Origin of the sequence: Campylobacter showae (genome assembly GCF_900699785.1) — a bacterium.
GTDB lineage: Bacteria > Campylobacterota > Campylobacteria > Campylobacterales > Campylobacteraceae > Campylobacter_A > Campylobacter_A showae_D.
The window spans coordinates 2,060,685-2,160,580 of record NZ_LR535679.1 but is presented as its reverse complement, the minus strand read 5'-3'; the positions used below and the strand labels follow the sequence as shown (position 1 = coordinate 2,160,580).

The 99,896-nt window shown below is 46.4% G+C and carries 92 protein-coding genes, 2 tRNA genes, 1 other RNA gene and 4 pseudogenes; 23 read left to right on the top strand and 76 right to left on the bottom strand.

Annotated features, from left to right (window positions below; genetic code table 11):
• The 3 genes and pseudogenes from E4V70_RS10600 to E4V70_RS11030 form a co-directional block, all read left to right on the top strand.
• Nucleotides 1–574: pseudogene (locus E4V70_RS10600) on the top strand (tRNA-guanine transglycosylase); the annotation flags it as partial.
• A 70-nt stretch (nucleotides 575–644) separates the two neighbouring features.
• Entirely contained in the window at nucleotides 645–806 is a 162-nt protein-coding gene (locus tag E4V70_RS11035; protein WP_232037868.1) for a hypothetical protein, read from the top strand.
• Between the two features lie 187 nt (nucleotides 807–993).
• A complete protein-coding gene (locus E4V70_RS11030) occupies nucleotides 994–1,278 on the top strand; it encodes a hypothetical protein (protein WP_232037867.1) in 285 nt (94 codons plus the stop codon).
• 132 nt (nucleotides 1,279–1,410) lie between these two features.
• Here the strand turns inward: E4V70_RS11030 and E4V70_RS10590 are convergent, their stop codons facing one another.
• The 3 genes from E4V70_RS10590 to E4V70_RS10580 are packed head-to-tail and all read right to left on the bottom strand — an operon-like array spanning nucleotide 1,411 to nucleotide 5,887.
• Nucleotides 1,411–2,730: a TolC family protein gene (locus E4V70_RS10590; RefSeq protein ID WP_232037866.1), complete on the bottom strand. Its 1,320-nt coding sequence runs from the start codon at nucleotides 2,728–2,730 to the stop codon at nucleotides 1,411–1,413.
• Between the two features lies 1 nt (nucleotide 2,731).
• Nucleotides 2,732–4,660, bottom strand: coding sequence for a MacB family efflux pump subunit (locus E4V70_RS10585; protein ID WP_122863156.1), 1,929 nt, complete (start codon nucleotides 4,658–4,660; stop codon nucleotides 2,732–2,734).
• Nucleotides 4,661–4,678: 18 nt separating this feature from the next.
• Entirely contained in the window at nucleotides 4,679–5,887 is a 1,209-nt protein-coding gene (locus tag E4V70_RS10580; protein ID WP_122863155.1) for an efflux RND transporter periplasmic adaptor subunit, read from the bottom strand.
• Nucleotides 5,888–6,033: 146 nt separating this feature from the next.
• Here E4V70_RS10580 and E4V70_RS10575 point away from each other — a divergent pair, with 146 nt between their 5' ends.
• From E4V70_RS10575 to E4V70_RS10560, 4 genes are all read left to right on the top strand, one after another.
• The gene (locus E4V70_RS10575) at nucleotides 6,034–6,945 is read left to right on the top strand and encodes an AEC family transporter (RefSeq protein WP_122862883.1); all 912 of its coding nucleotides are present in this window, start codon (nucleotides 6,034–6,036) and stop codon (nucleotides 6,943–6,945) included.
• Between the two features lie 63 nt (nucleotides 6,946–7,008).
• Nucleotides 7,009–7,254 (top strand): hypothetical protein, encoded by a 246-nt coding sequence (locus E4V70_RS10570; RefSeq protein WP_122862882.1) that lies wholly within the window; start codon nucleotides 7,009–7,011, stop codon nucleotides 7,252–7,254.
• The gene (locus tag E4V70_RS10565) at nucleotides 7,254–7,916 is read left to right on the top strand and encodes a response regulator transcription factor (RefSeq protein WP_122862881.1); all 663 of its coding nucleotides are present in this window, start codon (nucleotides 7,254–7,256) and stop codon (nucleotides 7,914–7,916) included. The genes E4V70_RS10570 and E4V70_RS10565 overlap by 1 nt, the downstream gene beginning before the upstream one ends.
• Nucleotides 7,909–9,081, top strand: coding sequence for a sensor histidine kinase (locus tag E4V70_RS10560; RefSeq protein ID WP_122862880.1), 1,173 nt, complete (start codon nucleotides 7,909–7,911; stop codon nucleotides 9,079–9,081). The genes E4V70_RS10565 and E4V70_RS10560 overlap by 8 nt, the downstream gene beginning before the upstream one ends.
• 108 nt (nucleotides 9,082–9,189) lie before the next feature.
• Here E4V70_RS10560 and E4V70_RS10555 read toward each other — a convergent pair whose 3' ends face one another.
• Nucleotides 9,190–11,970 (bottom strand): bifunctional aconitate hydratase 2/2-methylisocitrate dehydratase, encoded by a 2,781-nt coding sequence (locus E4V70_RS10555; RefSeq protein ID WP_122862879.1) that lies wholly within the window; start codon nucleotides 11,968–11,970, stop codon nucleotides 9,190–9,192.
• An 86-nt stretch (nucleotides 11,971–12,056) separates the two neighbouring features.
• Here E4V70_RS10555 and E4V70_RS10550 point away from each other — a divergent pair, with 86 nt between their 5' ends.
• Nucleotides 12,057–12,524: a methylated-DNA--[protein]-cysteine S-methyltransferase gene (locus E4V70_RS10550; protein ID WP_122862878.1), complete on the top strand. Its 468-nt coding sequence runs from the start codon at nucleotides 12,057–12,059 to the stop codon at nucleotides 12,522–12,524.
• 414 nt (nucleotides 12,525–12,938) lie between these two features.
• Here the strand turns inward: E4V70_RS10550 and E4V70_RS10545 are convergent, their stop codons facing one another.
• The 31 genes and pseudogenes from E4V70_RS10545 to E4V70_RS10400 all read right to left on the bottom strand — a co-directional run bounded on the left by E4V70_RS10545 (nucleotide 12,939) and on the right by E4V70_RS10400 (nucleotide 44,720).
• Nucleotides 12,939–13,520: a hypothetical protein gene (locus E4V70_RS10545; RefSeq protein ID WP_122862877.1), complete on the bottom strand. Its 582-nt coding sequence runs from the start codon at nucleotides 13,518–13,520 to the stop codon at nucleotides 12,939–12,941.
• A 22-nt stretch (nucleotides 13,521–13,542) separates the two neighbouring features.
• Nucleotides 13,543–13,971, bottom strand: coding sequence for an EamA family transporter (locus E4V70_RS10540; protein WP_122862876.1), 429 nt, complete (start codon nucleotides 13,969–13,971; stop codon nucleotides 13,543–13,545).
• A 186-nt stretch (nucleotides 13,972–14,157) separates the two neighbouring features.
• Nucleotides 14,158–14,682 carry a methyl-accepting chemotaxis protein gene (locus E4V70_RS11265; RefSeq protein WP_390886754.1) on the bottom strand — a complete coding sequence of 175 codons (525 nt, stop codon included), beginning with the start codon at nucleotides 14,680–14,682 and terminating at the stop codon, nucleotides 14,158–14,160.
• A gap of 654 nt (nucleotides 14,683–15,336) precedes the next feature.
• Nucleotides 15,337–16,080 (bottom strand): annotated as a pseudogene (locus E4V70_RS11260) (cache domain-containing protein); the annotation flags it as partial.
• A 219-nt stretch (nucleotides 16,081–16,299) separates the two neighbouring features.
• Nucleotides 16,300–17,466, bottom strand: coding sequence for a methyl-accepting chemotaxis protein (locus E4V70_RS11255; protein WP_414973870.1), 1,167 nt, complete (start codon nucleotides 17,464–17,466; stop codon nucleotides 16,300–16,302).
• 63 nt (nucleotides 17,467–17,529) lie between these two features.
• Nucleotides 17,530–18,111: pseudogene (locus E4V70_RS11250) on the bottom strand (cache domain-containing protein); the annotation flags it as partial.
• A 493-nt stretch (nucleotides 18,112–18,604) separates the two neighbouring features.
• Complete coding sequence (locus E4V70_RS10525; RefSeq protein ID WP_122862873.1) at nucleotides 18,605–21,163, bottom strand: molybdopterin-dependent oxidoreductase; 2,559 nt, start codon at nucleotides 21,161–21,163, stop codon at nucleotides 18,605–18,607.
• 421 nt (nucleotides 21,164–21,584) lie between these two features.
• Nucleotides 21,585–22,163 carry a cytochrome C gene (locus E4V70_RS10520; protein WP_122862872.1) on the bottom strand — a complete coding sequence of 193 codons (579 nt, stop codon included), beginning with the start codon at nucleotides 22,161–22,163 and terminating at the stop codon, nucleotides 21,585–21,587.
• A gap of 268 nt (nucleotides 22,164–22,431) precedes the next feature.
• Complete coding sequence (locus E4V70_RS10515) at nucleotides 22,432–23,358, bottom strand: Dyp-type peroxidase (protein ID WP_122862871.1); 927 nt, start codon at nucleotides 23,356–23,358, stop codon at nucleotides 22,432–22,434.
• A gap of 219 nt (nucleotides 23,359–23,577) precedes the next feature.
• On the bottom strand, nucleotides 23,578–24,306 hold the full coding sequence (locus tag E4V70_RS10510) for a response regulator transcription factor (protein WP_122862870.1): 729 nt from the start codon (nucleotides 24,304–24,306) through the stop codon (nucleotides 23,578–23,580).
• Nucleotides 24,307–24,371: 65 nt separating this feature from the next.
• A complete protein-coding gene (locus tag E4V70_RS10505) occupies nucleotides 24,372–25,466 on the bottom strand; it encodes a PAS domain-containing sensor histidine kinase (RefSeq protein ID WP_122862869.1) in 1,095 nt (364 codons plus the stop codon).
• Nucleotides 25,441–26,451 carry a bifunctional 3,4-dihydroxy-2-butanone 4-phosphate synthase/GTP cyclohydrolase II gene (locus tag E4V70_RS10500; RefSeq protein WP_122862868.1) on the bottom strand — a complete coding sequence of 337 codons (1,011 nt, stop codon included), beginning with the start codon at nucleotides 26,449–26,451 and terminating at the stop codon, nucleotides 25,441–25,443. Before E4V70_RS10500 ends, E4V70_RS10505 begins: the two co-directional genes overlap by 26 nt.
• Before the next feature lie 707 nt (nucleotides 26,452–27,158).
• A complete protein-coding gene (locus E4V70_RS10495; protein ID WP_122862866.1) occupies nucleotides 27,159–27,602 on the bottom strand; it encodes a helicase IV in 444 nt (147 codons plus the stop codon).
• Nucleotides 27,603–27,663: 61 nt separating this feature from the next.
• Nucleotides 27,664–27,738: transfer RNA gene (locus E4V70_RS10490), tRNA-Met, on the bottom strand.
• 12 nt (nucleotides 27,739–27,750) lie between these two features.
• Nucleotides 27,751–27,825, bottom strand: a tRNA-Gln gene (locus E4V70_RS10485).
• A 76-nt stretch (nucleotides 27,826–27,901) separates the two neighbouring features.
• Nucleotides 27,902–28,591, bottom strand: a complete 690-nt coding sequence (locus E4V70_RS10480) for an MOSC domain-containing protein (protein ID WP_122862865.1) — start codon at nucleotides 28,589–28,591, stop codon at nucleotides 27,902–27,904.
• Nucleotides 28,592–28,598: 7 nt separating this feature from the next.
• On the bottom strand, nucleotides 28,599–29,285 hold the full coding sequence (locus E4V70_RS10475; RefSeq protein WP_122862864.1) for a DUF4230 domain-containing protein: 687 nt from the start codon (nucleotides 29,283–29,285) through the stop codon (nucleotides 28,599–28,601).
• A 225-nt stretch (nucleotides 29,286–29,510) separates the two neighbouring features.
• A complete protein-coding gene (gene ilvA / locus E4V70_RS10470) occupies nucleotides 29,511–30,722 on the bottom strand; it encodes a threonine ammonia-lyase (RefSeq protein ID WP_122862863.1) in 1,212 nt (403 codons plus the stop codon).
• A gap of 175 nt (nucleotides 30,723–30,897) precedes the next feature.
• Nucleotides 30,898–31,290 carry a CoA-binding protein gene (locus tag E4V70_RS10460; RefSeq protein ID WP_122862861.1) on the bottom strand — a complete coding sequence of 131 codons (393 nt, stop codon included), beginning with the start codon at nucleotides 31,288–31,290 and terminating at the stop codon, nucleotides 30,898–30,900.
• Nucleotides 31,283–32,416: a tRNA (uridine(54)-C5)-methyltransferase TrmA gene (gene trmA, locus E4V70_RS10455; RefSeq protein WP_122862860.1), complete on the bottom strand. Its 1,134-nt coding sequence runs from the start codon at nucleotides 32,414–32,416 to the stop codon at nucleotides 31,283–31,285. The genes E4V70_RS10460 and trmA overlap by 8 nt, the downstream gene beginning before the upstream one ends.
• Before the next feature lie 2 nt (nucleotides 32,417–32,418).
• Nucleotides 32,419–34,113: a Na+/H+ antiporter NhaC family protein gene (locus E4V70_RS10450; RefSeq protein ID WP_172603259.1), complete on the bottom strand. Its 1,695-nt coding sequence runs from the start codon at nucleotides 34,111–34,113 to the stop codon at nucleotides 32,419–32,421.
• A 453-nt stretch (nucleotides 34,114–34,566) separates the two neighbouring features.
• A complete protein-coding gene (locus tag E4V70_RS10445; protein WP_122862859.1) occupies nucleotides 34,567–35,313 on the bottom strand; it encodes an SDR family NAD(P)-dependent oxidoreductase in 747 nt (248 codons plus the stop codon).
• Between the two features lie 9 nt (nucleotides 35,314–35,322).
• Nucleotides 35,323–36,534 carry an ankyrin repeat domain-containing protein gene (locus E4V70_RS10440; protein ID WP_122862858.1) on the bottom strand — a complete coding sequence of 404 codons (1,212 nt, stop codon included), beginning with the start codon at nucleotides 36,532–36,534 and terminating at the stop codon, nucleotides 35,323–35,325.
• A gap of 63 nt (nucleotides 36,535–36,597) precedes the next feature.
• Nucleotides 36,598–37,095: an HIT family protein gene (locus E4V70_RS10435; protein ID WP_122862857.1), complete on the bottom strand. Its 498-nt coding sequence runs from the start codon at nucleotides 37,093–37,095 to the stop codon at nucleotides 36,598–36,600.
• Between the two features lies 1 nt (nucleotide 37,096).
• Nucleotides 37,097–37,882, bottom strand: a complete 786-nt coding sequence (gene trpC / locus E4V70_RS10430; protein WP_122862856.1) for an indole-3-glycerol phosphate synthase TrpC — start codon at nucleotides 37,880–37,882, stop codon at nucleotides 37,097–37,099.
• The gene (locus E4V70_RS10425) at nucleotides 37,879–39,144 is read right to left on the bottom strand and encodes a tetratricopeptide repeat protein (protein ID WP_122862855.1); all 1,266 of its coding nucleotides are present in this window, start codon (nucleotides 39,142–39,144) and stop codon (nucleotides 37,879–37,881) included. The genes trpC and E4V70_RS10425 overlap by 4 nt, the downstream gene beginning before the upstream one ends.
• Nucleotides 39,120–39,497, bottom strand: coding sequence for a YkgJ family cysteine cluster protein (locus tag E4V70_RS10420; protein ID WP_122863153.1), 378 nt, complete (start codon nucleotides 39,495–39,497; stop codon nucleotides 39,120–39,122). The genes E4V70_RS10425 and E4V70_RS10420 overlap by 25 nt, the downstream gene beginning before the upstream one ends.
• Nucleotides 39,494–40,189 carry a tRNA1(Val) (adenine(37)-N6)-methyltransferase gene (locus E4V70_RS10415; RefSeq protein WP_122862854.1) on the bottom strand — a complete coding sequence of 232 codons (696 nt, stop codon included), beginning with the start codon at nucleotides 40,187–40,189 and terminating at the stop codon, nucleotides 39,494–39,496. Before E4V70_RS10415 ends, E4V70_RS10420 begins: the two co-directional genes overlap by 4 nt.
• On the bottom strand, nucleotides 40,186–42,168 hold the full coding sequence (locus E4V70_RS10410) for a coiled-coil domain-containing protein (RefSeq protein ID WP_122862853.1): 1,983 nt from the start codon (nucleotides 42,166–42,168) through the stop codon (nucleotides 40,186–40,188). Before E4V70_RS10410 ends, E4V70_RS10415 begins: the two co-directional genes overlap by 4 nt.
• A gap of 2 nt (nucleotides 42,169–42,170) precedes the next feature.
• Complete coding sequence (locus tag E4V70_RS10405) at nucleotides 42,171–43,121, bottom strand: NAD(P)-binding domain-containing protein (RefSeq protein WP_122862852.1); 951 nt, start codon at nucleotides 43,119–43,121, stop codon at nucleotides 42,171–42,173.
• A gap of 261 nt (nucleotides 43,122–43,382) precedes the next feature.
• Nucleotides 43,383–44,720: a class II 3-deoxy-7-phosphoheptulonate synthase gene (locus tag E4V70_RS10400; protein WP_163026456.1), complete on the bottom strand. Its 1,338-nt coding sequence runs from the start codon at nucleotides 44,718–44,720 to the stop codon at nucleotides 43,383–43,385.
• 164 nt (nucleotides 44,721–44,884) lie between these two features.
• Here E4V70_RS10400 and rarD point away from each other — a divergent pair, with 164 nt between their 5' ends.
• Nucleotides 44,885–45,772 (top strand): EamA family transporter RarD, encoded by an 888-nt coding sequence (gene rarD, locus E4V70_RS10395; protein WP_122862850.1) that lies wholly within the window; start codon nucleotides 44,885–44,887, stop codon nucleotides 45,770–45,772.
• Nucleotides 45,773–45,897: 125 nt separating this feature from the next.
• On the opposite strand, the gene E4V70_RS10390 is transcribed toward rarD, so the two are convergent.
• Nucleotides 45,898–48,909, bottom strand: a complete 3,012-nt coding sequence (locus E4V70_RS10390) for a TonB-dependent hemoglobin/transferrin/lactoferrin family receptor (protein ID WP_122862849.1) — start codon at nucleotides 48,907–48,909, stop codon at nucleotides 45,898–45,900.
• 267 nt (nucleotides 48,910–49,176) lie between these two features.
• On the opposite strand from E4V70_RS10390, the gene E4V70_RS10385 reads away from it, so the two are divergent.
• The 4 genes from E4V70_RS10385 to E4V70_RS10370 all read left to right on the top strand — a co-directional run bounded on the left by E4V70_RS10385 (nucleotide 49,177) and on the right by E4V70_RS10370 (nucleotide 52,249).
• On the top strand, nucleotides 49,177–49,635 hold the full coding sequence (locus E4V70_RS10385) for a thioester dehydrase (RefSeq protein ID WP_122862848.1): 459 nt from the start codon (nucleotides 49,177–49,179) through the stop codon (nucleotides 49,633–49,635).
• Between the two features lie 66 nt (nucleotides 49,636–49,701).
• A complete protein-coding gene (locus tag E4V70_RS10380; protein WP_122862847.1) occupies nucleotides 49,702–50,634 on the top strand; it encodes an aspartate carbamoyltransferase catalytic subunit in 933 nt (310 codons plus the stop codon).
• Nucleotides 50,631–51,911 carry a dihydroorotase gene (locus E4V70_RS10375; protein WP_122862846.1) on the top strand — a complete coding sequence of 427 codons (1,281 nt, stop codon included), beginning with the start codon at nucleotides 50,631–50,633 and terminating at the stop codon, nucleotides 51,909–51,911. The genes E4V70_RS10380 and E4V70_RS10375 overlap by 4 nt, the downstream gene beginning before the upstream one ends.
• A gap of 110 nt (nucleotides 51,912–52,021) precedes the next feature.
• Entirely contained in the window at nucleotides 52,022–52,249 is a 228-nt protein-coding gene (locus E4V70_RS10370) for a hypothetical protein (protein ID WP_122862845.1), read from the top strand.
• Between the two features lie 602 nt (nucleotides 52,250–52,851).
• On the opposite strand, the gene E4V70_RS10365 is transcribed toward E4V70_RS10370, so the two are convergent.
• The 15 genes from E4V70_RS10365 to E4V70_RS10295 all read right to left on the bottom strand — a co-directional run bounded on the left by E4V70_RS10365 (nucleotide 52,852) and on the right by E4V70_RS10295 (nucleotide 67,285).
• Entirely contained in the window at nucleotides 52,852–54,171 is a 1,320-nt protein-coding gene (locus E4V70_RS10365; RefSeq protein ID WP_122862843.1) for an amidohydrolase, read from the bottom strand.
• 391 nt (nucleotides 54,172–54,562) lie between these two features.
• Complete coding sequence (locus E4V70_RS10360; protein WP_122862842.1) at nucleotides 54,563–55,648, bottom strand: glycoside hydrolase family 3 N-terminal domain-containing protein; 1,086 nt, start codon at nucleotides 55,646–55,648, stop codon at nucleotides 54,563–54,565.
• A gap of 447 nt (nucleotides 55,649–56,095) precedes the next feature.
• Nucleotides 56,096–56,986 (bottom strand): NAD(P)H-dependent glycerol-3-phosphate dehydrogenase, encoded by an 891-nt coding sequence (locus E4V70_RS10355; protein WP_122862841.1) that lies wholly within the window; start codon nucleotides 56,984–56,986, stop codon nucleotides 56,096–56,098.
• Between the two features lie 218 nt (nucleotides 56,987–57,204).
• Nucleotides 57,205–58,626: an Asp-tRNA(Asn)/Glu-tRNA(Gln) amidotransferase subunit GatB gene (gene gatB / locus E4V70_RS10350; protein WP_122862840.1), complete on the bottom strand. Its 1,422-nt coding sequence runs from the start codon at nucleotides 58,624–58,626 to the stop codon at nucleotides 57,205–57,207.
• Nucleotides 58,627–58,752: 126 nt separating this feature from the next.
• Nucleotides 58,753–59,460, bottom strand: coding sequence for a F0F1 ATP synthase subunit A (locus E4V70_RS10345; RefSeq protein WP_122862839.1), 708 nt, complete (start codon nucleotides 59,458–59,460; stop codon nucleotides 58,753–58,755).
• A gap of 147 nt (nucleotides 59,461–59,607) precedes the next feature.
• Nucleotides 59,608–60,375, bottom strand: a complete 768-nt coding sequence (locus E4V70_RS10340) for a TSUP family transporter (RefSeq protein ID WP_122862838.1) — start codon at nucleotides 60,373–60,375, stop codon at nucleotides 59,608–59,610.
• Between the two features lie 437 nt (nucleotides 60,376–60,812).
• Nucleotides 60,813–61,361, bottom strand: coding sequence for a superoxide dismutase family protein (locus E4V70_RS10335; protein ID WP_004321292.1), 549 nt, complete (start codon nucleotides 61,359–61,361; stop codon nucleotides 60,813–60,815).
• A gap of 135 nt (nucleotides 61,362–61,496) precedes the next feature.
• Entirely contained in the window at nucleotides 61,497–62,258 is a 762-nt protein-coding gene (locus E4V70_RS10330) for a TIGR02757 family protein (RefSeq protein ID WP_122862837.1), read from the bottom strand.
• Nucleotides 62,259–62,312: 54 nt separating this feature from the next.
• Nucleotides 62,313–64,166, bottom strand: a complete 1,854-nt coding sequence (flgK, locus tag E4V70_RS10325; RefSeq protein ID WP_122862836.1) for a flagellar hook-associated protein FlgK — start codon at nucleotides 64,164–64,166, stop codon at nucleotides 62,313–62,315.
• 3 nt (nucleotides 64,167–64,169) lie between these two features.
• Nucleotides 64,170–64,601 carry a flagellar export chaperone FlgN gene (gene flgN, locus E4V70_RS10320; RefSeq protein WP_122862835.1) on the bottom strand — a complete coding sequence of 144 codons (432 nt, stop codon included), beginning with the start codon at nucleotides 64,599–64,601 and terminating at the stop codon, nucleotides 64,170–64,172.
• Nucleotides 64,602–64,636: 35 nt separating this feature from the next.
• Nucleotides 64,637–64,840 (bottom strand): flagellar biosynthesis anti-sigma factor FlgM, encoded by a 204-nt coding sequence (locus E4V70_RS10315; RefSeq protein WP_122862834.1) that lies wholly within the window; start codon nucleotides 64,838–64,840, stop codon nucleotides 64,637–64,639.
• A 53-nt stretch (nucleotides 64,841–64,893) separates the two neighbouring features.
• The gene (locus E4V70_RS10310; protein ID WP_122862833.1) at nucleotides 64,894–65,205 is read right to left on the bottom strand and encodes a rod-binding protein; all 312 of its coding nucleotides are present in this window, start codon (nucleotides 65,203–65,205) and stop codon (nucleotides 64,894–64,896) included.
• Nucleotides 65,205–66,266 (bottom strand): flagellar basal body P-ring protein FlgI, encoded by a 1,062-nt coding sequence (locus E4V70_RS10305; RefSeq protein ID WP_122862832.1) that lies wholly within the window; start codon nucleotides 66,264–66,266, stop codon nucleotides 65,205–65,207. Before E4V70_RS10305 ends, E4V70_RS10310 begins: the two co-directional genes overlap by 1 nt.
• A 69-nt stretch (nucleotides 66,267–66,335) precedes the next feature.
• A complete protein-coding gene (rsmD, locus tag E4V70_RS10300; protein WP_122862831.1) occupies nucleotides 66,336–66,902 on the bottom strand; it encodes a 16S rRNA (guanine(966)-N(2))-methyltransferase RsmD in 567 nt (188 codons plus the stop codon).
• Complete coding sequence (locus E4V70_RS10295; protein WP_122862830.1) at nucleotides 66,899–67,285, bottom strand: ornithine carbamoyltransferase; 387 nt, start codon at nucleotides 67,283–67,285, stop codon at nucleotides 66,899–66,901. Before E4V70_RS10295 ends, rsmD begins: the two co-directional genes overlap by 4 nt.
• A 147-nt stretch (nucleotides 67,286–67,432) precedes the next feature.
• On the opposite strand from E4V70_RS10295, the gene E4V70_RS10290 reads away from it, so the two are divergent.
• The 5 genes from E4V70_RS10290 (at nucleotide 67,433) to E4V70_RS10270 (ending at nucleotide 70,637) form a co-directional block, all read left to right on the top strand.
• A complete protein-coding gene (locus E4V70_RS10290) occupies nucleotides 67,433–67,804 on the top strand; it encodes a FlaG family protein (protein WP_122862829.1) in 372 nt (123 codons plus the stop codon).
• A gap of 2 nt (nucleotides 67,805–67,806) precedes the next feature.
• Nucleotides 67,807–69,540, top strand: coding sequence for a flagellar filament capping protein FliD (gene fliD / locus E4V70_RS10285; protein ID WP_122862828.1), 1,734 nt, complete (start codon nucleotides 67,807–67,809; stop codon nucleotides 69,538–69,540).
• Between the two features lie 11 nt (nucleotides 69,541–69,551).
• Nucleotides 69,552–69,944, top strand: coding sequence for a flagellar export chaperone FliS (fliS, locus tag E4V70_RS10280; protein WP_122862827.1), 393 nt, complete (start codon nucleotides 69,552–69,554; stop codon nucleotides 69,942–69,944).
• Nucleotides 69,931–70,149, top strand: a complete 219-nt coding sequence (locus E4V70_RS10275; protein ID WP_122862826.1) for a hypothetical protein — start codon at nucleotides 69,931–69,933, stop codon at nucleotides 70,147–70,149. Before fliS ends, E4V70_RS10275 begins: the two co-directional genes overlap by 14 nt.
• Before the next feature lie 71 nt (nucleotides 70,150–70,220).
• Nucleotides 70,221–70,637, top strand: a complete 417-nt coding sequence (locus tag E4V70_RS10270; protein ID WP_122862825.1) for a hypothetical protein — start codon at nucleotides 70,221–70,223, stop codon at nucleotides 70,635–70,637.
• 243 nt (nucleotides 70,638–70,880) lie between these two features.
• On the opposite strand, the gene rnpB is transcribed toward E4V70_RS10270, so the two are convergent.
• Nucleotides 70,881–71,206: RNase P RNA component class A (rnpB, locus tag E4V70_RS10265), an RNA gene on the bottom strand.
• 335 nt (nucleotides 71,207–71,541) lie between these two features.
• Between rnpB and E4V70_RS10260 the strand changes: the two genes are divergently transcribed.
• Nucleotides 71,542–74,982, top strand: a complete 3,441-nt coding sequence (locus E4V70_RS10260) for an autotransporter outer membrane beta-barrel domain-containing protein (protein ID WP_122862824.1) — start codon at nucleotides 71,542–71,544, stop codon at nucleotides 74,980–74,982.
• Between the two features lie 209 nt (nucleotides 74,983–75,191).
• Here E4V70_RS10260 and E4V70_RS10255 read toward each other — a convergent pair whose 3' ends face one another.
• The 17 genes from E4V70_RS10255 to E4V70_RS10175 form a co-directional block, all read right to left on the bottom strand.
• A complete protein-coding gene (locus E4V70_RS10255; RefSeq protein WP_122862823.1) occupies nucleotides 75,192–75,401 on the bottom strand; it encodes an alkylphosphonate utilization protein in 210 nt (69 codons plus the stop codon).
• A gap of 234 nt (nucleotides 75,402–75,635) precedes the next feature.
• Nucleotides 75,636–76,754, bottom strand: a complete 1,119-nt coding sequence (locus tag E4V70_RS10250; RefSeq protein ID WP_122862822.1) for a M20/M25/M40 family metallo-hydrolase — start codon at nucleotides 76,752–76,754, stop codon at nucleotides 75,636–75,638.
• Between the two features lie 10 nt (nucleotides 76,755–76,764).
• Entirely contained in the window at nucleotides 76,765–77,229 is a 465-nt protein-coding gene (locus E4V70_RS10245; RefSeq protein ID WP_122862821.1) for a YjiG family protein, read from the bottom strand.
• Complete coding sequence (locus E4V70_RS10240) at nucleotides 77,226–77,864, bottom strand: nucleoside recognition domain-containing protein (protein WP_122862820.1); 639 nt, start codon at nucleotides 77,862–77,864, stop codon at nucleotides 77,226–77,228. Before E4V70_RS10240 ends, E4V70_RS10245 begins: the two co-directional genes overlap by 4 nt.
• Before the next feature lie 475 nt (nucleotides 77,865–78,339).
• Nucleotides 78,340–79,464 (bottom strand): tRNA pseudouridine(13) synthase TruD, encoded by a 1,125-nt coding sequence (gene truD, locus E4V70_RS10235; RefSeq protein WP_122862819.1) that lies wholly within the window; start codon nucleotides 79,462–79,464, stop codon nucleotides 78,340–78,342.
• Nucleotides 79,442–80,275, bottom strand: coding sequence for a thiamine-phosphate kinase (locus tag E4V70_RS10230; RefSeq protein ID WP_122862818.1), 834 nt, complete (start codon nucleotides 80,273–80,275; stop codon nucleotides 79,442–79,444). The genes truD and E4V70_RS10230 overlap by 23 nt, the downstream gene beginning before the upstream one ends.
• Nucleotides 80,276–80,378: 103 nt before the next feature.
• Nucleotides 80,379–82,187 (bottom strand): menaquinone biosynthesis decarboxylase, encoded by a 1,809-nt coding sequence (locus tag E4V70_RS10225; protein WP_122862817.1) that lies wholly within the window; start codon nucleotides 82,185–82,187, stop codon nucleotides 80,379–80,381.
• A gap of 348 nt (nucleotides 82,188–82,535) precedes the next feature.
• A complete protein-coding gene (locus E4V70_RS10220) occupies nucleotides 82,536–82,901 on the bottom strand; it encodes an Imm10 family immunity protein (RefSeq protein ID WP_122862815.1) in 366 nt (121 codons plus the stop codon).
• 4 nt (nucleotides 82,902–82,905) lie between these two features.
• Nucleotides 82,906–83,835 (bottom strand): hydroxymethylbilane synthase, encoded by a 930-nt coding sequence (hemC, locus tag E4V70_RS10215; RefSeq protein WP_122862814.1) that lies wholly within the window; start codon nucleotides 83,833–83,835, stop codon nucleotides 82,906–82,908.
• Entirely contained in the window at nucleotides 83,823–84,260 is a 438-nt protein-coding gene (locus tag E4V70_RS10210) for an FxsA family protein (RefSeq protein WP_122862813.1), read from the bottom strand. The genes hemC and E4V70_RS10210 overlap by 13 nt, the downstream gene beginning before the upstream one ends.
• Nucleotides 84,257–85,969, bottom strand: coding sequence for a proline--tRNA ligase (locus E4V70_RS10205; RefSeq protein WP_122862812.1), 1,713 nt, complete (start codon nucleotides 85,967–85,969; stop codon nucleotides 84,257–84,259). The genes E4V70_RS10210 and E4V70_RS10205 overlap by 4 nt, the downstream gene beginning before the upstream one ends.
• On the bottom strand, nucleotides 85,966–87,258 hold the full coding sequence (hemA, locus tag E4V70_RS10200; RefSeq protein ID WP_122862811.1) for a glutamyl-tRNA reductase: 1,293 nt from the start codon (nucleotides 87,256–87,258) through the stop codon (nucleotides 85,966–85,968). The genes E4V70_RS10205 and hemA overlap by 4 nt, the downstream gene beginning before the upstream one ends.
• Complete coding sequence (locus E4V70_RS10195) at nucleotides 87,258–88,151, bottom strand: polyprenyl synthetase family protein (protein WP_122862810.1); 894 nt, start codon at nucleotides 88,149–88,151, stop codon at nucleotides 87,258–87,260. Before E4V70_RS10195 ends, hemA begins: the two co-directional genes overlap by 1 nt.
• Before the next feature lie 23 nt (nucleotides 88,152–88,174).
• Entirely contained in the window at nucleotides 88,175–88,630 is a 456-nt protein-coding gene (locus tag E4V70_RS10190; RefSeq protein ID WP_122862809.1) for a hypothetical protein, read from the bottom strand.
• Nucleotides 88,623–88,880 (bottom strand): DUF2018 family protein, encoded by a 258-nt coding sequence (locus tag E4V70_RS10185; RefSeq protein ID WP_002950971.1) that lies wholly within the window; start codon nucleotides 88,878–88,880, stop codon nucleotides 88,623–88,625. The genes E4V70_RS10190 and E4V70_RS10185 overlap by 8 nt, the downstream gene beginning before the upstream one ends.
• Before the next feature lie 90 nt (nucleotides 88,881–88,970).
• The gene (locus tag E4V70_RS10180) at nucleotides 88,971–89,594 is read right to left on the bottom strand and encodes an HAD family hydrolase (RefSeq protein ID WP_122862808.1); all 624 of its coding nucleotides are present in this window, start codon (nucleotides 89,592–89,594) and stop codon (nucleotides 88,971–88,973) included.
• On the bottom strand, nucleotides 89,591–89,923 hold the full coding sequence (locus E4V70_RS10175; RefSeq protein WP_122862807.1) for a hypothetical protein: 333 nt from the start codon (nucleotides 89,921–89,923) through the stop codon (nucleotides 89,591–89,593). Before E4V70_RS10175 ends, E4V70_RS10180 begins: the two co-directional genes overlap by 4 nt.
• A gap of 79 nt (nucleotides 89,924–90,002) precedes the next feature.
• On the opposite strand from E4V70_RS10175, the pseudogene E4V70_RS10170 reads away from it, so the two are divergent.
• A pseudogene (locus E4V70_RS10170) lies at nucleotides 90,003–91,275 on the top strand (O-acetylhomoserine aminocarboxypropyltransferase/cysteine synthase family protein).
• A gap of 191 nt (nucleotides 91,276–91,466) precedes the next feature.
• Here the strand turns inward: E4V70_RS10170 and E4V70_RS10845 are convergent.
• The 5 genes from E4V70_RS10845 to E4V70_RS10150 all read right to left on the bottom strand — a co-directional run bounded on the left by E4V70_RS10845 (nucleotide 91,467) and on the right by E4V70_RS10150 (nucleotide 95,171).
• Nucleotides 91,467–91,835: a hypothetical protein gene (locus tag E4V70_RS10845; RefSeq protein ID WP_197730468.1), complete on the bottom strand. Its 369-nt coding sequence runs from the start codon at nucleotides 91,833–91,835 to the stop codon at nucleotides 91,467–91,469.
• Entirely contained in the window at nucleotides 91,823–92,272 is a 450-nt protein-coding gene (locus E4V70_RS10840) for a class I SAM-dependent methyltransferase (RefSeq protein ID WP_197730467.1), read from the bottom strand. The genes E4V70_RS10845 and E4V70_RS10840 overlap by 13 nt, the downstream gene beginning before the upstream one ends.
• Nucleotides 92,273–92,348: 76 nt before the next feature.
• Entirely contained in the window at nucleotides 92,349–93,794 is a 1,446-nt protein-coding gene (locus E4V70_RS10160; protein WP_122862806.1) for a potassium/proton antiporter, read from the bottom strand.
• A gap of 125 nt (nucleotides 93,795–93,919) precedes the next feature.
• The gene (locus E4V70_RS10155) at nucleotides 93,920–94,297 is read right to left on the bottom strand and encodes a heat shock protein transcriptional repressor HspR (RefSeq protein WP_122862805.1); all 378 of its coding nucleotides are present in this window, start codon (nucleotides 94,295–94,297) and stop codon (nucleotides 93,920–93,922) included.
• Nucleotide 94,298: 1 nt separating this feature from the next.
• Nucleotides 94,299–95,171: a DnaJ C-terminal domain-containing protein gene (locus E4V70_RS10150; protein WP_122862804.1), complete on the bottom strand. Its 873-nt coding sequence runs from the start codon at nucleotides 95,169–95,171 to the stop codon at nucleotides 94,299–94,301.
• 174 nt (nucleotides 95,172–95,345) lie between these two features.
• Here E4V70_RS10150 and E4V70_RS10145 point away from each other — a divergent pair, with 174 nt between their 5' ends.
• The 3 genes from E4V70_RS10145 to E4V70_RS10135 all read left to right on the top strand — a co-directional run bounded on the left by E4V70_RS10145 (nucleotide 95,346) and on the right by E4V70_RS10135 (nucleotide 98,925).
• Complete coding sequence (locus E4V70_RS10145; RefSeq protein WP_122862803.1) at nucleotides 95,346–96,761, top strand: Do family serine endopeptidase; 1,416 nt, start codon at nucleotides 95,346–95,348, stop codon at nucleotides 96,759–96,761.
• A gap of 216 nt (nucleotides 96,762–96,977) precedes the next feature.
• A complete protein-coding gene (locus E4V70_RS10140; protein ID WP_122862802.1) occupies nucleotides 96,978–97,670 on the top strand; it encodes a response regulator transcription factor in 693 nt (230 codons plus the stop codon).
• A gap of 16 nt (nucleotides 97,671–97,686) precedes the next feature.
• Nucleotides 97,687–98,925, top strand: coding sequence for an ArsS family sensor histidine kinase (locus E4V70_RS10135; protein WP_122862801.1), 1,239 nt, complete (start codon nucleotides 97,687–97,689; stop codon nucleotides 98,923–98,925).
• A 354-nt stretch (nucleotides 98,926–99,279) separates the two neighbouring features.
• On the opposite strand, the gene E4V70_RS11025 is transcribed toward E4V70_RS10135, so the two are convergent.
• Both E4V70_RS11025 and E4V70_RS11020 read right to left on the bottom strand, forming a co-directional pair.
• Nucleotides 99,280–99,474, bottom strand: coding sequence for a hypothetical protein (locus E4V70_RS11025; RefSeq protein ID WP_232037865.1), 195 nt, complete (start codon nucleotides 99,472–99,474; stop codon nucleotides 99,280–99,282).
• Between the two features lie 17 nt (nucleotides 99,475–99,491).
• Entirely contained in the window at nucleotides 99,492–99,812 is a 321-nt protein-coding gene (locus E4V70_RS11020; RefSeq protein WP_232037864.1) for a hypothetical protein, read from the bottom strand.
• Nucleotides 99,813–99,896: the final 84 nt, after the last annotated feature.

The following is a 99,896-nucleotide window of genomic DNA, read 5'->3' as shown; positions in this document are numbered from 1 at the left end:
ATATTTGGCATAATCCAAGGCGGCACGGACGAGGCGGCGCGTAAATTTTGCGCCGAAGCTCTGTGTGAGATGCCTTTGACGGGCTTGCTATCGGGGGGCTTAGCGTAGGCGAAAGCAACCAGGAGATGTACGACACCGTGCAGGCGTGATGCATACATCGACGCGGCGCGTCCGCGATATCTCATGGGCGTAGGCACCCCAGAGACCTCGTAGAAAACGTAGCTCGCGGCGTGGATATGTTTGACTGCGTGATGCCGACGCGAAACGCTCGCAACGGCACGCTATTTACGAGCTTTGGTAAGATAAATATCAAGTCTGCAAAATTTGCCACAGACCGCGCTCCGATAGATCCAGAGTGCGACTGCTACGCGTGCCAAAACTACTCCGCGCCTATCTTAGCCACCTATACCGCGCGGGCGAGCTGACGTTTTTCCGCTTGGCAAGCCTACACAACTTGCATTATTATCTAAATTTTGATGCGGCAGATGAGAGAAGCGATAATGGCCGGCGAATTTGAAAAAAATTTAGGCGAAATTTCTACGCCAAAACCGGTAAAGATGCGCCGAGCATATAAGGCAAAACCATGAGCGAGCGCGATATCTCGGGGTAACTTTTACGACGAGGAGTGCGAGTACGTCTACCTCGTGACGGACGGCAGCGAACAAAACTATAAATTTATCTTTAAAGATGACAAAATTTACGCCCAGGACGGCAGCGAAAGCGGCACTGAGGAGTTTATCCGCGTAGTAAAAAAGATAACGAGCGAGTTTCGCGCCAAGATCGCCGAGCCACTCCGCCCAGCTTGAAAGCTACGAGAAAATCTACGCGGGCAAGAGGGATTTTACTAAATTTATCAAAAAGCACGCGGTATTAAAATACGAAATACGCAAATTTCAAAATAAAATTTCGCACTTTTACGAGGCTCTAGCGATCTGTCAAAACGAAAGACCGGGGCTTAAAAAACAGCTCAAAAACTACGTCTACGAAGCCGGCGTGCTAAAAAACGCAGCCTGTGAAAACGCCGCCAGGATAGACGATATCTACCGCGCATATACAGAGCCTAAAAAACGACAAAATCAACCGAAACATCTACATCCTCACGCTGCTTTCGGCGCTATTTTTACCGCTAATTTTATCACGGGATTTTTCGGGATGAATACGAACGGGATGTTTTTAGGCGGCTTTCAAAACGGCACGACAATCGTCGCTGGATCTATGCTTGCGCTTTTTGCGATACTAGCGGGGCTGTTTTGTTTTCTAGGCAAACGGCGGGAGTAAATTTGCAAGGTCATTTGCGGCTAGCCAAATTTTAACTAGCCGTCAAATTCGCTGCAAATTTAACGCGCCTCAAAAAAACCGCAAATCATGCGCGCGACATAGTCAAATTACTCCGCTTTTCCAGCTGCCGCTTTATAGATACCGATTTCGTCTTGCAAAAATTTTATATTTTTGAGCTAGCAGGCTGATCCTACCTTCAAGCAGCGAATTTTGGGCCTCCAGATAGTTTTTTAACTCGGTTTTGCCGTAGTCGTATTTGAGCTTATATATGTCGCTGATAGAGCTTAGATTTCGCAAATTTTCGTTTAAATTTCGCAAAACCGCCTCGTCTTTTTGCAGATTTTTATAGCCGGCGTCGATCTCGTTTAGCGCGGTCGTTAGCGTCTGCGCGTAGTTTAGCTTCATCGTCTCAAACTCTAGCTCGGAGATTTTTAACTTTGATTTAAGCTTAGAGTAGTTTAAAAACGGTAAATTTATCGCGATATTTCCGCTTAAGAAATTTAGCTTCAGACCCTCGCTCGCGCTATCTCCGCTACCGCTAAGTCCTACGCCTACCGTGATGCTTGGGTAGAAGTTCTTTTCGCTAACTTTAACCCCCAAAAGCGCCTCTTTGATGCGCGAGATAGCAGCCTGCAAATCAGGACGCGCGCCGATAACGTAAAGCGGCACGTTTAAATTTACGCCCTGCGGCGAGACATCGCTCAAATTTCCGCTCAAATTTAACTCAAACTCGGGCTTAACGTTTAGCAGATTTCTTAGCGTTTTTTCCGCCGCGTCAAGGCTCTTGCTCGCGTTTAAAATTCTATTTTTAGCCGAGATCACCGAGCTTTTTACCTGTTTTAGGCTTAGCTCCTCTTCTTTGCCGAGCTCAAATTTGGCCTTTATGATGGCTTCAAGCTCCTCGTAGTTTTTTAGCGTCTTTTCGTATAGATTTATGCTCTCTTTTTGATATTTCGCTTCAAAATACGCATCCGCGACGGAGTTAATGAGCGCGAGTCTGGCGGCCTCTAGGTCGTATTTGGTCGCGTTTGCTTCCCACATGGCGGCATCTGCGGAGTTTGCGAGCTTGCGCCACAGATCAATCTCGTAGCTTAGCGATACGCCGCTTTTGTAGCTTTCACTCCAGCTGCCGCCCGTTTTTATATTTTTACCAGTTTCCACGCCCAAATTTGCGTTAAAGCTAGGCACGAGATCAGCCTGTAAAACGCCTGCTTGAGCTAGGGCTTTATTTACGGCTATGGCTGATTTTGCCAGATCTATATTATTTTTTAACGCGAGGCTGATTAGCTCGTTTAGGCGCGCTTGGCCGTAGCCCGTCCACCACTCGCGGTTAATCTTTATATCGGCGCTTGCGTCCTCTTTTAGCAAAATTTGCTCATAGTTTTCGTTTATCTGCGTTACCGCGCAGCCGCCAAGCAAAAAGGCGGCTAGGATTATGGAGGTTTTTTTCATTTTATTCCCTTGTTAGAGCGTCGATCGGATTTAGTTTTGAGGCGCTGCGAGCCGGCATATAGCCAAATATCACGCCTATCGCGCTAGAAACCGCAAGCGCTACCACGATAGAAGTCTGCGAAAATATCATCTTTACGCCGGGCGCGAAATTTTCCGCTAGATAGCCGATACCAAATGCCGTCCCGACGCCGATTAATCCGCCGATAAGACACAGTAGTACCGCCTCGATCAAAAACTGCTCGAGGATATTTCCCTGACGCGCGCCGATCGCCATCCTGATGCCGATTTCCTTAGTGCGCTCGGTTACGGAGACTAGCATGATGTTCATCACGCCGATACCGCCCACTAGCAGCGAGATAAAGGCGATACAAGAGATCAGCAGCGTCATGGTTCTAGTAGTCTCCTCGATCGTTTTTTTGATCGTGTCGGAGTTTCTAGTAAAAAAGTCCTTTTTGCCGTGCTTGGCGGTTAAAATTTCCGTTAAACTCTGCTCGGCGATTTGCGCGTTTACGTTATCTTTAACCTTAACCGTGATAGATGATAGGTGCCTATCGCCCGTTAGTTTGTTTATAGCCGCGGTGTATGTAGAAAACGTGCGCAGAGTGCTAGAGTCGGCAAACATATTGTCGTTTTTGGCCACTACGCCGATGATCCTAAATGGGCGTTTGTTAAAAAGCACGGTCTTGCCCAGCGGATCTTCGTTTGCGAAAAACTGCTCCCTAGTTGGCTGATCTATCACGATCACGGACGCCGACTCTGCGACCTCTTGGGCGGTAAATACCCGCCCGGCCTCTACCTTGTAGCCCATGACGTTTAGGCTCTCCTCGCTGCCGCCCCTAATCGTAGCCGAGGCTGATTTGTTGCCGTAGGTGAGCGTGCCGCTAGCGGAGGCGTTTGGCGTCACGCTATCTAGATAGTCTTGCTTAGATAGCATTGCCGCGTCGCTAACGGTCAAATTTCTCACCCGTTCCGAGCGCATATCGCCAAAACCCTTGCCGTTTAGGATATCGATCGTGTTTGTACCGATACCGCGGATATCGGAGAGTATCTGCTCCTGCGAGCCCTGACCTAGCGCTACGACGCAGATGACCGATGTGATGCCGATGATGATGCCAAGCATCGTTAGCGCCGAGCGAAGTTTGTGGCTAAGTATCGCGTTTATCGACATTTTAAAGCTCTCGATAAACTGATCTTTATAAAAGCTAAAGATATTTTTTTGCTTCGGCGACGGTTTTTCGGAGGCGAAAATTTCCTCGCTTTTTACCGTATCGCTCAAAATTTTACCGTCTTTTATCTCGATGATGCGGTTTGCGTATGCGGCGATATTTGGGTCGTGCGTGACGATGATGATAGTGTGGCCTTGCTTGTGTAAATTCGTTAAAATTTCCATCACCATGAGGCCGCTTTTGCTATCTAGCGCGCCCGTAGGCTCGTCTGCTAGGATGATCTCGCCGCCGTTTATGAGCGCTCTAGCGATCGAGACTCGCTGCTGCTGCCCACCGCTAAGTTTATTTGGCAGATTTTGCAGCTTTTCGCCAAGACCGAGCCCTTCTAAAAGCTCGCTCGCTTTTTTATCGCGATCTTTTTTAGAAATGCCCGCATATACGCTAGGCAAAGCTACGTTTTGCAGCGTGGTTAGCGTAGATAGCAGGTTATAGCGCTGAAAGATAAAGCCAAATTTTTCCCTACGCAAACGCGCCAGCTCGTCGCCTTCAAATTTAGATATGTCGCGCTCTTCTAGCAGGTACTGCCCGCCGCTTGGATTATCCAGGCAGCCAAGGATGTTCATGAGCGTGGATTTACCCGATCCGCTTTGTCCGATGATAGCGATAAACTCGCCCTTTTTTATGCTCAAATTTACGTCTTTTAGCGCGTCAAAGGTATTATCGCCGAGCTTAAATTTCTTGCTTAAATTTTTAAGTTCTATCAAATTTTTCAAGACGCTACCTTAAAAGCCCATTCTTCTTTTTTCTTGTTCGAGCATTTCGCTAATTTCAGCCGCCGAGTTTCGCTTCGTCACGACCTCCTCGCCTTCCTCTACTCCGCTTAAAATTTGAGTTTTTAGGCTGTCGGTTAGTCCCGTTTGCACCTCTCTTCGCTCGGCCGTATCTAGCCCGTCTTTATCCTTTTTTAGCACGTAGACTACGCTTTTGCCGTCTTCGTTTTTGACGGCTATCGAGGGCACTATGACGGCGTCTTTAGCGCTATCTAGGATGACGGTATTTTGCGTGGTCATACCGATCCTTAGCGTGCCATCGGCATTATCCACGATAGCTTTGGCGTAGTAGTAGATCGCCGAACTGCTCGAGCTTGAGGCGGTCGAGCCGGAGCTTGTGGTCGTGGTGTATTTGCCGTTGCTTAGCGTGGTTAGCCCCGGATCTATCGAGCTAATACGCGCGTGAAATTTACGATTCGGCTCGGATAGTATCGAGTACTCGACCCTTGAGCCTACCTTTATCTTCGTGATGTCGCCCTCGGCGATCTCCATTTTTAGCTGCACTTTGCTTAGATCTGCGATATTTACGATAGTGGGCGTAGTTTGATTTGAGTTTACGGTTTGACCCTCCTCGACCTGCACGGAGACCACGACGCCGCCTTTTGGAGCGGTGATTTTAGTGTAGCCAAGATCTATCTGAGCGGTGTTTAGAGAGATTTTAGCCTGCACGATTTGCGCCTCAATCTCTTTTAGCGAGGCTTCGTTTGCGGCTAAGGTATTTTTGGCGTTTTCAAACTCCTCTTTTGAGGTTGCGTTTTTAGCAAAAAGCTCTTGCTCGCGCTTAAATTTGGTCTTTGAAATCTCAAGCGCGACTTTGGCCGAATTTAACTTCGCTTCGTAAATCCCAAGCTGCGCTTTTTTGGTATCTACGTTATTTTGCTGGGTCGCGGAGTCGATTTCTGCTATCATGTCGCCGGCTTTTACGACGTCGCCGAGCTTTACGTAGAGCTTTTTGATCTGACCGCCTACCTGTGCGCCTACGTCGATTAGCTCGGTAGCATAGATCTCGCCGTTACTTTCGATACTTTTTACTAGCTCGCCGCGAACGGCTTTTGAGGCGATAAACTGATCGACTTGCGGGACGTTATTCTTATCGTAAAAATAATAGCCCGCACCCGCCAAAATAGCTACGATAACGATAAATTTGATAAATTTCTTCATTTTTCTCGCTTTATTTAATTTAAAATGCGCGATTATATACAAAAATGCGTTAAGGCGATGTTAAGTAATTCAACTAAATTTTATTTTTCTTTAATGCTAGCCGCCGTATAATCGCGTTTTTAAAATTTATAACTCGGATTACGCAAATGTTCACGCAATTATTATCCATTTTTATCATTATCGCTTCGGGCTACGGGGCGAAAAAATTTAAAGTCTTCGAACAAAAAAACGCCTCCGTTTTCATAAACTACGCGCTTTGCTTCGCGCTTCCGGCGCTGATTTTCGATAAAATTTACCACGTAAACATCGACACCACGCTTATCAACGTCATCGCCACGGGTTTTGCTTGTTCAATGCTGGGTGCTGCGGCGATATTTTTGGCGTGCAGATTTTTAAAATTTAACAAAGCCACGACTGTGAGCGCCGTGCTGCTAGGGATGTTTGGAAATACCGTATTTATGGGTATGCCTATCATCAAGGGCTTTTTCGGCGAGGACGCGATGAACGAAGTTATCTTTTACGATCAGTTAGCCACCTCGATCCCGATTAGCATTTTTGGGCCTTTTATCCTGGCTTTCGGCGCTCCGGCGAAGGTTTCGCTCGTGCAAAACGTTATGAAAGTGATCAAATTTCCCCCTTTCGTCGCGCTTATTTTGGGCTTTTTGCTTCGCGGCTTTCCGCTTCCAAAGGTGCTATTTGACGCGCTTACGCTTTTTGCGCAAAGCGTCGTTCCGGTAGCTCTTTTTGCGATAGGCATCGGACTTGGATTTAGGAGCATCAAGAGCTGTTACAAATCAACGGCCGTGGTAATCGCGGGCAAGATGCTGCTAGCGCCTTTTATTTTTATATTAGTCACGATAGTTTTGGGCGTAAATTTCGGTCAAATTTGGATGATAGGCATATTACAGTGCGCCATGCCGCCGATGGTGCTAGCAAGCGCGATGATCATGAAAGCAGAGCTTGATAGCCAGCTAGCAGTAGCTGCCGTAGCCGTGGGAGTGGCGTTTAGCTTTATTAGCCTGCCGCTTTTATCGTACGTTTTTAGCCTGATGGCATAAATTCACGCTCGTTTCACGTTTCTTGGCTAAACTTCCATCATAAATTTTCTTAAAGGAGATGCTATGAAAAAGTTAGCTTTAGTTGCGCTTAGCGCGTTGTTCGTTACAGGTTCTATCTTTGCCGCCGAGATGAAAGGCGATATGATGGAGAAAAAAGATACCATGATGGAAAAGAAGGACGCCATGATGGAGAAAAAAGACGATATGATGATAAAAAAGGATGAAATGAAGGGCGACATGAAAGAGATGAAAGACGATATGGGTAAAAAGAAAGACAATATGAAAGACATGAAAAAGGATAAGATGTAATGACGCAAATTTTGCTCGTAGAGGACGATGAGACGCTAAGCGAACTCATCAGCGAGTATCTGAGCGAACAAGGCTACGACGTGACCGTTCGCGCCGATGCTAAAGCAGCTCTAGATACCGCCTACGAGCGAAATTTTGATATCCTCATCCTCGACGTCAAGCTACCTAAAGGCGACGGTTTCTCCCTTTTGCGCGAACTTAGGCGGCTTGGCGACGACACGCCTGCGATCTTTACCACTTCGCTAAACGCGCTGCAAGACCTAGAAATCGGCTACAAAAGTGGCTGCGACGACTACCTAAAAAAGCCGTACGAGCTAAAAGAGCTTTTGCTTCGTATTCAAATTTTAATCAAGCGCAAATTTTCTCACGTAAATGACGAATTTATCGAGCTTAACGACGGATATAAATTTTATCCAAGCTCCAAAACGCTCCGGCAAAACGGACAAATCGTAAACCTCTCAAACAAAGAAAGCGAGCTTTTGGCGCTATTTTTGGAAAATAAAAACGCGCTGCTGAGCAAAGAGACGATATTTGAGAAAATTTGGAACTACGGCGAAGAGCCCAGCGAGCTGAGCCTGCGAGTTTACGTCAAAAACTTACGCCGCATTTTAGGCAAGGACGCGATCATAAATAGGCGCGGCGACGGATATATCTATGTCTGAGCGCTCCGCCGTTATAGCTAAAATCCTCTCGCTTTATCTCATCACTAGCGCCCTATTTTTGGGATATTTTTTTACGAACGACTATAAGATGAAAAAGGAAGCCCTCATCTCAAACGAGGTAAAAAATCTAAAAGAGATCAAGATGGGTATCTATATGAAAGCGCGTATGGACGGGCTTGGCGCAGTAAAAAGCTTTACCGCCGAAAAAGACGTCAAAGCCTGCATCGTAGCTAAAAGCGGTCAAATTTTATACGGCGAGGCGGGCTGCGCTAAATTTGACGACGCCCAGAGTAGCACGGTCGTATCAGACGGCAAGGTGACGATATTTGAGGCTTTGCAAAATATGGACGAAGGCGGCGCGGACGAGCTAGCCACGGCAAAGATCGCGCTAAGCGGTAAAAATGTCACGAGCGAGCTAAATTTGCTTCGACTGCGTACGGCGCTAAATTTGCTTATCGTTTTAGGCGTCATCATGATAATCGCCTTTTATCTAGCAAAGACCGCGCTAGCGCCGCTTCACGCCAAGATCGCCGCGCTAAATCGCTTTATCAAAGACTCTACTCACGAGTTAAACGCGCCCCTTAGCGTCATACTTATGAGCATCGAAACGGCAGATAAAAGTAGCCTAAGCCAGAGAAATTTAAAGCGCCTAAACAACATCCAAATCGCCGCCAAAACGCTAAGCCGTACCTATGAGGACCTAACGTATTTATCCTTTGGCGCCTCACGCTCCGCACCAAAAGAGGAGCTAAATTTGAGAGACATTTTAAATGAGCGACTCGAATTTTTTGCTCCGTTTTTTGCTAAACGGGGGCTTGATTTAAGGCTAAATTTAAAAGACGCTCTCATAAATGCAAACGGCTATGAGCTAAAACGCGCGGTAGATAACCTACTAAGCAACGCCGTAAAATACGCAAACCAAGGCGGCTACGTCGCGGTTAGTTTGCAAGACGGCGAGCTAAAAATCTCAAATAGCGGCGAGGGGTTAAGCAAAGAGCAGCAAGATAAAATTTTCGAGCGATACACGCGGTTTAACGAAGACCAAGGCGGCTTTGGCATAGGGCTAAATTTAGTTAAAAGAGCCTGCGAAAACAACGCTATATCCGTAGCCTGCGAGAGCGAATCCGGCAAAGAAACTACCTTTACGCTTAGGTGGACTCATTAAATTTGACGATTTTAAGGATGCACGTTTGGCTAGATAAAATTTGCGAAAAAGCCAGCCGTAAAAACAGCCTAGCTTTATCCGCAAATTTTACCCGAGCAACCAAATTTGCTAAATTTTAAAATTTTCTATCTCATTAAAATTTAGATACCGATAGATCTGTGCCTCTTTGCCCGCAAGCTTTTGGGGCACTATGCTCATGTATTCAGAGATGCTAGGTAGCCTGCCTAGCACGGCGCAAACGGCCGCTAGCTCGGCGCTGCCTAGATACACGCGCGCGCCCATGCCCATTCGGTTATCAAAATTTCTCGTTGAGGTTGAAAACACGGTCGCGCCGTCGTTCACGCGGGCTTGATTGCCCATGCAAAGCGAGCATCCAGGCACCTCCGTGCGAGCACCCACCGCGCGGAAGATATCGTAGTAGCCCTCCTTTTCTAGCAGTACCTGATCCATCTTTGTTGGCGGCGCGATCCAAAGGCGAGTGGGCAGCGTCCCAAGCCCCCGCAGAGCCTCGCCTAGCGCGCGGTAGTGGCCGATATTGGTCATACAACTACCCACAAACACCTCGTCGATCTTATGCGGGCGCGAGCTATCGGCTAGCACTTCGCTCAGAGTCGCGACGTCGTCGGGGTCGTTCGGGCAGGCTAGGATGGGTTCTGTTATCTCATCCAAATTTATCTCAATCACCTCGGCGTAGCGCGCGTTTTTATCGGCTCGCAGCAAGCTAGGCGCCGCTAGCCACTCGCGCATTTTCGCCGCACGGCGCTCTAGGCTAGCCCTACTTTCGTAGCCCGCCTCTATCATGGCCTCGATGAGAGCGACGTTTGAGCGGACGTATTCGGCGACGCTCTCGATACTCAAATTTACCGCGCAGGCCGCTGCAGAGCGCTCGGCAGAAGCGTCGCTTAGCTCAAAGGCCTGCTCGACTTTTAGCTCCTCCAGCCCTTCAATCTCTAAAATTTTACCCGCAAATACGTTTTTCTTGCCCTTCTTTTCGACGGTGAGCAGCCCGCGCTTGATCGCGTAGTAGGGGATCGCATTTACTAGATCGCGCAGCGTCACGCCCTTTTGTAGCCGCCCGCTAAATCGCACGAGCACGGACTCTGGCATATTTAGCGGCATAGCCCCAGACACCGCCGCAAACGCTACCAGTCCGCTACCCGCAGGAAAGCTCACGCCAATAGGAAACCGCGTATGGCTGTCGCCGCCCGTGCCCACGGTATCTGGCAGTACCATGCGATTTAGCCACGAGTGTATGACGCCGTCGCCCGGCCTTAGGCTCACTCCGCCGCGCGAACTCATAAATTTAGGCAGCGTCCTTTGCGTCTCGAGGTCGCTAGGCTTTGGATACGCCGCCGTGTGACAAAAGCTCTGTAACACGAAATCAGCTGAAAATCCAAGACTAGCCAGCTCTTTGATCTCGTCGCGCGTCATCGGTCCGGTGGTGTCCTGCGAGCCTACAGTGAGAGTCGCCGGTTCGCAGTATTGCCCGGCTCTGATACCCTGCACGCCGCAGGCCTTGCCCACGATCTTTTGAGCTAGCGTGTATCCCTCGCTCTCGTCCGTTTGCGGCTGCGCGGGCCTTGCGAATATATCCTCCGCGCCTAAATTTAGCGCCGCTCTGGCCTTAGCGCAAAGCGAGCGGCCGATGATGAGCGGTATACGCCCGCCCACTCTGATCTCGTCAAATATGGTGTTTGGCGCAAGCGTAAAACGAGCGACCGGCTCGCCTTCGGGCTTGGCAGCTGTGTCCAAATTTGCCTCGTCCGCCTCGTACTCGAATTTGCCGCCGTTTTTGTCACCGTAAATTTGAACCGCGTCAAATTTACCCTCGGCGCTCAAATTTACCCGCCCGACGCGCAACATCTCGCCCGCATACGGGTAGATATCCACGACGTCGCCCGTTTCTAGCGCGCTTACGTCGGCTACTATCGGCAGTGCGCCGCTATCCTCGGCGGTGTTGAAAAATATCGGCGCGATCGCCGTGCCTATCACGATGCCGCCCGTTTTTTTGTTCGGCACGCCCTCTATCTCGCGCCCGAGGTGCCACTGGATGGAGTTTATGCCGCTTTTTCGGCTACTGCCCGTACCCACGACGTCGCCTGCGTAGACGACTTCTAGCCCGCTTTTTTTAAGCTCGCGGATCGCTTCTAGGCTGCCCGGCTGACGCTTAACTAGCATCGCGTTTGCATGCAGCGGGATGTCTGAGCGCGTGTATGCCTCGCTAGCGGGACTTAGATCGTCGGTGTTGGTTTCGCCGGCGACCTTAAATATGACCGCTCTAATGCGTCGCGGCAGGCTCTCGCGCGCCCTAAACCACTCCGCTTCCGCCCACGAGCGCAAGACCTCTAGCCCAAATTTATTGCTTTTAGCAAGCTGCGCTACGTCGTTAAAATAATCATGCACGAAAATCGTCTCTTTTAGCACGTTACAGGCGGCCTGAGCTACGGCCTCGTCGGCGTTTTTTAGGCTTTCAAGCAGCACTATGACGCTGTATCCGCCAAGCATCGGCCGCAGCAAATTTACGGCGGCGATTTTATCAAGGCCGCTTATCTCAAGCCCGTGATTTATAATCTCGTTTAAAAACTCCGCCTTTACCTTCGCCGCGTCGTCTACGCCCGGATTTACGCGATTTGCGAGTAAATTTACGAGCCGCTTTATCCTCTTTTGATTTTCATCTAACCTTGCGGCGATAATCGCTTCGCCCTCGCTGCCCGGCTCCATCGGTGGCACGCGTCCTGAAAGTAAGCCTAGATACTCCCTCTCGTGCACACTTTCAAGCTTTAAAAGCTCGCAAACTTTTCTGGTCTGCTCCTCGTTTAGCGGTAGCGGCGGCACGCCTAGGGCCTCGCGCTCTTTTACGTGCTTTTCGTACTGCGTGAAAAAGTCCATCGTTTATCCTTATTAAAATTTACGTAATTTTAGCAAAACAAAGCGAAATTTGGCTAAATTTAAGCACTTGATTTTAAGGAATTACGATGCAAAAAGCGTATTTTGACTCGCCTATCGGCGTTTTGGAGATTTGCGGCGACGAGAGCGGAGTTTGCGAGCTAAATTTCGTGCGAGATTTTGTCCGTACGGACGTAACGGATGCAAATTTAAAGCTCTGTTTAAGCGAGCTTGAAAGGTATTTTAAAGGCGAACTTAAAACCTTTAAAACGCGGCTAAATATCGGCGGCACGGCATTTCAAAGGTGCGTTTACGAAAATCTGCAAAAGATCGCTTACGGGCAGCGCGTGACGTACGCCCAGCTGGCAGCGATGACGGGGCGGCCGAAGGCGTTTCGCGCGGCAGGCTCGGCAAACGCAAAAAACAAAATCCCCGTCATCGTGCCCTGCCACAGAGTCGTCGCCTCAAACGGCCTTGGCGGATACAGCGGCGGCGAAGGGCTAGCGACTAAAATTTGGCTTTTGGAGCATGAAGCGAAATTTAAAGACAAAGCTTAGCGTCTTTAAAATTTAACAGTGCAATTCGTCCAAACAAGCACAAATTTGACGGCTTAATTTTAGTTAAGCTCAAACCTGACTACACGAAGTACGGCACCGTTTTTAGTCGGCAAAACGCGAGGTAAATTTGCCGACTAAACCGAGCAAATTTACTAAAGTCTAAATCTAGCAAGCAAATAAACTCAGCCCGTTTCAAAACTCAAATTTAAATACAAAGTCGCCGGTAAATTTGAGGCGAAAATCTATCCGCAAAAAAGTTAAAAATAAATTTAAACCGCAAACAAAAATGCAAATTTGGCTCAAAACCGCGCCGCTTTGGCTTTTTGCGCCGTCTTGCTGGATAGTAAAATTTATCATCCAAAACCCCGCTCAAAAAACATCAGCCAAAAACATCTCTTAAGCCGGCGCAAACCGCTAAAATTTATTATTTTTGCCCTTGGCTTGCGTGAGATCCCTACGATTTAAAAACCATACTATAAATAGAAAAAAGGCGGCTATTTTTAAGCATGCGTAGATTGAATCCATGCGTCTCTGTGGCGTTTGCAGTTCATCTTCGTAGCTATATTTGACGTAAACCTTACCCGCATCGTCTTCTAGCTGCAAAATTCTATTTCCTAGCGGCACTACCTTGCTATATATAACCGCCCTCTTTTTTATGAGCGGTCTATACGACTCGTCATCTCTGCTATCTATGTAGTATGACACCGCTGAGCCGTCATCCAGCCTCAGTTTTAGCTTTCCGTCGCCTTTTAGACCGTAGTTTGCAGACTCCACCGTCCCTACGTTTTTCGTTAGTTCGTTTAGCGGTTTAAAATCGCTATAAAAAATCATATCCTTGATAGTAAATACGATCAAAGTAAGACACAAACCGACCATAGCCATCAAAAATGCCGAAAAGATACTTCTTAAGGCAGAGCCGTTACCGTAGTAAAATCCCCTTTTTATAAAAACTACGTATAAATATGAGTTTTTGATTTTTTCTTTAAATTTCTCCAAATTTAACTCCCATTACTTGATACTATTTATCCGCAAAAACTAGCGTAAATGCGCCGCTAGCAATCAGCGCGATACCGATCCACTCTCTAAAGCTCGGGCGCTCGCCTAAAAATATAACAGCAAAAATGACGACCAAAACGACGCTAAGCTTATCTATGGGCGCTACCTGCGACGCAGAACCCATCTGAAGCGCTTTAAAATACGCCAACCACGACGCGCCGGTAGCCAGTCCGCTAAGCGTCAAAAATAGCCAGTTTCGCGCGCTTAGCTCGCCAAGCGGCTGCCACTTTTTAGCATATGTGAGAAACAAAACCAAAGCTGCTGCGATAACGAGCGTCCTGATAAAAGTCGCGAAATTTGAGTCTATACCCTCAAGCCCGACTTTGGCGAAAATCGCCGTAAGCGCGGCAAAAACCGCCGAAGCTAACGCCCATAAAGCCCACTCTTGCATGATTTATCCTTTGCAAAATTATAGTCAAATTTTACGGCAAATTTAACTCAAAAGGAAACAAAATTTAAAATAAAAAATAAGAGAAAGCTGCAAAGCGGTTAAATTTACTAGCGCCTTGCAGTCAAAATAAAAGGAGTCAAATCAAAACGGCAAGCCAAATTTATCCAAACTTGCCGTTTTGATGGATTAAAATTTCTTTTTCCTAACGTCTTCTACGATAGCTTTTGCCATGTTGTCCACTTCGCTAGTTACCCTGCTCGTGGCGTTGGCTATATTAACGTTTTGTTTAGTGAGCTCATCGACCTGGGCAATGCTTTGATTTATCATATTTATAGCTTCGCTTTGCTCTTTGATGTTTTCGCTCATCTCGTTGATCCCTTGAGCCAGGACGTTTGTGTTGGCTTCGATTTCGCCGAGACTCTTTTGCGTGCGTTCGGCTAGCTTTCTAACCTCGTCGGCCACGACGGCAAAGCCGCGTCCGTGCTCGCCTGCGCGCGCCGCCTCGATGGCTGCATTAAGTGCTAGTAAATTCGTCTGATCGGCGATGTCGCGGATGATCACGATGATATGCTTGATCTCATCGCTTTGCCTAATGACGTCGACGGTTTTTTGACTAATAGCGTTCATCGAGCTACTCATCTGCTCTACGGCTGCGGCGCTTTCTTGGAGAGAATTTGACTGCGTGCTAGCGCCCTGAGCTACTTGCTTCATGGATTCGTCTAGCATATGGACTTTTTCTTCTAAAATTTGAGCTTTTTCTAGGTTAAACGCGAGCATACCGGCTATCTCTTCGCCAAGTTCGTTCGTAACGAGCTCGACGTCGCCTTTGGCGTCTGCGATCCTTGACGTGAAATCAGATTTTCTAAAATCGTTAAAAGCTTTTTGGATCACGTTTAGATCGCTACCGACTTTGTGCTCCAAAACATCTAGCATTTTATTTAAAACGTCTTTTAGCTCGACTAGTTTCGGGTTGGCCGGGTTGTCGGTTATCCTAGCTCTTAAATTTCCGTTTTCTATCTGCTTTGCGGCCTCTACGGACTGAGATACCGCTCTGGCGTCTTGGCTAGCGTTGTCGCAAATTTTAGCTATATTGTCGTTTATCAGCTTGCTCATTACGCCGAATTCGTCTTTTGTGTTTACTTTTGAAACGACGGGCTCTTTTGTCTCGAAATTTAAAAATTTAAAGAAGCTGATCAAAGCGCTAGTGATCGTATTGATCGGGCTAAGCGATCTTTTGAGCAAGAAATGCACGATCGCAGATAAGACGAATATAAATATAGCGGCCAAGATAAGCTGAATCTTTAAGATAGGCAAGGTGTGCGTGCTAAAGATATTTTGATCCATCGCCGTTACCGCGAACCAGCCTTTATCGTTTAGCTCAAGCATATAGGCGTAAACGTCCTCACCCTTGCTATTTTTATATGCTATCAGTCCATTTTCGTCAAATTTCTTTTCTTGATATTGTTTGATTATGCTTTTAACTATGTCGTTAGGCTTGCCGACTAGATCTTTGTTTGGGTGTATGATAACATTGCTATTTTGATCGACGACGAAAGCGTAGCTATATGCGGTTTTGCTGATTTGAGATATATTATCGCTTAGCGCCTCGATAGACGCGTCTATACCGGTCACTCCGACGTTTTTGATAGGTGCGGCAAATGTTATAACCATCGCATTTAACGAAGCGGCCATATATGGATCGGTATACGTCGGCCTGCCTTCGGCTTTAGCTTGTTTGTACCAGCCTCTCACCCTCGGATCGTATCCTGCTTTATTTTGGCCGTTTGATCTAAACATAGCCCCGTCCTCATATCCGGCATAAATGAGAGCGATCTCTTTTCCGGATACGGCTTTTGCCTGAGATAAAGCGAAATTTATACCGTCCGCGTTTCTTTCGCCGTCGCTTTTTTCGCCTATTTTAGCTAGACTCTCGGCCATCTTTTCTATGGCGTATTGATTGCTCTCAAAAAAGTTAGTCAACATGACTTTAACGTCTTTTAAAATTTGCTTTTGAGTTTGAATCACTAGGTCTACGGTTTTATTATGAGCCGTATTGTAACTAGCTAAAGATATCGCCGAAAACGATATAAAAAGCGCCAAGATGAGCATCAACGATATTTTATTTGCGATTGAGCGCATTTACTTTCCCTTTATTAAAAGTTTAATACGCGATTTTATAACTTTTTGTATTAAATGTTACTAATCTCGGAATAGTAAATTAAATATTAAATAATAATTTAAGGTTTTGATTTTTTTATTTTATTGCGGTTAAATTAGTAATAAAATTCAAATTTAGGAGCCAAAGCTCCCAAATTTGATATTAAAAAATTAAAATTTATTTTTTCTCACGTCTGCGACGATATTTTTAGCCATGTCGTCGATCTGTGATGTGATCTCGTTTGTGGTATTAACGATGCCGATATTTTGCTTCGTGATATCGTCAATCTGGCTCACACTTTGATTTATCATATTGATGCCTTCGCTTTGCTCTCTGATGCTCTCGCTCATCTCGTTGATGCTTTGAGCCAGTACGTTTGCGTTAGCCTCGATTTCGCCGAGCGATTTTTGAGTGCGTTCGGCTAGCTTTCTAACCTCATCGGCAACGACGGCGAAGCCCCTACCGTGCTCGCCCGCGCGAGCCGCCTCGATAGCTGCGTTTAGAGCTAGCAAATTCGTCTGATCGGCGATATCTCGGATGATCACGATGATGTTTTTGATCTCTTCGCTTTGTCTCATGACGTCGCCTGTTTTTTGACTGATGGCATTCATTGAGCTGCTCATCTGCTCGATCGCGGCCGCACTCTCGTCGATCGCGCTTGCTTGTTTGCTTGCGCCTTGCGTTAGCTCCCTCATGGAGTCAGCGAGTATTTTTGCTTTCTCTTCGAGACTTTGAGCTTCGCTTAGATTTTCTCTTAGCATGTTGCACACCGCATCGCCTGCGCTTTGCAGTCCCAGCATCATATCGCGCAGGTCGCTTTCGATGTCGTCTTTTATATCCACGCGGGATGTATAGTCGTTTTTATTGTATGCGTTTAGCACCGCGGCGATATCTTTTAAATTTGACGAGATAGAGGCAAAGAAGCGGTTTAACAGCTCTTTTAGCTCGACTAGCGCAGGGTTGTTAGGCGTCTGGGCGATCTTGGCGCCGAGATTTCCTCTGATCATCTTGTTTGCTACGCCGTTTAGCTCGTCGATCATCGCGCTATCTTTTTTGATACCGTCAATGACTTTGTCGATGTTTTCGTTTATGGCGTAGCTCATTAGTCCAAATTCGTCTTTTGTAGTAACTTTTAGTTTATCGGGAGCTTTTTGCGTCTCGTAAGTGATAAATTTAAACGTGTCGTCAAGCTTTTCTTGGATAGTTTTTATCGGGCTTAGAGATTTTTTAAGCAGTACGTAAACAAATAGCGAAAGCGCGATGATAAACACCGTAGCTAGCACAAGCTGAGCTTTTAAGAGCGGCAAGGTGTTGCTAGAAAAGGTATCCGCGCCGATAGCGGCAACTACTAGCCAGCCTTGTTCGTTGATAGGTATAAGCTTGGCTGTTACATTTTCGCCTTTGTAGTTGACGTATGGGATCAGGCCGTTTTCGTCAAATCTTTTTGCTGCGTATTCTTCCGCTAAATATTTACTCGCGGGGACGGTTTTCCCTACATTTGAGGGATCGCTATGCATTAGTATTAGACCGTCTTTATTCATCACGTAAACGTAACCGTATTCGGTCTTGCCCATATCAAGGATTTTTTTACTTAGAGCGTCGATCTGGATATCAAAACCGATCGCGCCTACAAATTTGCCGTCCTTTACGACCGGTGCGGCAAAACTTATAACCAGCGCGTTATACGTAGCGGCTTTATAAGGCTCAGTATAGATGGGCTTGTTTGCGGCTTTTGCTTCCATATACCAGCCGCGTTTACGAGGGTCGTAGTTGTCTTTTTCCGGAGTTAGTCTAGTGCCGTCCGATTGAAAAAAATATCCATCGTCTTCGCGGCCGTAAAATACAAACGAAACCAAAGAGTTTGCATTGTCTTTTTGAAATTTAGTCTGCGCCATGTAGGCATCGCCATCATTATCCGTCTTTGCTACTGCCTGGGCGATTTTGTTCGCAACCTCCATGTAGTCGTGAAAAAACGAATCCATGACCGCGTCGACGTCTTTTAAAATTTGAGCCTGATTTTGGCTAACGAGCTGAACGACCTTGTTCTCGGCCGTATAATAACTAACCGCCGAAATAGCGGCAAACGAAACAATCAGCGCGACGATGAGCATCAACGCGATCTTATTCGTGATAGAACGCATTTTCTCTCCTTATATTTTTTCTTAAAATTAAAAAATTATTCTACTACTTTCAAAGTTAAATAAAATTGAAATTTAGCATAAACTTAGCTTTAAAAGCAAAATTTGATCCAAATTTATACAAGTCTGCGAATGAAAATATAAAAATCCCGTTTAAAGCGGCAAAAACGGGGTAAAAAGGGGTAAATTTGTATAAAGAAACGGTATAAATTTAATCCAAATTTATATAGTTACGAGTCAAATTTAACGGTTAAATTTTAAACGCCTCGCCGAGTCAAATTTAACCCGGCGAGGTTTTATCAAATTTAAGCTGCAGATTTTAGTTCGCGGCTTAAATTTAAGCGAATTTCGGATCGCTAAACGCCGTTAGCTCAGGCGCCTTGCCCGTAAATTTCTCGATATTTACAAGCGCAGTGTGGCTGATGTTACCGTTTCCTAGCTTGCTAGTCGGGATATCTATGGTTAGGACGTTTGGCGAGCCGTTTTTGCAAAGACCCGCGTCAAATCCGTCGTACCATACGCCCTCAGCAAGCTTCACGACGCCCTCTTTGATATCTTGCGTCACGTATGCGCCCGCTAGCACTTCGCCGCGCGCGTTAAATACCCTAACCAAATCGCCCGTTTTGATACCTTTTTTCGCGGCGTCTTTAGGGTGTATCCAGATCGGCTCGCGGTTTGCGATCGCGTAGTTTACGCGCAGAGAGGTTTGGTTTAGCTGCGAGTGGAGGCGATCGGTCGGATGCGGGCTTAGCATGTGTAGCTCGGCAGGTTTATCTTTCATGCCTAGCCACTCGATCGGCTCAAACCACATCGGATGCGCTTTGCAGTCGTCATAGCCCATTTTCTCGATGGTTTCAGAGTAAATTTCGATTAGGCCGCTTGGCGTTCCTAGAGGATTTAGCACCGGATCCTCTCTAAACTCGCCAAATCTCACCCACATATCGCTCTCAGGCGTCGAGGCAAAAGTTACCGGCTTATTTTCATTCCAAAACTCCTCAAATGGCTTCATATCGGTTTCAAAATCAGGTATGGCTTTAACCTGCTCGTACGCCGCGCCGTAGTACTCCTTAATCCAGTCAAATTCGTCCTTGCCGTTGTCGGTGTAGGCTACGACTAAATTTTTAGCGTATGCCTTGCAAAGATCGACGAAAATTTGATAATCGTCACGCGCTTCGCCGTATTTTTCCACGACTTGCTTCATCGGCACTATGTTCATATTCGAGTAGTCGCCCGTCATCGTGACGTCGTTGCGCTCGTACGCCGTAGTAGTCGGGAATACAATATCAGCCATCTTAGCCGTCGGAGTCCAGTAAGCTTCGTTTACGACTACCGTGCGAGGTTTGCGCCACGCTTCTAGCAGGCGGTTGGTCTCTTGATGATGAGCAAAAGGATTGCCGCCGACCCAGTAGATAAAGTCGATATCCGGATACGTTATTTTCTTGCCGTCGTGATCGATCACTTTGCCAGGATTTAGCAGAGCGTCCGCGATACGAGCGACGGGGAATGCATAGTTTGTCGCCTTTTGCAGCCAGCTTTGACCCGTACCCGCAACCGCTGCAGCCTTAGCAACGAAGCGGCCGTTTGCGTCAAATTCTCCGCTATCGGTACCGATAAACTCGCCCTCGTCGTTAAATTTACCCACGCTTGCGCTATTTACGCCGCCGATGACTGCGCCTTTGCAAGTCGGAGCGCCGCCGTTTGAGTAGTGGTAGCTAAGGCCAAAACCTCCGCCCGGAAGCCCGATCTGTCCTAGCATAGCCGCCAAAGTTACCATCGCCCAGTGCGGCTGCTCGCCGTGATGCGCGCGCTGCATACCCCAACCGCTCATTATCATCGTGCGGTTAGCGCAGAAAGTGTCCGCAAGCTCTTTTATGAGGCTTGCTTTTAGGCCGCAAATTTTGCTTGCCCACTCCAAATTTTTAGGCGTGCCGTCGGTTTTACCGAGCAGATACGGCAGGAATTTATCAAAGCCACTCGTATAGGTTTCGATGAAGTTTTTATCGTATTTGCCGCTCTCGTATAGGTAGTGCATCATGCCTAGCATCATCGCAGTGTCGGTGTTTGGCACCGGAGCGATCCACTCGGCCTTATCAAAGTACTGCGCCGTTTCGCTTCTTATAGGGTCGATTATTATGACTTTTATGTCGCTGCGTTTTTTTAGCTCTTCAAAGTACTTAAAGCCCTGCTCGTCGGTGCTTGTCCACGCTATGCGAAGGGTTGCCACCGGGTTTGCACCCCAAATGACGACTACTTTTGAGTTTTCTAGTACCACAGGCCAGCTGGTCTGCTGCTCATATACCTCGATGCTGCCCACGACGTGAGGCATGATGACCTGGCTAGCTCCCGTAGAATAATCGCCCAGAGACCCCACGAATCCGCCGCTAAGGTTCATAAATCTATGAAGTAAAATTCTCGAGTTATGCACGTTACCGCTTGATTTCCAGCCGTAGCTACCCGCAAACACGCCCTCTAGCCCCTTTTGCTTTCTAGTCTTTTTTAGCTCTCTAGCTACTAGTTTTATCGCGTCTTCGTAGCGTACGCGTACCCAGCCGTCCTTACCTCTTAGCTCAGGCTTTGGCGAATCCGGATTTTCTAGGTAGCTTTTGCGTACCATTGGGTATTTTATACGTGATTTATAGACCATATCGGCGGTGTAGTGCTGCAGCGGATTATACACTTCGCTCGTTTTTTGAAACGGCTCTGATTTTACGATCTTGCCGTCTTTGACGCTAACTTTTAGCATGCCCCAGTGAGCAGCTGTTAGCACCTCGCCGTTACGTACGTTTGCCGTATTTAGCTCGGCGCCGAGTAAATTTGACGCCGTTACGCTAGAAAACAAAGGAGCTGCCGCAAGAGCCGCTCCGCCTTTTAATACATTTCGTCTTTGTAGGTTCATTTTTCTCTCCTATTTTTATTTCTCGGTCGAATAAAATCCGACCTCCGAGCGGAAGCGCAAGCGCTCCCTGCACCCACCTAAAGTCCCTACTGCGTAGGGTACCCTGTTAAAATTTACTTCACAAACTGGCAAAGCCGGTCTTTTGCACGGACTCAAATTTAAGCTTTTACGCTCAAATTTGACCGCTTTCTAGTCCAGCGAGTCAAATTTGACGGCTAAAAGCCTCGTTCGCGCAACCTAGCCCGCAAAGCTGCCGCTCAAATTTAGCGCGCATCTCGTCTTACGCGCTAAATTTACCATCCGCCGAACCTTCAAATTCGGCGTTTAAAAAAACGGCTTTTATAAAAATCTAGCTCCCGCAAATCTCGTCCGTTTGGGAGCGCACCAGGCGTAAATCCTCGTCAAATTTACGCACCGCTTTTTACTTTTTCGCCACGTTCACGTCGGCAGAGTGCTTTTGCAAGTACTGTATTACCAGCCACTCGTCGTCTTTGTCGATTGCCGTTCGCGCGATCATCGATTTTAGCAGGTTAGGCCACTGATTTGCCTTGTAGTGCGTGGTTTGATGTAGCGAATGACACACTCCGCAGCTCTCTTTGTAAATCTCGCCGCCCTTAGCAAAAAGCCCGCCTAGATCGCTCGTAAAGCCGTCTTTTTGCGCATAGACCACAGTCTCGACCTCGTCCCATTTGCCGTTAGCGCCCTTTTTTACAACCTTGATCTCAGGCGTCGCGGTTTTGGCAAACGCCACGGCGATGACGCGCTCGGAGTCGCTAAAGTAAACGACGTTGCTAACGGCGGGATTTTGGTAGCCTTTAACGGAGATTTTCACGCGGTCGCCCTCGTTCGCTAGTATTTTTACGGCATTAGTCGGCAAGAGCCTACCTATGCTTTTTTGCGACGTCGCATCGGCGTAAACGTCTTTTACCGACGGGCTATACACCTCGCCCGCCGCAAATAGCGAACAGGCTAGCAAGCTTGATAGTAGGATTTTTTTCATTTTGCTCCCTTAAATTTAAGATGTAAAAGGATTATATAAGAAAAGTATGATGAAAGTATGATTTTATGAAAATATAATTTTATATTTGCGCGGTTCATGCCGTAAATTTGCAAGCAAAATTTGCAAATTTAGCGGTAAAAACTTACGAAAAAATACTAATCTCGGTTTTAAATTTTAAAAGCGAATTAGGCAAGGTTGTTAAAAGTAAAATTTAAAGCAGTAGCCCGCAAAACGCCCGAAATTTAGGAGGGTTCGCGGGCCAAAAATCCTACTCCGCGCTATAGCTTGAGAGCATATCAAAAGTAGGCGCGAAAAAGAGCGCTCCGGTCATCGCCGTACTAAAATCAAGCAATCTATCATAGTTGCCGCGCGGCTCGCCGATAAACATCTTATTTAGCATCGCTTCAACCGTCGAAAACGTGCTAGCATACGCGATAAAGTACGTCCCCGTCACGCTCCCCTCGACAAAAGGCATATTTCCGCGAACGACTTTTTTATCATCTCCTACGTTTGCCGCGGCGGAGTGCGAGTTGCTAGGCTTTTCATCCTCGCTCATCTCGATATCGTCTGCCTTAGTGCGGCCGATAACCTTTTCTTGCTCGCTCACGCTAGCTGCATTCCACTCTCTCATTTTGTGTTTATATTTTTGTACAAACACATAGCTTCCGCCCTTAAATTTCGCATCCTCGTCACCGACTTTGGCAAAATAATCTCTATCCTCGCCGTTTGGATTTTCCGTACCGTCTACAAAGCCGATGATCGCCCTGCCGTCGTGGTATTTAAAACCCTGAGTTTCGTCTGCGAGCTTGGCAAATTTAAAAAGCTCGGCCTTTATATTTTGCGCCATATCAAAGCAATCCGCCGCATCAAGCGCCCTAATATGCACATGGATATCGCCCGCGGTGCTTACGGCTTCGTGCTTGTCGCCTTTTATCGCTTTAAAATTTACAAGCTCTTTTGGTAGCGGTTGCGGGAGTCCTAGTTTTAGCCACGCGTCGCGCCCGATGCCGATTACGCAGTTTACGTTCGCCTCCGCGCCAAACCTTACTTTAGCCGTTTTGTTTAAATTTACAACCAAAGCGCAAAGCCTCTCAAAGCCCTTTTTACAGGCGTTTTCGTCGCCGCTTAGCAACCAAGTTTGAAAGACGGTGTTATTGCCCGGCGCCTGCGTGACTTCTTGCGAATTTATTTGCATATTTTCTCCTTAAAGTTGATTTTAAAATTAGCAATTCGCATTTTACGACTTAAATTTTAATTTATGCTGAATTTACGCTTTTAATAAAACGTAAATTTTAAACGGATTATAATCGCCGAGTTTTGTATTAAATTTATCATTGCGGTCTTTGCAGACGCCAAATTTAAAAGCGCCGCATTTTGTATTTAAACTATGAATTTTTGATTAAGCCGTCTTGCCTCAGATATAGCTCGTTTGACTCACGGTTCGTTGATTTTGCTCGGCTAGGATAAGCGCATATCCGCTGCCCTGCGCGTTTTGGATGAGTTCGGGGTAGAGTTTTTTGCGTAGTTTATAGACGAAGCTTCGTATCGCGTCGGCAGTGCAGCTACCATCCTGCCAGACGCACGACTCGATCATCTCAAAGCTCACGATGTGGCCCTGATTTTTTAGAAAAAGATGTAGTAAATTTTGCTCTTTTTTCGTTAGCGCCACGGGCTCGCCGCCCTTTGTTAGCTGCCTACTAAAGGCGTTAAATTTAAAGCCGTTTTTTAGATCGACCTCCGCGAAATCGTTTTTAAATTTATTCGCCGCAAAGCTCATTTGCATGATTAGATCGCGCTTTTCAAACGGCTTTTTTAGCACGCCAAAACTCCCTAGCTCTATCGCGCTAAGCACGTTCTCGTCGCTATCATATGCAGTGAGAAAAATAATGGGCACGTCTTTATCCAGCCCCCTTATGCGAGCCGCCATCTCAAGCCCGTTCATATGCGGCATGTTGATATCTGAAAGCACCAAATTTACGCCCTTTACTTCAAAAACTTCCAGCGCTTCTTTGGCATTTGCGCAGGCGTAAACCTCGCTCACGTAGTTTTCGACCGATATTTTGATACTTTCGCGCAGGCTCTCGTCATCCTCGACGATGAGCAAATTTACGCCGTTTAAGATATTTTTTATTTTGCTATACACGCTAGCCTCGTTTCTTGCTTGTGTTTCTTAAGTTTGCAAACTAATTTTCAAATTTATCGCCTCGTCTAAATTTCGCCCAAAAATAGCGTAAATTTAGTCGGATTCGCCGCACTTTCAAGCTCCAGCGAGCCGCCTAACTTTTTTACGGCGAGCTCCCTAGCTACGTTTAGCCCCGTGCCCGTGCCCATATTTTTCGTCGTAAAAAACGGCTCGAAAATTTTATCGCTATCCGCCTTGACTCCGCCGCCGTTATCGCTCACGCTCACGCAAAATAGCTCGCCCGCTCTCTTTAGCTCGATCAAAATTTGCGGCGTTTCGCATCCGCCCTCAACCAATGCGTCCTTAGCGTTTGAGAGCAAGGAGAGTAGGATCTGCCTCACGTAGCTAGCGACGCTTTTTAGCTCGTATTTGCCGCCCTCGTAGGTAAATTTTAGCTCGATACCGTGAGAGTTTAGCTCGGGTCTAACTATCAAAATAAGCTCGTTTATGATATTAACGAGATCAAATTTCACAGCCCCCTCGCCACTGGCGTAAAAATTTCTAAACGCCTTTATCGTTTCATCCATGAGCCTTAGGCTCTTTTTGCAGGCTGCTATTTGAGCGGGTATGCGCTCAAATTCGCCCTCACTCGCGCACTCCTCGATGTTATCTAGATACAGCCCCAGCGCGCTTAGAGGTTGGCGCTGCTGATGCGAGATGGAGTTTATCATCTCGCCTACCAGCGCGGTTTTGGCGTGAACTAGCACCGAGCGCCTTTGCTCAAGCTCCTTTTTTTCGAGCTCCTTTTCGTGCGTGACATCGGTGACCGCGAGGATAAATCCGTCAAATTTCACCCCGCCCTCAAGCACGTTCGAGACGTTTAGCCTGAAGCTTTTTTCACCCTTTTTTACGATAAAATCGCTCGAGTTTAGCGGGCTATTTTTGAGATTTTCAAAGCTTTTTAGCTCGCCCAGCCCCTGCGCCGCAGCGATCATATCGTCAAATTTAGCTCCGTAAAAAATTTTTGGCGTCAGAGCGAAAATCCGCTCGAATTTTTTATTTATAAATTTTATGACGCCTTTTTTATCCGCGTACAAAAGCCCCAAATTTAGCGTCTTGGCAAAGGCTCGCGCGACCTCGCTAGGCCCGCTTGCGTTATTCTTTGTAACCCGCGATATCAAGTCCAAAGCCCTTTAACGCAACAAAATCTTTGTTCTTATTCGCGCTTAAAAGCTCGATGCGGCTGACGCCTAGTTTGTGTAAAATTTGCGCCCCGATGCCGTAGTCCTTGACCTGTCCGCCGCACTTCTCCTCGCCTTGTAAAAACACCGCGACACCGCCGTTTTTAGCTAGATACTCGAGCGAACCGCGCAAATCGTCAAATTTATCCGAGCAAAGCAGCTCTACATCGCTTGAAATTTGATGAAATTTGACCGCGGTTTTATCCTTTATCTCGCCGAAAACAAAGGCATAGTGGCGCTCGCCCTTGTGATCTAGGATCTCGCATTTTAGGGCGTCAAAGCCTACTATCTTAGCCGCGCTTTTTTCTTTTATCTCGATTAGGCTTTCGTGTTTTAGACGGTACTGCACGAGCTCGGAAACCGAGACCATATTTAGCCCGAATTTCTCGCAAAACGCCTCTAGATCGGGTCTGCGAGCCATATTTCCGTCCTCTTTTACGATCTCGCAGATGACGGCTGCTTGCGTTAGGCCGGCAAGCTTGCATAGATCCACCGAGCCTTCGGTGTGTCCCGTGCGGCTTAGCACGCCGCCTTTTTTAGCGATGAGCGGGAAGATATGTCCAGGGCGCACGAAATCCTCCGGCTTTGACATCGGATCGGCCGCTAGGCGGATCGTGACGTCGCGCTCGTAGGCGCTCACGCCCGTGGTCGTGTTTTTGGCGTCTATGGTGACGGTAAACGCCGTCTCGTGGCAGGACGTGTTTTTATCCACCATTAAATTTAGCTCAAGCCTCTTTGCGATCTCCTCGTTTAGCGCAAGGCACAGCACGCCTTTTGCGTGAGTTATGGCGAAATTTACCTTTTGCGTATCGCTAAAGGTCGCCGCAAATACGAGATCGCCCTCATTTTCGCGATCCTCGTCGTCGACCATGACGACCATTTTGCCGTTTTTGATGTCGTTTATGGCCTGCTCTACTCTATCCATTGTTATTCCTTGTTTAAAATTTAGGATAATTATACATTTTTAGCTTTAAATTTAGGCTTTTACGCGGACTTGGATTGAGATTTTACGGACTTTTAGACGTAGTCAGACGCGGTGCAAACGAATTTTGGTTAAATTTAAACGAAGCGACCAGGCTTGTAAGTTTTTGTTTAATTTTTACGGATTTATCAAATTTGACCGATTTTGGGTATAACCCGCACCTTGAAAATGCTAATGTTCAGTTTAGCGATAATAATATGCGTGAGGTAAATTTTGCGCGTCTTTGTTTTGGTTAAATTTGCCAAACCTTTAAAAAAGGCAGACGGTAGGAGTTTGGCTGTTTTTATGACGACGACCAAATTTGATCAAACTCGCCGCCGACTGCTTACTATTTTGGAAAAAAATTGCCGACCTAAAAGTGCAGACACGCCTGTTTGACGTTACGCGAGCGGTAAGTCATCTTAACATCCTACCTCGCGCTTTACTCGCACGGTTTTATCACCCACTCCCAGACCGACAACTACGGTTGCGATACCGACACTTAAATCTGTTTTTTCGAACAACCGCAAACACTTTTAAATAGTCGATTTTCTAATTTAATAAATCTTATATCCGCCAAATTCAACCTCCTCTTTCTTGTATTTTGTACTAATCGACGCATTTGCATACAAATTTGCGACAAAGACGGAAGCATTTAAATTTGATAAATTTTACTGTTTTGGCTTGATTTGATATTTTGCGCCGAGCCTTGCAAATTCTTTAGCAAAAAATACGTTTAAATCGCGCAGGCTGTCGTCGTTCATTTGGATAAGTTTTAGGCGGTTTTTCTTATAAATTTTGATTTTTTTGCTTTTTCTTTTTAGGTATTGCGGCGTCTCAAGTCCCCAAAATTCGATATAAATTTTGCTTTGCGTAAGGTAAAAATCGCTAACGACGCGCTCTTTGGTCGGCGCTTTTTTCTCGTAGATAAAATCTATGCCGCGGTAAAACAGCCAATTTGCCACGATGAGCTCGGCACGGCTTTTTACCGTATCGCCGCTATCGCTTTTGTATCTAGTTTGCTTGATTTTTTGCTTTTTAAATAGCTTTAAAGTCAGCAAAATAATTACAATCAGTAGCAAAACGATTAAAATTTTTGGTACGTCAAAGCTCATAAGCAATTTTCTTTAATGCGAAATTTTGATTTTTCGGAGTAAATGAAGGAAAAATTAGATTTGGTTGCGGAGGACGGACTTGAACCGCCGACCTTCGGGTTATGAGCCCGACGAGCTACCACTGCTCTACTCCGCGATGAAATTTGAGTGGATGGGGTAAGAGGATTCGAACCTCTGGATGATTGGACCAAAACCAATTGCCTTACCGCTTGGCGATACCCCAGCCTGTAAAAAGAAAGGTGATTATATATATTTTTACCTTATTTGTCAAGCTTTTTGGCAAATTTTCGCCGTTTTTTTCAAAGTTTTTCCATAAAAGCCGTGCTATACGAGCCGTTTAAGCGTCTGTTTATATCGTCCTGCCAGCTTGCAGGCAGCGCTTCTAGCGCTCTAAATTTGGGCAATAAATCCAAATTTTCGCTCGGATTAAAAAATAGCTTGTTTATCTGCATTATGCTTAGAGCATTTTCGTTTTTTTGCAAGATCTCTACCTCGCAGCCGGCCTTGCACGACCCGTTTTCAAGCACTTTATAGTACCAGCCGGTTAATCCGGTGACAAAAATCTCTTTGGCTAAATTTGCATTTCCCCAGCGTTTTGCGAGCTTAAAACACGGTTTTCTAGGCTGGGTTACTTGCAGCACCAGCGAGCCGATTTTATGGACGTCGCCCACATTTACGCTAGTTTCATCTAGTCCGCTAACGGTCAAATTTTCGCCCATCGCGCCTAGCGGCAAATTTTTAAGCCCAAGATAAGCTTCCCACGCGGGATAGTTTTCTAGCGAATTTGCAAACACGGCTTTATTTACGCCGCCGTGATGCTTGGTGTCGGCGACCTCGTCGCCCTCAAAGCCAAGCTCGTTTGCGTAGATTTCGCCCGTCTGCGCATTTTTAAATATCGCCGAGCGCCAAGCCTTGCCCAGCTCGTCCGTGGCCGCCACGCTGCCGTACTGCCTTGCTTTACCTATCAAGAGCGCTTTTACGAATGCCATCTTGTCCTCACGCCACGTTTTGTAGATTTAGCCTGACCTGCTCGCCCTCGTCGTTAAACTCAAATCTCACCGCCCTAGCCCCGAAGCTCTTTGCGATCGCCTCTAGCGTGTCGCGCGCGGATTTGTGAATCTTGGACTGGAGCTGATTTATCAGGCGCACGGACATCTTTTCGACCTCGGCGCGCGCCTCCTCGATGAGCCTGTTTTTATCCTCCTCGCTAAAGCTGCTACCGAAAAATCCGTTTAGCGAATCAGGCAACAAAAATGGGATAAATTTGCCGTTTTTCTCGTCGTAAAATTTCATATTCGCGATCGAAAATTTGTATTTGCAAGGCGGCATCTTGATGAGATACTCCTCGCTCGCGACGTTTACGATCTCTAGGCGCGGGCTAGTTAGGTCGTAGATGAAATTTATCTCAAACTCAAATATCATCGAGAGCTTTTTCTCGCTCACTAGCCAGCGTAGATACTCCTTGCCGAAGCTGCCGAATGCATGGTCGGTCTTGGTCACGATCTCTTTGCTATAGACCTGAAAAACGGATAACTCGCCGATGGATTTTAGCTGCGATATCTCGGTGCTAATCTGCGTCGTAGAAGGCTTTTGCACAGTTTTTAAGGCTTTGTTAAATCTAAAAATCATAAATACGCAAATCGCTAGCAAAATCGCTAAAATAAGGCTTATAACATCTATCATCTTTGCTCCTTTAAAAGGCGATTTTAGCGAAATTCGTTAAAATAATCGTTAAATTTGAGCTTTTGGTTGTTTTACATCGGTATAAATTTGGATTGTAAATTTAAATTTAGCGAGCTTTTAGGGTCGGCGCGATTTGGCAAAACCCGCACCTTTAAGATACGGGTTTAAATTTGACTCAAATTTGCTCCAAATTTAGCAAGCAAATTTGAGCTCAAATTTAACCGCCTAAAACACCTGAATAAATTTAAAATCATGCTCTCTGAGCACTTTTTTAATGAGTTCTTGGTGATCCTCGCCCTTGGTTTCCAGCGTGATCGTGATATTAGCGTCGCCGTACTCTAGGCTCGTGGAGAAGCGGTCATAGTCGATTTTCACGATATTGGCATTTGCGATCTTTAGGCTATCGGTTAGGCTCATGAGCGCACCGGGTTTGTCGATCAGCGTGATTTGCAGCGCCATCTTGCGGTGGGATTTGATGAGACCCTTTTCGATGATGACGTTTAGCATTTGCACGTCGATATTTCCGCCGCTTAGCACGATGCCGATACGCTCGCCGGCTTTAAATTTGACCTTGTTGTGCAGGATGCTGGCTACGCCGACCGCGCCCGCGCCCTCGACCACGATCTTTTGCGTCTCGAGCAGGAACAAAATCGCGTTTGCGATCTCCTCGTCATCGACCTGCACGAACTCGTCCACGCACTCTAGGATATTTGCCAGCGTCGTCTCGCTAGCGTCTCGAACCGCGATACCGTCGGCGATCGTGCGCACGGTTTTTGAGTTTATGCTTTTTTTAGCGCTAAAGCTGTTAAACATCGCAGGCGCGCCCTTCGCACTCACGGCGACTACGCGAATGTCTGGGTTTACCTGTTTTACGCAGCTTGAAATACCGCTGATTAGCCCGCCGCCGCCAACCGGCACGACGATAGTCTCAAGCTCGGCCAGATCGTCAAGCATCTCAAGCCCCACCGTGCCCTGCCCGGCCATCACGTACTCGTCGTCAAACGGATGGATAAAGCTCATGCCCTGCTGCTTGGCGTATTCTACGGCGTAGGCGTAGGCCTCGTCGAAGTTGTCGCCCTTTAGGATAACTTCGGCACCTAGATCTTTTGTGCCTAGCACCTTTAAAAGCGGCGTGGACTCGGGCATCACGATGGTAGCCGGCGTTTTAAACTCGCGCGCCGAGATAGCTACGCCTTGGGCGTGATTGCCCGCACTTGCTGCGACGACGCCTTTTTTGCGCTCGTTTGAGCTTAAATTTGCGATTTTATTATACGCGCCGCGGATCTTGTATGCGCCCGTGCGCTGGAGGTTTTCTTCTTTTAGGTAGATGAGCGCGCCGCTTGCGAGGCTTAGTTTCGCACTGTAAGCAAACGGCGTCTTATACACGAAGCCGCTTATCGTGCGCTTGGCTTGGATTATTTTATTTAGAGAGATCATTTTGGCCTTTCGTTTTTTGTTTAAATTTTACTTTTCGTCGCTTTTGCTCGCGCGTTTATTTACCGTATTTTTGCTTACGTTTTCTTTATTTTTATTTATATTTTCGTTTTTGCCGTTATCTGCTACGTTTACGGCGCTACCTCAAAATCGTGCGTCACCGTCAAATTTAGACCAATCAAGCCTTTGAAGCTCGATTTTTTATACACTTATCCTGCACGAAATTTATCCCGTTTTCGCGCGCGACCGCTTCTGCTGCGTCGTTTGTTATGCCCAGTTGCAACCACAGCGTTTTCACGCCTTTTTTGACGGCGTCCTTTACTAGCTCGCTAGCAAACTCTCCCTTTCTAAACATCACGGCGATGTCGATATTTTCATCTATTTGGGTCAAATTTCTATAAACCTTGCGCCCTAAAATTTCATCAAATTTTGGATAGACGGGAAATACGTTAAAACCGCTCTCAATGAGAAATTTCGCCACCTCGTTGCTAGGCTTGCTCTCATCAGGACTAAGGCCCACGACCGCGATATTTTTAGCAGAGGATAAAATTTGCCTTAAGTCGCTAGGCATTTTTACTCCTTAAAAGCACGCCGCACTCGATGTGAGCTGTGTTTGCAAACTGATCAAAGACGGCAAATTTAACCGCCTCGTGCGTCGCGGCAAGCTGCGCTAGATCGCGTTTTAGACTTTGCGGCGAACAGGAGATATAGATGATATTTTCGTAGTTTTTGATGAAATTTATCACGCTCTCATCAAGTCCCGCGCGAGGCGGATCGACCAAAACGTGCGAGAAGTCGTAGCTAAAGATATCAAGCTCTCTTAAGCGGTTAAACTCGCGCTCGCGCCCAAACGCGCTCATTAGCTCCTCGGCGCTCATTCGTAAAAATTTAATGTTATCTACGCCGTTTAGTTCGCAGTTTTTAAGGGCATTTGCGATCGAGCCTTTGGATATCTCGGTCGCCAAAACGCGCTTAAATTTTTCCGCCATCGGGACGGTAAAGTTGCCGTGTCCGCAGTAAAGCTCGAGCAGATCCGCGCCGCACTCTACGCAGCCCTTCGCCCATGCGACCATCTTTTCGTTTACGGCGGTGTTTGGCTGGATAAAAGCTCCGTCGCCGAATGTAAATTTATAAATTTTACCGCCGATATTTAGGCTATCTAGCAAATTTAACTCGCCGCTTAGCAGCTTTTGCCCCTTTGCCCTTGCAGCGATCGTTACGCGGTGACCGGCAAGCTCGCGCGCTAAGCTTTCTATCTCGCTCTGCTCGGCCTCGCCTAGGCGCTTATGATAGAGCAGCGTCGCTAGTATCCCGCTCGCGCACGAGATAAACTCGGCGCCAAAGAGCCTCTCTTTTAAAATTTGATTTTTCATAAGCGCTTCAAGCAAACGCGGCATCAAATTTGCGATAGGAGCGGCTACTTTTGGGCATTCGTCTATCATAATCCGCTTGGTTTTGGCACCGTGCATCGTGTATGCTAGATCGACCGCGCTATGCCAAATATCGTGCCAAATTCCAAACTCCGCCCTCGTGCGGTAAGCGGCCCTCTGCGAGGCGAAAAACTCAAATTCGCCGCGGTAAAACGGTTCAAATTCGCGCCTTATGAGATCTTTTTTAAATTCAGCCTGCTCCTCATAAGGCATATCAAGAGTGCAGCTACCGCACTCTCCTAAAAATTTACAAAACTTATCGGGCAAATTTAAACCTTTTGCCCGACGAATCTAACCACTAATGCCGTCACCAAAAGCCCAAATGGAAGCACTATCCAGATACTTAGGCCAAGCGCGGTCGGGAAGTATCCCGCAAAAATACTAATCGCGCAAACGGCAAGCGCATAAGGCATCTGAGTCTGGACGTGATCGATGTGGTTACACCCCGCGCCCATGGACGAAAGTATCGTAGTATCCGAGATCGGAGAGCAGTGATCGCCGAATATCGCGCCCGTTAAAACGGCTGAGATATTTACTATCATATACGCGTGCAAGGCGTCGCCCTCTAGTCCGCTGTGCATGCCCACCGCGCTAGCTAGCGGTATCGCAAGCGGCATCAAGATACCCATCGTGCCGTAGCTGGTGCCGGTAGAAAAGCTGATAAACGAACCCAGCATAAAAATCGCCGCCGGAAGGACGATCTTTGGCGTAGACTGCGAAAGCAGATCGACTAGGTAGCGAGACGTGCCGAGCTCCTTGATCACCGAGCTAAGCGACCAAGCAAGAAGCAGGATGATGATCGTAGTTATCATGGTTTTCCAGCCCTTACCCCATGTCTCTATCGCCTCGCGCACGGTTAAAATTTTTCTATAAACGGCCATAAATATCGCCACTATCGTAGCTAACAAAGCTGACTGAAATAGCGCCACCGATGCATCAGCTGCGCCAAAAGTAGCCTGGAAGGTGTGGAACGTAAGCGGATGAGCCTTCGCGCTCTCAAGAGCCTCGCCCTCAAGCGAGCCCAAACCGCTAAAATAAAAGCTAACGAACGCGCCCAAAATAAGCACCAAAAGCGGCACGATCGCGTTTGAGCTTTGTAGTTTTATGTTTTCTTTAGGCTCTAGCGTCTTATCCTCGACGTCCTCTATCATCGCTCCGTCGCGTCTAGGGTGTAGTTCGCCCGCTCTAGCTCTGCGCTCGGCTTTTAGCATACCGGCAAATTCGCGCCCCATAAATGCGGTGCAGACGATAAAAAATAGCATGAAAAGATTGTAAAATCTATAAGGCATCGTCTCGACGAAGATGCTAAAAGCGTTTACGTTCGTTATGCCGATGAGCTCGTAGCCTTGTTTGATCAGCGAGATCTCAAGTCCGACCCAAGTCGAGATGACGGCTAGGCCCGCTATCGGAGCGGCGGTAGCGTCGATGATGAAGGCTAACTTTTCGCGAGAGACTTTAAATTTGTCCGTTATCGGGCGCATGATCGGGCCCACGATGAGGGAGTTCGCGTAGTCGTCAAAAAAGACGAAAAGTCCCATCACCCAGGTTGAAATTTGAGCCGAAACGCCTGTTTTAGCCTTTTTGCTCAGCCATATCGCCACGGCCTTGGTTCCGCCCATTTTGGTGATGAGCGCGACCACGCCGCCGATACAAAGCACCTGAAGCACGATGCCCGCGTTCCAGCTATCGGCCAGCGAGCCCACGACCCTTTTTACGATGTCGGTAAAGCCCTTTACGAAGGTCATCGGGATGCTTGAGTCGATGACGTTTATGAGAAACGTACCGCTAAAAACGCCGATAAACAGCGACAAAACGACGTCTTTGGTGATAAACGCCAAAACTATCGCCACCACGGGCGGTATGAGCGTCCAAAAGCCGAAAATTTCGGCATTTTTTTTCGCTACTTCGGGATCTACGGCTAGCGCCAAGATCGGCAAAAGCGACAAAAATAAAATCTTTTTCATCAAAAACTCCTTTTTGTTTTTCGTCGGTTTAATCAAATTTTCCGCCCCGCGTGCCATCGGTCGGTATTTAAGGCGTAAATTTAGCTAAATGCGGCTTAAATTTTTGTTTTAAATTCGCTTATCGGCCAAAAATTTTAGCCCTTTATTAAAATTTATGTTAGAAAAGAAGCTTTTGTGGAAATTTTGCTTAGCACGATACCAAACGGCAAATTTAAATTTGCTCGTAGTTTAGATTTTGTGGGAAATTTTAGCTTTGATTTATCGGTCGAATTTGATATTTAGCGCGCCGCGCATCATTTGCACGAAAGAAGGTTAAATTTAGATTTTGTTTCAAGATTGAGCAGGCTGGGCAATGTAAATGCAGCCTCGCTTCCGCCGCTCAAATTTAGGCGACAAGGCAAGCGAATTTAAGCTTAACCCAGCCGACGATCACGCAAATTTAACGCCAAAAGCCTACTTTTTTTCGATAAAAAGCCCAGCCCAAGTCTGCTGCGTCGCCATCGCTTCGACGACGTTGATATTGACGCGGTGAGGCATATTTAGGCAGTTTAGCACAATCTGCGCGATATCCTCGGCGGTGATGTACGCTACGCCTTCGTAAACAGCATCGGCCTTAGCCTTATCGCCGCCGAAGCGAACCTCGCTAAACTCGGTCTTGCATATGCCCGGAGCTATCTCGGTCACGCGTATGCCGGTGCCGCGGATGTCGTTGCGCAGATTTCTACTAAACTGCTTCACAAAAGCCTTGCTCGCGCCGTAAACGTGACTGCCCGGATACGGCCATGCGCCAGCTGTCGAGCCTAGATTAAAGATATAGCCGCTCTTTCGCGCGATCATGAGGGGCAAAACCGCCTTAGTCGAGTACAAAAAGCCTTTGATGTTGGTATCTACCATCGTCTCAAAGTCCTCGATACTAGTCTCCGCCGCGCCTTCAAGCCCCAGCGCTAGGCCTGCGTTATTTACGAGCACTTCGATATCGCGAAACTCCTGCGGCAAATTTGCCACGCCGTCAAAAACCGCCTTTTTATCGCGGATATCTGCGACGATGATGTGCGTATTTCCAAGCTCCTTAGCTAAGGCCTCGAGCCTTTCCTTGCGGCGAGCGAGCGCTACGATCTTGTAGCCTTCGCGGCTCAGCATCCTAGCTATCGCTTCGCCAAAACCCGACGTAGCTCCCGTGATAAAAGCCGTTCCTTTCATATTTTCTCCTTATTCGGTGATCAAATTTGACTCAAGCCCCATCGCCCTTAGATACTGCGCATTGATCTCCTTTTTGCCGATGATCGCGTAGTCTAGGGCGTTTAGTCCGTTATCATCAACCGCCTGCACGTCCGCGCCGCTATCTACCAAAAGCTGCAATATCTCCACATCAGCCGCCCCCGCCGCGCTCATGAGCACGCTTTTTGAAGCCGCGTCAAAGTCGCAGAGTTTCACGAAGCTCGGTAGTTGGACGCTCAAATTTGAGCTATAGGCAAGCTTGGTGCTAAGGTCTATCAGCCTTTTGTTTACCAGCGCTCCATTTTTGAGCAGAAATTTGACCAAATTTATGTCGTTTAGCTGTACGGCCTTAAAAAGAGGAGTGATACCGAGCAGATTTTCGTAGTTTACGTCCGCGCCGCTAGAAACTAGGAGCTTTACGTTATTTAAATTTTTAAGCGCGAAAAACAGCGAACTCTCAAAGCCGTAGTTTAAATTTACCCCCGCACGCAAAAACTCTCTTATCACGTCCTCGCTTTTTTCGTAAAGAAGCGCGGCGTTAAAGGCGTTTTGCAGCGAGCTTTGCGAGACGGCGCCCGAATATATCGCCTCATTTATGCCGTATTTTGTAAAGGTCGGGTCGCTAACTTTCCTCGCAAACTCGTCCATATCGCCGTTTTGCAAAGTCGCGGCGGCAAATTTTAAAAACTCGTTTGCGACCTTCGAAGCATAATAAATCGCGCTGCCTTCGTCTATTTTGAAATTTGATTTGTAGTAGTTTACCAGCGGCTCAAGCGCGGCGTTATAGTCTTTGTTAAAGTCCTTAAAAACCGTGAAGTTACTTAGGCTTTGATGTCCCCAGTAGCGAAGCCTGGCTCTGTTTTGCGATACGAATTTTTCGTATTCGTCTGGACTCTCTAGCTCTTTGGCATAAATTTCGGGCGCATAGGAGGCTTTTAGTATCTTAAATTTAAACTCGTTTAAATTTTTAGTCGCTAAATTTCCGACGCAAGCAAGGCTTTCGGCGCGGATCTTTTGAGCGGCCGAGAGTAAAATTTGCGCCTCTTTTATCCCCAGGATAGAGTCATTGCAGTTTGGCTCAAATTCTCCCGAAAATGTTAAATTTTGCGAGAAAAACCGCTGCTTTTCAGTCAAAGCGTCATCGCAGCTAAAATCTGCAAAAACAAAAGAAAACGACAAAAATATCGGCAAAATAAATCTCATCGTATGCCTCAATATCTTTTAATTTTGATAATTCTACCAAAAAATAATTTGGTAAAAATAAATTTACCGCTCATTAAAGCAAACGTCCGCAAACGCGGCTTTGAGCTTCTCGTAAAGCGGAGTAAAAGGCACGCCGTTTACGCGCACTTCGGCGATAGATGTGATAAAGTTCGTATCTCCGCTCCAGCGCGGCACTAGATGATAGTGTACGTGCTCTGCGATACCCGCACCGCCTGCTTTGCCTAGATTCATCCCGATATTTACGCCCGCCGCATTTAGTTCGCGTTTTAAAATTTTCACGCCCTCGCGCACGTAGGCGCTCATCTGCGACCACGTCTGCTCGTCTAGGCTTTCGATATTATCGGTATGCACGTAAGGTATCACCATAAAGTGCCCCGGCGTATACGGATAGAGATTCATGATCCCAAAACACCGCTTTGCGCGGAACAAAACGCCAGTCTGGGCGTCTTTTTCGGGATGATTTACGACGCTACAAAAGACGCAGCCCTGCTCCTTTTTGCCAAAATACTCGCTCCTCCACGGCGCACAAATGTGATCCATCCTAGCCCTCCTTTACGGTTTTTACGGCTTTTGCCAAGTCCTCTTGCCTCATAAAATGCTCGCCTATCAAAAACGCATCGGCTCCTTGCGCATGAAGCTCTTTTAGCTGCGAATGCTCGTAGATACCGCTTTCGGCGACGATGGCGCTTGCGTTTTTGATTTTAGAAAACAACTTCTCGCAAAGGCTCATATCCATCTCAAACGTGCTTAAATTTCGGTGATTTACTCCGACTATCTTTGCGCGTGCGAAATTTGACTTTTCCACATCCTCTTCGTCGTGCGTCTCCACTAATGCCTCAAGCCCGAGCGATCGCGCGTAATCAAGCAGCCGCTTTAACTCGCCCGCGCTAAGAGCCTTTGCGATAAGCAAGATAAAATCAGCCCCGTAAACGAGCGCTTCTAAAATTTGATACTCGTCTACGATAAAATCCTTACGAAGTAGCGGTAGCGAGCTTTCGCTTCTGATGGCAGCTAGATACTCTAAATTTCCTTTAAAAAAATGCGGCTCAGTTAGAACCGAGATGGCGTTTGCGCCGCCTTTTTCATACTCTTTGGCTATCTCTACGGGCGCAAAATTTGGCCTTATCAGCCCCTTGCTAGGGCTTGCTTTTTTGACCTCGGCGATGATGCGATACGGCTCGTCTGAGCTACTTTTTAGCGCTTTTACCGCGTCTTTTATCTCGCGAGGATTTTTGGCTGCGAGTTCTTGTAGCTTTTCAAAAGGCGTTTGCGATTTTCGCAGCGCCAAGTCCTCTTTAGTTCGTTCGATTATCTGATCTAGTATCATTTTTTACCCTTTTTTAAGCACCCTTTGATAGCGTTTATGTGCTCTTTGCCTTCGGGCGAATTTACAAATTCCTCGTCGTGCAGGACTTGTTGCATTATCTCGTCGGCCTTTTTGCACTCGCCAAGCTTATAGTATCCCCATGCTAGCGAGTCTAGATAAAACACCGAACCCGGCTCCAGCTCGAGGGCTTTATTTACCAGATCTATCCCCTTTTTCGCGTCTATATCGTGATCGATGAGTAGGTAGCCGTAGTAGTTTAGATATAGCGCATTATTTAGTTTTACGGCCGATTTTTCAAAGTTATTTATGACTTGCTTTAGGCTATCTTGATCTATCTTTTTGGTTTGTTTGTTTGTGTCTCTTTCGTATTGATATATCGCCATTTTGGCTTGATATTCGAGATTAAAGCTCTTATCAAAGGCCTCCTGCGCCTTTTTATAAGCCTTAGCAAAATCCCCCGTCGCGGCGTAAAGATCCATCAAAGCGTCGTCATTGTAGGAGTATTTTTGCAAAAATTTGATCGCACCGTCGTAGTTTTTTTGATAGATATAGACGCCAAGCGCTTTTTCGAGATAGATTTTTTCTTTCGTCGCTTCAAAAAGCCCCTCGTAAACATCGATCATATCGGAGTAGCGGCCGTCCTGCGCATAGATATCTACTAGCGCCGTGCAGGTCTCGACCTCGCAGCCATCGATACGGCGCGAGCTCTCCAGATGCCTGATCGCCTCTTTTTTGTCGTTCATTTTATTGTATAAAAGATCGACTATTCGCAACAAATTTTCCACGCTCCTATCTAGCTCGTACGCACGCTCTAGCTCGCCTAGAGCGGCTTTGTTGTCGTTTTGCATCGAGTAGACGGCAGAGAGCATGACGTGGTTTTTAGAGACATCCTCTTTTTTGACCAGCTCTTGCATTATCTTTGCCGCTTCGTCTAGTTTGTTTTCGCTCATCAAATTTGCGCCCTGTATGCGAAGCACGTCTACGTCGTCTTTTAGTACCTTTTGGCTGAGCGCTAAAATGCTTTTAAAATTTACGTTTTTAGAAAAAAACGCGAGCCTGAGCGCCTCTTTTAGATAGTCCGTGTTTTTGGTTTTTTCGTAAAGCTGCTCGTAAAGCTCGGTCGCCTCGTCGTGTCTGGCGTTTTCCACCGCCAAAAGCGCCTTGATAACGTATAAATTCTCGTCAAAACCGTCTTTGGCGGTAGCAAAACAAACAAGCAAGGCCGCCAATATAAATTTTAAAATCGCCTTATTCCCGCGCATTCTTTCTCCAATTCATTGATTTTATCCTTAAAATAGTCCCAAAACGGAAAGGTGCGGCACTGGCTCGGGCGAAAGTCGTAAACCGAGCAGTTTTTTGCCGTTTCGTCAAAAAATACGCACGCAAATCCGCCCTCATAGGGCTTTTCTTTGAGGCTAAATTTATATCCGAATTTATCCAAAAATCGTGATCTAAACTCGTCCTCGTTTATTTTTAAATGTTCCGCTAGCGCCGAAATTTCCGCCGAGCTTATCCATATATAGCCGCTTTCTCCCGTGCAGCACTTGCCGCCGCACCGCTCGCACTTGCTAGCGTCAAATTCATATCCAAAGCCGCTTTGTCTTAGCAAACTCACTCTAACGCGTCCTTGCTTTGCGTATTTGCCGCGGCAAAAATTTCAGCCGCCTTTTTGCTATAAACTCCGCCTTCAAAAACGAAAATCGGAGGCAAAATTTGAGCTAAGGATTTTGAGCTTTTTTTAGCTTCGATGAGTGCTAAATTTGCCGCGCCGTCTGCTTTTGGATACACAAAACAAAGCCTAGTAAGCGTAAATTTAAACTCGCTCAAACAAAGTAAAATTTCAGCTAGACGCTTAGCGTCGTAACAAAAGCTAAAAACTCCGCGCGGCTTTAGGAGCGAATTTGCCCTACCTACAAGCTCTCTAAGGGGCAAATTTTCGCTGTATCTAGCGGTGCGCAGATGCTCATTCTCGCTTTTTTTCACACCGTCGTGGTAAAAGGGCGGGTTTGAGACGATGAGATCATATCTTTTTTCGCTCTTAAATTTAGCAAAATCAGCTGTTATAAATTCGGCTTCAATACCGTTTTGGCTAGCATTTTCGGCGGCTAAATTTACGTTAGCTTCTAAAACATCAAGCAAGCTAAGCGAAATTTTGGGAAAATCGCGCTTTAAAAGTAGCCCCAAAACCCCGCTACCGCAGCCGACCTCTAGCACCTCGCCGCGCACTCCGCCCTCACGGATAAAGTCATACAAAAACATCGTATCGCTGTTGTAGCGGTAACCGTTTTTGGGCTGAGTGATTATCATCTATATACCTTGATGATAAATCCTTGCTTATCCTGAGACGTTATAATGTCGTTACTATACGATATGCGAGAAAAGTCGCCAAATTCGTCTTTTATCATCTCGCCAGCAACCTTAGCGCGCTCCTTGCCGATACCGAAATTTGCATATGAGTTGATCTTTTCGAGTTCATCTTGCGGGATCACTTTTGCCGCTTTTGACGTGGCGATAAAGTTACCTCGGCTCACTATCGGCGTGATCTCGAAATAATAATTTGAATTATAACTCTGCAAAAAGTCGCTTACCTTGTTTTTGCAAACTTGCGTCGGCCTGTCTGAGCCCGCGCTCATATCCGAGCACTCGACCGAGGCGATGAAAACAACTTTTTTAGGCACTTCGGCTCTAAAATTTAGCTGGATTATCTTTTTTAGATTTTCATTTTCGCTCATCAGCTCTTCGTTTTTAGTTAGTATCTGCGCCACTTCGCCCTTTGCGATGTTTTTTTGTGTACTTGTTTTGGCTAAATTTTCCTTCGTGTCGCTTAGATCTTTAGCTCCGTCTTGTATCTGTTTTTTTAGAGTCGCGAGCTCTGCGTCTTTTTGCGTCAAAAGCTCATTTAAAGCATCTAGTTGCTCTTTGTTTTCCTTGGCTGTTTTGATGTCGTTTTCAACTAAAGTTGTGATTTTGTTATTTAAAATTTTATAGTTTTGGATGTTTTTTTTACCAGCGGCGATCTCGTCTGCTAGCAGTTCTTTTTGGATATTTAGCGACTCGTTTAGATCGACCACCTTGGCTTCCGCGCTTTTTAACGAACTATCTTTTTTTGAGACCTGATCTTCTAGCTCATAAATTTTACCCTTTAGCTCGGTTACGTTTCGCTCGGTGTCTTGACGCTCTTTTTCAAGCTGACTTTTTAGCTTTTCAAACTCCGTTTTGTGCATAGCTAGGATTTTTTCTACCTCTTTTTCAAAGCCTTTTTTCTCTCTTTCGAGCTTTGCTACTAGTTCTTTATTCGTCGCATTTAGCTCGCTATTTATTGACTTTAGTTTGGCTTTTGACTCGGCTTTTTTATTTGCGTTTTCGAGGCTCGCTTCAAGCTCGCTTATTTTTTTCTTGTCCGCGTTTTGCTCTTTTTCTAGAGCCGCTATCCTGCTTTTGGTTAAATTTTGAGCGTTTAGCGCCTGGGCGTTGTATTCGCTCGCGATCCTTTTTATCTCGGTATCTTTTAGCCCTAACTCGTTTGTAAGTCTAGCGTTTTCGCTCTTTAGTTTTGCGGCCTCCTCGGTCGCAGTTCTTAGTTCGCTTTCAAATTTAGCTTTAGCAGAAGTCGCTTCATTTTTTAGCTCGTCGTTTTGAGCTTCGAGCCGTTTTAACGCATTTTGGCTCTCGTTTTGCGTTTTGGCGCTTGATTTGTCAAATTCGCTCTGCTTTTTTTCAAGCTCGGCTTTTAGAGTCTTGATCTCGCTACGAAGCGAAGTCAAATTTTGCTCTAAATTTTTATTTTTTTCGTTTTCTTCCTGCGCTTTGGCTAGTTTTTTGTTTAGCTCGTCGATCGCGCTTAGACGCTGTTTGTCATTAGCGTTAGCAGCTTGTTTTCGCCTAGTTTCCAGCTCGGCTTGTTGATCGTTTAAGAGGTTTGAGATTTCTAGATTTTTACCGACTAGATCGACGTTGTCGTCATAAAGCAGCTTATTTTGAGCGCGCAGGACGCGGATTTGTTCTTTTAGCTCGGTTTCATTGCCTAAAATAGGCGCGTCCGTATAGTTCGCATCCAAATTTTTAGCGTATTGTTCCTGCGGCGCGGTTTGGCTTTGCGGGATCAAATTTTCTTTAATCGGTATATTTACGCGCTCGTTTTTAGATATCTCCTCGACGTTCATTATCTGCACGGCGAGTTCCGTTGGCCTTGCAGACGGCTTCGTAAACTCGAAATACAAATAATACCCGCCCAGCGTGAGCAAACAACCGCAGATAAAAAATAAGACTAAATTTAACGCTCTCAATTCTATTTTTCCTTGATGTCTTGGACTACCTTATGCGCGTGATTTAGCGCGAGCACGATCGAGCCGCCGTTTTTTAGCACGATGTCGCCGCCGATATATAGCCCGCCGACGCTGCTTTCATAGTGCTCGTTTACAACCGGATCTTTATCCGCATCGAGCTCTACTCCGCATTTTTGTAGAAAATCCACCGGAGTCGAGCCGCCGATAGCGTAGACGACCCTGTCGTAGACTCTGATTTTTCCGTTTGAAAAGTGCACTCTCACGCGTCCGGATTCGTTTTCGATCTCCGTGATATCGTGATTTAGTCGCACTTTTAGCTTATTTGCTTTTTCTAGTTCCCATAGCGCCGTTACGTTTACGTCGTTTACGCGGCTAAATTTATCCTTGCGGTAGGCCAGCGTAGTTTTGTTGTATTGGCATAGCTCGATAGCGTACTCTACGGCCGAGTTTCCGCCGCCTACTACGAGTACTTTTTCGCCGCTAGAACAGGAGTTTAGGTTAAAATTTATAACGTTGTTTAGCGAAGGTGGGATCTTATAGTCGGGCTTGTTCGGGCGCCCCATTTTACCGATACTTATCATCACGTTTTTGGCTTGATAGTCGCCCTTTGCGGTGTGCACGAAAAACAAACCGTCCTTTTTCTTTACGCTTTCGACCTCGGAGTTAAACACGGCCTCGATCTTTTCCTCGTCTAGCAGCTTATCGAAATAATCAAGCGTGCTCTCCTTCGTGCCGTCCTCAAAGGATACGATACCGTGGATGGTGCTGTCCTGACCTTTATACTCTTTATCCACGCGCTTATTGTCTTTGTAAAATTTTCTTATAGTTTGACTGTGGTTGTCGCCCTTTTCGAGAAGCAAAACTTTTTTTAATCCATTGGCTCTCGCCTCTACGACGGTCGCGATGCCGCAAGGGCCGCCGCCTATCACGATAATGTCGTAAACATCGCTCATTGTTTCTCTCCGATTTGATAATTTTTCATTAATGTAGCGAAAATTGTATTAAATTTTAAGAAATTCGCGAAATTTGGGGTAAATTTAATTTAAAAGCGGAAAAAGCAGTAAAATTTGAAAGACAAAAGGCGGGCGTGAGCAAATTTGACTCGTTTAAATTCCGTAAATTTACGAATCAAATTTGAGCCTCGCCAAATTTTGATAAATTTAATGCGTCAAATTTAATAGGCGCAAATTTCATCAAATTTACGCCCGCTAAAGCTAAATTTTCTTTAAAAACTCAGCGATTAAAAACGCTAGTTCTAGCGACTGATCGGCATTTAAGCGCGGATCGCACTGCGTTTCGTATCTGTGCGCGAGATCATCCTCGTTTAGTTTAAACGATCCGCCCGTGCACTCGGTCACGTCTTGGCCCGTCATCTCTAGATGCACGCCGCCCGCATGCGTACCTTCTGCTCTATGTATCTCAAAAAAGCTCTGCACTTCGGCTAGGATTTTGTCAAATTCGCGCGTTTTGTAGCCGTTTGCGGCTTTTATCGTGTTGCCGTGCATCGGGTCAATGCTATAGACGATATTTAGGCCTTCACGTTTTACTTCGCGTAGGATTTTAGGTAGCCGCTCGCCGATTTTATCCGCGCCCATTCTGATGATTACGTTTAGTCTGCCCGCTTCGTTTTGCGGATTTAGCGCATTTGCGAGCGCGATGACGTCCTGTGCGGTAGCGTTTGGTCCGATCTTGACTCCAAGAGGATTATGAACGCCGCTTAGAAAATGCACGTGAGCGTCGTTTACGCCGCGCGTACGCTCGCCGATCCAGAGCATATGCGCCGAGCAGTCGTACCAGTCGCCGGTGAGGCTATCCTCTCTAGTGAGCGCCTCCTCGTACGGCAACAAAAGCGCCTCGTGCGAGGTGTAGACCTTAGTTTCGCTAAGCACGGGAGTATTTGAGGCGTTTATGCCGCAAGCCCCCATAAACGCTAGAGTTTGGCTCAGCTGCCTAGCTAACTCGCCGTATTTAGCGTCAAGCTCGGGCTTTTTGATAAAGCCCAGATTCCAGCGATTTACCTCGTGCAGATCGGCTAGACCGCCGCGAGAAAAGGCGCGAAGAAGGTTCATCGTGGACGCACTTTGATAGTACGCCTCGATCATGCGGTTTGGATCGGGCACGCGAGCCTCGGCGTTAAATTCAAAGCCGTTTATGATGTCGCCGCGGTAGCTCGGTAGCTTTACGCCGCCTTGTTCCTCGTAGTCCGAGCTTCTAGGCTTTGCAAACTGACCCGCCACGCGCCCTACTTTTACGACGGGGCAGCGTCCGGCAAATGTCAAAACGATCGCCATTTGTAGCATTACTTTAAACATATCGCGGATATTTACGGCGTTAAAATTTGAAAAACTCTCCGCGCAGTCGCCGCCTTGGAGTAAAAACGCCTCGCCGTTGCAAACTTTAGCAAGGTCTTGCTTTAGATTTCTAGCCTCGCCGGCAAAAACTAGCGGCGGCATCGTCTTTAGCTTATCCTCGGCCTTTTTTAGCAAGGCATCGTCGGGATAGCTTGGCTGCTGCAAGATATTAAATTTTCTCCACGAATCTCTACTCCACATCTTTAAACCTTTTTTAAAAATAACGCCGATTTTAGCTAAAAGAACTTTTATTACAGATAAAATTTCAAATTTTAGCCCCAAATTTGCCCTCGCTGCGCCTTTTTGAGCCATATAAGGTTTGATTAACGACAAATAAATATAATTTCGCCAAAAAAAGCGGAAAAATGCAAGACAAAAATCAAACCAAAATCGGCTTAATCTACGGTCTGTCGGTCTTTATGATCTGGGGCGTTTTTCCTATTTATTTTAAACAACTCAGCGCGCTTTCGGCTACCGAGATCGTCGCTCACCGCATCCTTTGGTCGGTGCTACTTTTATTTTTACTACTCAAATTTGGTCACAAACTAGGCGCCGCAAAGAAAATTTTAAGCAACAAGAAAACTACGTTTTGGCTATTTGTCACGGGACTTCTCATTGCCGCAAACTGGTGGATATACGTCTACGCCGTAAATATAGGCAAGATAGTAGAAACCAGCCTAGGATACTTCATAAATCCTCTCGTAAATATGCTCCTTGGCGTGCTGATTTTAAAAGAAAAGCTATCGCGCGCGGGCAAATTTGCCGTAGGCGTCGTCTTTGTGGCTATTGGAGTGCAAATTTACGACGCGGGCGGCCTGCCTATCATCTCTATTATTTTGCCTATCACGTTTGGATTTTATTCGCTTATTAGAAAGCGCCTTAGCGTGCCCTCTTTAGAGGGGCTTTTCATCGAGACCGCGCTCATAGCTCCTATCGCGCTCGTCGCGCTATTTTTCGTCGCGGCTAGCGGACAAAATCACTTTAGCTTTTCGTGGTTTGGGCTTTTGATAGCTCTTTGCGGGCCTGCGACCGTAGTGCCGCTTTTGCTTTTTAACTCGGCGGCTACTAGGCTAAATTTGAGCACGATCGGCTATTTGCAGTATATCTCGCCTTCGATGCAGCTTTTGCTTGCCGTTTTTTACTACGGCGAGCAAATTAGCGCTCTCAAGGCTCTATCGTTTTTGCTTATCTGGAGCGCGCTTGCGGTGGTTAGCTTTAGCGCGATTTATAGTAAAAAAAGCAAAATTTCATAACCGCAAATTTAAATCAAAAATATACGCGCAGTTCTAAATAATGAACCAAATTTTAGATGTCTACTTGTTGCAAAAAGAAGTTGAAGGAGATATGGGTCGATAGTTTTATATCGACCCGTTATTGACTAGAAAGTCATTTCAAACGTTAGCTTGAAATTTCTTCCGGGAGCATAAAAGCGGTTAATGCCTAAGCTGTCTGATTTGCGAACCATATTTGTGGTACCAAATGACCTTACAGAGCGAGCAGACTCCCACGTGATGTATTTTTCATCGGTTATATTGTATAAACCTAGTCTAAAGGTTAGATTCTTAACGGGTTTAGCATACGCTATCAGATCTATCACTTTATAATTCGAGCTTAACCAATGCGCCCTATAATCGGTCACCTGGCGTCCGTTTATAGGATCTCCGCTTTGTCTTTCGTTTTTCCAAAACATATTGTATGTTTCCTCTGGTTTTTTGGCCGAGGCACTCGTTAAGTACAAATCGGCTCCAAATTTATCATTTTTGCTTGCATAGCCTATGTTGTAAACTGAGGTTTTAGGTTGTATCGCATTCATAGGCACTAACCCGTCGGCATCGGTTAAAATTTTACCTTTTTGTTTCGTAAATTTATATCCTATATAAAATCCACCTAGACTATCCGCGATATCGCTGAGATTAAATTTGGAGTTTATCTCTATGCCATGTACCTTGGCTCTTTGTCTGTTTACGTTTTGATACATATCAAAGTCAAGTGCGCTATTCGCGTTCGTATTTACCCTTTTGGTGCCTTGGTATTCCAAATCCAAGAAGTCTTGGTAATCCGTCTTAAATTTACTAATAGTAATAAAACTTTGGCTTTCGCTATGAAAAGTAACGGCCACCTCTTTGGTTTTGGCTATTTCAGGCTTTAAGTCCACATTTGGTTTTATCGTAAAATCCGGATGCTTAAACGCAAGATATAGCTCATCTGTAGTCGGCGCTCTAAAAGCTTTTGAATATTTCGTTTGAATTCTCATAAACTCAAATGGATTAAAATTTAAGCCCACGGCATAGGAGTTATTTTTATACTCTTTCGGTTGTGCCAGATAGGCGATATTTCGCTCGGCATTCGTTGCATTTAGAGCATCCACCTCGGCTTGCTTGGCATCATATCTCCTTCTTGCCTCTAAGTAATCCGACCAGTTGGCATAATCGCGCCAGCTTGGCTCCCTAAGAGGATTTACCGCTAACGGTATAAATAATCCCTTAACCATGTCGTCAGGGATTTTAGGAGTTTTGCCCGGGATATACTCTGGTTCGTATTTTATTTTATCATACCTATATGCTAGATTAAAATCAAAAAAGTCATTTACTATGACATCGTCCGCTATGTGAAAGACTCCGCTTTTGCTTTCAACAGGTATTAGAAACGATGTTTCCGGATCGGTTCTAGGACATCTTAACGCATCCCACTTATCAGCATCCTGGCAATCTGCACCCGGAGATGTATTTGCCCACCACTTCGGGTCTGCCGCATCATAGCCGGCTCTATTTACCATAGATTTATCGGTTTTTATATATTTTAACCCGTATGTAAGGCTATTTTCCAAACTTAAAAATTCAAAATCTTTACTAAAATCTAAATCAAACTGTTTTGTATTGGTGTCTAAATCCCTCTCTTTCCAGTCTCTCTCCTTATAGCCTTTTGAATTAGGCAGAACAGTTTTATATTGGTCGTTTTGGATAGATTTTTCCCATTTTTGTGTCCAAGTATTATAAGTTTTTTGCGTTACCCTTTTATATGTTTTTCCGTTATGAGTTTCTTCTGTAATATCAAACCTATGCCTGCCGTTGGGAGTGGTATATTGTTTTTTGGACAGGTCAAGATCGATAGTTTCATCGGGGCCGGTCCCCCAAGGTTTCGGTTTATAAAGTTTCGTCTTGCCGGAGCAGTCGAAAATCGAGCAGTCAAAGCCGTATTCGTTGATATTTTTATAAGAAAAATCTCTATGCTTCTTGCCGTCCGAATCGGTAAGCGTGGGGAAAGAAGTGCCGTCTCCGGGCAGCAATTCTCTACCAGTATTAAAATCCTTTCCGTTCTTATCGACTATTTTTGAGCCCTTGGGTTGTAGCCCGATTGAGTTGCTTGTTTCCGCGCAGTTATCACCTCTACAATACTCTTCCGTCCTAGCTCTTTGTTTTATTTTTTGATTTGAGTATGAAATTTTAACGCTATCCCAAAACGGCGTTTCGGTAAAATTTTCATACGCTATTCCTCTATTTGTTCTCTTGCTTAGATCGTCCGTATATCTCTCTCCAAGCTTGGTTTCAAAAAAACCCGGATTTGTAATCGATCGCGGATAAAGCGTGTATGAGTAATCATGCCCTTGCGATCTATTTTCATAATCGTCGTTCATAAAGGTAAATCTATGCTCTTCATGTGGCTGAAAGCCTATTTTTACTAGAGTTCCTTCCTTTTTTATGTTATACGGATCAGTCCTCTCTCTTTCCCTGCCCCTTACGCTATCGTCATATGTCGAATACCCATAGTTTTTAGTCTCATGACCGTTTCTATCAGTCTTGATCACTAAAAAATCAAACCACTTTGCTCGAGCCGCTAGAGTGTGGGCGTGCAGTCTTTCGTCGTTTCTGCTAGAGTGCTCTACTTTAAAGCCGTAAAACCAATCCTTCTTTGTTAAATAATCTCTAGCGTCTTTAGTCTCAAACATAACCGAGCCGCCGAGTGCGCCCGAACCAGTCTTAATTGAATCTGCACCCTTGGTAATCGTCGCTTCTTTCATGTTTTCTATTTCGACGCCATTACGAGTATTGTTAAAATTTCCATAACCTTCGAATATCTCTTTAAAACCTTGCGAGCTTAGCGTTTCGGCCTGATGTAGTCCATCTACCGTAATAGCAACGCGGTTTTCGTCCACTCCGCGGATCGAGTATCCGCTGGCACCCATTCTGCCGGCTTCCACAACGCTTACGCCCGTTTCGTATTTAACCAAATCTCTACTATCAGAAACTTGCTGTTTACTTAGAGTTTGTGCGCTCTTTTTTGTTTCGCCAACTTTTTTAGTAGTCGGATCATCCTCGGGACTAGCCGTAACCTCAACGGCATTTAAATTTACTTCCGAGTCTTTGGTTTCTGCGGCTCCTAGTTCACACATGCCTCCTATAGACAAGGCGCAAACCAACGCAGGAACGATACTGGCTTTATGCATCTTTCATTTTCCTCTCAAAAAATTATCAAAATTAGCTAATTATGAAAATAATTATTAAATCAAGGTCGTATTTTAATAATAGATAACTTAAATACGAATAAAATATTTGTATTTTATTTTAAAACATGATAATGCATTTAAATACTATGGTTTTATAGTAAAAAAAGCAAAATTTCAGTATAACCGCCAATTTAAATCAAAAAAGGATAAACAATGTCATCTATCGCATTTTACGCCGTCATCTGCGTCATAGCCGCGCTAGTGCTCTACGCGCAAATACAAAAAACAACGAGAAAGATCGACGAAAACGGCACTCTAGCAAACAACTCCCCCGAGGCCGTGCGTCAAATTTCGGTGCAAAAATATAAAGATTTTTGCGAGATTATTAACGGCGAGCTAAGGGAGCTAAAGATGAAAGCGCTCTACGACGACGCCCTAAAAAACGAAGATCTAAAAGAAAAATTTTTAGAAAGCCTAAGCGAGATGAGCAAGAAGTTAACGTTTATCGAGACGATGAACACCGCTAGAAACCCCGACAAATGGGAGAGCGAGCTATTTGAGGTACTTAGCCGCCTAGACGATCTCGTCACTGAAAATTTCAAAGACGGCGAGCGCGCGGGCGACGAGATTAGAGAGCGTCTGGGCGCGGAGTTTAGCAAGCTACAAAATTAAATCTTAAGTAAAAACGGGGTAATATCGCTTTTTTGATTTAACTCTATCTTTCTAAGGAAAAAACGGATGAGCTATACCAAAAAAGACCTCGTAACCGCTGCAAATTTAACCAAAGACGAAATTTACCATTTCCTAAATTTAGCCAAGGAGTTTAAGGCATTAAACAACTCCGAGACCAAAAAAGCAAAGTCGCTCTACGGCAAAACGACCGTAAACGCCTTTTTCGAAAACTCGACTAGGACGCGAACGAGCTTTGAGATCGCAGCTAAGCGCCTCGGAGCCGACGCGATAAATTTCACCGCCTCAAACTCCAGCACCAAAAAGGGCGAAACGCTCATCGACACCGTCCATAACATCGTCGCGATGAAAACGGACGTCGTAGTCGTGCGCCACTACAGCTCGGGCGCGGCTAAATTTATAGCCCAGAACACCGACGCTCACGTCGTAAACGCAGGCGACGGCCTAAACGAACACCCTAGCCAAGCGCTGCTTGATCTTTTTACTATACTAGAAAATCGCGGCAGCCTAGAAAATCTCACGGTCGCCATCATCGGCGATATCTTTCACAGCCGCGTAGCGCGCTCAAACATCTACGTCCTAAAAACGCTCGGAGCCAAGGTTAAGCTATTTGGCCCACCGATGTTTTTAACGGGCATGGAGGCTTTTGGCTGTCAAATTTGCTCCGATATGCGCGAGGCTATCCAGGACTCGGACGTCATCATCATGCTGCGTATCCAGCTCGAGCGTCAGGATGATGAGATAGCGTTTCCGTCCGTGCGCGAATACTCCAAATTTTTCGGCCTAACCCAAGCTAAAATGCAATACGCCAAAGATGGCGTCATGATCCTACACCCGGGCCCGATAAACCGCGGCGTCGAGATAAACTCCGACGTAGCCGACGATCCACGCTACTCACACGTGCTAAATCAGGTCGAAAACGGCGTCGCCGTCAGGATGGCGATCCTAGATACTCTCATCAAAAACAAAGGCGCAAAATGAAAACTCTCATCAAAAACGGCACGATCGTAAATCACGACGGTTCGCAAAAAGCAAACGTCCTAATAAACGGCGACAGGATCGCTCTCATCACGGCTGACGAACCAGCAGCAGATAAAGTAATAGACGCTAGCGGCAAGCTCGTGATGCCGGGACTTATCGATATGCATGTGCATTTTCGCGATCCCGGCCTTGAGTACAAAGACGACATAAACACGGGCTCTGAAACCGCAGTCGCGGGCGGCGTAACAACCTGCTGCCCGATGGCAAATACAAATCCCGTAAACGACAACGCCGTCGTCACGCGCGATATGGTAGCTAAGGCAAAAGCTCGCGGCCTCATCGACCTGCTACCAATCGGTGCGATAACTAGCAAGATGGACGGCAAAAAGTGCGTAGAGATGGGCGATATGACCGAGGCGGGCGCAGTGGCGTTTAGCGACGACGGGCTGCCAGTAGCTAGCAGCGATGTGATGAGATACGCGCTTGAATACTCAAAGCACTTCGGTAGCTTCGTCATCAACCACTCCCAAGACTGCTCGCTATGCCGCGGCGGCCACATGAACGAGGGCCGCGTCTCAGCGATACTAGGCATCAAAGGCATGCCGCGCGAGCAAGAAGAAATCATGGTCTCGCGCGATCTGCTACTAGCCAAGCTCACGGGCGGTCACATCCACATCGCGCACGTTAGCTCCGAATGGTCGCTAAAGCTCATCGCTCAGGCTCGCGCGGCCGGCATAAACGTGACCTGCGAGGCGACGCCGCACCACTTTACCTACACCGAGGACGAGCTGCTAGGATATGATACGAACTTTAAAATGTCGCCGCCGCTTCGCACCAGATCAGACGTGGACGCGATCAGAGAAGCTCTTAAAAGCGGCCTCATCGACGTCATCGTGACCGACCACGCCCCGCACCATAACGACGAGAAATTTTTAGAATTCGACAAGGCACCTTTTGGTATCCTTGGCCTGCAAACCCTCGTGCCGCTCACGCTAAATTTAGTCCGCGAAGGCGTGATAAGCTACGAAAAAATGGCGGCTCTAACGTCTTATAACGCGGCTAAAATTTTAAAACTAAAAGACAAAGGCGTGATCGCGGGGGGCTACCTCGCCGACATCGCGATAATCGATCCAGGCTTTGAGTATCTCTACGACAAAAACCTAAATAAATCAAAATCCCAAAACTCCCCGCTGCTAGGCAAAATGCTAAAAGGCGCGGCGGTAATCACGATAAAAAGCGGGAAAACTGTGTTTGAGTTTCCAAACGTCGTGGCGTGATCCGATAAATTTGACGTAAATTTGAAATTTGACTTTGCGGCGGTTAAGGTTGCCGTATGGTCAAATTTAGCAACGACTAAAAAACAAAATTTGAAACCATAGGACAAGTATTGCAAAATAAACCCGCGACCAAAACCGTCAAAAATACAAAAGAGCAGTTTTTTAAAAACATTTTTATCGCTTATGTCGTCGCCTCTTTCGGGATTTTTATCATCCCCGAGGATATATTATCTAGTTGCAAAATTTGCCGCAGTTTCGTAGAAGTTATGAAGCAAATCTTTCCAAATATCCAAATTTTTAGCGACATAAGTCCGTTTAAGCAAGAGATAGAATTTTAAGCGAGCTATTATATGTGGGTACTTGGGCTGCTACTGGCGATAATTTTGAGTGCATTATTCGTTATATCCGGTAAACGCAAAGCTCCGAACATAAGCTGGCCGATATCGATGCTTGGTCTTATACTTAGCACATTTATTATATATGATTATTTCTTTGGTTGCATAGGCGTAGACGGCATAGTTTTACGCGACGGAACTCGTATCGAGATAACGTTTGATACAAAATTTGAAATATTTGCCGTCATAACGGTTTTTCAACTTTTTTTCTCTTTACTTGGACTGTTTTTATCGGCCATCTTGTTGCGAGATTTATTTTTTAAGATTTTTTACCTGGGAAAAGAGAGCAAATAAATTTAAATCCGTTTAAAATTTGCGGTTTTGATATCGGCAAATTTGCCTTGTCGCTGCACAATTTCGACGACTCTATTCAGCCCGCCAAATTTACGACCGACTGCCGAGCAAATTTAACCGCCGAATTTATCAAAATTTAGAAGTCGAAACAGACAAATCCACGCCGCCGCGTCAGCTCAATCGATGATAAAAAACCGATCAAGCCGAGCGCAAGCGACGCAAATTCGTCAAATTTGACTCAAAATTTAGCCTCACGCGTCCTTGCCGTTTATCGCGTACGCCGAGCGCAAAAACACGTCCGTGCCCGATAGCAGCGCGCTCTCATCAAAGTCAAACGCGCCGTTGTGATGCCCTGCGGCGAGCTTGGTACCGATCATCAGATAGCCGCTCTTGCCGCCTGCTTTTTGCACGGCGTGCATAAAGTGCGCGAAGTCCTCGCAAGCGCCGAAATTTAGATCCCGCACGATGAGCTCGTCCTTGATAAAAGGCGACTGGCGCGCGGCGCGCTCGTAGATATCGGTGATCTCCTCGCTGCTATCGCCCCCGCTCGTGCCGCCGGTTAGCTTCACGTCGTACTGCACGCCGTACATCTGCGCGACGCCTGCGACGATGTCCATGCATTTTTGAAACATAAATTCATTTAGCTCGGTCGTTTCGCCGCGCGTTTCGCAGGCGATGTAGCCGTTTGGCGCGATGACGTTTCGTCCCTCGCCCGCTCGCAAAACGCCCACGTTTATGCGCGTGACGCCGTCAGCATGGCGCGTGATACCGTGCATGGCTAGAGCCGCCTGAGCTGCGGCCAGCAGAGCGTTTGCGCCTTCTTGCGGAGCGCCCGCCGCGTGAGCCGATCTACCCGTGAAATTTACGTCGAATTTCGACGTCGCAAGAAGCTTGTTCGTACCGCAGATGATGCCGCCGCTAGTCTTTGCCTGAAAGCCGATATGACCGCCCAGCAGGTAGTCTACGCCCTCCAGCACGCCTGCTTGCTCCATCGGCACGGCGCCTCTGGTGCCCTCCTCGGCGGTTTGAAATATAAATCTAAATTTGCCTTTAAAATCGTCCAAATTTTGCGCGATGAGTTTAGCCATCGCTAGGCCGATCGTGATGTGCCCGTCGTGCCCGCAGGCGTGCGTGATGCCGTCTATATCGGCTCTAAACCCCTCTTTAAACGGTCTGTGCGCCTCATCCTTGCTCTCGGTCACGTCCACGCCGTCAATGTCGAATCTAAACGCAAGCGTCTTGCCGGGCCTACCCGTATCAAGCTCGGCCACCACGCCCGTTAGCCCATCCTCCATCACGGGCAAAAACTCGCGCTCGTCGGCGCTTAGCAGGCTTTTTGCGCGTTCTAGATATTTTTCTTTGTCTTTCTCGCTACCAAGACCTGCTCTAGCTTCGGGTTTCATTATCTCGCGTCCCATTTTTAGGCTGTAGCCGAGCTTTTTTAGCTCACTAGCGATCTTTGCCGTCGTAAAAAACGTGAAAAAACCGGTCTCGGGATGCGAGTGAAAAAACCGCCTATTTTTCACCATTTCGTCTTTTAGTGCTTCGACTTTTGCTGCTACCTCGTCCATTTTTCGCTCCTTAAATTTAGAATTTTTATTATCTTCCTTAAATATATATTATACATCAAGATTAGTTTTAAAAGCTTAAATTTGAGCCGAATAATGATAAATTTAATGCTGATTTTTGCAAGCCGACTTGTTTGGCGTAAATTTGATTTTTGTCCGCGGGGGTATTTCAGTCGGTTTTTAAGCGGCGATTTGCATCAAAGCGGTGCGGGTTTGGCGAGCTAGCCAGTAAAATTTGGGCGATAAATTTGAGTTCAAATTTAAAATGTCGTCAAATTTGAACCCAAATTTACAAAACAAGAAAAAAGAGGCAAATTTGACTTCAGCCGCCGCGCACACCGACTAGCCACTAAACAAACTCCGCGCAAAAGCCCAAATTTGCCCTACGGTTAGCCTATTTTATGCTACTCTTTAGCTTCATTATCCGCTCGTAGGATTCCTCGATACGCTCTTTTGGTATCTGCTTGGCGCCCACCGCGTCCACGACTAGCTGCGTGACGAGCTCCGCGGTCCTGCGCCCGTCTATCTTGTAGTCGCTAAAGAGCATCACGTCGCCGCCTGCGTTGATAAAGTTTATCACCTTTTCTTGCAACGTAAAGTCCTTTAGTCCGCCCATAAGCATGTCGTCGCTGATGACTACGCCGTCAAATTTGAGCTCGCCGCGCAGCAAGCCATCGATGATCGCCGGCGAAAGCGAGGCCGGCAGCTCGGAGTCGCGCTGCATGAGGTAGATGTGGCCGACCATTATCATCTTGGCTTCGTTTTTGCGAACCGCGTCAAAATACGGCTTAAGCTCGGTGTAGTCGAATTTTTCGATCACGACCTTGGCGGTGTGGCTGTCAGCCTCGACGTTACCGTGTCCCGGGAAGTGCTTCATCGCCGCTATCACGCCGCGAGCTTGCGAGGCCTTCATAAACTCGCTTGCGTACAGCGAAACCTCGTCTATATCGGCGCTAAACGCCCTGCCGCGCGAGCCGATGATGGTGGATTTTGGATTTAGCACGTCGGCCACGGGAGCGAAATTTACGTTTACGCCGACGTCTTTTAGCTGCTGCGCCATCTTAGCGTAAAGCTCGCCCGCAGCGGCTAGATCGAGCGTTTTTGCCACTTTTTGCGCCGAGATAAAGGTTTCAAATCCGCTCTTATCCTTAAATCTCGTGATCTGCCCGCCCTCCTCGTCGATAGCGATAAAAATGCCTTTTTGCGCCTCTTTAAATGCGCTTGTTAGCGCCTTGAGGTTCTTTTTGTCCGAGATATTTTTACCGAGCAGCATCACGCCGCCAAAACGCTGATATTTGGCCTCCGAGACGGCTTCTTTGGCGGTTTTTGGATCAGAGCCGTTGAAGCTGACCATTATCATTTGGGCTATCATTTTGCGAAGCGTCGGTTTTTCTTGCGCTTGTGTATCGGCAGCGTTTAGCATAGTCGGCAAACCAGCCAAAAACAGAGCCGAAAAAAGTGCGGCGATAATTTTTTTCATTTCTTTCCTTTTTTTGTTTTTGCGGATTTTACACTATTTTGGATAAATTTAAGGACTCTTGGCGCTGTTTGGACAGGCAGGTGCGGCAAAGCGACAAAATTTGAAATCTATAAATTTGTTGCAAGGTTGCAAGCGGGATAAAATTTAAAGACAAGCAAACACCAATAAAAAATAACGCAAATTTGATCTTGGAGGCTTTGGCGATGTTATTACTCGATTGATACTTATGTTTGGGCGGTATGGATTTGTTGTTTTGCTTTACTAGCTAAAAACAACATAAATAAAGCATGCAAACAGTCGCATCAAATTTAACTTTTTTAAAATTTGCGAATAAAATTCGTTCAGGATTGGAGTTTTTAAAATTTAAATTTAAGCCCAAAACAGGCAAATAGCGGTCCTACAAACCAAATTTACCTCCGCCATAAAGTGCTGCGTTTTAGCCAAATTTTATTTTTTACTTAGTAGATCTCTCAGGCTTTCTTGCACGTCTTTACCGCGTAACATCGCCGCGACCTCGTTTACTATCGGCGTATAGATGCCCTTGCCGGCGGCAATCTTTTCTATCGCGTAGGAGGTGTCCACGCCCTCTGCGACCTCGCCTAGATCGTTTAGGATTTTGTTAAGGCTCTCGTTTTTGGCAAGTCCCAAGCCAACGCGGTAGTTGCGCGATAGTACAGAAGAAGCCGTGAGAAAGAGATCGCCCGCTCCGCTAAGCCCCAAAAACGTCTGATGCTGTGCGCCAAAATACTCGCCAAATCTCGCCATCTCGACAAGCCCGCGCGAGATGAGGCTGGCACGAGCGCTGTTGCCAAGCCCGAGTCCGTCGCAGATACCGCCCGCGATAGCGATGACGTTTTTATAGGCGCCCGCGATCTCCGCCCCGATAACGTCGCTGCTAGCGTAGGCTTTGATATTTTGCGGGAAAAGCTCCGAAATCTCACGCGCCAAGGCTTCGTTTTTAGAGTTTATAACGAGCGCGCACGGAAGGTCGTTTTGTATCTCTTTGGCAAAGCTCGGACCCGATAAAAAGGCCAAATTTACCGCACTAACGTGTTGTTCATAAATCTCGTCTAAAAATCGTAAACTCGAAGTCTCAATACCTTTTGAGGCGACCAAAATTTTCTGTCCGAAGTTTTTAAAATGCTCTTTTAGCCAGCCGCTAACGGACTGCGAAGGTATGGCAGCGACCAGCAGATCACGCTTTAGCGCCTCCTCTAGATTCACGAAATGCGCGCCTTCAAGCTGCCTACGCGAGCTGATGACGCAGTCGTTTTTTTGCGAAAGCGCATGAAAAAGCGCACTGCCCCACTTCCCTGCTCCGATGATGGCTATTTTCATTTTTTCTCTTTTTTGTGATTTACGTTTATTTTAGCTAAATTTGATCGATCCGCTCGCAACCTCAAATCTTGCTTTTGCGAAAATTAAACAACTTAAATTTGACCGCACCGTCCGTCTCTATAAAATAAGAAATTTGGCGCCGTAAATTTACTTTTCGGGTCAAATTTAGCCCGAAACCCGCGCCGCCAAATAATGCTAAATGGCGGCACAAGTCAAATTTATCCTAGTTTTTCTTTTAAAAGCTCATTCACTTTTGCAGGATTAAACGCGCCCTTGCCCTCTTTCATCGTTTGTCCGACGAAAAATCCAAAAAGCTTATCCTTGCCGCTTTTATACTCGGCGACCTTGTCGGCGTTCGCGCTTAAAATTTGATCTATTATCGCTATGATGGCCGAGTCGTCGCTGACCTGCTTTAATCCCAATTTTTCGATGACGGCGTCTACGCTACCCTCGTTTTCCATAAGATAGTCAAGCACCTCTTTTGCCGCCTTGGCGCTTATCGTGCCGTCTTCGATGCGGCGTAAGAGATCTATCATCTTAGCCGAATTTACGGGCGACGTCTCGATCGTAGCGCCGTTTTTTAGGCGACCCAAAAGCTCGACGATGAGCCACGTTACGGCAAGTTTCGGCGATATTTTAGCCTCCACGAGCTCTTCGAAATACTTCGCCGTCTCCACGCTGCTCGTTAAAATAAGCGCGTCGTCTTCCTTGACGCCAAGCTCGCGCTCGTATCTAGCGACCTTTTGCTCAGCAAGCTCGGGGATCTTGATCGCTTCGTTATACATCTCCTCGGGGATCTCGACGGGCAATAGATCTGGATCGGGGAAATATCTATACTCGGCGCTATCTTCTTTGCCTCGCATCGAGCGCGTGACCAAATTTACGGTATCAAAAAGGCGCGTTTCTTGATAAACTTCTTCATCGTATTTGCCGTCTTCCCACGCCGCGCTTTGACGCTCGACCTCGTAGTCGATCGCTTTTTGGATAAACCTAAACGAGTTTAAATTTTTAATCTCGACGCGCGTGTAGAGCTTGCTGTCGCCTTTTGGGCGGATACTGACGTTGGCGTCGCAACGAAAGCTTCCCTCTTGCATATTAGCATCGCTGATGTTTAAAAATCGCAAAATCGAGTGCAGTTTTTTTAAGTACGCAACCGCCTCGCCGGAGCTGCGCAGATCAGGCTCGCTCACGATCTCAAGCAACGGCGTGCCAGCGCGGTTTAGATCGACTAGGCTCTGTCCGCTCTCGTGGATGTTTTTACCCGCGTCCTCTTCAAGGTGCGCGCGAGTGATGCCGATGCGCTTTTTCTCGCCGTTTACGTCTATAAAAAGCTCGCCTTTTTCTACTATCGGTATCTCAAACTGCGAAATTTGATAGGCTTTTGGAAGGTCGGGATAAAAGTAGTTTTTACGGTTAAAAACCGAGCGTTTATTTATAGTCGCATTTACCGCCGCGCCGAAGCTTATCGCCTTTCTCACGGCTTCTTTGTTTAGTACCGGCAAAGATCCAGGTAACGCCAGGCAGGTCGGACAAACGTGCGTATTTGCCTCATCGCCGAAGCTTGTGGAGCAAGAGCAGAAAATTTTAGTTTTTGTATTAAGCTGAGTGTGAACCTCAAGCCCGATAACGACTTCAAACATAATTTGCCTTTTATTTAAAATTTAGGGCTTATTTTAGCAGGATTTTTATTTAAGTTAGATAAAAAGAAGGGGTTGCGCCCGCCGATTTTTAGCGTATTTTAGCTAGCGGACGCGTAAATTTAAATTTCAGTGCTCTTCGTGGCTGATCAAGATCGCGCCGGCAAGATACACGTAAGTAAGAATCATAAAGATAAATGTTTGCAAGCACGCCATAAACGTAAGTAAAACAAACGCCGGGAGCGCAGCGTAAGACGCAAGAGCAAGCACGACCAAAAGGAACAAATCATCGCCCTTGATGTTACCGAAAAGTCGGAAAGAAAGCGATACGACGCGAGACAGATGCGAAACGATCTCAACGATAAACATTATCGGAGCTAGCCATTTATTAGGCCCCATAAAGTGCGCAAAATACTTGACGACGCCGTTTACTCGGATACCTTCATAGTGATAAAACACGAAAACTACGAGCGCTAAAGTAAGAGTCAAATTTAAGCTCGAAGTCGGAGCTTCAAATCCAGGTATTATGCCTATTATGTTACTTACGAATACGATCAAACCGATGGTGGCGACTAGCGGCAGATACTTTCTAGATAGCGCTTCGCTGCCTAGCACGTCCTTGCCCATTGACACGACGCCCTCTAGATACGCTTCGAGGATATTTTGCGTTCCGCGAGGCACGAGTTGCAAATTTTTAGTTGCAAATTTTGCCACGATAAGCACGATAATCGCGACTAAAACGAGATGCCCCGCGTAATTTACCGCGTGGATAACGTGCTCGTTGTCGGTAAACAAAGAAGCGATCCAACCTGTAAACAAAAACAAATTTTCTTGCATGGATTAACCTTAGATTTATGAAATTTAACGGCAATTTTATCCAAATAAACGTTAAAAGTTTTTTAAGCTTACCTCAAATTTCGCCCGAATTTTAGCTTTTTTGTAAAATTTGGCTCAAATTTCGTCGCCGTTTTTTAAAGCTCCCGCTCACGCGAAAAATCTATCATAAACGAGCTTTAGTATCGTCGCGCCCACGACGGCTAAAAACACGACTCTAACAAATTTAACATCTTTTTTCATAACCATATTTGAACCGAAATACGCGCCCAAAACCTGTCCCGCGCCCATCAAAAGCCCGACCGCCCAAAGTATCTGTCCGCCTGCAATAAAAACGGCAAGAGAGACGATATTGCTGGTAAAATTTAGGATTTTCGTATGCGCGACGGCTTTTTTCATGTTTAGCCCGATAAGTGCAACCATCGCAAACGTCCAAAAACTGCCCGCTCCCGGCCCGAAAAATCCGTCGTAAAAGCCTAAAATTAGGCCAAATATCACGTAAAAGGCTCGCGCGTTCATGCGTGCGGCCCTATCCTCGTCGCCGACCTTTGGCATCAAAAGCGTATAGATGAAAATCGCTATCAAACAAAACGGGATAATAACGCGCAAAAACTCGGCGCTCAAAAACAGTATAAGCACCGTACCGACGCACGCGCCGATAAAGGTAAAAACTATGCCAATAAAAACTTCGCGGAAATTTATCATCCCTTTTCGGGCGAAATTTAGCGCCGCGGTGAAGCTACCGAAAGTACCTTGAAGCTTGTTCGTAGCTAGCGCCACGTGAGGCGGCACGCCCATCGCCATGATCGTGGGTAGTGCGATCAGTCCGCCGCCGCCCGCGATCGCGTCTACAAAACCCGCCGCAAAGGCCGCCGCGAAAAATATCAAATACGCCGTAATGCCGAAGTCAAAGTCCATTTTCGCCCCTTTAAAAAGCAAAATCATACTACGAAAAATTTAAAAAATTTATAAAATTCGGCTTTTTGTTTTACTGCGGTTAAAATTTAATAAAGCGGCGAGTAAATTTTGCCGAGCAAGGTTAAATTTAACGGTTTAGGTTGCGGAGCATTTTGTAAATTTTGTGGGCGAGCTCGGAGATTTTTTGAAGTTTTAGATAAATTTTGCAAATTTGAGTTCTATTTAACGGCGGCAAATTTGATATAGTTTTTAAAATTTAGTTTGCGAAACCGCGCAGACAAAATTTGGATATTTTAGAAAATTGATTGAGATTTTGCTTTTTCGAGATAAGGGTTTTAAAATACACGACACGCTAGATTTAAAGCCGCGTTAAATTTGACCGAGTAAGAAAAAGAAGTTCGCCGACCGCCGAGTGCGGCAAATCGGCGAATGCGGGATTATTTTATAACGCCACAAACCATTCTAGCGCCGCCGCCGCCAAGAGGCTTTGGATGGTCGCTGTGGTTATCGCCGCCGACGTGGATCATTAGCGAGTGGCCTTTTAGCTCGTCGATTGTTTTGATTTTCGGAGCTAGCACCGGATAAACCGCGTTACCCTCGGCATCGACGAAAAGCGCAGGCAAATCGCCTTTGTGGCCGTTGTCGTCCCATGCAAACGAGTGTTTTTTGGTGTCGCTTGGATCCCAGTGGCCGCCCGCTTTCATGCCTAGACCTTTTTCATTTGCGCCGCAGTCAGCGTTTTGATGCACGTGAAATCCGTGCGCGCCGCCCTCAAGGCCTTTAAGATTCGGGAATAGGGCCACGCCGTAGTTAGTCTCGACCGCTACTACCTCGCCAACGACAGTGTTGCCCTTTTCGCTTAGTTGCTCCATAGTGACGACTAGGTGCTTGCCTGCCTTTGGATCAAAGACTTTTTCCTCATGCGCAAGAGCGCTAGTAGCAAGTAAGCAGCCTAGAGCCGCGCTAGCTAAAACGATTTTTTTCATTTTTTCTCCTTAAAATGTAATTGCAAGGTAACTATAGCCTAAATTTGATTAATTTAGGCTTTAAATTTTCTTAAATTTAACGCGCCGCAAGGGCTTAAATTTGCCGCCGTTTCGCGCGAGAAAAACCCGTCAAATTTATTTTATCTCGCTTAAAATTTGCGCTAGTTCGCCGCTTTGGCCGATGCGGTAGAGCGCGAAATCGTACTTGATCGGATCGGCGGTATCAAATTTGCAAAGCTTGTCCGTTAGCTCGCGCACGGCCCTAAAATCATAGCTTTTGCGAGAGATTAAGCCCAAATTTAGCGAAACTCGGTGCGTATGCACGTCAAGAGGTATAAGGAGCTTACTTTTTGGCAGGCTTTTAAAAAGCCCAAGGTCGATGTCGCTATCTCGAACCATCCAGCGCAGGAACATATTGTAGCGTTTATACGGGCTTTGCGGCGCTTTTTCGTACGGCTTGCCGAAGAAAAACCCATACCCCTCCGAGCGGTAAGGGTTTAGCGAGTAGATAAATTTGATGAGTTCGTTTACGCCCTCTATCATCGAGCCGCTTTTCTCAAAGCCCGATCTCACCGTGCTTTCGATATCGCCCTGCTTTTTTAGACGCGAAACGGTGATAAAAATCTGCCGCACGTCTTCGCAACTTTGAAAGCGGTATTTATGCCGCGTCAAATTTGAAATGATCTCCTCCTCGCTTTTATCTAGCAGCGAAAAGTCAAGCGAATTTAGAAAATTTACGATGAGTTTTGCGTTGCCGTAAGCAAAAAGCGCACAGATGAGCGAGATCTCGGGCGTTTTAAATTTGCTCGCGACCTGCAGCGGATCGGCGGCAGCAAACAAGTCCGCATGGGTATTTTTAGAGATTACGTTTTGATCTAGGAGGGTTTTTAAGTCCATTTTTAGCCTTTTTGGCCGAGATTTTAAACCAAAAAGGCTAAAAGAAATTTAAATTTATTGTTTGACGGTTAGCAAGGTATCGAGCATCTTTTCTACGGTCGTGATGATTTTCGCCGCCGCGCCGTAGCTACTTTGAAAGCGTATGAGATTTGTTAGCTCCTCGTTTAAATTTACGCCGCTAACGGACTGATGCTCGGACATCGCGACCTTATGGATGGCGGTATTTGCGTCGTTTAGGTCGTTATTTGCCTGCGTCTCGCTAGCTAGATCGGACGTGATGTAACGGTAGTAGCCCTCGATGCTCTCCTGTTTATCTGCGTGTTTGTTGGAGTAAAACACGATTTTATTGTATTGCAGCTGCACCATATCATTTGCGACTTCGTTGTTACCCGGAGTCGGATTTGAGTAGGCTTTTAGCTTGTGCGGATTTTCTATCAGCTCGCTTTTTACGCTCATGTTTTTGGCTTTGTCGCCCTCAAATACCCTATTTAGCCCGATGATACCGGGGAAATTCGTGCCTTTATCGATAAAAGCTACGCTGTATTCGCCAGCGTTTCTTTTCGGTATGACGCCAAACGTTCCCCTGCCCGTCGCCGCGTCGTACTGATAGCTTGCCTGAAAATAATCATCCACGTCGTTTAGAGAGTTGTTATCGCCATTGTCGTCGGTATCGGAGTTAAAGTCGCGCACGATAGAGTTACCGCGAGTATTGTCGTTTATCGAAGTCGAGGCGTTTATGTTTATCGTTTTGCGAGCGACCTCTTGGCCTTGGTTGTTATAAACCACGACGTCAAAGCTACCGTGCTTGATGTCGTTATTAAAATTCATGAGCGTTCTAGAGTCGCTTAGGTCTTTTATCTCGTCGGTTACGGCGTTTTCTACGGCCGATCTTGCGTAGATATTGTTCGTCTCGTTTATGATACCTTTGGCGAAGGTATTTAGGTTGTCGATGTATTTTTGTATCGTTCCGTCCTGAAACTCTCCGCTATCATCCATCCTGCGTCCGCGCAGATCTAGAGCCGAGCCCAGTTTACCGCCCTGGATACGTCCGTTTAGATCGACCTTTTTGCCGTCCTCCCTTTCAAAATAAACGCCCTTAAATTCGCTCTTGCCGTTCATTTTATCTATCTTTAGCGGGTGATAGGTCACGCCGTCGACTATATTGAACCCCGAGATATTTATCTGATGCTTAGTGCCTATGTCGGTTACTGTAGGATCGACGCTAGTGCCTTGCAGTTCGCCCTTAAACACGCTTATACCCGCAAGCTTTGACATAGCAAGCTCGAGCTGATCGCGTTTGTCGCGCAGGTCGTTGGCTCTAGTGTTGCCCACGGACTCGACGCGCACGATCTCTTTGTTTATCTGCGCGATTTGCTTGGCGTATTTATTTATTTCATTTACGGTAACCTCTATCTGCGAGTCCACGTCTTTTTGGATCTTAGTTAGCATGTCGCTAGCTTTGTTTATGCTGGTTGAGAGCGTGCTAGCGTTATTTAGCAAATTTATCTTTTGCGAGCCCTCGGTCGGGTTTGAAGCGAGGTTGTTCCACGCGTTGAAATAATTTTGCAAATCTCTACCTATACCCACGCTTTGCAGATCTGGAAAGCGCTGCGAAATCTCCTCTAAAATTTGCTTTTTGTACTCGGTCGATTCTAAATTTATATTTGAAGTGCGAAGCCTAGCGAATGTAAATTCGTCATGCACGCGCACGACCGTATCGACCTGCGTACCCCTGCCGATATCGCCAGGAATATCGTGAAAAGGCTCTCTAGCAGACTGCACGACGCGCTGTCTAGTATAGTGCTCGCTGTCGGCGTTTGTGATGTTGTGTCCGGTCGTAGTGATCTGCGTCTGCGCGGCATCTAGGCCGCTCACGCCGATGTGCAAAGACGAAAATATATTAGCCATTTTTTAAACCCTCGTTTTAAATAAACTCTCCGGTCTTAGACCGTTTTTGTCGTAGCCGCCGTCTTGCTCGCCTTTAAACATATTTTTTAGCAAGCTATCGAAAAATTCTTTCACTCCGACGACGTATTTTGCGTATTCTTTGTTTTTTGAGTAGAGCTCTTCAAGCTTTGAGCGCATAAGCGCGAGAGATGACTTTACCTCATCGTCGAGGATAGAGCTTAAATTTGCCCCGCCGTTTTCCTTTGAGACTCTTAAAAGCTCTTTATCTAGCAGCGATTTTACGGATTCGAATTTTTTAACCAGCTCGTTTTTGCGTCTGACGCTATCATCGACCTTGCTGTGGTCGGCTAGTTTTATCTTTTCTATATCTTCCGTAGTTTGAGCGATGAGTTCGTCTAGCACCCCCATCGCCTCATCCAAATATCTTTTAAGCATTTTTGTCCTTTCTTTTTACGCAAGGACAAAAAATCTTATAAAAGCGTATCGGCAACGGCTTTTGCAGTCTTGGACATATCTAGTTTATATGTTCCGTTTGCGATCTGCTCGGCTATCTTTGCAACCTTGCTTTCTTCTTTGCCTTGTGTTTTTTCCATGTTTTCGCTCTTTTTTACATCGTTTGAGCGAATGATTTGCTGCGGGCTCATGCCCAGTTTAGCTCCGAGAGTTCCTATCATTTTCAAGCCTTTTTAGATTTGTTAGAAACTAAATCGGCAAATTTTGAAATTTCTTAAGCCCTTTCTTTCAAATAATTGAATAAAAGTTCGCTAAAGCCTAAATTTCCGCTCAGAGCCTTGCTCATCGTATCGTTATACATCGAGTGGTAGATCTCGTCTCCGGCATCCTTGCCGAATAACGGATTTTCATCCTTTAGCGCGATATCTAGCACGCTTTTAACCAAAAACGCCTCAAAAGCGTCGGTTTGCTCTTTTAAAAGAGCGTCTTGTTCGCTCTGAAATCTATCCACGCGCCTGTTTTCGATAGAGCTCGTGGCAAATTTATTATAAGAGCTTAAAGCCGCCGAAGTATCTACGTTTAGCATTATATTATCTCCAAGTCTACGTGTATAGCGCCGACGCGCTTTAGATTTTCCATTATCGCGATGATGTCGCTAGGCGTCGCGCCCATCTTGCTTAGCGCCCTTGCGACGCTAGCTACGGTAGTTTTTTCGCCGCTGATTTTTAGCATGTTAGCTACGGGATCGACTGCTGCGCCGTCTCGCAGGTCGATAGTTCTCTGCTCTGCCAGCGCCTCGTCGTATGAGTCGGGCTCTATCTTTATCGTGATGTCGCCGTGCGTGATGACGACGGGACCTACCGTGATATTTATGCCGCTTACTATCGTGCCGGTGCGCTCGTCGATTACGATTTTATCTAGCGCTTTATAATCCACGTCCAAATTTAACACTCTAGCTACGAAGTCGACCATATTTGCCCCGTTTGGCTTAGCGATCCTGATCGTTCGCGAGTCGACGGCTACCGCGCTATCGACGCCTACGTTTAAATTTACCGCTCTTTGGATGCTTGAAGCGGTGTCGAAATTCGACTCTTTTAAACTTAAAAATATCGCTTCTTGATTATAGATATCGTATGCGATCTCGCGCTCCACGATAGCGCCGCTTGGGATCGTGCCTGCTGTTACGTGATTGCCGCCTTTACTTCCGCCGCCGCGAGATGCCGTCTTGCCGCCTATGGTTAGCGAGCCCTGCGCCAAAGCGTAAATGTCGCCGTCCACGCCCTTAAGCGGAGTCATCAAAAGAGTTCCGCCCTGAAGGCTCTTTGCGTCGCCGATAGATGATATCACGACGTCGAGCTTATCGCCCTGCCTAGCAAACGGCGGCAGCTTTGCGATAACCATTACCGCGGCGGTGTTTTTAGATTTGATATCGTCGGGCTTGATTTTTACGTTCACGCTTTGAAGCATATTTGAAAGAGACTGTATCGTAAACTCAGAGCTACTGCCGTCGCCAGAGCCGTTTAGACCGACGACCAGACCGTATCCGATCAGCTGATTTTCCCTCACGCCAACGACGTTTGCGATATCTTTTATCTGCGCCGCAAAAGCCGATATAGCAAGGCTCAGCAAGCATGCCGCTAATTTCATTTTCGTCCTTAATTTTGTATTTTCAAGTACGAAAAAGCAATTAGCATTCCAAATTTGACGCAAAAATTTTTAAGAATAGTAGCTAAGCGAGGTGTTTCCGAATTTTTTAGATTTTAAAAGCGAAAAGGCGCCGATATTTTCCGGTAAATTTAAGTGACTGACATGCTCGAAAGCGATCAGATAAATTTTGTCTTTGGGCAAATTTATCGCCAAATTTACGCACTTTTCATAAACGTCCGCAAAGCCGTCCCTGATATCAAAAGGCGGGTCAAGATACAAGATAACGGGTAAATTTTGCCTCGCGACGATAGCCGGCGTAGTGTCAAAAGTATCGCCGTTTATGACTTCTAACTCGTCGCCGATAAGTTTAGCGTTTTGTAGCGCGATTTTATAGGCGTTTTTGTCGATTTCTACCGCGTAGGCCTTTGTCGCGCCGTTACTTAGCGCTTCTGCGGCCATCAGCGCGCTACCGCCGAAAGCCTCGATAAAAACCTTACCCGCTAGCTCGTAGCGAAACGAATCAAAAAACGAGCCTTTGACGATGCTTTTGGTGCTTCTTGTTGTTTGAAGCGAAGGCAAAAGCAGCTTTTTACCTTTAAATTTACCGCTCGAGATAGTCGCGTAGAGATTTTTCAACGAGCTTTCCTTAGAATCGCGAGTAGCTCTTCTTTAAATTTATCTATCAAATTTGAAACCTCAAGCTCCAAATTTGAACCGTTTTGCGGCGCGGATTCTTCTTTTATAACAAATGCGGGCGAGGTCGTGCGAGAAGGCGCGATAGGCTCTGAAAACTGAATCGCCGAGTAAAACTCCTCAAGCGCGGAGATAAGGGCTTCTTTACTAAAAGGGATTTTTAGATGAGGCGAGCGCTCGGCGATCACGAAAACGGGCTTTTTGGCCTCTATCTTTTTGTCTGCCACGATAAAATCGCAATCTTTTCTAGGCGAGATAAAATCTCTCAGAAATAGCCTTAGCGACTCCTCCAGCAAAATACAGTCGCATTCAAACGAAATTTTCACAAATTCTCCTTTTTCTCGCCTTGATTTAGGCTGGATTTTAACAAATTTATGCGAAAATTTAAATTAAGCAAAAAATTTCCCGAACGGGGCTAAAAAAATTTGTAAATTTGACGATATAGAAGCTAGCAAATATTTAAAGGAGAAAATATGGAAATTTTCAAAGTAGCGAGCCAACCGATGGCAAACGTAGCTACAAGCTCGCACGCGCAAAGCTCTACGCAAACTAGAGAGGTCGAAAGGACGCAGATCCAGCAAGACGCAACCCAAAATTTAACCGAGCAAAATAACGAAACGCTAAATGAAAAAGTAAAAGAAGCCACCGAAAAGCTAAATAAACAAATGGAAGATCTGGGCACTAGCATACGCTTTGGCTACAACGATAAGATAGAAGCCATGTATGTAAACGTAATGGAGATGAAAACCGGCGACGTGATCCGCAAAATCCCGACTGAACAAGCCATGAAACTAAGCGAATATTTTAGAGAGGCAGTCGGAGTTTTATTTGACAAGGAGAGCTAAAAATGGCGCTAGGTAAAGTTTCTTCTCTTGGCTTTGGTAGCCAAGTTTTAACGCAAGACGTTATAGATAAGCTAAAAGCTGCCGACGAAGCGGGTCAGATAAAACCCGTAAGTACCAAGATCACGGCAAACGCGACAAAGCAAAAGGACCTAACGGCTCTAAAAACGCTGATAGGCACTTTTCGCTCCTCTGTTTCGACCCTGGCAGACGATGGCTCGTATCAAAAAAGAACGACTAGCTCGGACGGTAAAAGCGCAGATATAAACGTAAGCTCGGGCGTCGCGGTACAAGATATCGAGATAGACGTTAAACAACTAGCCAAAAAAGACGTTTATCAAAGCACCAAATTTGCCACCTCAAGCTCGTTTATCGGCAAAAACGGAACCTTTGGCGTAAAAGTCGGAGGTCAAACCTACAAGATCGAAGTCAAAAGCTCAACCACGCTAGAAGAGCTAGCCGATAAGATCAACGAGGTCACAAACGGCGCCGTTTCCGCAAAAGCGATGAAGGTCGGCGGAGAAGATCCGTATCAGCTTATATTGCAATCAAAAGAAACGGGCGCGGAAAACAAGGTCGAGCTAACAAACGTCGATGACGACGGCAACACCCTAAGCGGCGCAGAAGATGTTTTGGGTAAACTCGGCTGGGATAGCTCAAATATCGCAAATAATAAAATCTCGACCGCGCAAGACGCCGAGTTCGTCTACAACGGTATCACGATAAAACGAAGCGGCAACGAGGTAAAAGATCTAAATTTAGGAATGACGATAAAGCTAAAAGATACGGGCAAGACGACTTTTAGCGTCAAAGAGGACACGAGCGCGATAAAAGAGAGCATGCAAAGCATGGTAACGGCGTACAATAACCTCGTAAACAACCTAAAAGTCGCTACCGATTACGATTCGGATACGAAAAAATCTGGCACCTTTCAAGGCGTAAGCGAGATAAATACGATAAAATCGACGCTAAATAAAATTTTATTCAGCAATCAGACCTACACCAAGGACAACGTGACCAAGACGGCAAATTTAGCCGACTATGGCCTAAGTTTAAACAAAGAAGGTCTGCTAGAGCTAGATAGCTCAAAACTCGGCAAAAAATTAGATGAGGATTTGCAAAGCGTCCAAAAGATATTTGCCGGCGGCACCACCTACGGCACGGCTCAAGTCCTTAGCTCAAAACCCATAGATAGCGGAGCGCTCACTATCGGCGGCGACGATCTCGTTATAAACGGAAAAAAGATAAATTTAGCCGCTACGCCCGCGTCAAATTCGGCAAAAGAAAACGCGCTGGCGCTGCTAAAAGCCATAAACGACGCCGGGATATCGGGCGTACAAGCGACGCTAACCGCAAACGAAGACGGCATATCGCTAAAAACGACAAACGGTACGGCGATAAGCATAAAAGGCTCTGCTGCGGCGCTAAATGCAGTGGGCTTTAGCGAATCGACCGTAACGCCGAAAAACACGACAGTAAACGGCATCTTTTCCTCAGCGAAAAAGACTGTAGACGGGCTAATCAACTCAAAAAACGGCTCTTTAACTAAATACGGACAAAGCCTGATCGAGGAGAAAAAAACGCTCGATGCCGAAAAAGAAAGGACGCAAAAGTCGCTAGACGCGAAGTACGCCACGATGGAAGAGCGATTTTTAGCATACGACAAGATCATCAGCAAGCTAAACAGCGAATTTTCGTCGCTAAAATCGATGATCGAAGCCGAATATAACAAGAAATAAAAGGTAAATTTATGCAATACAACACTGCACACGCGGCGTATTCGCAAAATACGGTAGGCGGCATCGAGTCGCCTACCAAGCTTATCGAGATGCTTTACGAAGGTGTTTTGAGATTTATTTTTAGAGCTAGAAAAGCAATGCAAGATAACGACGTAGAGAAAAAAGTATATTTCATAAACCGCACAAATGCCATCTTTATCGAGCTTTTAAACTCGCTAGACTACAACCAAGGTAACGTCGCGCACTATCTAAGCGGGCTTTACACGAGGCAGATCCAACTGCTGTCGATGGCAAATATAAATAACGACGAGCAGAGCCTAAACGAGGTCGTGAGCGTAACCAAACAGCTGCTTGAAGCATGGAAAGAGACGACTGGCGCAGGACAAGCTGATGTGGCTGGATGAGCTAAAAATAGCCGTCGCTAGCAATGACGCGGAGGCTATCGCGGCACTAGCGGGCGAGACTCCTAGTAAATTTGACAGCCTAGAGGACGCCCTACAAGCTCAGGAGCTTCTAGGTGCAGCGATAAATTTGATACAAAAAAACAGAACCGAGCTCGGCAAAGAGCTAGAAAAACTAAAAAACGTAAAAAAATATATAGCGTCGTAAATAATTTCTCAAATTTACGGCGCTTTTTATCTCAAATTCTCTTCTAAATTTTATCCCGCAAAGGCAAAGATATGACGAAAAACGCTATAAAAGATGCTTTAAAAAGCAGACTGGGTGCGGATATAGCGGGCGATTTTAGAGTGCTAAAGGAACACGAATTAGTCAAATTTAACGATGAAGCGAAGTTTGTCTTTGAAGGCGAGAGCGAGATAGTGCGCGAGTTTTATATCTTTGCAGATACAGGTACGGGCGATCTTTGGCTTGCCTGCTTAGATGACGGCAAGGTCGCTTTTTACGACCACGACGCTGGATATCTTTGCGCGTCAAATTTGGTTAAATTTGATCTGGATACAACAGGCTGGCTTGAAGTCGCCGAGTTGTTTGGAAAATTTGAAACCATAGACGAACCGAGCGACGAACAAAAATCCAAATTAAAACTAGCCGTTAGCGCTCTATGTCCGCAAATTTTAGAAATTTGGGATATTTAGGCTCCAAAAACGCGCCTTGCGCCGTTTCAAACTTAAACCCTGTCCGTAGCCGTCAAATTTAAACCCGATTCCGCCTCGCCAAATTTGATCAAATTTTACTCTGCTGCTCGCCGCAAACCTCAGCTTAAATTTGCCCAAACCTCGCAAAACGCGCTGTCAAGATAGCGGTTTATTGCAGTAAAACCGCAAATTTAAAAACAAATTTGGTATCCAAGCTAGCTAAATTTGATGAAATAAAAGTAGTAAAAAGGCATGGCGATAAGCCGAGTTCTGTCGTGAGTGATTATTTATCTACTCCAAATTTTACAATTTGGCTCTAGCGAAGGGTTTAACATAAGACTCAAAACCATCCCTTCTTGCTGCGAGTTGGGTTTATATAGCCGCCGCGCTTGCACGCCGCGCTGGTGGGCTCTTACCCCGCCGTTTCACCTTTACCGCCGAAGCGGCAGTCTGCTTTCTGTTACACTGTCCCTTGGGTCGCCCCAGCCATCCGTTAGATGGAACTCCGTCTTATTGCAGCTCGGACTTTCCTCTTTTGCCTACGCAAAAGCAATCACTTGCCATACCTTGGGCGCGATTATAGCTTTTTCGGGTTTAAGGATAGCTTTTTAGCACGCGCTATTGAGTTGAAGTATTTATAATTATGGATACAAAATCACAATCCGTCGGCCGGATCTATTAATGGTATAATTTTAAGGAATGGAATGCGGACAAAGCCCTATATTTTTATCCGTTAAAGCTTCAAATTGAATCTTTGCTAAATAACGGCAAAACAAGTAATAATCTTGACATCAATTTCTATATGTTACCTTTTAGTGATACATAAAATTTCTAATTTTTTTGTAAATTTATATTCTTAGTGTATAATGAATAGTTTTTTATTTTTTACAAAAGATTATGGATTATGAAAGATATTAAGATACCAATTATTTCTAGTTTAAGTTTAGCGGCATGTTTAGCACTTATTCCTTCGCAAGTTTTAGCCGAAAACGCAACGGCAACAGTAACAGGCGGCGGCAGCAACGGCTTGCATCACTCAAGCGGCACTTATTACTCGGGCGGTTACGAGGGCCTAGTATCTGGCGGCTCAAGCGATCATATAGTAACTATTACCGGTGATCCTAGCGGAACAGATATGTCTTCATACACTATATACGGCGGCGGCGTAGGTGATCCTGCCGTTACGCCTACGACTTCTGCCAACCGAAACAAGATCGTCGTTCAAAACGGCGCTACCGTTACTACTATAATAGGCGGCGAAGGTAAAGGCGCTACAGACAACACCGTAAGCATAACAGATGCAACCGTTAAACGAGCCGTCCTAGGCGGAAACGGCACCTGGGCGGGACAGTCGGCGCATGCGGGAGACGCTGTCGGCAACACCGTAAATATCGAAGGCGATAGCCAGATAATCGGAGATGACGAGGGTATAACCTACTTTGATGAAGCGATGGTGTCGGGAGGTCGAGCCGGGTATGGCGCTTCCGCAAACAACAACACCGTAAATATCACCGGCGCAGCTACGATATATAGAGGCAGAATAGAAGGCGCTACCATAAACCGAGGGAGAGAAGCAAAAGGCAATAGCGTTAATATCACAGGCGCCGTAGTCTTAAACGATGGTCAAGAAATGGATGGCGCTGTATCCGTATCCCCAGAACATGAAAGCACCCTAGAGGAAAACCATGTCGTCATAAATAACGCCGGCGCCAAACTTAGAAATATAACCGGCGCCAACACTACAAAAAAAGATATCGGTGTCGGAGGCAAATCTACAGCAATAGGAAACTACGTAATTTTACAAAACGGACAAGTCGAATCTACTACGGGCTCATACATGGCCGCCGTCTCCAAAAATAATTACTCTAAAATTAGCGGCGGAACAGTTATGGGCGATGTACAAGGCGGTTATGCCGGCTCATACCCAACTCTTACTCACGTCGCTACGAGCGAGAATGATTACGCCGAAATAAGCGGCGGCGACATAAAGGGCAATGCCTACGGCTTTCGTAACGTTAATGGAGATATAACCGGAAGCTACGTCAAAATGACAGGCGGCAAGGTAGGCGACAGTGCTTATGGCGGACTTACCAAAAGCGGTAAAATTTCAAAAAGCTATGTGTTGTTAGATGGCGGTGAAGTAGGACATGACGCTATCGGCGGAAGCAGCGTTAGCGGAAACGTCGAAGAAAACAAAGTAGAAGTCAAACAAGGTGCTACCGTGGGTCGCGATATCATAGGCGGAAGATCAGAAACAGGTAGCGCGACTAACAATACCGTAAATTTAAAAGGCGCTCAAGTAGCCGGCGACGTATATGCAGCGCATGCCGCTAACGGTAGCGGTAACAGCGTAAATTTCCATAGCGGAAGCGTAGGAGGAACGATATATGGTCTATCTAACGCAGGCGGTACCAACAATAGCCTAAACGTATATAACGCATCTACTCAAAAAACCGCGGGCGATATAGCAAATCTAAACGTATTAAACTTCGACGGAATTTCAAACGCTAACGGCAGCGCAGATGCCGCAGCTTTAAATTTAACCGCTACCGGCAATACCGATATCAATAACGCTAAGTTCCAGTTAAACGGAATAGATTACGATCCGAGTAACGATAGCTACGGCTCTTTAAATATCGAGGAGGGTAAGGAGTATTATCTAATTAAAAACGGAGGAAATACCTTTACGAATTTTACCGAGAAGGCTAAGCAAACGACCAGTGAGTTTACGCTTAAAAACTCTACCACCTACGATATAATGCTAAAAGGCTTGATTAAGAGCAGCGACGATCAATCTATCTTGATTCAAGGAAGCAAGCTTACGTCTAGAAATATCACCGGCGGCGAGTTTGGAAACGATGAGATCAATAGATACAATCCGATCCCGAATCCTGTAATAAACGTAGTTAATGAAGATCCAAACAGTCCTACGAATTTCAACGGATTAAATATCAACGGCGGCAACAACTCTACCGTAAATTTAGCCGGCGGCAATAATATCGGAGATATCACCGGCGGAGCGGGAAGCACTCTAAACGTAGGTAAAAACCCTACCAATCCGGCAGCTCCTAACTCTATAACAGCTAGAAATATCGGAGGGTTTGACGATATCAATATCTTTATGCCTCCTACCGTTAAAGACGGCGATTCTATGATTACGCTTACAGATCCTACGGCTAATACCGATCTAAGTAATATGAGAGGTAAGATCACCGCTTACATTAGCGGCAATACAGATATAGGAGATACTAGCACTATCCACCTGATCGATAAGCAAGGAAGCGGACGATTACTACTTCCTGATCCTTCGCATCTACAAACAAGAGTTCAGCAAGGAGCTACCATAGAGTATGAGACCTACGGTATGGTAGATGCAAACGGAAGAGCGCTAGATCTTAAATTTAGCGGTAAAAGAAGGGTAAAAGAGGATACCAAATCCTTCGCAGAAACCAGAGCTGCAAGCCTAGCTAGCCTAAAGAGCGGAAGCGAGTTAATTACCAACTACCTAGATAAGCTAATACCTGACGGTCACTTAGAGCTATTTCCTTTTGCTATAAGCGAAGCTTACTCTCTAAGACATGAGACGGGCTCGCACGTAAATTCCAAAGGCTATGGAGTAGTAGCCGGTCTTGCTAGCTTAACTCCGAATTCCGCAGGAGAGATACTAAGCGGAGTATTCGTAGAATACGGAAGAGCAAAATACGATAGTTACCTAGATAACGGTCTACATGCAGACGGTATAAGCGAATATATAGGCGGGGGCTTAATGCTAAAGCAGGTATTTAGCAGCGACACATATATAGATGCAAGCTTTCGCGCAGGTAAGATAAGTAGCGACTACAATAGTAACGACTGGACCTATGCTATAGCTCCTGGAATATTAGCTCATAATGAGAAATTTGATATAAGCTCAACCTATACGGCTACTCATATAGGAGTAGGTCAAATTTTTGATCTAAACCAAAACAATAAGCTAGATATCTATACAAAATGGTTATATGCACATACGGCTAGCGCCGATGCTACTATAAGCTCAGGCGAGAGCTATCACTTTGATAGCGTTGCGTCTAATAGAGTAAGAGCGGGTCTTAGAGATACTATAAATTTAAAAGATGAGCATAACCTATACTTTGGAGGCGCATACGAGTATGAGTTTAAAGGAGATGCTAAAGCATCTACTATGGGACTTGACGCTCCTAAGCCTAGCTTAAAAGGCTCGACCGGGATATTTGAAACAGGCTATAAGTATGAGAGCAAAAATCTTATCTTTAGCCTAGGAGGCAAAGGCTACGTAGGCAAAACAAGAGGCGGAGCTATCAATGCAGGGTTTGAGCTGATGTTCTAACGAGCTAAAGCTGCCATAAAGCAAAGCACTCAAATAATAAATTTGCCAATGGCGAAAATCATAAAATTTTTAGCTACGACTTAGCCTTGCTACCCTCTAAAAGGCAAGGCGTAAAAAGCTTTGCCTATTCTACCAGCAAGACAAGGTCGTAGCTAAAAATGCAGCAAATTTAACGATCTCGCGTCAAATTTGCGTTTCCATAGACGAGATTAAGCCTTCTTTAAAAACTCTGTCTTTAACACGATGACGCCCATTTTATCGATCTTGCCTTCGATTTCTTTGTCGTTATCCGTGATTTTTATATTTTTCACCATAGTTCCGCGCTTTAGCGTAGCGCCCGCGCCTTTTACTTTTAGATCTTTGATCAGAGTTACGTTATCTCCGGCGTTTAGTTCGGTTCCGTTTGCGTCTTTTGGCATATTTTCTCCTTTAAATTTAGCGCCCATTTTACTAAAAAATGAACAAAAAATAAAGTCCAAGCCGTTAAATTTACTTCGTATCGTTAAATAAAGTTGATAATTTGATTATATTTGGACAATATTGTGATAAGTCTGTGTAGAAAAATCGCCTCTAAAATTTAAACAAAGTTTCAAGGCTTTCAAATTTTAAAATTTAGGGTAAAAGAGCCAAATTTGACCCTTTTGCCATTAAATTTAAACAAGCTTTTTGATGACGTCTAACACGAGATTGCACTTCGGTACGACGGAGTCAACTTCCATGTATTCGTTTTTGGTGTGCATATTTCCGCCCATAGGTCCCAGTCCGTCGATCGTCGGGCAGCCCGCCGAGGCCGTGATATTGCCGTCGCTTAGACCGCCGGCATCCACCCAGTTCACCTTCGCGCCCGTTTTTTTGGCGACCTCGTCGAAGATCGCCTTGATCCTCGGTAAATTTTGCTCGTCTATCATCGGCGCTTCTTCGTTGATTAGTATCTTTTTATGCGTTACGCCGTTTACGATACCTTTGCTTAGTATCTCGTCCAGCTTTTTGTTAAAAAACTCGACCGATGAGGCGAATTTATACCTCATCTCGCAAGTCACGCTGGCAAACTCGGGCACGACGTTTTGCGCGGTGCCGCCGTTTGTGATGATGGAGTTAAAGGTATGCCCAGCCGCAAAATCGGTCAGCTTTGATAGCTCGACTACGAAATTTGCCGCCTCGACGAGCGCCGAACGGCCGAGCTCGGGATGATTGCCCGCATGCGCACCCACGCCGTAAAACTCAATCACATAAGACATCACGCCCTTTCTAGTGGCCACCATCGAGCCGTCCTCGCGAGCAGGCTCCATCACGAGGCAAAATTTAGACTTTCTAGCGTATTCGCGGATCTTTTCTTTGGCAAAATTCGACCCCGTCTCCTCGTGCGAGTTTAGAAACAAAGCGACGTTGATTTTACTAAGATCAAGCTCCTTAATGACGTAGAGCGACAGTAGCGCGCCGCCCTTGTCGTCGATGACGCCTAGCGCGTTTACCCTCCCCCCACTCTGGGTAAATGGAGTATTTTGCACCGAACCAACGGGAAAAACCGTATCCATGTGCGCGACGAAAAGCACGTCGAATTTCGCCGCGTTCGGGTTGTTTGAGATGAGCAGGCAGTCAGCGACCTTATCGGTGCCCAGCGCTACCGTTTCGTGCTTTAGACCCAGCGTCTCCGCCTTGTTTATAAACCACTTTGCGACACTATTTACACCCTCTATGCTAGCCGTCGGGCTCTCGATATTAGTTAGCTCCTTTAGCTCGGCTAGGTATTGCTTTAGCTCCTCTTGCTTCATAGACCCTCCTTTATACGATGAGACTCATGACAAACATCGCTAGATAGGCGTTTAGGATACATATGCCAAATAACACCAAGTAGTGCTTGCCAGGGATTCCCAGCACGCCCAGTACGCGTCCCATATACTGCACCGTAGAGCCCACTAGCGCCATGCCTGGGATCAGTACGGCGATATCCGGAGCCGTTAGAGTGCCGCCCTGGACTAGTGCCACTAGCACGCCGGCAGATCCGCCCCAACTAAGAAACGCCGCCATGATCACCGCTATCGACTCGCCCGGAAGTCCAAGCGGCAACATAACAAACCCGAGATACTTGCCTATGATATCAAGCGTGCCAGAGACTTTTAGGATGTGTATGATAACAAAAGCCATAAGGACGTTTGGGATAGTGTTGTGAACGGCGATATCCCAGCCCTTCCTAGCACCTTCTACGAAAACGTCGGTTAATAATTTATTATTAGCTTGCTCGCTCATACTTCAGTCTCCCCGTCTTTTACGAATTTTTTAACGTAAAGTCTCATCAAATTTGCGCCAAATACCTTAAACACCAAAATAATTCCTAGGCCCGCCGCGATAGACATAGGCGCTAGGGCTCCGTTTTTGTCCGCAACCAAAAGTAGCGGCGCAAAAGACGCTAGGAAATTCGTGATCATCGCGCCCGCGCTAAACTGAAACGCGGCAAATATCAAAAGTTCTTTGTGCGTGATCTTGCCGTCTTGGCGTAAAAACTTCGCCGTAGAACTACCCGCGTCGGTGCTTTGCGTGCTAGCTATGAGCGAGATCGAGCAGCAGCCCGGGATACCGATGAGAGGCTTTAGCACGGGAGTTAGCCAGCGTGAAGCCGCATAAAGCGCGTAATATCTCTCAAATATCGCGACAAACCCAAGTGCGAGCATGATCGCGGGAACCAGACTGAGCGCAAATATAAAACCGCCCTTTGCGCTAGTGCCGCCTGCGGTCTTAAACCACTCCGGAAACTGTCCGGTTAGCTTACCGAAATCAAAAATTCCGCCCGCGACATCCTTTAAGAAACCGCCGAAAAAGACGATAGCTAGGATCAAGGCAACGGTGCCGATCGCTAGCTTTTTGCCGTCATTTGCCTCTTGCATAAAGCCTCCTTAAAAATAAAGTAAATACATAGGTAATATACAGTCGCGAAGCTTAGGAATGAGTAAAAAGCAGATTAAGATAATGAATAATATTTAGTTCTTTTAGTTAATGTTACTTTTAGATACTTTGATTTTAAAACAATCAAATTTAATAAAAATAACCGTAAATTTGTAGCTTTAATAATACGAGCGCGAGGTATGAGGCAAGCTGGCGATAGAGTTTAAATTTGACAAAAACAAGGCAAGCGGCTCATCTAGTCAAATTTAATGCTCTACTGTAGTCGCCAAAATTTAAAGTAGAAATTTATAAAATTTGACTTCAAATTTGAACTAAAAAATCAAGGCGAAGTGAAGTAAATTTCGTCCCAAAACTAGACATATAGTCTGTCATATGGCGAAATTTACGCTCTGCTTGCAGTTGCGAGCAAAGCGGAGCAAAAAGCATTTAAAAGCGCTCGCAAGACAAGCCGCCGCCCTACTCAAAAATATTTTTGTGCAAGATTTCTTCTAACACCACCGTCGCGTAGCTTCCTTTTTGTAGCGTAAAATTTATCGTAAAGTGCGCTTTTTCCTCGTTGTATTTGTAGCTCGCATCATTCAAATAACACCACGCAAAGCGCCTAGATCCCGTCATTTTAGCTTTATATTCATTTACCTGCGCGAAAATTTGATCCTCTACTGCCCTAGCTGCGCCCTGCGCCTCATACGCCTTCGCACCCGCGATTAGGCCGCAGCTAGTGATATCTCTAGCGTCAAAGCGCGCGCCCTCGGCGTCCAAATCCTCGCACAAAAAGCACTTGCCGTGCGGGTAGTGCCCCAAAACTTCGCCCTCTATCAGCTTAAAAAATCTCTTTTGCGATTTTAAATTTTTCAAAATCGCGCCGTCAAGATACGGGTAAATTTGAGCTAGCTCAGAAAGGCTAAAATCCTGCGCAAACCTCGAAATCTCCACGCGTTTGCTAAGCCAGCGGTTAAAAAGATCGCTTTGATATGCCGAGATCAAAAAGTCGTTTAGCTTTGGATTTTTGCTCTTTTTGCCGTTTACGGTGCCTGATTTTAGTAGCTCCAGCCCGCTTTGCGCGTTGTCGCCGTATTTACCGAAACGCTGATAGCCAAAGTAGTTAGCATACCCCGCCTCGTCAATATTTCGCACGGCTTGTTCCAGCTTTGCCGCTTCGCTCGGCATCACTTTTTTTAGGCGGATAAAAAAGCTGTTGCCTTTTAGGTGCCCGATGCGAAGCTTATTATCATGCGCGGCAAGGCTTAAAATTTTCATCTTTTCGTGGCTAAAATTTGCCAGAGCCGCTTCAAATTTACGCGGCATCGAGATAAACTGCGTCGTCATGCCCTGCTTGTCTTTTAGCCCCGCGTAGCCAAAATCCCGCATCTTTACGCCGCTTATTTCGCTAAGCGCTTGCAAGGCCTCCTGCGTCGTCATGTCTTTTTTGCAAATTTCGATTATCAGGTGCTCGCCCTGCCCGCTAAATGCGTAAAGCGGGATCTCGCGCACCACAAAATCGTCCGAGTTTTTACTAAAATACGCGTTAATGGGCGCATGAGTGAGCGCGTAAAGAGGCTTAAAAATGGTGGTTTCTTGCATTGCTTTTAAATTTTCCTTTCGTGATTTTGGCAAAGATCGTGATTTTCGTGCGTGTTTTGCGAGCTAGGCTTAAAATTTTGGCGCGATTTTTCGGACTAAACGTAAATAAAATCTCGTATTCTTCGCCGCTATTTAGCTCGAGTTTGCTTAGCCGTTTGCTAAATTTTGCCCCACACCGACTCTGCGCGCAAAGCTTGGCTAGATCTGCGCCAAGCCCGTCTGAAACGTCCATGGCGGCGTTTATTTTGCTTGCTGCGGCGTAGAAAAATTTATCCTTTAAAACAGGCTTTTTAAAACGAGAATTTGACGCGACCCGTCCGCCGTTTAAAAGCGTCCTAAGCCCTTTTAGACTGCCTCCAAGCTCGCCCGTAAAAGCAACCAGATCGCCCTTTTTCGCTCCGCTTCGCAAAACCGCCTTACCGCAAAGCCGCGAGATAACGGTAACGCTAAGTAAAATTTTATCGCTGCCGATCGTGTCGCCGCCGATGATAGTCACGCCGTACTCGTCGCAAACGTCGGCAAATCCCTTGCGTAGCGCCGAGATCTGCGCCGCGCTCGTGTTTTTGGGCAGCCCAAGTCCCAGAAGCGCAAATTTAGGCTTGGCGTTCATCGCGACGGCGTCGGAGAGATTTACGAGCATCGCCTTGCGCGCGATCTCCTCCATGCTAAGCCAGCCTGCCAGGAAGTGCGTCCCCTCGCAAAAAAGATCCTTGCTATACACCCATTTGCCGCGCTCATGCGCCACGACAGCGCCGTCGTCGCCGATGAAGGAGTTGCTAAATTTATCGATTATTAGGCGTTCTTTATCCATTTTGCGATTTTATAAAATTCGGGCTAAAAAGGCGCTTGAAAAACGAATTTATTTAAGCGGCTCGGCAAATTTAGCCGCTTTTAAATTTGCCGAGTTTAAAAATCTATCCGAAAATTTCAAATTTATTAAATAGCTCGGGTTCGTCTTTTACTATGCCGCGCTTAACGAGATCAGCCACGACGTCGCAGTCGCAGTCGGTTTGTAGCGGCCAGCCGCGCGTATAGCCCTCGGCCTCGCCTTTTGCGGTGGCGTCGATGCAAACAGCACCCTCACGCACGTAAATATCGCGCAGAGCGTCGATGTTATTTGTCACGCGCCAAAGCAGCATATACGGGTTTTCTAGGCGGTTTTCGCAGCCGACGAAAACGAGTAGTTTAAAGTGCTCTTTAAATTCCAAAAGCTCTTCAAAAACCTCTTTTACGAGGCGGTTTTTATCAAATTTGACGACGCAAATCGGAGTTTTGGTATTTGTTTTAAACTGCACTAGCTGCGTTAAATTTGGCTCTATTTCTTTAAATTTAGCCAGCAGCGCGGCGTCATCCAAAAGTGCTGGCGCAGGCGCCGAAAAATCCTGCGTCGTGTCGATGCCAAGCTTACCGCCAAAGCACGAATTTGGGCTCGCGTGATCGAGCTGATCGCACACGCCCTCGCTGATTAGCAGGCTTTTATCGCCGAAGCGATTTAAAATATGCTCCGCAAGCGCGTCATAATCGCTCAAATTCGGCGCATCATCGCCCACAAAAACCGCGTGTTTGACGAAGCTCATCTGCCCCACGCCCCAAAACGCGTGCATCGCCTGCTTGGCGTGCGCGGGATAAAGGGCGTTGATTTTAGCCAAAATCAGGTTGTGAAAGACACCGTTTTCAGGCATGTTGTAGTCTAGAAGCTCGGGTACCGTCGTGCGCAAAAGCGGCAGGAAAATGCGCTCGGTCGCCCAGCCCATGTACTTATCCTCAAGCGGCGGCTTGCCGACTACGGTCGCGTGAAATACCGGCTCGCGCTTGCTAGTAATCGCCGTAACCTCCATAACGGGAAACGGCTCGATCGGCGTATAAAAGCCTGTGTGATCGCCAAACGGCCCTTCAAGCTCAAATTTATCCGTATCCACGAAACCCTCGATCACGTAGTCTGCGTCGTGCGGGACGTAAATTTCATTCGTTAGCGACTTTACGAGTTTGGCCGGCTCTTTGCGGATGAAGCCGTAAAGTAGCAGCTCAAACACGCCCTTTGGCAGCGGCGCCTGACCGCACCAGATATAGAGCGGATCTCCGCCGATAGCCACGGATACGGGCATCTTGCGGCCCGCGCGCTTGTATTCGTTAAAGAAATTCGCGCCGTCTTTGTGTATCTGCCAGTGCATGCCGAGGCGATTTTTATCGTAAATTTGCAATCGGTACATGCCGACGTTTTGCAGCTCGCCGTCTAAACTCTGCGTATAGACCTGCCCCATCGTGATAAAGGCCCCGCCGTCAAGCGGCCATGTTTTTAGCGCAGGAAGCGAATTTAAATCCGCTGCATCGCCGAAATACGCGATCTCTTGGCACTCGCCGCGAGTTTTTAGGCGTTTGGTAAAAATTTTTCTCATCTCAAACAAATACGCGGCGAAATTTAGCTTTTCGCCAAAGCTTTTTGGCTTTTTGGGTTTTAAAAGCCGCTCGATCTCGCCCGCGATCTCGTCCGGATTTCGTCCGAAAATAAGCTCTAAAGCGCGCTTTGAGCCGTAGATATTGGCTAGCACGGGAGCAAATTTGCGCCCGGTTTTTTTGCAGATAGGATTTGTAAAAAGCAGCGCCTGCGAGTTTTCGCGCTTAACCTCGATGTAGCTTGCGTGCGCGATTTCTAGGTCGATATCCGCGAGCTCGTCGATGACGCGCAGTAGGCCGTTATCTTTTAGAAGCTTGATGTAGTCCATATGTCGCCTTTTTGATTTTTGGGCGATTTTAGCCAAAAATAGCTGAAAAAGGCGAAGCAAAGCGGGGAGTCGTTATTTATCGCGTGCGCCGATAACCGACAAAGCGTCAATCGCCGTCTCGGCTGCCGCGTAGTTTGCGATACTGTCTCGCCGTTTAGCACTACAAATTTCATCACGCAAGCGCTAAATTTTCGCCCAGTCGCCGCAACGCCGCCAAAAGTCATACTCGTGCGTACTGTGATACTTATACCTTTTTAAAGCGTTTCATTGCAGTTTTGTTTTGCTAAGTTAATGCGCCAGACGGTGTCGTAGCTCCGAAAATAGCGGCAAATTTATTAAATTTAAAACCTACTCCGGCACGTTAAGCTTTAGCAGCTCGCCAAATATCTCTTTGCAGTATTTCATAAAGCGTTCATTTAGCCGCACGCCTTCTATATTGGCGCTGATGACGCTATCCTTCACTTCAAAAACTATGGTTTTATCAGCGATAGTTACGCATTTGCAAGCGTTATAGCAAACGTCTCCGTTACACTCCGCGTATAGGCCGTTTATATCGGCATTTTCATCGTCATCTTTTTTGAGTTTGATCGGTCTTTGAAAGATTATGTAGTTTTTGTAATCGTATTTATCGTCTGCAAGACCGATCATATAGTAGTTGTCTTTGCTATTTTTAGTAGCGGTTACGGCTTTTGCTTTAAAATTTAGCTCAAACACGCTTCTATGTCATCTCCTCGGCGCGCTTTAGCAGCTCTTTTGCGCCCTTGCCGATAAATATACGTCCAAGCTCGGCGCCCACGCTTTTCCATTCGCTTTTTTGCGCGACGATGCTTTCGCGTATGCTCTCGCTACCGTCGGGCAGTCCCACGACGGCGCGTATCTCGATCTTATCGCCGTTTAAATTCGCATTTACGCCGATAGGCACCTGGCAACCGCCCTCTAGCATCGCGACGAAATCGCGCTCCACGGTCGTTTCTATGACGGCTTTTTCGTCTTTTAAAAACTCTATCAAATTTAAAATTTCAGCGTCCTCTCTAGCCTCGATACCAAGCGCGCCCTGCCCCATCGCAGGTATCATCTGATCTAGCTCAAACGGCACTATATGCGCGACTTCGGAGCGTAAATTTAAGCGGTTTACGCCCGCCATCGCTAGGATGATCGCGTCAAATTCGCCCTCTTTTAGCTTACGCAGGCGAGTTTGGACGTTGCCTCGCAGCGAGATTATCTCAAGATCGGGACGCATCGCTAAAAGCTGCATTTTGCGGCGCAGACTCGTCGTGCCCACGCGCGCGCCCTGGGGCAGATCCTCAAATTTAGCGTATTTTTCGCTTAGCATCGCGTCCCTCACGTCCTCGCGCGAGCAGATCGCGGCTAGTACCAGCCCCTCTGGAAACACGACTGGCACGTCTTTTAGACTGTGAACGGCGATGTGCGTTTCGCCGCTTAGCATGCTGTCTTCTAGCTCTTTTGTAAAAAGCCCCTTGCCGCCGATCTTAGCTAGCGGCGTATCGAGTATCACGTCGCCTTTGGTTTTCATGCCGGTTAGCTCGACCGCAAGATTTGGGTAGCGCAATAAAATTTTATCCCTGATATGCTCGCTTTGCCACATCGCTAGCACGCTTTTTCTCGTTGCGATTTTTAGTTTTTCCATATTTGCCTCTTTTCTTCTACGACTTCGACGTCGATGATCTCGCCGTCATCACGCGGCTTGTCACGTCCGCTTTCAAATTTTTCGTAATAATATTCGCTCCCGCTCTTGCGTTCGCCGCCGTTTTTTAAATTTGCAAAAAATGCGACCGCTATGATCGCCGCGCCCAAAACGTCGGTGATAAGCCCCGGGATAAACATAAAAAAGCCCCCGATCGCCATACCTACGCTACTAAAGACGTCCGCGGGCTTAAAAAACGCGATATTGCTCGTGAGCTGAAAAAATCCGACGCGAAACATAAAAAACAGCCCCAAAATAGCCGATGCGATGACCTCAAGGACTAAATTTAAAAATCCGTACGCGTGGATAAAAAAATACGCCGCCACGATCTCCAAAACGACGTAGGGCGTAAAAAAATGCTTTATCATAGGCTCTTTAGGCGTGCTAAAATTTCGCTCGCTTTGAGCGTTTCTTTAACTAGGCCGTCACGCGTAACGAGCTCGACCGTGCCTTCTGCCAGCCCCTTGCCTACGATCACGGCATAAGGAAATCCCATCAGCTCAAATTCGCTCATTTTAACGCCGAAACGCTCGTTTCTATCGTCAAGTAGCACCGAAACGCCCGCCGCGCGTATGTCTTCGTAAAGCCCCTGCGCAAATTTAACGCCCTCTTCGTCTTTTAAATTTGAGACGATGATTTCAAATTTAAACGGAGCTAGGGTTTCGTTCCAGATTATGCCTTTTTCATCGTGGCTAGCCTCGACGGCGACGGCGACCAGGCGGCTAACGCCGATACCGTAGCATCCCATGATAAACGGTTTTGCCTTGCCGTTTTCATCCAAAAACGTCGCACCCATCGGCTCTGAGTACTTGGTGCCCAGCTTAAATATATGCCCAACCTCGATACCTTTGCTAACGCTTAAATTTCCGCCGCAACAAGGGCATTTATCGCCAGCTTTGACCGCGGTTAGGTCCTTGAAGCGCTCAAAGTTAAAGCTGCTAACGCTAACGCCCACGAAGTGATAATCCCGCTCATTTGCGCCGCAGATCATCTGCGACTCGCCCTCAAGCTCTTTATCGATATAAAACTCTACGCCTTTTAGCCCGACCGGCCCGCAAAATCCGCCCACAAGCCCGGCCGCCGCGATCTCGGCCTCGGTCGCGTCCGCTAGCTCGAGCGCCCCGCATGCGTTTTGAGCCTTGACCTCTTGTAGTTCGTCCTCGCCGCGCACGAAAAATACTACGATTTTCTCGCTCTTTTCGCCTTTGGCGTCGATAAAAATCGCCTTTTTTATCACCGCTTTTATGCAGTAAAACTCGTCGACTCTAAAAAACTCCGCCACGTCTTTGATGGTTTTGGCATCGGGCGTTAAAAATTTAGCCGCGTCAGCCTCCGGTCTTTCGGCCTGCGTCGTTCGTTTTGCGCGAGTTGCGGCCTCTATGTTTGCGGCATAGTCGCAGTTTTCGCAGACGATGATATCGTCCTCGCCGCTATTAGCTAACACCATAAACTCTTTACTTCCGCTGCCGCCTATCGCGCCGCTATCGGCTCTAACCGCGCGGAAATTTAATCCGAGGCGAGTAAAAATTTTGCTATAAGTTTTTTCCATCAGATCAAATTCGCGGTCTAGATCCTCGGCGCTTGCGTGAAAGCTATACGCATCTTTCATTATAAACTCGCGCCCTCTAAGTAGCCCGAATCTCGGCCTTGCTTCATCTCTAAATTTAGTATTGATGTGATATAAATTTAACGGCAGCTGCTTATAGGACGTTACCTTGCCTCGCACGAGCGCGACCACGCTCTCTTCGTTTGTCGGGCTTAAAACGAAGTCGTTTTCTTTGCGGTCTTTAAAGCGCAAAAGCTCCTTGCCGTAGACGTCAAAGCGTCCGCTCTCGCGCCAAAGATCCGCAGACGTGACGAAACTCATCAGGATTTCTTGCGAGCCGGCCTCATCCATCTCTTCTTTTATGATATTTGTTATGTTTTCAAGCACCCGTTTACCAAGCGGCAAAAAGTTGTAAAGCCCGCTACCTACCTGCTCGGCGTAGCCCGCTCGGAGCAAAAATTTATGACTTGCCAGAGTTGCGTCTTTGGGTGCTTCTTTTGCCGTCGGCGCGTAAAGTTTGCTAAATTTCATTCGTTCTCCCATTCAAATTCGTTATTTTCTTCTTGCGGCGTTTGCTCCGCGACGTCAAAGATTTTCCCGACGGCTCTTAGCTGCGCTTCGCTTCCCGCAGTGCCCGCGAGGTTTTTCAAATTTATCGTCGGTGCGTGCAAAAACGCCCTAAAAACCTGATGTATGAGGCGATACGCCTCCTCTTTGTCGCTATGTTTTAGATAGCCCTTTTTTAGGGCTTTTGCTAGCTCTCTCTGGGCGCACTCTTTGGCCTGTTCTCTGATGCCTTTGATTAGCGGCGTGACGGCTAGCTCGCGCAGCATTTGGAAAAACGCCGCCGTATTTCGCCCGACGATACCGTATGCGATCTGAGCTTGCTCTTCGCGCATGGCGAGGTTTTTATTTACGATCTCTTGCAGGTCGTCCACGGCGTAAATTTTGATATTTTCGCTCTCCGTGATCGCGATATCGCGCGGCACGGCTATATCAAAAAAGTAACGCTTAAACTCCTTTGGCTCCACCATTGCGTCAATCAAAACCGGATGAGGTGCGGCGGTCGCGGAAAATATTATTTGATATTTATTTATGTACTGCGCTACGTTTGAAAGCGCGTCATATTCGTTATTATCCCCCAGCGTCAGGGCTAAATTTTTAGCGCGCTCTTTGTTTCGGCTAATGATTATAGTTCGCGCGCCGCTTGCGATTAGGTGTTTTGCGGCTAGCTCGGCCATCTCGCCCGCACCCACTATCACGGCGACCATGCCGTTTAGCGTGCCAAAAATTTCCTTTGCTTTAGCCACCGCGACGCTTGAAACGGAGATCGGATTTTTGGAGATTTCGGTTTTATTTCGCACCTCCGCCGCACACTTAAAGGCAAACTCCATCGCCCTACCGAGCTTTGCGCCGCATTTGCCGTTAGCGCGTGCAAATTTATACGCCTCTTTTAGCTGCCCCGCGATCTGCGTTTCGCCGATAACAAGGCTATCTAGCGAACTAGCAACTGCAAAGAGGTGGTGCACGGCGCCGTTATCCTCGTAGATGTCGGCTCTGCTTTGCAACTCCTCAAAAGGGATACCGCAGATGAGCGACATGCAGGCGATGATGTGCTTACTAGCGCCTTCGACCGTCTTCACGCTAGCGATGATCTCGACGCGGTTGCAGGTGCTTAGCACCATGCACTCGTTGATGTTTTGACTGGAGCTAATGAGACGTAAAATTTCGTTCTTGCGCTCGATGTTGGAAAAAGAGAGCTTTTCGCGCACGGAGATATCGGTATTTTTGTGCGTAAAGCTCACGCTTGCGTAATGCATTAAAATTCCCTATCTATCATTGATTTTACGATACTTTCTAGGCCGTCTACGTTAAATTTTTCTACCGATTTTATCGCCTGCTCGCCTAAATTTTTCGCCGCTTCTATGCTTTTTTTTATCGCGCCCGTTTCGTTCATCTTCGCCCTCACCCAGCCTTGCTCGGCCTCGCTCAGATCTTTTTTAAACAGGCTTTTTAGCTTCTCTTTGTCCGCTTCGTTTAAACTTTCGTAAAGATAAATGTAAGGCAGCGTCGTTTTGCCCTCTTTAAAGTCGCTAAAATTGGGCTTTCCGAGCGTTGCGGCGTCTTGCGTGACGTCTAGGATGTCGTCGATTATCTGAAAAGCTAGGCCTAAATTTTTGCCGTAAATTTTAAAATTACGCGCTTCAAGTCCGGCTAGCATCGCTCCGACCGCAGCCGCAGCCTCGATCAAAACGGCGGTTTTATAGTAGATCATCGTTTCGTACGCGAATTTATCTTCGTTAAATTTAGCCGAGAGATCCACGTCCATCATCTCGCCCACGCTTAGCTTGCTAACCGCGCCCGATATCTCGCCCGCGATCTCGTGCGGGAATTTCGACAGCTCGTAAAAGCCCTTCGAGTAGAGGATATCGCCCAGCATCACGGCGTTTTTGGTGCCGAAGCTCGCGTTTATACTAGGGCTTCCGCGCCTGGTGTCGGCATCGTCGATCACGTCGTCGTGAAGCAGGCTAGCTAGGTGAATAAGCTCGATAATCGCGCAAATTTTGAGACTCTGTTCGCTCTCGCCCGCTATTTTTAAAAGCAGCTTAGAGCGCAGCTTTTTACCCGAATTTATCCGAGCAAACATCGCATTTGCGGGCTCATAGCCAAGCTCTGCGATAAAATTTTTCATTATCAGATCGATTTTTTTCATTTATGCTCACTTAAATTTTGCTTTTATCTGGCGTTTTGCGCGCTATTTTGAGCGCCGCTCTGCTTTTTTGGCGGGTCCAAAAACTCCACGTCTACGCGCTGTTCGTCGTCGTTTATCAGCACGCGAAATTTCGCTACGCCTTGCTTAAAATCCTCAAAAACCAGATATAGCGCGACGCGGTCGCTAGGCGGAAACTTAAGATCAGGTATCAAAGTCTGCTTATAGGTTTCAAGGCCGCGCCTTAGCGACATAACAAGCTGGCAAGGATAGTTTCGGTAGCGCGAATGCACGATGATGTTCGTGTTATCAAAAAGAGTCCAACGAAAATCAAAACTCTCGCGCTCGTCAGTGCCCTTTTTGGTTACGAAAACCCGCGCCCACTCGTCTTTTTTGAGCTCAAAAAGGTGCTCTTCCTCGAAATTTACCGCACCGAAAACCAGCGATAAAAACAACGAAAATACAACGGCTATTTTACTCATTTTGACTTAAAATATCCCCACTAAGCCCGATATAAATGTCGTTCAGCCGCTCATTTACAAGGGTCTGATTTTGAGAAATAAACGAATTTTGCGCCGTTTCGTCAAATCCGTTTTTTTCACAAAATTCGCTCATCGCGATAAATTTTTCAAAGGTTTTTTCAAGCTCGTTTTCGACTAAATTTTTGTTCGCGTTAAATAAAATTTCAAAGAATTTTTCTCTCGGACTTTGAGAAAATATATCATAATCCATAAATTTTAAAACCTTTCGCAGATCTTAAAATACATACTATTTTTTGTAAAATCTTACTTAAAATCATATGCACTATAATACGCTAAATTTTTATAACTTCTCGATGTATAGGGCTGCTTCAGCCACCGTAAAGACATTGTCGCAGCTTGGACTTTGACTACCGAAACCCCAACAAACGTTTAGATATCTCATGCCTGCATTACGTGCGGCAAGCTCATCTTTTTTACTATCTCCGACAAATATCGCTTTATCAAATTCGCCTGATTTTAATATCAAATTTAACATCGCCGGATCGGGTTTTTGAGGTACGTTTTCATCCGCTCCGACGATAAGATCAAAAAATTTAAATATCCCGCTTCTTTGCAAAATCTCATCCAAAGTATATCGCGGCGCATTGCTAGCTAGAGCGATGAAATGCCCAGCCTCTTTTAGCCCGGCTAGTAGCCCCTCTACGCCCTCGTAGGCCGCGGCGTATTCGCGGTAGTTTTTCTTAAATTTAGCTTCAAAGTTATCCCTCAGCTTCATATCCGGCTTATCGATACCGTAAAAGTCAAGTCCCAAATTTCGCCCCGGCTCGTTTATGGCCTTTACGATAAACTCCGCCGCGAGATCGCCCTCAAGCCCCAGCTCGCGCCGCACCTCGTTTACCGTCTCGCAGATCGCTTTTGCGCTATCTATGAGCGTGCCGTCCATGTCAAATATCACGCATTTCACTCTTCGTCCTTATATTTTTTTCTATGTTTTTCTTTTTTATACGTTTTTTGATTTTTTAGCTTTTCTAGCGCGTTGGCGCAGGATATTAGCTCAGCTCTCTCGCCGCCTTTTACGACCAAATTTACGAAATTTTCAAGAGATTTCGAGTAGGCGTTATCTAAAAAAACCGGCTCGATCTTGCGTAAAATTTCGGCGTTTTTGCCCACCCTAGCGCGAAATTCGTCCTCGTTAAAATCCTCTCTTTTTAGCGCGCTAATCGCCGCTTTTGCGAATTTTTCCAAGCCGCGCAGGTATTTTACGCGCTTAAATTTGTCGTTTTGTTCAGCCATTTTTTCCTTTCAAAAGCCCAATTATACCAATTTAAACTTTTAGCGGTTATAATGCGCGCAAATTTTACAAGGAGAAAAAATGCAAAAAGAGACGATCGCCACGCACTACGGCTACGACACCAAGGCTGGCCCAGGCGCCATGGCGGTGCCGATTTACCAGACTACGGCTTATGATTTCGGCAGCGCCGAGATGGCCGCGGCGAGATTTCAGCTAGAGGCTCCGGGCCACATTTACACGAGGCTCGGCAACCCGACGACGGACGTGCTAGAGAGCCGTATAGCCGCACTCGAGGAGGGCTCGGCCTCTATCGTGACGGCTAGCGGTCAGGCGGCAATTTTTTACTCGATCGCAAATTTAGCCGCAGTCGGCGACAACATCGTCGTAGCAAAGAAAATTTACGGCGGCACGATGGTTCTTTTCATGCACACGCTTAAGCGTTTCGGTATCGAGGCGCGGGTGTTTGATAGCGACAGCGCGGACGATCTTGAAAATTTGATAGACGACAAAACTCGCGCGATATTTTTCGAGACGCTATCAAACCCGCAAATCGCAATCCCGAATTTTAAAAAAAATCGTCGAGATCGCGGACAAGCACGGCGTCGTAACGATCGCAGATAACACCGTGCCTACGCCGATCATTTTCCAGCCGCTAAATCACGGCGTAGACGTCGTCGTGCATAGCGCTAGCAAATATATCTGCGGCCAGGGCCTAAGCCTAGCGGGCGCTGTCGTAGCTAGTAAAAATTTAAACGCCAAGCTAGTCGGCAACGCCAGATACGCGCACTTTAACGTGCCGGATGAAAGCTATCACGGGCTAGTTTACGCCCAGATGGCGGATAAATTCGACATCTATACGCTGCGCATGAGGGTGGCTTTGGTGCGCGATATAGGCGCTACGATCTCGCCTTTTAACTCATGGCAGCTCATCCAGGGGCTTGAGACGTTAAGCGTTCGTATCGAGAGACACTCGCAAAATGCGAGCAAAATCGCCGAGTTTTTAAACTCGCACAAACACGTAAAACGCGTAACCTATCCGACGCTAAAAAGCGATCCGGAGCATGAAAAGGCGCAAAAATACTTCAAGGACGGCATGGCCAGCGGGCTAATGTGCTTTGAAACCGACAGCTATGAACGCGCCGTAAAGATGCTCGGCAAGGTAAAGCTCTTTAAAATTGTCGTAAATATCGGCGACTCAAAGTCGCTCATCACGCACCCGGCCTCCACTACGCATCAGCAGCTCTCCGCCGAGGAGCTAACGAAGGCAGGCATAACAAAGGAGCTAATCAGAATCAGCGTCGGCCTAGAAAACGCAGACGACCTCATCGCCGATCTCGCGCAGGCTTTGGAGTAAATTTAAAAGGAGCAGATAAAAATCTGCTCTAAATTTCACTCGCGACACTTTGACGCTGTGAACTTGCGCTGCAATCGGAACGTAAATTTAACAGTGTTGGCGGCTAGTAAATTTAAGAAAATAGATCTACATAAAACAATCCAAGCTTTACTAAACTGCAAAATTTAAAAACTTTGAGCTTGGTTAGACGGCTAACACTTTAAATCAAAATGTAAAATTTTAGCCCGCTTCGTAAAATCTACGAATTTCATTATAAGTCGGGTGGTAAATTTGAGCCTTTTTGCAAGAATCTTTCGAGCATCAGCGAAAAATACTTTCTCCTCTATCAAATTTACGCCGGCTTCCAGCGCAAATTTGCGACCGTCCTCGACGCAAAAACGCATAATCGCCTCGTCGTTTCCGACGCTTTTTACGTATTTGTTAGCGTACTTTAGGCCCGCTTCGTTTGTGGCGTCAAATACGAGCTCGGCATTTTTAAAGGCGCTTTTAAGTTCACGGATCAAATTTAAAACCTGCTCGCGCGTAAAATACTGAAACATTCCGCACGCTACAAGCAGCATCGGCAAGCCTTATCAATGCTCCGCGCACAAGCCATGTTAAACATATCGCAGCCCATGAGCGCTTCGTTTGGACGCTCGCCAAGCAAAAGCCCTCTAAGCTCTATCACCTCGGGCAAATCTATCTCGTAAAAGGCTGTGTTTGCGATTTTTAAACGAAAGCAAGCCGTCTCGAGCTCTGCGCCTAGATAAACGACGTTACATTTTGGATATTTTGCGCAAAATTTACGCACGATCTCGTCTATATTGTAGTATCTAGCCGCAGATGCCATGAGCGCATATTCGGACGATTTTTCTTGCACGGACTCGCAGTTTGTTTGTGCGATATTTTCGAGCGACAGAGCCTTTTCGTCGTAAAAATACTCGGGGGAATTTTTAGAAGCGAAAATTCGCGCGCTAAGCGGGATAAATAGCGTCTTCGAAACGGCGGATAAGTCCAAATTTGCTCCTTTTAGGCCAAGGCGCGCCTTTTAGCGTCAAATTTGACCGAAACCGAAGGCTAAATTTCTGTCAAATTTACGCCGTAAACGTTTTTAAGGTTTCGTTGTATTTGTTTTCGTCCTCGCACTGAATGAGCAGCAAGTCGCCCTCTTCAAACACCGATGAGCCGGTAGGTTTGATGTACTCGCCCTTGCGCTTGATAAGTAGCACCAAAAAGTCGCTAGGAAGCTCGAGCTCGGCTAGGTTTTTGCCGACGACTTCGGCGTCAAAGCGTATGGTGTGCTGACGTAAAGTGTGATAAAAGATCGGCAAGTTCGACATCTCAACTTCTTCCACGACGACATCTTCTTTGACGCCGCATTTTTGCGCGACCTTTTCTAGCGTCATGCCCTGGATGATGATCGAGACGAATACTACGAAAAATATCGTATTAAAGATTAGCTCCGAATTTGGCAAATTTGCCCCGAACGGATAGGTCGCAAGTACGATAGGAACGACGCCGCGAAGTCCAACCCATGAGATAAATATCTTTTCTTTAACATTATACCTAGAAAGCAAAAGCGAGAGAAAAACACCCATAGGACGCGCGACGAACATGATCCAAAACGCGACCACGGCGCCCGCAAGCGCGACGGCCGGTAGCTGGGAAGGATTTACCAAAAGTCCCAGCGTCAAAAAGATGACGATTTGCATCGTCCACGCGATACCGTCGTGAAAACCGATCAAATTTTTCTTATGCGCGAACTCTTTTTTGTTTATAAACATTCCCGCGATATATACAGCAAGAAAGCCATTGCCGCCGACCTTGCCAGCTAGCACGTATAAAAGCATCACCCAAGCCATCGAAAACACGGGGTAAAGTCCCCAGTACTCAAGCCTAAGGCGGTTAAAAAGCCCCGGTAGCGCGACGCCGAACATATATCCCATCAGCCCGCCTAGCAAAAACTGCTTTACTAACGTAAGCGCTACATCGGGAACGCTAGGAATCGTGGCTATAGAGATGATTTGCAGTATCGTGACGGTTAAAAAGATCGCCATCGGATCGTTTGATCCAGACTCTAGCTCCAAAAGCGGACGGATGTTGTTTCGCAGCGAAATTTCCTTCGCCCCAAGTATCGCAAACACCGCCGCAGCATCGGTAGAGGAGATGATAGAGCCAAAAAGCAAAGCCTCCAGCCAGTCAAGGCCTAGCAGGTATTTTACCAGCACGGCTATCATGCCCGCAGTCAGCACGACGCCAAGAGTTGCTAGGATGATGCCGTTTACCATGACTGGGCGGATAGATTTTAGATTCGTATCAAGACCACCCGCGTAAAGTATAAAAATAAGCGCGATAGTGCCTACGTCTTGGGCGATTTGGCGATTATTAAAATCAAGCCCGAGCAGTCCGTCCGAGCCTGCTAGCATGCCCACGGCCAAAAATACGACTAGCGACGGGATACCGAATCTATCTGAAACCTTACTAGAGACGATACAAGCGATAAGTAGAATAGAAAAAAATAGTAAAAAAGTTTCTAACATTGTCCCTCATTTGAGTTCAAAGCGGGGCAAATTTAAGGCTAAATTTAGCACCCTTACAGCCTCAAATTTGGCGCGTTTTGTAAATAAATTTTACCCGATTTTACCTTTTTAACGGATAAAAAGGATTAATTTTTATCATCATAAAAGATGAGATCAAAGCTATTTTTGCGCTTTACCAGAGCTTTTTTAGACGGCACGCCGCCCTGCTCCATTTTAGCTAGTTCATCTTTCATCTGCTTTATCATGACCTCAGACTGCTCGATCTGCTCTTTTAACTGCAAGATGATATCCACGCCTGCTAAATTTACACCCAGATCGCGCGTTAGACGCAGTATCATCTTGATACGGTCCATGTCTTTTTCGGAGTAAAGACGCATCTTGCCCTCGGTTCTTGAGGGCTCTAGCAGTCCTTCGCGCTCGTATTGGCGAAGCGTTTGCGGGTGTATGGAGAGTACCTTTGCTACGACACTGATTAGATATACCGGTTCTTCGTATTGTTTCATCTTATGCCTCCGGGAGTTTTTGCTTCATGAGTTCGGCTAGCTCGCCGTCTAGAGCATTTACGTCCGGCAATGACACGCGCGCCCTCAAGTATAGATCGCCGAATATCCCGCTTTTTCTATTTTGCACGCCGTATCCTTTGAGCCTGATTTTTTGCCCGGATTTTGAGTTTTCGGCGATTTTTATCGTTACGTCTTTTTTAGGCGTTTTTACGTCTATCTTACCGCCAAACATCATCGTTTTTAGCGGGATTAGCACGTCTTTATATAGATCGTCGCCGTCTCTTTCGTATTCGTCGCTAGGCGCGATATTTACGGTTAGTATCAGATCTCCGCGACCGCCGCTACCCTTGCCTTTTATGCGTAGCTTTTCGCCATCGTTGATACCGTTTGGGATTTTTATTTTGATATTTTCGCCGTTAAAATTTATCGAGTGTTCGCCACCTTTTACCGCTACGTCAAACGGGATAGTTACCTTTGCGCGGGAGTCTAGATCCTCATCGTCCTCAAAGCCGCTAAATCCGCCCGTCTGTCTAAAACCGCCAAAGCCGCTCCTGCTTGAAAAGCCGCTAAAGCCGCCTCCGCCGAAGATATTTTTTAAAATTTCGTCCAAATTTCCCATACCCGAGCTGCTCGCAAAGTCGTGGAAATTTTGCCCGCCGAACATCGCGTCGCCGTGCCTGTCGTACTGCGCACGCTTTTTTTCGTCGCTTAAAATTTCATACGCGGCGTTTATCTCTTTAAATTTATCCTCCGCGCCTGGGTCTTTGTTGATATCGGGATGATACTTTCGAGCCAGCCTGCGATAGGCCTTTTTGATCTCGTCGCCGGTGGCCTTTTCGGACACTCCTAACGTTTCGTAAAGACTATTGCTCATGTTATGTCCTTATAGTCAATTAATTTTATAGCAATTATAGCATAAAAGTTTAGCGTATGTCAATCAAGTATAGTAAATAAAACGATTTTAAACGACTTAAATAATAATTAACTTTACGTTGAGCTTAACGCCATATAATCGCGCTTTGAAAAAATTTTATCAAAAGGAAAAGTAATGAAAAAGATAATGATATTATCTTTGGCTACTTCTTGCGCGATCTTTGCCGCAAGCATAAACTTTAACGAACCCGCAGAGGATTTTACTAGAATAAATCCGGAATTTAACAAAAACGTCGTGCTGTCCTACAACAGCTCTATAGCCGACGCTAAAAAATCAGTCGTAAATATCTCCACTACAAAAACCGTCAGCAGCAACGTCGCAGACATGAACGATATGTTTAGCGATCCGTTTTTCAAGGACTTTTTCGGATTTCAGTTTAACATCCCTCAAGAAAAACAAAAAAGTAGCTCGCTGGGATCTGGCGTCGTCATATCTAGCGACGGCTACATCGTGACGAATAACCACGTCGTAGAAGATAGCGACGAGATCGTAGTCACGCTGCTAGATAGCGATAAAGAGTATAAAGCCAAAATCATCGGCACCGACCCTAAAACCGACTTAGCCATCATCAAAATAGATGCAAAAGAGCTAAAAGCCATACCGTTTGCCGACTCGGCTAAACTGATGGAAGGCGATATCGTATTTGCCATCGGAAATCCTTTCGGCGTCGGCGGCAGTATCACTCAGGGCATAGTTTCAGGCCTAAATAAAGACAATATCGGACTAAATCAATATGAAAATTTCATCCAAACCGACGCCTCGATAAATCCCGGCAATTCAGGCGGCGCGCTAGTCGATAGCCGCGGCTATCTAGTCGGCATAAACTCGGCCATACTTAGCCGCAGCGGCGGAAACAACGGCATCGGCTTTGCCATCCCGTCAAACATGACTAAAGATATCGCCAAAAAGCTCATCGAAGACGGCAAGATCGAGCGCGGATATATCGGCGTGATGATAGCAAATCTCAACGAAGAGCAAAAAGAGATCTATAAAAACAAAGAAGGCGCGCTCATTAGCAGCGTAGAAAGCGGTCTCCCTGCCGATGTAGCCGGGTTAAAACGAGGCGACCTCGTTATCAAAATCGACGACAAAGAGATCAAAAACGCCAATGACCTCAAAAATCTCATCGGCTCGCTAGCTCCAAACAAAGAGATCACGCTAACCTACGAACGCTCCGGCAAAATCGAAACCGCCAAGATAAAACTAGCTAACGCTAATGCAAAATCAAACGCCCCTACCGCAAAAAACGGCACGGCTATCGAGGGCCTTAGCGTCACGGCGATCGACGACAACGCAAGGTACAAATACCGCTTGCCTGCAGACGCAACCGGCATCCTGGTAACTGACGTAAAAGCCGGCTCAAATGCCGAAAAAATCGGCTTTGAAAAAGGCGATATCATCATCCAGATCGCCGAAGACAATATCAAAAATATGGATGATTTTAACAAAGCCCTAGCAAGCACGAAAGGCAAAAAGACGCTCGTTTGGGTCAATCGCGGCGGACTTTTCCAAGGTCTTGTTATAAAATAATTTCTACCTTAAGGCGCGGGAAACTGCGCCTTTTCTTTATTAAATTTTCTAAATTTCATCTTAAATTTGAACCGATTAAATTTCTAGTTTCAAAATTTAACCAAGCTTAAAAAAGCGTTCGACTGAAGGTTGCAAGCGTAGCGTAGCAAAAAGACGAGCCGCGGCCGCCATTAAAAATTTAGTCAAAACTCGCTATAATCCCCCAAAGGACATAAAATGATAAAAATTCTGATGATAGAAGACGATTTAGAGCTAGCTGAAATTTTGACCGAGTTTTTAGCAAAAAGCGATATGGACGTAAAGATGGCGGAGGAGCCCTATATCGGGCTTTCGACGCTAAACGTAGAAAAATTCGACCTCGTGATCTTGGATCTCACGCTACCGGGACTCGACGGCCTAGAAGTGTGCAAAGAGATCCGCAAGCGCCACGACGTGCCCATCATCATCTCAAGCGCGCGTCACGACATCACCGACAAAGTAAACGCCCTAGATAACGGCGCGGACGACTATCTGCCAAAGCCCTACGACCCGCAGGAGCTGCTAGCTCGCATCAAAAGCCATCTGCGCCGCCAAAGCGCGGTAGCGGGCACAAATTTAAGCGGCGCAAAGGAGCCTGCGCGCGAGAAAGATATTGCGGTAGACGACTTTAAACACGTCATCACGCTAAAAGGCGAGCCGTTAAATTTGACCGCCGCGGAGTACGATATCCTAAAATACATGCTTCAAAAAGAAGGCGGCGCTATCACGCGCGAGGAGTTCATCTATAACTGCGCGAGCATCAGCGAGGACTCGACGAACAAGAGCATCGACGTCATCATCGGGCGCATCAGAGGCAAGCTAGGCGACGACCCAAAAGAACCAAAATACATCCACGCTATCCGCGGCATCGGCTACAAGCTAATGCAGTAAATTTTAAAGCCCGCAAATGAAACGTTCATCTGTTTTTTACACTATCACTTTTATCTTTGCTTTGGCGCTAACAAGCATATTTTTAGCATTTTTGTGGCTGATGGACTACGACAAGCAAAACTACGCGCGCGAGCTAAACGCCAAATACTCCACGATCGCTAGAAATCAGCTCTTTTTGATGAGCGGTATCATAAACGAAAAAGAGTACGAGCGCCAAACGGGCGACTTTAAGATGCCCGAGATCACGAACGAGCAGCAGAAAGAGGAGATCCTAGCAAACGCAACCGTGCTTGAGGAGATATCAGCAGACATCGGCTCCAGCGCTATCATGATCTATCAAAATCACCACTATCTAAAAGTCCAGCACGTGGATAAAGTCCTGCTTTTAAAGGATAACGACTACCAACCGTACCGCTACGACATCATCAAGATCATCTTTTCGCTAGTGGCGATCATACTTTTGGCCGCTTACGTTTTTGTTATCAGGAAGCTAAAACCGCTAAGAAAACTAAAGCGCCAGATAGCTAAATTTGCCGCGGGCGAGATCGACGAAGTGCAAAATGTCAGCAGCGGTAACGACGAAATTTCCGAGGTTGCGGAGGCATTTTACGATGCGGTTTGTCAGATCAAAAACTTAAATGCGTCGCGCAAGCTATTTTTAAGAAATATAATGCACGAGCTAAAAACGCCGATCACCAAAGGCCGCCTAGCCGCCGAAATGATAGAAAAAAGCAAAAACCAAGAGCGACTCGTGTCGGTTTTTATAAAACTCGAAAATCTCATAAACGAATTTGCCGCCGTCGAGCAAGTCACCTCAAACATCGCGCTAAATAATACTAAAATTTGCCGTATCGACGATATCATCGACGAGGCTCTGGATATCGCGATGGTTGATCCGGGACAGGTTACTATTAGCAAGCTAGAAGACGTGAATCTAAATGCGGACTTTAAACTGCTAGCAATCGCTGCTAAGAACATGATCGATAACGCCCTAAAATACTCTCCAAACAAGCGCGTAAATATAACTATCACGCGCGAGTCGATCAAATTTATCAACGAAGGCGAGCGATTGTCAAAGGAGCTGCGCCACTACGTAGAGCCCTTTACTAAGGGCGAAAACGCGCAAAAGAGCTTCGGTCTGGGGCTCTACATCGTAGAAAACATAATCAAAGCCCACAAGCTAACCCTGGGCTACGAATACAAAAACGGACTAAACGTATTTAGCTTTGAAAATCTGCAAAATATCGCGGCGTAGGGGTAAATTTGAGCGTTTTGTAAAATTTGCGGAGCGCGAGTAAAATTTGAGTTAAAATTTAAAGCAAGCCGTTTTTGCTTAAATTTTGAAATTCGGCGTATCGTTTGCGACTAACTAAACGCCAAATTTTGAGCCGTAAATTTGTCGCTTGTTTTAAATTTGTATCCGATCAAATTTAAGGGCTCCTCGCTACTCATAATAAAAAGACTTTACGGGCGAAAAATTTAGTCCCGCCTTTTCACACAGCGCGTAAAAATCTACCTCGCCGCCGCGAGATTTAAACTCAAAATAGCACTCGTAAAGCTTTACTAAGTATTCAAATTCCGAATTTAGCCGCGCGCTTATCTCGTGCTTTTACATTGCGTCGTGGGCTTCGCGGATTAGCCGCTCATAGCGTGCGCTCTCTATCAGACAGCCCTCTGGAAAGTGGTGCGCGCCCCAGTCTAGCGCGTCTAATAGCATGCAAAAGTACAGCTCTACGGTGTATGCGTCGCAGCGCTCATGACGGTATGCGCGGCGTAAAAGCTCGTCCTTATCAAGCTCTCCCAAGAGCCGTGCGCGCAGAGCTAATACGCCCAGCGTAGATGCGGCATTTGGCCTGCGATGCAGCGATTTTTTAGATACTCGCTGGCTAGCTCGCCAAGCCGAAACGGTAGCTCTCTGTTGCCGCGGTTTTTAGGTTTTTTAGCTCGCTTTTTGCTTTCGTCTAAAATTTCGCGGCAAAGTTCACCTAGCGCATAGCTCTGCTCCGCCTCGCTAAACTCGCTTTTAAATTTATGCACCGCGCCCTTTAGATGCGCGTTTGCTCGCTTTTTTAGCCCCGCATCGTAGAGCCTTAGATACTCGCAGAGTTCAAATTTGAGCCGTACAAAAGCATCCGTTTGCATTTAGCTCCTTTGCCCGCGTAAATTTTGCGCGTGAAAACCGCGACCTTGCCGCGCTCAAACGCAACCTGGTATCCGCCAGATACA

Excerpts from the sequence above, each read along its gene's own strand:
- E4V70_RS10305 (WP_122862832.1), bottom strand. The coding sequence starts at position 66,266 with ATGAAATTAGCGGCATGCTTGCTGAGCCTTGCTATATCGGCTTTTGCG.
- E4V70_RS10515 (WP_122862871.1), bottom strand. The coding sequence starts at position 23,358 with ATGCAAATAAATTCGCAAGAAGTCACGCAGGCGCCGGGCAATAACACC.
- E4V70_RS10255 (WP_122862823.1), bottom strand. The coding sequence starts at position 75,401 with ATGCCAAAAGACGCAAACGGAACCGAACTAAACGCCGGAGATAACGTA.
- E4V70_RS10580 (WP_122863155.1), bottom strand. The coding sequence starts at position 5,887 with ATGAAGAAATTTATCAAATTTATCGTTATCGTAGCTATTTTGGCGGGT.
- flgK (WP_122862836.1), bottom strand. The coding sequence starts at position 64,166 with ATGGCTAATATATTTTCGTCTTTGCACATCGGCGTGAGCGGCCTAGAT.
- E4V70_RS10540 (WP_122862876.1), bottom strand. The coding sequence starts at position 13,971 with ATGCAAGAGTGGGCTTTATGGGCGTTAGCTTCGGCGGTTTTTGCCGCG.
- E4V70_RS10480 (WP_122862865.1), bottom strand. The coding sequence starts at position 28,591 with ATGGCATTCGTAAAAGCGCTCTTGATAGGTAAAGCAAGGCAGTACGGC.
- E4V70_RS10495 (WP_122862866.1), bottom strand. The coding sequence starts at position 27,602 with ATGAGCTTTGACGTACCAAAAATTTTAATCGTTTTGCTACTGATTGTA.
- E4V70_RS10175 (WP_122862807.1), bottom strand. The coding sequence starts at position 89,923 with ATGGCTGAACAAAACGACAAATTTAAGCGCGTAAAATACCTGCGCGGC.
- E4V70_RS10270 (WP_122862825.1), top strand. The coding sequence starts at position 70,221 with ATGACGAAAAACGCTATAAAAGATGCTTTAAAAAGCAGACTGGGTGCG.
- E4V70_RS10575 (WP_122862883.1), top strand. The coding sequence starts at position 6,034 with ATGTTCACGCAATTATTATCCATTTTTATCATTATCGCTTCGGGCTAC.
- E4V70_RS10390 (WP_122862849.1), bottom strand. The coding sequence starts at position 48,909 with ATGTGTGAACTAGGAGCCGCAGAAACCAAAGACTCGGAAGTAAATTTA.
- E4V70_RS10590 (WP_232037866.1), bottom strand. The coding sequence starts at position 2,730 with ATGAAAAAAACCTCCATAATCCTAGCCGCCTTTTTGCTTGGCGGCTGC.
- E4V70_RS10160 (WP_122862806.1), bottom strand. The coding sequence starts at position 93,794 with ATGTTAGAAACTTTTTTACTATTTTTTTCTATTCTACTTATCGCTTGT.
- E4V70_RS10315 (WP_122862834.1), bottom strand. The coding sequence starts at position 64,840 with ATGATAGGAACTCTCGGAGCTAAACTGGGCATGAGCCCGCAGCAAATC.
- E4V70_RS10415 (WP_122862854.1), bottom strand. The coding sequence starts at position 40,189 with ATGATAATCACTCAGCCCAAAAACGGTTACCGCTACAACAGCGATACG.
- fliS (WP_122862827.1), top strand. The coding sequence starts at position 69,552 with ATGCAATACAACACTGCACACGCGGCGTATTCGCAAAATACGGTAGGC.
- E4V70_RS10570 (WP_122862882.1), top strand. The coding sequence starts at position 7,009 with ATGAAAAAGTTAGCTTTAGTTGCGCTTAGCGCGTTGTTCGTTACAGGT.
- E4V70_RS11020 (WP_232037864.1), bottom strand. The coding sequence starts at position 99,812 with ATGCAAACGGATGCTTTTGTACGGCTCAAATTTGAACTCTGCGAGTAT.
- E4V70_RS10250 (WP_122862822.1), bottom strand. The coding sequence starts at position 76,754 with ATGAAGCAAGAGGAGCTAAAGCAATACCTAGCCGAGCTAAAGGAGCTA.
- fliD (WP_122862828.1), top strand. The coding sequence starts at position 67,807 with ATGGCGCTAGGTAAAGTTTCTTCTCTTGGCTTTGGTAGCCAAGTTTTA.
- hemA (WP_122862811.1), bottom strand. The coding sequence starts at position 87,258 with ATGCATTACGCAAGCGTGAGCTTTACGCACAAAAATACCGATATCTCC.
- E4V70_RS10550 (WP_122862878.1), top strand. The coding sequence starts at position 12,057 with ATGCAAAAAGCGTATTTTGACTCGCCTATCGGCGTTTTGGAGATTTGC.
- E4V70_RS11265 (WP_390886754.1), bottom strand. The coding sequence starts at position 14,682 with ATGAAGCAAGTAGCTCAGGGCGCTAGCACGCAGTCAAATTCTCTCCAA.
- E4V70_RS10225 (WP_122862817.1), bottom strand. The coding sequence starts at position 82,187 with ATGGACTACATCAAGCTTCTAAAAGATAACGGCCTACTGCGCGTCATC.
- E4V70_RS10460 (WP_122862861.1), bottom strand. The coding sequence starts at position 31,290 with ATGCCTAGCGACTTAAGGCAAATTTTATCCTCTGCTAAAAATATCGCG.
- E4V70_RS10365 (WP_122862843.1), bottom strand. The coding sequence starts at position 54,171 with ATGGACGAGGTAGCAGCAAAAGTCGAAGCACTAAAAGACGAAATGGTG.
- hemC (WP_122862814.1), bottom strand. The coding sequence starts at position 83,835 with ATGGAAAAACTAAAAATCGCAACGAGAAAAAGCGTGCTAGCGATGTGG.
- E4V70_RS10340 (WP_122862838.1), bottom strand. The coding sequence starts at position 60,375 with ATGGACTTTGACTTCGGCATTACGGCGTATTTGATATTTTTCGCGGCG.
- E4V70_RS10275 (WP_122862826.1), top strand. The coding sequence starts at position 69,931 with ATGTGGCTGGATGAGCTAAAAATAGCCGTCGCTAGCAATGACGCGGAG.
- E4V70_RS10500 (WP_122862868.1), bottom strand. The coding sequence starts at position 26,451 with ATGGATAGAGTAGAGCAGGCCATAAACGACATCAAAAACGGCAAAATG.
- gatB (WP_122862840.1), bottom strand. The coding sequence starts at position 58,626 with ATGTTTGAAGTCGTTATCGGGCTTGAGGTTCACACTCAGCTTAATACA.
- E4V70_RS10230 (WP_122862818.1), bottom strand. The coding sequence starts at position 80,275 with ATGGATAAAGAACGCCTAATAATCGATAAATTTAGCAACTCCTTCATC.
- E4V70_RS10185 (WP_002950971.1), bottom strand. The coding sequence starts at position 88,880 with ATGGATTATGATATATTTTCTCAAAGTCCGAGAGAAAAATTCTTTGAA.
- E4V70_RS10150 (WP_122862804.1), bottom strand. The coding sequence starts at position 95,171 with ATGAGCAATAGTCTTTACGAAACGTTAGGAGTGTCCGAAAAGGCCACC.
- E4V70_RS10245 (WP_122862821.1), bottom strand. The coding sequence starts at position 77,229 with ATGAGCGAGCAAGCTAATAATAAATTATTAACCGACGTTTTCGTAGAA.
- E4V70_RS10425 (WP_122862855.1), bottom strand. The coding sequence starts at position 39,144 with ATGCGCGGGAATAAGGCGATTTTAAAATTTATATTGGCGGCCTTGCTT.
- E4V70_RS10260 (WP_122862824.1), top strand. The coding sequence starts at position 71,542 with ATGAAAGATATTAAGATACCAATTATTTCTAGTTTAAGTTTAGCGGCA.
- E4V70_RS10525 (WP_122862873.1), bottom strand. The coding sequence starts at position 21,163 with ATGAACCTACAAAGACGAAATGTATTAAAAGGCGGAGCGGCTCTTGCG.
- E4V70_RS10445 (WP_122862859.1), bottom strand. The coding sequence starts at position 35,313 with ATGAAAGGAACGGCTTTTATCACGGGAGCTACGTCGGGTTTTGGCGAA.
- E4V70_RS10435 (WP_122862857.1), bottom strand. The coding sequence starts at position 37,095 with ATGGATCACATTTGTGCGCCGTGGAGGAGCGAGTATTTTGGCAAAAAG.
- E4V70_RS10345 (WP_122862839.1), bottom strand. The coding sequence starts at position 59,460 with ATGCAAGAAAATTTGTTTTTGTTTACAGGTTGGATCGCTTCTTTGTTT.
- E4V70_RS10555 (WP_122862879.1), bottom strand. The coding sequence starts at position 11,970 with ATGGACTTTTTCACGCAGTACGAAAAGCACGTAAAAGAGCGCGAGGCC.
- E4V70_RS10360 (WP_122862842.1), bottom strand. The coding sequence starts at position 55,648 with ATGAAAAAAATTATCGCCGCACTTTTTTCGGCTCTGTTTTTGGCTGGT.
- E4V70_RS10400 (WP_163026456.1), bottom strand. The coding sequence starts at position 44,720 with ATGTGGAGTAGAGATTCGTGGAGAAAATTTAATATCTTGCAGCAGCCA.
- truD (WP_122862819.1), bottom strand. The coding sequence starts at position 79,464 with ATGCAAGAAACCACCATTTTTAAGCCTCTTTACGCGCTCACTCATGCG.
- rarD (WP_122862850.1), top strand. The coding sequence starts at position 44,885 with ATGCAAGACAAAAATCAAACCAAAATCGGCTTAATCTACGGTCTGTCG.
- E4V70_RS10335 (WP_004321292.1), bottom strand. The coding sequence starts at position 61,361 with ATGAAAAAAATCGTTTTAGCTAGCGCGGCTCTAGGCTGCTTACTTGCT.
- E4V70_RS10155 (WP_122862805.1), bottom strand. The coding sequence starts at position 94,297 with ATGAAACAATACGAAGAACCGGTATATCTAATCAGTGTCGTAGCAAAG.
- E4V70_RS10145 (WP_122862803.1), top strand. The coding sequence starts at position 95,346 with ATGAAAAAGATAATGATATTATCTTTGGCTACTTCTTGCGCGATCTTT.
- E4V70_RS10190 (WP_122862809.1), bottom strand. The coding sequence starts at position 88,630 with ATGAGTAAAATAGCCGTTGTATTTTCGTTGTTTTTATCGCTGGTTTTC.
- trpC (WP_122862856.1), bottom strand. The coding sequence starts at position 37,882 with ATGATACTAGATCAGATAATCGAACGAACTAAAGAGGACTTGGCGCTG.
- E4V70_RS10565 (WP_122862881.1), top strand. The coding sequence starts at position 7,254 with ATGACGCAAATTTTGCTCGTAGAGGACGATGAGACGCTAAGCGAACTC.
- E4V70_RS10375 (WP_122862846.1), top strand. The coding sequence starts at position 50,631 with ATGAAAACTCTCATCAAAAACGGCACGATCGTAAATCACGACGGTTCG.
- ilvA (WP_122862863.1), bottom strand. The coding sequence starts at position 30,722 with ATGATCTCTCTAAATAAAATAATCCAAGCCAAGCGCACGATAAGCGGC.
- E4V70_RS10450 (WP_172603259.1), bottom strand. The coding sequence starts at position 34,113 with ATGAAAAAGATTTTATTTTTGTCGCTTTTGCCGATCTTGGCGCTAGCC.
- E4V70_RS10240 (WP_122862820.1), bottom strand. The coding sequence starts at position 77,864 with ATGCAAGAGGCAAATGACGGCAAAAAGCTAGCGATCGGCACCGTTGCC.
- E4V70_RS10290 (WP_122862829.1), top strand. The coding sequence starts at position 67,433 with ATGGAAATTTTCAAAGTAGCGAGCCAACCGATGGCAAACGTAGCTACA.
- E4V70_RS10520 (WP_122862872.1), bottom strand. The coding sequence starts at position 22,163 with ATGAAAAAAATCCTACTATCAAGCTTGCTAGCCTGTTCGCTATTTGCG.
- E4V70_RS10205 (WP_122862812.1), bottom strand. The coding sequence starts at position 85,969 with ATGAAATTTAGCAAACTTTACGCGCCGACGGCAAAAGAAGCACCCAAA.
- E4V70_RS10195 (WP_122862810.1), bottom strand. The coding sequence starts at position 88,151 with ATGAAAAAAATCGATCTGATAATGAAAAATTTTATCGCAGAGCTTGGC.
- E4V70_RS10560 (WP_122862880.1), top strand. The coding sequence starts at position 7,909 with ATGTCTGAGCGCTCCGCCGTTATAGCTAAAATCCTCTCGCTTTATCTC.
- E4V70_RS10385 (WP_122862848.1), top strand. The coding sequence starts at position 49,177 with ATGTCATCTATCGCATTTTACGCCGTCATCTGCGTCATAGCCGCGCTA.
- E4V70_RS10475 (WP_122862864.1), bottom strand. The coding sequence starts at position 29,285 with ATGATAGATGTTATAAGCCTTATTTTAGCGATTTTGCTAGCGATTTGC.
- E4V70_RS10355 (WP_122862841.1), bottom strand. The coding sequence starts at position 56,986 with ATGAAAATAGCCATCATCGGAGCAGGGAAGTGGGGCAGTGCGCTTTTT.
- E4V70_RS10210 (WP_122862813.1), bottom strand. The coding sequence starts at position 84,260 with ATGATAAAGCATTTTTTTACGCCCTACGTCGTTTTGGAGATCGTGGCG.
- E4V70_RS10310 (WP_122862833.1), bottom strand. The coding sequence starts at position 65,205 with ATGCTAAACGTAGATACTTCGGCGGCTTTAAGCTCTTATAATAAATTT.
- E4V70_RS10405 (WP_122862852.1), bottom strand. The coding sequence starts at position 43,121 with ATGAGCGATGTTTACGACATTATCGTGATAGGCGGCGGCCCTTGCGGC.
- flgN (WP_122862835.1), bottom strand. The coding sequence starts at position 64,601 with ATGCTTAAAAGATATTTGGATGAGGCGATGGGGGTGCTAGACGAACTC.
- E4V70_RS10845 (WP_197730468.1), bottom strand. The coding sequence starts at position 91,835 with ATGCTGCTTGTAGCGTGCGGAATGTTTCAGTATTTTACGCGCGAGCAG.
- E4V70_RS10380 (WP_122862847.1), top strand. The coding sequence starts at position 49,702 with ATGAGCTATACCAAAAAAGACCTCGTAACCGCTGCAAATTTAACCAAA.
- E4V70_RS10140 (WP_122862802.1), top strand. The coding sequence starts at position 96,978 with ATGATAAAAATTCTGATGATAGAAGACGATTTAGAGCTAGCTGAAATT.
- E4V70_RS10330 (WP_122862837.1), bottom strand. The coding sequence starts at position 62,258 with ATGGACTTAAAAACCCTCCTAGATCAAAACGTAATCTCTAAAAATACC.
- E4V70_RS10135 (WP_122862801.1), top strand. The coding sequence starts at position 97,687 with ATGAAACGTTCATCTGTTTTTTACACTATCACTTTTATCTTTGCTTTG.
- E4V70_RS10440 (WP_122862858.1), bottom strand. The coding sequence starts at position 36,534 with ATGAGATTTATTTTGCCGATATTTTTGTCGTTTTCTTTTGTTTTTGCA.